A 115,343-nucleotide genomic window follows, 5' to 3' on the forward strand; every position below is an offset into this window, starting at 1 on the left:
CCTTTGGAATGTTCTTCATGATGGACATGCTGTTGCGGCTGATGGCGGGGGACCGTTGGTCTCCGACACTCGCCCTCGGCCGTCTCGCTGTGCGAGGGCGGGAACCGCAGTGGGTTGGTGCACCGCAGAAGGAGTTCGCCTGGTGGCTCGGATTCGCCCTCGCCCTCGTCTCGTGTACAAGTATGGGCTTGCTCTCCGCTCCGCTATGGCTGACGTTGGCGCTTTGTAGCGTCTGCTTGACGTTGCTGTTTCTAGAGGCTGCGTTTGGAGTCTGTGTCGGCTGCTCGCTTCAAGCTCGCTTCGGCAAGCAAGCTCCGCAGTATTGCCCGGGTGGCACCTGCGATGTTGGCGGGAACCACTAGTCTGCGCACGTGCACTTGAGTCCTGTCCTCCGCACGGGAGAACTCGCAGCGCAGTCAGGATCACACCCGTTGGAACGCTCTGCCTAAGTAGGGGTGGCCTAAAATCAGGAGCCGTGGGCATATGCGTCACGGATAGGGGATAGCAAGTGGGCGAGGTCGGTATGGTCGCGCCCGTTTCGACCCTTCAGAAGACCCCTCATCGCAAGGACATTCAGGGCCTTCGTGCAGTTTTGATGCTGCAGGTTCTGTTCTTCCACGCGTGGTTCGTGGGGTCCCCGATCGGTGTCGACGCCTTCATCATGATCTCTGCATTCCTGATGACATCCTCGTTTATTCGGCGGAGTGAAGCAGGCGCAACGCCTTCGGTGCTGGAACGGTGGGCAACAACATTCAAGAGACTGCTGCCCCCGCTGGCAATCACTGTGGCGGTGACATTGACAGCATCGATCGCGCTTCTTCCTGCACGACGTTGGCAGGACACGGTCGACCAGTCTTTCGCGTCCCTGACCTATTGGCAGAACTGGTTACTCGCGCATGTCTCTACCGACTACTTCGCTGAAGACCATGCTCTAGCTAGCCCACTGCAACACCTGTGGTCCATGTCTATGCAGGGGCAGATGTTCCTGCTTTGGCCGGCGCTAATGGCTCTGACGGTGGTGATTGCACGCAAGATGGGGCTGTCGGTGAGGCGCGCCATCTTCGGGGTTTTTGTAGCGATCACGGCGCTGTCGCTGATCTGGCTGGTGACGACCTCGGACCCCTCTGGCACGATCTACTTTGACACGCGGGCACGCATCTGGGAGTTTGCACTAGGGTCCGCGATCGCTGCCCTGGCGCCCTATCTGCGGCTTCCAAAGCGGGCGGCACAGACGGTGTCCGTTGTGGCGCTGGGCGTCCTCGTGCTCTTCTGTCTAGTCTCGATCGGCACTTATCCCGGACCGATGGCGGCCGTTCCCCTTCTGGCGACCAGTGCCCTGCTGCTGTTTGCTGCGCAAGGCGGGCCAGCAGCAAGGGCCCTTTCGTGGCGTCCTCTGGTGATGCTCGGAAGTGTCTCGTATTCCGTGTACCTGGTGCACTGGCCGATTTTCGTGCTTTACCTAGTCGCTGTCGATAAGGAGGCTCTTGGGGTCGTAGATGGGATTGCACTCATGGCAGTTTCCATTGTCCTCGCAGCGGCGTTGACCAAATATGTGGACACACCGATTCGTAGGCTGGCCTGGGCCAATACGACACTGCGCAAAACCCAGATCATCGGCTTGACCCTGTGGTTGGGACTGACTTTCGTATTCAACATCCAGGTGGGGTTGTGGAAGACTTCGCAGGCGCAGTTCCGCAATTCCGAAGACTCGCAGATCACGACGGATGCGCTTCTTACCCAACCCGCCCTTGTCGACATCCTTACCATGAACGACGAGGGCGCAGGGGTAGACCTGGAAGTTGCGCCGGAGCCGCTACCACCGCTGACAGGCTTCCCCGGGGCAGCCGCCATGGTCTATTCAGGGCCTTTCGCGTTCGAGGGCGATGCTATCCCAGGTCCCCTAACCCTCGAGAACGAGTGGGTGATGTATGAGGGAAAGTGTTCTGACCCCGCACGAGCTCTCTTACTTCAGCATTCCAAGACCGGATGCCACGGACATGGCGACCCCGCAAACCCTCGTATCTTTGTGGGCGGGAGTTCGCATGCCGAGCAGGTATTAATGCCAGCGGCGCGTCTCTTGGCGGACCAGGATGGGTACTATGTCGAGGCCGCTCTAAAGGCGGGCTGCCCCTGGTCGGCCCCTGACCCGGCGAGTGGGGAGGACTGTGCGGGGCACAACGCCATGATTTTGCAGTACCTGCAGGAGAACCCGGTTGACTATGTGTTCTTGATCGTCACCGCGACTAGCGCCAATGGTGTCGAGCAGTTGGGGCACGGCGTGGTGGAGCTGGTGCAGTCCGTAGCTGCGACAGGGGCCACCGTTGTGGGAATCCGAGATAATCTGCGAGCAAACACGGACCTGTACCAATGTGCGCCGAGTCAGGGCCCAGACGTCGCCTATGGGGGATGCCTGTTGAATAGAAGTGACCACTTCGCCGGTGATGGCATTATTGATCCCCTCCTCGAAATACCCGGATTTCACTACGTCGACGTGATGGACCTCTACTGCTCTGGTGAGGTTTGCCCAACGATCGCTGGAAACGTGCAAATCTATCTGGACACCAACCATGTCACCCAGACGTATGCGCAGACTATGGCGCCAATCCTCGTAGACCGTATCCATGGGGTACTCAAATAGTCGAGGTCGGGCCACTGAGAATAGCTGAAAGGCCAGAATACCCTGTAGGGTATAACGCATATCGATTGAAAGGACCACATAATGCGCCGCATGATCGCACTCGCACTATCCGCCTTCGTCCTCGTCTTCGGCATCGCTGCTTGCAGCTCCGGGAGTGGCGCCGCAAGCGACTCGGCGCTGCAGGTGAGCGAGGAGACGATCATCTTGGATGTCCGCACTCCTGAGGAGTATGCAGCCGGACATCTGGAGGGTGCCACTCTGCTGGACTTCAACGGTGGGGAAGTCGCGGCAGCGATTCCGAACCTGGATCCCGAGGCGGAGTACGTGGTCTACTGCCGCTCAGGAAACCGGTCCAGTCAGGCCACCGCGATGATGGAGCAGGCCGGGTTTACCAATGTCGTCAACCTGGGTTCACTCGAGCAGGCGTCCTCGGCCACCGGGGTCCCCGTAGTCAACTGAGGCGATTCACCCGGGTTTCATCCTCTCCGCTGTGATGCTAGCCTCGAAGCTAGGTCCCCTGGGGAGGGGCGACCCGTTTCTCCAGGGGAGTGCGCAACGTGCACCAATGCCCCAAGTCAGTATTGATAAGGAGAAACAAATGCACATCGATATGCCAACCAGAGATGATGTCACCCGGATCGCCAGTCTGCGTGACCCTCTTTGCGTGACGATCTACGTCCCAACCAGTCCGCTCCCAACCGAATCGGAACACAACCTTCTGCAGGCTCGCGCTCTGTTTGACGCGGCGATGGAGGTCGTGCGCGACACCGCTGACAAGGACGACGCAGATGCAGTTCAGGTCCAGTTTGACGACCTACTTGAAGATGCCTACTTTTGGACCAACCTGGGTCGTAGCCTGGCCATTTTCCTGACTCCTACCAGTGCCTTGGAACTGAGGCTCCCAAATGAGTTGGAGGCGCAGTTTGCAGTGGGGGACAGGTTCGCGATCACCTCTCTCCTCCGCGCGGTCACCTTCCCGCAGGCCGCGTTTGTCCTTGCTCTGTCCCAGAACGGGGCCCGCCTGGTTGAGGTCAGCGCGGACGGTCCCGCCCAGGAGCTCCCGGTTGCTGACATGCCTGACGATGCGGCCAGCGTTTCGAGGCTCACCTCAATCGCGGGGCCGACCCAGGGCGGACGTTTGCAGGGAGATGAGGGGAGGAAGGTGCGTATTGCACAGTATGCTCGCGCCGTCGACCGCGCGCTTCGCCCCCTGCTCAATGGAGAAACACTTCCCCTGATAATTGCCGCGACTGAACCAACGCTCAGCATCTTTCGTCAGAACTCCAGCTACGCACACGTTGCCGAGGACGCTATCACCGGCAACCCTGACGCGCTCACCGAAGAGCAGCTTGCAGACTCAGCCCGTGAAATCCTCGATGCAATCTATGCCAAGGACCTGAAGGAACTACATGAGACCTTCTTCGAGTTGCAGGCAAATGGCCTCGCCTCATCGGACCTTAGCGACTTGGCCAGAGCAGCGGCTTTCGGGGCAATCGATATACTCGCTATCGACATGAACGCCGAAGTCGCCGGCTCAGTGACGGACGGCGGTGCGTTAGAGCTGGATACAGAACACGACGCGCTAGAGGACATTGCGCGGCGTGCACTACTCTCAGGCGCCCAAGTCCTAGCGTTGCGCGAAGATGACATGCCCGGCGAACTCCAGGCCACGGGCATTCTGCGCTACACGGTCTAAGAAGCACTGTGTTCACGATTGGTCATTCGACGCGCGCGTTTGACGAACTTGTGCGGATGCTCCGAAAGAATGGGGTCACCTCACTGGTCGATGTGCGTTCCTACCCGTCCTCACGCGCGTTTCCACAATGGAACCAAGATGCCATAGTCAAGTCTCTTCCCGACGACATTGATTACAAGTGGATTCAGGACTTGGGCGGCCGTCGCCATACGCGCGCGGGTACCCCCAGCGTCAATGACGGGTGGAGAGTCAAAGCCTTTCGCGACTACGCAGACTATATGCAAACACCCAACTTCCGGGCAGAATTGCAGGAGCTGATAGAAGTCAATGACACCGGCAGTACGGCCATCATGTGCAGCGAAGCTGTGCCCTGGCGATGTCACCGCAGGCTGATCACAGACGCACTACTGGTCAGGGATACGCCGGTGTTTGACATCATCTCGGAGGGTGTTACGCGGCCTGCGACAATCACTCCCTTCGCCAAGGTTAACGGACTGGAAATCACCTATCCGGAGCCGGAAGAAAACTCTGGGTAACCTTGCGACTTAGACCGGTTTCCGCCTCGATTTTCAGTCCCTAGTATCAAAGACCAACTCTTGGGATAACGCGAGCGTCGGTACCAGGAACTGGACCGAGACCACGCCGTTTCGGGCGTCCTCGTCGGTGACAGTGTAAGGGAGACGGAAGTAGGTTGCCTGCCCCCCAGGTGGGATGTCGCGGGGTTCGGTGGCCCCGCCGGGGTGCTCGAGGACGACTGCGTTCACCCCTTCGTCCTCGGGCATCCGCACGCGAGCATTGAACAGTAGGGTGTCGCCCGCGCGCAATCCCGGCTTCGGTGCTCCAAAGAGGTGGCGCTGAGCGTCGCGGGTGCCGACGAAGACTCTACCTGCCGCGCCAAATCGAGCCGCTGTAGCATTCCACACCTCTGCATCTACGCCGTCACTGCCAGAAGTCCGAGTGTCGCTTGCGGAATCCCAGTTCGGCGGAGGCGCCGGGTTGATTGCCTCGCGGATCACCTCAAGCATTGGCACTTCGGGGCAGGCAATTCCGGCTTGGACCGGGTCTGCGGGACCACTTTTTTCGATCTCCGCCAGCGCCACGGAAGTGAAGGTGATGTGCGTGTATGCATCCTCTTCATAGAGCACTCCTATGCGGCCGTTGGGAAGCTGGGCGGCGCATGAGTATGCAGAACTACCAGGTTGAAGTACCAGCTGGTGGGGCCATGTTTCACCTCCATCGTGTGAAATGCTCAACGCAGTGTTGCGGCGCAGGCTCGGATCCAAGTTTGACGAGGCCAGGAGTGCGGCACGGGGACCGCCCCCGTCGGCGGCTTGGCTGAGGACGATGAGAGAGCCGTTGTCGCTGGGGTCTGGCAGTGCTTTGATGGGTTGTGGGGCCGACCAGGTGGCGCCTCCGTCCTCGGAATAAGAAGCCAGGCGATGCCCGACCGATCGCGAATGCATCAGGAGTCGTCCCTCCGCAAGCGCAGCCACGGCCGATTCGTCGGTCCCGACACCGATAGGCGCGCTCAGGGTCCAAGTCTCACCGTGGTCATCACTGAATATGGCTGCGGCAGTGATCTGGTCGTGATCGCGCAGCACCATCGGCTGAACTAGGCGCCCTTTGAACCTACCGGAACGGACCTGGGTTCCGGTGCCAGATGCTGCGAAGATTCCCGAAACGCCGGGTCTCTTGAGCTGATCGGTGATGATCCTGTGCGTCCAAGTGCGCCCGTCGTCATCCGAGACGGACAACCCGACGTGTTGTACGAGGTCGGGAGGGTCCCAACCCTCGACCGCCTCAAAGAACCCGGCCAGGGTGCCTGTTGCATGGAAGGCCAGGATGGTGCCGGTGTCGTGATCAATGATGAACGACGGATCGCCGAACCCTTCGAAGCCATCTCCGGTGCGGATGACCTCCTGTGATTCCCAGGTGTCGCCATTGTCGTGGCTGCGGCGCAGAAGAAGATCAATCGGTCCGGGTAGGTCGTCCGGACTGGGGCGACCATCGTACGCTGCGAGCAGCGTTCCGGCCGGTGTGACGACGAGGGCGGGGATGCGGTAGCAGGGGTAACCGCCCTCGCCGCCAGTTGCTAGTTGCGTTGTCTGCATGGGCGGTCAGCATGACCTTTCTCCGGGGCTGTGAACGGGGTTGCTCCGATTCTACGAGCAGGTCAACTTCGGCGTCGTCGCGGACTAGTAAAGTCGACCGAGGAGGAGGCAGCAAAGATGCAGGGTAGTGAGGACAGAGCCCTTGGGGCCTTTTGGGGATTGGCAGTTGGGGATGCAATGGGGGCGCCGGTGGAGTTCCTTACCCCGGGCACCTTTCCCAAGGTAACCGGGTACCAACCATCGCCACGATTTGGCCTTGACCCTGGAGCGTGGACTGATGACACGATCATGGCGGTCTGCATGGCGGAGTCGATAATTGCCGAGGGCGGATACGACAGCTTTGCCGTGATGCAGGATTACGTTGACTGGATGGTCCGCGGCCACAACTCCCCGAATGGAACCTGCTTTGACATCGGGATTCAGACCGCAAGAGCCCTGCGCCAGTTCCGAGCAATCCCGGCGATTGCAGAGTCCACGGAATCAGCAGGTAATGGAACCATCATGAGACTTGCTCCAGCCGTCATTGCCAGCCAAGACAGCTCGCCAGACGAGGCCGCCCGGCTCTTTGAGATCTCTGCACGCGATACCCACAACAGTGATCTTGCGGCTGAAGCGACCGTCCTATTTGGGATGATTCTACGAAATCTCATGGAGGGCACCTCATTTAGAGAGAGCTTGGATCTGGCTGCAGAGACGACAGAACGCCACCTCAAAGAGCGTGGACTTCCTTCTCAACTTGTTGCTGAAACGGTCTACGCGTTTGATGACGAGGCCGCGAACAACTCAGGGTTCGTTATCCCGTCGCTAGGCACAGCAATTTGGGCGGTCCGGAGCACCGACACGTTTGAGGACGCCGTGCTCACAGCCGTGAATCTGGGCGATGACGCGGATACGGTCGCTGCCATCACGGGACAGATGGCGGGCGCCCTTTATGGTGCTAGGGCAATCCCCGAGGAGTGGGTTGCGGACCTGTACCGCAGGGACGACCTCGCCAAGATGACAGCCGACCTCCTTGGTGGCAAAGGAATCGTACTTCGCACAAGGTTATACTGAAGCGAACTGGTGGCACATACTAGCGCCGCGTCGCCCGCGCAACGAACTCTAGCGGTGCCACGGTAAGACTCCCGGCGCGATCCCCGATTTCGCCGGGAACGCCTGGGTTTTCGGGGTTGATGCGGACAAGTCGGGCGGAGGGGATCTGTCGCACCAACTCCTTCACGGGCCAGCGCACCACTGCCGGCGTATTGAAACCCGCGCCGATCTCAAGAATGGTCAGGGATTCTCCGGCCTCGACTGTGTCGGAAAGGAACCGATTGAGAGCTTGGAGTCCAGGCTGAAAATGATCGTTGATGTACCAGGATCCCGCGTAAACGTTCAGGTTCACCTTGCCACCACAGTTAGGGCATTTGGGGACGGCTTCCTCTGAGGTCGTCCCCGTGCGGGGATCGTAGTCCTCAAGAATCCGCCCGAGGATGGGCCGGGAATCCCAAACCTGCCTGGTGCATGGGGTGAGGCATTGGTAGAGGGCGTAGTCGCCCTGGGGAGTATAGAGCGCGTCGGTAGTGAAGCCGTTACGGGCGAATAGTGCATCAACGTTGGATGTTAGTACCCCGTGGCGGCGGTCGCCCGCCAGAGTCCGGAGTGACTGGTACAGCGGGTTTGGCTCCGTCCCGAGACGGATGTCTTGAACGTGGGTTGCCCAGTACCCCCAGAAGAGCCGATCAGGAAGGGGCTGGCCGATGAGCTGATAGCGCGCGCTGAACCCCATGGATGCCAGTGCCGGGAACAACTCTCGGAAACGATCTGCATCACCATAGTCATACCCCGCCGCCGCGGACAGTCCGGCACCGGCCGCGAAGAGGACGCGGTCTGCATCGTGCGTCCAAGCAATCGCGTCGTCTAAGTCTCCTGATCCTTCCACCAGGTCGCGGGGGTGGTTTGTAATCACAGGGCGCCCCTTCGATGCAATGCGTCGGTGTAGGCTGCAACATCGACCTCTGTGAAAGCGCTGATGACTATGCGTAGCGCTTCTTCTGGGTTGTCGCGCAACCAGTCGTCAATGGTGTCGAGGACGACGTCTGCGGCCTGATCCTTGGGGTATCCGAACACGCCTGTCGACACACTGCACAGACCGACGGAGTCCAGCCCGGAGTCCCGGGTAAGGTCCAGAATGCCGCGGTAGCAGGAGGCGAGTGTGACCTCGTCCTCATCTGAGGGGTTCCTATCAGGGATGATGGGGCCAACAGTGTGGATGACGTGGCGCGCGGGGAGGTGGTAGCCGCCGGTGAGGACGGCGCTCTCAGTCGGTTCGGGACTTCCTTGGCGCCGCGCCATGTAGTCGGCACACTCCGCGCGTAAGTCCGGCCCGGCCGCAGCTCCAAGAACGTTGTCGATACAGCGGTGCCCAGGAACGAAACAACCCAGCATCTGGTCGTTAGCGGCGTTAACCACAGCATCGGCCTCGAGTATGGTCAGGTCCCCTTCCCACAGGGCGACCTGCTTTCCGATGCGGCTGTGGACTCCGTGGGTATTGGCGAGGACGGGCAGATCGTTGGCGTTCACTGAGCCGCGCTGGGCGGCCTCGTCCTCAAGCAGACTATCGAGGGCAGTCTTAATCTCAGGAGGAATAGGTGCGGGAGGGCGAACGGTGAGGAGGTTACGCAAAGCCGCCCGGCTTGTGTCTTCCTCCGACCCAGAAGTGTTGGTAATGCGGTGAACTTGGGAGGCGGGGGCATACTCGCCGACAAAGTACTCGACAAGGGTATCGACGGTGCGGGTCAAGCGGACCGCCCCACTTGGTCATAGGCCGATTGGGCTGTTTTGACGTCGGTCATGTGGGTGGTTGCCCAGGCGGTAAGCGCCGTGAGGGGTTCGATCAGGCTGCGCCCGGTAGGGCTTAGTTCGTAGACAACGCGTGGCGGCACTTCCGCATACACGGTTCGTTTCGCAAGCCCATCACGTTCAAGACCGCGCAGTGTTTGTGTCAGCATCTTCTGCGAGATGCCGTCGATACCGTGGTGCAGCTCCGAGAAGCGTTTGGGGCCGGACTCAAGAGTTCCAACTACCAGTACCGTCCAGCGGTCGCCAATGCGGTCAAGTAGTTTTCGTGACGGGCAGTCCTTGTCGTAGGGATCCCAGATTGGCTCACTCATATCTAACCTCCAAAGTAACCTAACGATAGCTACTTACCAACAGATACTCAAGCGTTCTCGAAGGGTTGCTTTGCGGTGGGTAACGCACTTCAAAGTGCCCTCTTCACAAGCGGTCGTGAGTTACTTATCGTAAGTAACAGCGGAATCGAAACCGCACCAATCGAAAGGAAGATGGCATGGCACGCATTACCGTTATCGGCGGCACCGGATACGCTGGATCAAACGTTGTACGCGAAGCGGCTGCTCGCGGACACCAGGTGACTTCATATAGTCGGAAGGCGCCCGAGCAGCCAGTAGCTGGCGTGGACTACAAAACTGGCTCGGTCCTTGACGAGGCCGTTCTAGTTCAGGCAGTCGCTGACACCGACGTCGTTGTCTCCGCGTTGTCGCCTCGGGGGGACATGGAAGGTCAGACAAGCGGTGTGCTTGCGAAGGTTGCCGACCTCGCACGCAACAGCGGTGTAAGGCTTGGAGTGATCGGGGGCGCGGGTTCTCTGCTGGTCGCACCCGACGGTCCGAAACTGGCTGAAACTGATGGCTTCCCCGATGCGTTCAAGCCAGAAGCCGCCGAGATGGGAGCGGTCCTGGAAGACCTGCGTGCAAGCAGTGGCGGCCTGGAATGGTTCTACGTTAGCCCTGCGGGTGGGTTTGGGGCTTGGGCTCCCGGTGAAGCAACCGGCACCTACCGCATTGGCGGGGACGTCCTCCTAACGGATGCGGACGGTCAGTCCAATATTTCGGGCGCCGACCTCGCAAAGGCAATCGTCACTGAGATCGAAGAGCCCACCCACACGGGGAGCCGATTCACTGTCGCCTACTGACTAGTAGCGGCCGCCGTCATCCGAACTGCAGGCTTCCGTGTGCTGCTGGGATTGTATTCCGACTACCACGGTCTATTTTCGGTGCTTGGTAGCGCTGTTTTCACTGTATGAGGTGTTCTGCGTTCGCCCGGCGCTACTGCGGGTAACGTAGTGGGATGCCATTGGTCATGACCGCAGAATTCACGCGAGCTCTGGATCTCCTCCATGCGGGGGAGAATGTTTTTGTTACCGGTAAGGCGGGTACCGGGAAATCAACACTGGTACGGGAGTTCCTCGCGAGCACGGATCGGAAAACCCTCACGGTGGCGCCGACGGGGATCGCGGCTCTGAACGTAGAGGGTTACACGATCCACCGACTCTTCTCATTCCGCCCAGGAGCGGACGCCGCGTACGCGCGGAGTTCCCGCTACCGCCCCGGCCGATTTATGAAGGCGCTGTCCAGCTTGGACACGCTGATTGTTGATGAGGCTTCAATGTTGCGTGCCGACCTTTTCGACGCCATGGCTGTGGCGTTAGAACGTTTTGGTCCTAGCCCGGGTGAGCCTTTCGGTGGCGTGCAGCTTGTGCTGGTGGGAGATCTCTATCAGCTACCGCCAGTAGTACGGGACGAAGAACGTGCCTTCTTCGAAGAGACTTATGGCACTCCGTTTTTCTTCTCGGCGAAGAACTTCAACCAGGGTGCCTTCCCAACCGTTGAGCTTTCCACCGTCTTCCGCCAGCTTGGCGACTACCAGCTGGTTTCCCTCCTCAACGGGGTCCGTGACGGAGCGCTGCTCAATGAGGCGCGCGCCCAGCTCAACCAGCGCACGAATCCCAACTTTGAGCCGCCCCTCGACGAGTTCTGGCTGACACTAGCAACCACGAATCGCATTGCCGCAGCCCGCAACAAGGCGATGCTGGCAAGGCTCCCGGCCCAGACCCACGAGTTCGTCGCTACTACTTCCGGAGACAGGGATGCCTTTGAGTTCCCAGCTGAGGAAGTTTTGGAGGTTGCGGTCGGGGCGCAGGTGATGCTCCTCAACAATGACTCCGGTGACCGCTGGGTGAACGGGACCCTTGGTCGAATCGAGCAGGTGACACCCGGCGAGTCCGTTATGGTCCGGACCCGCGAGGGCGATCTTGTCGAGGTCGAACCACACGAATGGCAGATCACCAGACCCACGGTCGAGGACGGACGCATCCGACACGAGATGATTGGCTCTTTCACACAACTGCCGATGAAGCTGGCATGGGCAATCACCATCCACAAGAGCCAGGGCCAGACACTAGACCGGGTGGTCGTAGACCTAACCGGGGGAACATTCGCGAATGGGCAGCTCTATGTGGCTTTGAGTCGTTGCACCAGCCTAGAGGGACTGGTACTCAAACGAGATGTTCTGCCGCGAGACCTGAAGACCGACACGCGGGTGCGGCGTTATCTTGAGTCAACTTCCCGCCCCCAGTCAGCGCGCGGCGAAGTCTATCTCAGTGCCCTGATGGTTGGAAACGAGGGCGATCGTTACCGTCCACGCCCTGTTGAAATCGCGGTTGTAACCGATGATGGACGTGAAGCAAGCACTCTTGTGAACCCGACTTGTGACCTCTACTCGGCGCGTAGTGACTTCGGCATTACGGTTGGCGACATCCAGTTTGCTCCCACTCTTCCCGAAGCGTGGCATGGAATTTCCCCGCTACTGCAGGACCGTATCCCCGTTGGGGTCGACATTGATAACTTGCTAGGACGCCTCGACACGGAGCTGAAGCGCGGTGGGTTGGTGGTGGAAATGCCGGTTGGGCGCGAACTTCCTACTTCAGAACTACCAGTTGACCTGCGGCGAGCACTCAGCTCTGGAAGTGCCCTAGACCGCGCTCGTACCCTTCGAGACGGCGCGGTGGCACTGAAGGATGGTGCTGAATCCGCCCCGTGGGCTGCCCCTTTCGGTGCGTCAATGGATGAGCCTGGTGTGCTACTGGTTCGACCCCCCGCACATGCGGACCCAGGGGTAGCGGAGCGAATGACGCTGGTGGGGGTGCAGCATGGCACTGTCACCGCCGAAGAACTGCTCAAGTCAATCTGGTCACGTGTGCTCGCGCCAGACCGGAGTTCGTTTGAGACAATCACTGCACTTAATGAGCGTTTTGGGGTTCACTCCGCGGGTCAGTCAGGTATGGACGAAGGACTGCCTGCACCTTCTTCGCTGTTGACTCCGGGTCTGCGCGTCTGTTTCACCGGCACGGTCGTGCGCGGTGACGGTGCCATCGTCTTTAGGGAAGAGATGGAGAAGCTCGCCCTCGACCACGGCTTGCTACTGTCGACCAACATGACGAAGACCAAGACAGATGTCCTTGTCGTCGCCGAGTCTGGCACTCAATCTGGCAAGGCGAAGAAGGCAGCGCAGTTTGGTAAGCCTGTAATCCTGGCTGAACAGTTTCTCAACTGGTGTGACACCAACTAACCAGGGCCGACAGCACTCTTGGAGCAATGTGGAGGACAATGATGCTCTAGCTGTGGTGAATAACACTATCTCTCGCTAGTATCGAAGGAGGGGGCAGCGATGGAGACCGCAGTTTACGGCAGGGGACAAGGATCGGCGAGGACGGGCGACAAGATGCTCGCCGCCGTGATTCACGACTACGGCGGACCCGAAAAAATCACGACAGAAGAAGTACCACTGCCTGTCCTTGGCAGATGTGACGTCTTGGTGCGCCTCGTTGCTAGCGAAGCAAACCACATCGATCGCTACATCCTTTCGGGACAGTACCAAACGACCTTGCAGTTTCCTTTCATCGTGGGTCGCGATGCCGTGGGCGTGGTTGTCGACGTTGGCTCTGGCATCACCAAGTTCGCGGTGGGCGACGCCGTCTGGACAAACAGCCTTGGCTACGATGGTCGGCAAGGTGCGATGGCCGAGTACGTTGTGGCCCAAGGTGACAGGCTGTACCACCTTGCGGAGGGTATTGCCCCCACCGAAGCCGCATCGGTTCTTCACGGTGGAGCCACTGCCTACCTTGGACTTGTACGCGAAGGACATTTGCAGCCGGGGGATAGGGTCTTCGTGGGCGGTGCCGGTGGGGCTGTTGGTAGCGCGGCCCTGCAGATCGCAGTCGCCATGGAAGCCATAGTTGCCGTGTCTGCATCTCCCGAGGATGAGAGGTGGTGTAGGAGCCTTGGCGCCTCCCTGGTGGTTGACTATCACGACGCCAACTACCAGGAGCAGGTCGCGCGCCATTTAGGGCCCGTTGACATCTGGTGGGACACTAGCGGAAACCTTGATCTTGCCGCGGTGGTTCCTCTGATGAACCGCGGTGGTCGAATCCTGCTAACTGCGGGGATGGAACACATTCTTGAGCTGCCCGCCGGTGAGTTCTACACGCGAGATATCAGCCTGCGTGGCTTCTCGATAAGTAATGCATCGGTTGATGATTTGGCCGCGGCAGCGCATGCAATGAATCACCTAATGCGTGAAGGACGTTTGCGAGGACGAGGGGCCGCAACCTATCGCCTCTCTGAGGTTCGGCAGGCATACGAAGATCTTGCTTCGGGACTCTTGCGAGGGCGGATCGTTATTATCGCGTAGAACTGCGACGAACTTCTTCCGCCGCAGCGACCCCTGCGCGGAATGAGCCTCTTCCGCCGCATTTTCGTGAAATGCATACGTGGGGAGCAAGAGTGGCCTTGGGGTACGTACCCCAAGTGATCATTTCGCCCCCACGTATACATTTCACGATGTGCCTGCTCTAGGCCTCCGCAGGGTTCTTGTAGGTGGGAAGGAACGACTGGTAGGAAGGCAGGTCCAGTTGTCCGTGTCCAGATAGGCCAATGACGATCACTTCCTCATCATCGCTTTCGAGGACGTGATCGATCGCGGCGGCAAGCGCATGGGTGGATTCGGGGGCTGGAACAATTCCTTCGGTCCGGGCCAAAAGGATGCCAGCGTTAAAGGCGTCTTCCTGTTGGATTGCAACGGGGGAGACGTAACCCAGATTCACCGTGTGGCTGAGGGCGGGGGCCATCCCGTGGTAGCGAAGCCCACCCGCGTGGATTGGGTCCGGGACGAAGTCTTTGCCGAGGGTGTACATCTTCAGCAGCGGAGTCATGCCGGTGAAGTCCCCGAAGTCGTAGCGGTACTCGCCCTCTGTTAGAGAGGGGCAAGCAGCAGGTTCGGCAGCAATCACCTTCGTGTCCGCATCGCCACTGATGACATCTTTGAGGAAGGGGAAAGCCAGGCCCGCCAGGTTTGAGCCGCCCCCTGCACACCCGATGACTACGTCTGGGGCTCCTTCGCCGTATTCTTCCAACTGGGCTATTGCCTCTTGGCCGATAACGGTTTGGTGAAGCACTACGTGGTTCAGCACTGATCCCAACGCATAGCGAGCTTGGGGGTCCTTCATTGCTACTTCAACTGCTTCACTAACTGCCATGCCGAGGCTGCCTGAAGTGTCGGGCTGCTGCTGCAGAATTGCCCGCCCCGCCTCGGTGAGGTCTGACGGGCTGGAATGAACCTTGCCCCCGTACAGCTCCATCAGATAGCGACGGTAGGGTTTCGAGTCGTAACTGGCCTTCACCTGCCAAACTTCAACATCAATGCCGAACATGGCTCCCGCGAGCGCCAGCGAACTGCCCCACTGTCCTGCCCCGGTTTCGGTAGTTAGCTTGGTGATACCTTCTTCAGAGTTGAAGTATGCCTGCGCGATTGCGGAGTTTGGTTTGTGGCTGCCAACAGGGCTGGCACCTTCAAACTTCAGGTAGATGTGGGAGTTCGTGCCCAGAGCCTTCTCGAGGCGGCGGGCCCTCAGAAGGGGTGTGCGGCGATAGGACGCGTAAACCTCACGGACCGGTTCCGGAATGGGAATGTAACGTTCCGTCGACAGCTCTTGTTCCGAGAGTGCCCGGGGAAACAATGCCTGCAGCTCATCAACAGTGATCGGTTCACCAGTTCCCGGGTTCAGGTGCGGCGGGATTGGTTCCGGAAGGTCAGCAGCAATGTTGTACCACGCAGTAGGCACCTGGGGGTAAGCATTGGTGGACGTTGATGTCATGGTAAACCTGCCGAATCTGCTCTGCTCTGAACGCTGTAGGGGGCTGCCGCAGGCCGGTTGCGTCGGGCTGCCCTGGAAGATTGCACGGACGTCTTTAGGATAATGAGGAGATCTCCATAACCGCTTCGCTGCCCACTACCTGGCCCTCCCACTCTTCAACTGTTCGTAAGCGACGTTCGACGGCGCGCGTGCGTCGTCCCGCTTCTTCAACTGTGGTCTGAGCAGTCTTCAGTTGCTTCCCCAGCTTCTCCCAAACCTGTCCATACTTCACAAACTCGGCTTTGGCTGCGGACAGCACCTGCCACACTTCGGAGGAACGCCTTTCAATCGCGAGCGTCTTGAAACCCATTTGCAAACTGTTGAGTAGGGACATCAGGGTCGTGGGCCCGGTGATGATGACGCGTTTCTTGGCTTGGAGGTCTGCGGCGAAGCCCGGCATCCGCAGTGCTTCGGCAAACAGCCCTTCTGTAGGGAGATACATGATGGCGAAGTCGGTGGAGTGGGGCGCTGCAATGTACTTCTCACTGATGAGTCCCGCTTGGATGCGCAGTGCTTTCTCAAGTTCCCTGGTGGCAGCTGCGATCTCAGCCAGATCAGCGCCCTCTTGTGCTTCGAGAAGACGCTCATAGGACTCTTGTGGAAACTTGGAGTCAATGGGGAGGTAGACAGTTGCGTCATCGGTGCGTCCTGGAAGCTTCACGGCGAACTCAACACGCTCACGGGACCCCGGGCGGATTTCCACGTTCTCTTCGTACTGACCGATAGTGAGAATGTCCTCTAGCTGACGTGACAACTGCACTTCCCCCCATGCGCCCCTGGTCTTCACGTTGGAGAGAACACGCTTCAGCCCACCGACATCTGTTGCGAGGCTCTGCATTTCTCCAAGCCCCCGCTGCACCTGTTCTAACCTATCCGACACCAGTTGGAACGATTCTCCCAAGCGCTTCTCAAGCGTTCCCTGCAGTTTCTCATCTACCGTCACGCGCATTTTCTCCAGTGCAGCCTCATTGCTGGCGCGCATTTTCTCCATTTCAGTGGCGTTGTCTGCCCTCATCTGCAAGAGCCCTGCGTTCTGCGCCCGTGCCAGTTCAACAAGTCGCATATCCATTTGGGAGAGGCGCTCACCAAGGGTGCGCTGTAGCTCTTCACGCATCACAGATTCATTGCGTGCCCGCAGCGCCGCGTCCTCACTGTTGCGTGTCGCGATGCCAGCCAGTCGTGATTCTAAGACCTGCTGTAGTTCAACCGACCTGGATCCGGATGTTGCTTCAACAATCTGCAGTTGCTGACGTAGTCCCGCTACCTGCCTGACCAAGTCGGCGTCCTTACCGGTCCCGTTGCGTATCAGGAGCCAAACTGCCACCAGCGCCGTGATCAGTGTTAGTAGCACCGCCACGATCAGGAGCCCACTTACCCAACCATTCATCCTTACCCCACCTTTCCAAGATCCCCCACACTAGAGCGTGGTTCCGACATATTGATCCAGCCCCACGACGCGATGCGCATTTTTGTCGGGCGCGCAACCGAAGTCCCATCGGTGAGCACGCAACGCGCAAGATACGCCAAGCGTCTTAGGCTCAAGAGCAGCCTCTAAATTTGCGGTCTGCAGTCTAGGTCCAGGAGGATCGTCATGCCGAAGCGCACTGACATTGCCAAAGTTCTCATCATTGGTTCTGGCCCCATCGTGATTGGGCAGGCCTGCGAGTTCGACTACTCCGGCACTCAGGCCTGCAAGGCCCTGCGACGCCTGGGTTATGACGTAACCCTAGTCAACTCCAACCCCGCAACCATCATGACCGACCCCGTGATGGCGGACGCCACTTACATTGAGCCACTCACAGTGCCAAGCCTCGAGCAGATTATTAAGGCTTCCCGTCCCGATGCGCTCCTGCCCAACCTGGGTGGTCAGACAGCCCTCAACCTGTCGATGCAGCTAGATGAAAAGGGCATTCTGGCGGCTCACGACGTACAGATGATCGGGATTACTCGCGACGTTATTGAGCGTGGGGAAGACCGTGAGACCTTCAAACGTGTCATGGCCCAAATAGGGGTCGACACGCCGGCTTCCAAGACGGTCACGACGGTTGAGGACGCCCTCGACTTCGCCGCGCAGGTCGGCTACCCAATTGTCGTTCGTCCGGCCTACACGATGGGGGGAACCGGCGGCGGTTTTGTGGATGACGAGGACGAGATGCGCATTGTCGCAGCCCGCGGGATCCAGGCTTCACCCATCGACCAAATCCTTGTTGAAGAGTCGATTCTTGGCTGGCAGGAACTTGAAGTTGAGGTCATTCGGGACTCGAAGAACCAGATGATTTCCGTCTGTTTCATTGAAAACGTTGATCCCGTTGGCGTGCACACCGGCGACTCATTCTGTACCGCGCCAATGCTGACAATCGACCAGACCCTGCAGGACCGCCTGGAAGAAATCGCCCACAGAATCGTTAGCGAAGTGGGTGTTATCGGCGGCACCAACGTGCAGTTGGCGCATGATCCAAAGAGTGGGCGGGTTGTCGTTATCGAGATCAATCCGCGCACCTCTCGCAGTTCCGCCCTCGCATCCAAAGCAACGGGACTACCGATTGCAATGGTTTCGACCCTTCTTGCGGCAGGACTCACGCTGGATGAAATCCCCTACTGGCGTGACGGATCCCTAGAGAAGTACACCCCCAGCGGCGACTATGTCGTGGCGAAGGTGGCGCGCTGGGCATTTGAGAAATTCCCGGCAGCCCGTGATGAGTTGGGCACTCAGATGCGCGCAGTTGGTGAGGTCATGAGCATTGCCAAGACCTACCAGGAAGCGCTCGGTAAGGCGACGCGGAGCTTGGAGAACGGCCGTGATGGCCTAGGGGACGTTCCCAAACTGCGCCGCCTCGACCAAGATGCGCTTATCAAGGCGTGTATTACGCCCTCGTCCGATCGTCAGTACGTCCTCTACGAAGCGCTTCGTCGTGGCATGTCACCGACCGTCCTCGCGGAGCTAACTGCTATCGACGTGTGGTTCCTGGAGCAGATGGCGCAGGTGGTCGCCGCCGAGGAAGCAGTTGTGCAGTTTGCCGGCGCACTTGGAGACCTTCCGGACGACACCCTTCGCAACGCTAAGGAAGCGGGGCTCAGCGATGCCTATCTGGCCGATCTGCTCGGTGTGTCCGAGGCTGAACTGCGCGACGCCCGCAGAGCCGCGGGGATCGTGCACCGCTATGAAGCCATCCCGGTGTCTGGCGTCGAGGACGCCGAATACTACTACTCCACCTACACGCGAGAGCCGGAGGACGGGTCGGGTTCGACTCTCGACCTCGACGGCAAAGCTCCGCGTGTCATGGTCCTTGGTGGCGGCCCCAACCGCATTGGACAGGGTATTGAGTTTGATTACTGTTGCGTTCACGCCGCCTACACTCTGCGGGACGCAGGCTACGAGACCATCATGGTCAACTGCAACCCCGAAACCGTCTCAACCGACTATGACACTGCTGATCGGCTCTACTTCGAGCCACTAACGGTCGAGGACGTCCTCGCCATCGTTGAACGCGAAAAGCCCGAGGGCGTGGTGTGTCAGTTTGGTGGGCAAACTCCGTTGAACATCGCGCAGCAGTTGAAGGATGCCGGAGTTCCGATCATCGGCACGTCACCGGAGACGATTGATCTTGCGGAAGACCGCGACCTCTTCCGGGCGATGATGGACCGCCTGGAAATTCCCATGCCCCAGGCCGACATGGTGGTGACTACGGAGGAGGCGCTGGACGCTGCCGCTCGCATCGGCTACCCCGTGATCGTCCGCCCTAACTACGTTCTTGGCGGACGCGGCATGGAGATCATCCACGATGATGACAATCTCCGCCGCTACATGGATGCGGCCGAGGGCGGTTCACCCATCCTTATCGACCAGTTCCTGGAAAACGCCCTCGAATGTGAGGCCGACGCTCTCAGTGACGGCGTTGAGGCGTTTGTTCCCGCGGTCCTGGAACACGTTGAGTACGCGGGAATCCACTCCGGGGACTCCGCCGCGATGATTCCCAGCGTGACGATTCCCGCGGAACACCTAGCCACGATTAAGGACTACACGCGCCGGATTGCCGTGGAACTTGGGGTGGTTGGCCTGATCAATGTTCAGTACGCGATCTCGGGTGGCGTGGTTTATGTTCTTGAGGCCAACCCGAGGGCGTCGAGGACGGTCCCGCTGGTCTCGAAGGTCTGCGATGTCAATATGGCTTCGTTGGCAACCAGACTCATGCTGGGTGAGTCCCTGGAATCCCTGAACCTGACGGAGAAGAATGTCCCCTATTTTGGGGCCAAAGAGTCTGTCTTCCCGTTCAACATGTTCCCCGAGGTCGATCCGGTGCTGGGCCCGGAGATGCGTTCAACGGGGGAGGTCTTGGGGTTGTCCACTTTGCCTGGCTTGGCATTCTTCAAGAGTGAAGAGGCGGCCCAGGCGCAACTCCCAACAAGCGGTGCCGCCCTCATCACCGTGGCGCAGCGCGACCGAGTCGATGATGGGCCGGGCAGCTCCGGCGACAACCTGCTGGCGGCAGCCAGCACCTTGCAAGCCAATGGTTTCAAGCTTCTCGCCACAGAGGGGACCGCAACCTACCTTCAGGAGCATGGGATTCCCGCGGAGGTTCTTAAGAAGGTGCATGAGGGGTCATCAAATGTTGTCGATGCGATTCAGGAGGGTCGTGCGCAACTCGTGATCAACTCGCCTGCCGGGTCAGACGCCGAGTATGACGACAGCATTATCCGCAAGGCGGCGATTCGCGCCAAGGTGCCTTATGTGACCACCACTTCGGAGGCGTACATGGCGGCCCTTGGTATCGCGGAGTACTTGCGTGGCAGTGAGAAGGTGAGGTCGCTCCAAGAGTGGCACGCGACGATTAGCTAGGGTTGCGCATGCTGAAGCTGATCTCGCTGTTCGCGGGGGTGTGACGCGCTATTCCGAACGCCACGGGCGTGTCTCCGTCAGAGTACACGGTTGAGTCAACTGCGAGGATCGCAGTGCCGGGTTTGGCTTGCAAGAGGTGTGCCATGGCTGGGCTTGGGACCTCCACGCGCGCCAGGAGATCGTTGCGGCTCATCACTACCTCGTAGGCTTGCTCGAGGTAGTCGAATAGGGACCCGCTTGAGAAGTCGTGCGCTAGGACTCCCGGGTACTTGCTTGCGGGCAGGTAGGTTTCGACGTGCTGGTGCAGTGCGCCGTTTACATAGCGGAGCCGTTCCAGCACAATGAGCTCATCGGTTGGGTCCAACTGCAGAGCCTGCGCCGCCTCCGCGTTGACCGCGATTCCGTTGCGGAGAACCTGGGTGGTGATGTCATGGCCCAAGATCGACTGCTGCCTGTAAAAGCCCGTGACGCGCCCCGCGAAGGTTTCCCTGACCTGTTCGGTGAAGCGTGGCTCCGTGACGAATGTGCCGCGGCCTTGTTCTCGGGCCAGCAGACCGTCTTGGACGAGGTCATCTACGGCGCGCCGCAGTCCCTCCTCTCCGTTTCCGGTATGTCGCAATGGCAGGTGATCCTGTGGGGATCCATCATGCAGGGCGTTTACATGGTGGTGTCCCCAGCCTTGGTGCAACCGTTCATGCGCAAGGTGACCGGAGGCGACCAGGTTGCATTGGGTCATACCGGCAACACAGGAATCGCGCTCTCCGGCCTCGTCGCCACCCTGACGCGTGGAAAGGGAACGTCGAAGTCAACGGAGGACTTGAACTTCCCCAAGGGCCTTGGCTTCCTGCGTGACACCACGGTTGTGATTGCCTTGTCGATGGCTGTCATTTACCTCATCGTTGGCCTGTTCGCGGGACCGACCTACATTCAGAGCGAGCTCTCTGGCGGACAGAACTTTGTGGTCTACCTGATCATGCTCGCCGCAACCTTCTCTGCTGGTGTCTTCATCATCCTCGCTGGCGTTCGAGTTGTCCTTGCTGAAATCATCCCGGCATTCAAGGGCACTTCGGAGAAACTGGTCAAGAATGCAAAGCCGGCTCTGGATGTTCCGATCGTCTTTACCTTCGCTCCAAACGCTGTCCTGATTGGTTTCCTCTCCAGCTTCGTGGGTGGAATCGTCGGTATGGGTGTGATGATTGCCCTTGGTACGACCATCATCATCCCTGGCGTAGTTGCACACTTCATGACAGGTGCTGCTGCCGGTGTGATTGGCAATGGTGCTGGAGGACGGCGGGGCGCGGTCCTTGGCGCCTTCTCAAATGGCCTGCTGATCACGTTCTTGCCGCTGTTCCTGCTGCCCGTCCTCGGCGACATGGGTCTGTCCAACGCCACGTTCTCAGACTCTGACTATGGAGTCGTCGGACTCTTCCTTGGTGGGCTTAGCTCAGTAGGCGGCCAAATCGCCCTCGTCGTTGGGATCATCCTCTCGGTTGTCCTGCTCTACGTTCTGACATTCCTGAAGAGGAAGCAGAAGGTAGTGGAGACAGCGGAGGCTGCGACGGCGACGAAGTAGTATTTCGCACCTGCTTCCCCCTTGGTCGATACGGAAAGTTATCGGTCAAGGGGGAACTTGGTTTAAGCCGCCCGCGCCGGGCCTCGGCTGCCACCGTTGCCTCGGCCCGCGCCACCGTTGCCGGCGCCACTTCCGGCCCCGGCGTGTCCGCCTGCGCCGGGAGTCGTTAGCGAGCCTGCTAGGGCATAGCGAGCCGACTGGGCTTGCATAACAGTGTGATGTAGGCTGTGTTGGGCCTGGCTGGCTCCCTATGTCTGGTCAACGATGGGTCTGGCTGGCTCCGTATGTCCTACCTGGCTCCGTAGTGCTGTGACACTCCGTAGTGGTGCGGGCCCACCACCTCCGATCGTGGATATTCCTGTCTTCATCGCGGGAGCTTCCGTCCCATGGCGTGAAATGTATACGTGGGGAGCCGAAGTAACCCTGGGGTACGTACCCCAGACCAACATCAGCGCCCAACGTATACATTTCGCGAATCGGGGATGGGGGCTGGTGCGCGAATCGGTGGAGGGGCGGCTGTTGCGTACGCGGGGGAGGGGTGGGCTGTTGCGCGAGTCGGGGGAGGGGCGTGTCTCGCCGGGTTTCGCTACGGCCTCGAACTGATCCTCTGACGCACCTGGTACGCCACCAGCAAGAACACGATCCACAGCGGGCCGATGATTGCTGCAAGGCGGAACGAGGGAGAGAAGAACATCAGCACGAACAGCAGCGCCAAGAAGGCCAGAATCAGAACGGTCGCCGCGCGTCCTCCCGGCAGTTTGAACTTCAAAGCAGCGCGTTCACCAGGGGTCAGTCCACGGCTGAACTTGTACTCTGTCATGGTGATCATGAACCACGAGGCCGCCACCGCGAAGGTCGCCAGACCCATGAGGAACGTAAATGCGAAGTCTGGCCACACCATGACTACGAAAACCGCAGCGACCGTCACTATGGAGGAGGTAAGGATCGCTGCCCACGGTTGCCCGCTCGATGACATTTTCTGAAGGTAGGTGGGGGCGTTCCCCTGCTGCGACAGGGTGTAGAGCATGCGGCCGTTCGCATACAGACTTGAGTTGTAGACCGACGCGGCTGCCACGATGACGACGAAGTTTAGGATGTGTGCGGCACTCGCAATTCCCAGCGTGTCAAAGATCTGCACGAATGGGCTCATGGAGCCATCGATCGTGAACCATGGGATGACGGCCATGATGACCGCTAGCGCACCCACATAGAAGATGAGGATACGGAGGATGACCTGGTTGATGGCTTTCGGAATCGTCTTCTCAGGGTTTTCGGCCTCGCCCGCAGTCACCCCCACCAGTTCTGTGCCGCCGAAAGAAAACGCCACAACTACCAACGCAAGAAGGAACCCTGTGACGCCGTTCGGAAAGAAGCCGCCCTGATCGAAGAGGTGGGAAAAGGAAGGTGTAACTCCAGCCGAGGGCGTCTTCAGTCCGAGGACGACAATCACCACACCAAAAACAATCATTCCGACAACCGCGAGCACTTTGATCAACGAGAGCCAGAACTCCGTCTCCCCAAAAACCTTCACCGAAGCCAGGTTCGTCGCGGTGATGACCACGAGGAAGAAGGCGGCAGTCACCCACTTTGGCACGCCGGGTAGCCAGTAGTTGACGAACTCACCGACCGCAGCCAGTTCCGCCATCGCAACCGCAATGTACGTGAACCAATAGTTCCACCCCGCGACGAAACCAGCCCGGCGACTCCAGTGCTTGTATGCATAGAACGAAAATGCCCCCGATACCGGTTCCGCAACCGACATCTCGCCGAGGGCGCGGACAATGAGAAACACAATGGTTCCACCAACCAGATACGCCAGAAGGATGGAAGGACCAGCAAGTTGAATCGCGGCTGACGATCCGTAAAAGAGTCCCGTCCCTATCGCGCCGCCGAGGGCGATCATCTGGATGTGGCGGGAACTCAGGTTCCGCTTGTATCCGGCCTCGGCTTCCCGGTCGGTGAGGACGCCGGAAGGCTTCGTCTTTAGGCTCATTGTCGGGGCGGGATTGGCTAGATCAATCCCAGGTCTGTGAACGCTTTGTGTACCCCGCCCTCACGGACACTGGTTGTGACACGGTTCGCGCGGGCCTTAACGCCCTCGTCGGCACCCGCCATGGCGACCGCTTCGCCACAAATGTCAAACATCTCCACGTCATTCCAGCTGTCCCCAATCCCCACGGCATCCTCAGCAGGTATTCCCACGTGTTCGAGGACGGCCTCAATGGCCGAACCTTTGGAAACACCCAGCGGGGAAATCTCTCCGTCGGCCCCCTGAGAAATCGGCATGGAGCCCGGAATGATGTGGAAACGGTCGCCCAGGTTCTCCTCGACGTCCGCCATGTCGACGGGTGCATTAGAGATGAAAAGGAGCTTCGCCGCGTTCTCCATGTTCGAATCGTCGAGGAAGTCGAAGCCTTCAATAAACTCGGTGAATGTCTCCGCCGGTCCCTCCACAAAATCTTCTGGCTCCGCAACGGCCTCCATGGCCTTCTGCTGGTCCAAGAACCGCGCATACTCACTCATGAGGGCGTGAGCGCCGGGGGTCGTGTACGTTTTCTCGTGTGTCTGCACCAAGATCGAGACCCCACGACTCTCAAAGTAGTCGATGAGGAACGCCACGTCTTCCCTAGCCATCGGCCGGGACAAAATCAGCTCATCACCAACTTGCGCGAAGGCGCCACCGTTGGTGATTTCACCATCAAACCCGATCTCTCTGACGCCACGGGGGATGTCTGTCGCTCCACGTCCAGTGGAAATGTAGACCAGGTGTCCGTTGTCACGGGCGCTTTTTATGGCGTCAGAAGCCGAACGGAGTACGGGCGAGGCATGGTCGATCAGTGTGCCATCGATATCAACGAAAATGATGCGCTTGCGGAAGTCTTGATGGGAACTCATACCCCCATTGTCCCAGCCCTGCCATGCTGACCCTAATGGCTGTGGGCGGACTCTCCATCCTGAGGATGCTCAGGGTCCCGGAGAAGCGCATGCTATGGTGGACCGCGGTTCCGGACATGATTCCGGGCTCGACCGACCCTTGAAGAAGGGCAAGCTACCCAACTTTCACAATGCCTTCTGCGCAGCAAGTATCAAAACAGCAAGAGAATCAACAATCCTTCAAAGACCTCGTAGGTGCCAACGGAGCTTTGCATCCGGCACTACTTCCGGGTATTTCAGTTGACGAGGACGCCAAGAAGTTCAAGGTTGATTGGTGGGTGTCGGGTACAGCCCTTGTCGTCGTGATCGCCCTCGTCCTCCTGGGCATTTTTGACGCAGAAGAACTGGGGGAAGCCGCGGCTGCGGGAGTTCACTGGGTGTCGTTGAATACCGGGTGGTTCTTTACGATCCTCACGATCACGGTGTTCGCGTTCATGCTAATCGTGGGGTACTCGTCGAAGGGCAATATCCCTCTCGGGACCGATGACGAAGCCCCGGAGTTCTCTACGGGCTCGTGGATTGCCATGCTGTTTTCCGCCGGCATGGGGATTGGGCTGCTCTTCTTCGGCTCGTACGAGCCGCTGCATTTCTTCCTCAACACGCCCCCGGGATTCAGTGCAACCCCGGGGAGCCCCGAAGCGATGAATGCCGCAATCGGACAAACACTGCTGCACTGGGGACCATTTGCGTGGTCCTTCTATGCGCTGGTTGGGGGCGCCATTGCCTACTCCGCGTACCGCCGAGGGCGTTCCCCCCTGATTTCTGCGATCTTCACCCCCATCTTCAATGAACGTCTCGCCATGCCTCTGGGACGCGTCATCGACACATTCGCAATCCTCGTGACACTATTTGGGACCGCTGTATCCCTAGGTCTTGGTGCACTGCAGATCTGTCGGGGAGTAGAGATAGTCTCTGGAATCGGACCCCTTGGTAACGGGGCAATCATCGGACTGATTGTCGCCCTCACCATCGTCTTCATCTTCTCCGCTGTTTCCGGTGTCAAGCGCGGCATCCGCATCCTCTCAAACATCAACATGGTGGTCGCCCTCGTCCTCGCACTATTCGTGTTCATTGCCGGACCCACACTGTTCCTCCTGGACTTCATTCCCTCGGCACTTGTCGCATTTGTGGGTGGCCTCCCGGCCATGCTGAGCGTCTCGGCCTCGTCGTCAACGGAAGCCGCAGCGTTCATGGAGAGCTGGACGACCTACTACTGGGCGTGGTGGGTGTCATGGACACCGTTCGTCGGTATGTTCATTGCGCGGATTTCGCGAGGACGCACGCTGCGAGAGTTTGTCACTGTCGTCATCATCATCCCCTCCATTGTCTGCCTGCTGTGGTTCTCAATAATGGGTGGCACCTCCATGTGGATGGAGATGAACGGCGCCGAAATCTCCGCTGTGCAGTCCAGCCAGGAGTACCTGTTCCGCGTCCTCGACAACCTGCCGTTTACGGCTCTGGCATCCGTCGTTGCCATGTTCTCCCTGACCATCTTCTTCGTGACGAGCGCCGATTCCGCCTCACTTGTCATGGCGACTACCAGCCAGAGCGGGAAGAGCAATCCCGACAAGAAACTCACTGTGGTCTGGGGTGTTTCCCTATCCGCAGTTGCCATCACACTGCTGGTTGCCGGGGGAGAAGAGACAGTCAGCGCCCTGCAGGCGCTAGTGACCATTGCGGCGCTGCCGTTCGCCATCATCCTGGTTTTCCTCATGATTGCCTGGTGGAAGGATCTTTCCACCGACCCACTTGTGTTGCGCCGCAAATACGCAACCGTTGCCATTGAAGAGGGCGTGCGCAAGGGAATCCGCCAGCACGGAGACGCCTTCGCATTCTCAGCCGGTGTCACCGAACCCGACAGGGGAGCCGGGAGCTGGCTCGACCAGAAGGACAGTTCTTTGACGGACTGGTACGAGGACGTGGCGCGCGACAGGAACGAAGACGCAGACCAGAAGGCGGCCGACGAGGCGGAATCTGCCAAGTCTCTCTAGGGAGCAACCAGGGGGATTTCAGGGGGAACCCCGAGCCGTTTCTGAACCCGTGCGTGGAATGCTTGAATACATGAGCAACATCGAGCCGCGCCACCAGAGCGCACCAACCGATCCAATTCCACCAGCAACAGCGCCGGGAGGTGTGGTTTCCAGCCTGCGGGGCGTCAGTCGCCTCTATGGCGAGGGCGAGACCGCAGTCGCAGCCCTTGACGGAGTGTCCGTCGATTTCTACGCGGGGCAGTTCGCCGCAATCATGGGGCCCTCGGGCTCAGGGAAGTCCACCATGCTCAATGTTTTGGCTGGTCTTGACGCCATCACTTCCGGCTCTGTGAGCCTTGAGGGCGTGGAGTTTCGGGGCCTCTCGGATGACAAGCTCACCAGGCTGCGCCGCGACCGCATCGGGTTTGTGTTTCAGAGCTTCAATCTGATTCCAACCCTCGACGCCAAGGCCAACATCCTTCTACCCAGCCGACTAGCGGGTCACAAGGTGGACGAAGACCTCTACCAAATGATTGTTTCCAGCCTGGGAATCACCAACCGACTCCACCATTTCCCCTCGCAGCTCTCCGGAGGCCAGCAGCAGAGGGTCGCCCTCGCCAGAGCACTGGTGGCCGCGCCCGCCATCATCGTTGCTGACGAACCCACAGGCAACCTTGATTCGGCCTCGACAGATGAGGTGCTGTCGCTGTTGCGCAGTGCAGTTGATGACCTGGGACAAACCATCATCATGGTCACACACGACCACCATGTCGCCCAAAGGTCCGATCGGGTCATTGTGGTACGTGACGGCAGGATCGCTGCCGACCTGTGGAAGCCCAGCGCCGAACAGATCAAGCAGGTGGCCTGATGGGTCCCCTAATTCGAGCAAATTTGAAACACCACGCCAGGCGCTACACCGCGACGGTGGTAGCGGCAGCGATCGCCGTGGCCTTCGTAGCCGCCGCCCTCGTCTTCGGGGGTGCCCTCAACCAGGGAATCCGTGACCAGGTCGCGGGCCAGTACACGGGGGCAGCAGTCGTGGTGTCACCCGACTACGAATCTGCAGAGTGGCCTGACCTCACGGAGGCTGTCGGTGTGGTCGAGGGCGTCCCAGGGGTCACGGAAGTCTATGCGGCGTCCTATTCCGGCGTGGAGCTGGATCGCCCAGACAGTCCATGGCTTTCAGCGGCAACGATCGGAGGGGAACACCTCCACACCCAAACCCTAAAGTCCGGCACCAACCCAACAACAACCACCGAGATTCTCGTCAGTGACGGGGTGGCGCAGCGGTACGAACTTGAGGTTGGCTCAGTCCTCACCGCGAAGAACAGGGAGGGCAACCCTCTCGACCTCACCGTCACCGGAATAGTCCAGACGAAGCAGCAATCAATCATGGTTTCGGTCGCGGACGTCTTCTTCACTAACGAGGGGCTCGCAGCCACATCTCCGGGCCTACAACCTGAGGAAATCCTAGCCGCCGGGGACAAGGCGGAGCTGCCCTCCGAGGTGCAAGAAGACCTCGCTATCGCAGTCCGGGCAGCCTTGGACGAGGCCGGCATTGAAGGCACAGTCGTCACGACCGGCCACGATGCAACTGAAGAGTCTTTGAAGGCGATCAACACCTCCAGTGCAGCCCTGACACTGATGCTGCTACTATTCCCGGTCATTGCGGCGACGGTCGCGATGATCGTTATTGGAACGACCTTCCAGGTCATCTTCAGGCAACGCGAACGCGAACTGGCACTCCTTCGCGTCATTGGAGCCACGGGCAAACAGGTGCGCCGACTCATGGTCATGGAGTCGGTTGCGGTGGGCCTGGTCGGCTCTGTCATCGGCATCGTTGTGGGGGTGCTCGGCGGGTCTGCCATTGCATCCGCAGGCGGCGTGGTTTCCAGCTTTGCCGTGGCACTGACATCAGTGAGCATCACCCAGGTCTTGGTGCTTCTAGTGACCGGCACACTGCTCACGACGCTTGCGGGTTTCCGTCCCGCGCTCCGGGCCTCTCGGGTTGCACCGGTGCAGGCTCTGGCTGGCAGACCCGAGACCGTTGCGCAGATGACACGCAAACAGGTGGTAACTGGCCTGGTCAGTGGGGTTCTCACAGCGGCCCTGGGCGGCACCACAGCGTACCTCGCGTTCTCTACGACAGATCCGGATTTGAAGATGGAGAGGTTCCCGGTCGTCCTCGGACTTGCTGTTCTTACCGCTGCGGCACTGATAACGCTTCTGTCTGCCGTCCTACCTCTAATCACGAGGGCAGTCGGGAAGTGGGGCAGGTCGGAGTCATACCGACTGGCAGCCGTGAACACAGTGCGAAACCCTGGGCGAACTGCTGCAACGGGAATCGCAGTGTTTATTGGCGTCACGCTAATCTCAATGGTGACCTTTGGGGCAGAGTCGCTGCGCGCGACCTCGGCCGCAGCACTGGATCGATCAGCGCCCATTGACCTGGTTGTTTCTGCACCACCTGCAGGATTCACAGACAAGCAGTTGAGCGATTTGGAAGCGATTCCTGGGCTTGCCACATCAGTGGTTGTCGATGGTGCACCTGCCAGAATTGAGGTTAGTGAGGGGTCTGAGGTCTTCGGATCTGAGGGGACACTGGTGGTTGACTCCGGCCTCGACTCCGTAATGCGCGGCAGCACTGAAGCTCTGAGTGATGGAGAGGTGCTTGTTCCAGCGTGGCTGGTGACGGCTGCAACTGAAGGATCCGTATGTGTGGAGGACACTTGTGTTGACATGACACTCGTTCCTTCGGAAGGAACCGCGGGCGATGATCGCTTCGTTGTAACGCCCGCAACGGCGACCAACATGGGCGTAGAACTTGCCCCCACTCAGGTGTGGATGCAACTGGAAGATCCCGAGCAGTATGCGGACGTCATCAGTCAGATCCAGGAATCAGGTTCAGACCTACAGATTGAGGGGGCAGTGGCCCTGCGCTCCGCAATCGACCAGATTGTCAACATTCTGGTGATGGTAGTTGTGGGCCTGCTGGCGGTTTCCGTCCTGGTTGCCCTGGTTGGCATAACCAACACTCTGTCGCTATCTGTTGCAGAAAGAAGCCGGGAGAATGGGCTGCTGCGTGCTCTGGGGATGACCCGCAAGCAGGTGCGGTCCATGCTGTCTTGGGAAGCGCTGCTGATTGCGGTTACTTCCACGTTGCTGGGACTCCTGGCCGGAGCGTACTTCGGGGCAGTCGGCTTCATGTCACTGCCGACAGGTGTCAGTGAGTCTGTGCTTGCGGTGCCGTGGGTGCAGTGGCTGATTATCGTGGTCGTTGCGATTGGCGCGGCGCTGGTGGCGTCGATTGTCCCGGGGCGCCGCGCATCGAGGGTGTCACCGGTGGAGGCATTGGCGGCGGAGTAGCCGTCCGGGTGGAGGAGCCCGGCGCTATGCGCTGGCCCGAAGCACCAAGGTTGCTGGAATCATCGCAATCGCCGGGCTCTCACCTTCGATTAGCCGTCGCAGGACGGCTATCGCTTCATCCCCGATTTCCTGAAAGTCCTGGCGCACCGTGGTCAGGGCCGGCTCGAAATACGCAGAGCCATCCTGATCATCAAAGCCAAAGAGCCGCAGATCCTCAGGGACCCGTACCCCGGCCTCGGACAGAGCCTTCAAAGCTCCCAGAGACATCTGGTCGTTGGCAACAAACACCGCATCGGGCAGGGGGGCGGCAAGCAGCTGCTGTGCTGCCGCGTACCCCGTGTCCGCATCCCAGGCGCCCTGAATGCGGGCGCCTTTAGTCATACCCAGCTCTGCCACGCCCTCTGCCCACGCGGCGTCGCGTTCCATTGCATCGAAGTCGCCATCTGGTCCCTTGATGTGAGCAACACTGTCGCACCCCAGCGACTTGAGGTGTGCAAGCGCTGTCTTCACACCGACGCGCTGATCAATTCCGATTCGAGCAATCTCAGAGTCGGAACTGATCCAACTGGACGCAATAACAAGTGTTGGAACGGGAATCGTCTGGGTTTCAAGTTCCCGAGCCATAGGCTCCACTGGTGCAATCACGATTAGGCCCGCAACTCCCAGGCTGAGCAGATCATCGACTGCCCGCTCCATGTTTTCCGCAGTGAACTCGGCAAGCGTTGCCACACTCACGAAGTACCCGGTTTCATTTGCCGCAAGCTGCAATGACAGGAGAGTTGTGGCTGGCCCCCACTCAACAAGGCGGGGAGTGACAACACCAATGAGTCGGCTCTGGCTCGATGCCAACGCCCGCGCCGACTCATTGCGCCGATAGCCCATGTCAGACATGATTTCCAAGATACGCTGGCGCGTTTCTTCCCGGACGGATCCCTTGTTGTTGAGGACGCGAGAAACCGTTTGGTGCGAGACCCCGGCAACAGCGGCAACATCCGCCATTGACGGGCGTCGGGCCGTTTTAACAGCTACGGATTGGCCCGGCGCAATCGGCTTCTGCGACATCGTCATTCTACTTTCTACAGCCCGTTAGCCAGGTGATAGTACGCGAAGTTCCAGCGTAGCTTGTCCTTGAACGCCGGGACGGTTGTCTCCTGGTCGATAACTAGTAGCTCAGTGCTTGCCATCTCCGCGAACAGTCGGAAAATGTCAGCACCCACCGACGTTGTCAGGACTGTGTGATGAGCTCCGCCGGACTCCATCCAGCATTCTGCCGAGACTTCAAGCGATGGCTGCGGCTTCCACACGGCGTGTGCGACCGGCAGGTTGGGCATGGGAGCCGGTGGCGTCACCACCTCGACCTCGTTCGCAGTCAGGCGGAAGCGTGCCCCCATATCTGCCATGGAAACCACGACAGCCGGCCCGGGGTCGGTGTGGAACACCATGCGTACAGGGTCTTCCTTGCCGCCTATTCCGAGCGGGTGGATCTCAACTCTAGGCTTCTGAGTGGTCAGTGACGGGCAAATCTCCAGCATATGTGCGCCAAGAATCAGCTCTTCGCCGCGGACCAGGTTATAAGTGTAGTCCTCCATTAGGGAAGCACCACCGGGCAGCCCCTCACTCATCGCTTTGACTGCTCGGACGAGGACGGCTGTTTTCCAGTCGCCCTCGGCGCCAAACCCATAGCCCTGTGCCATGAGGCGTTGTGCCGCGATGCCGGGGAGTTGCTTGAGGGCACCCAAATCCTCAAAGTTCGTGGTAAAGGCCCCGGCGTTCCGCTCCTCAAGGAAGCGCCGAATCGCAATTTCTTGACTAGCGGCGTAAACCAGAGAGTCGTGACGAGCCCCGCCTTCGCGGAGTTCTGGAACCACGTCGTAGAGGGACTCGTACTCTGCTGCCAATGCCTCTGCTTCGGTACTGGTCACCTTGGAGATTTCCTCAACAAGTTCGTTCGCCGACCATGTTGACACGTTGACGCCTAGCACGCGCTCGGCCTCGGTCTTGTCACCGTCGGTGACGGCAACGTTGCGCATGTTGTCGCCAAAGCGCACTACGTTCAGGCCATTGACGGCAGCCCACCCGACGCATGCCCGTGACCACAGTGCGACGCGTTCACGAACCTTTGGGTCTCCGACGTGGCCGACTACTGTTTCCCGTGCAATCCGAAGGCGGGAGAGAATGTAGGCGTACTCACGGTCGCCATGCGCGGACTGGTTGAGGTTCATGAAGTCAAAGTCGATTGAGTCCCAGGGCAGTGCCACATTGGCTTGCGTGTTGAGGTGCAGGAGGGGCTTGTGCAGGACGCCCAGACCATTGATCCACATTTTCGCCGGGCTGAATGTGTGCATCCAGGTGATGACTCCAACGACATTGTCGTCACTGTTGGCGTCAAGAATGGCGCGGCGGATCGAATCAGAATCCTTCAGTGTCGGCTTCCAAACGATCCGCACAGGAAGGTCCCCGTCACGGTTCAGATCCGTAACGACCTCCTGTGACTGGTGAGCGACCTGAGCCAGCGTGTCCTCACCGTAGAGGTCTTGGCTACCGGTTAGGAACCAGATCTCTTTTCCTTCAAATGCGCTTTTCATTCCGAGTCACTCGCTCCTTCGCTGTGCTGTCCGTAGACATTTTGATACCTGTAGTAGAGAGAATCGATCTTCTCTTGGGGGATGGGGATGAGGTCGCCCATCTGCCGGGCTGCCCAGATCGTTTGGGAGACCTCTTCAACCATGGCCGCCGTCTTCACGGAGGCTTCCGCGTCCTCTCCGATCGTGAAAGGGCCGTGGTTTTGCATGAGGACGGCGGAAGAGTTGGACTTCGAAAGGGTCTCAACGATGCCGCGTCCGATGGAATCGTCACCGATGAGGGCGAACGGGCCGATCGGTACCGGGCCTCCGAACTCGTCAGCCATCATGGTGAGGACACAGGGAACCTCTTCACCGATTGCTGCCCACGCAGTTGCGTATGTTGAGTGGGTGTGGGTCACGCCACCGACCTCGGGCATGTGGCGGTAAACGTAGGCGTGCGCGGCGGTGTCAGACGAGGGCGAGTGCTCGCCGATAATCAGGTTCGCGTCAAGGTCACAGACCACCATGTCAGCCGGTGTCAACCTGTCGTAGGGAACCCCGGAAGGCTTGATGACGAGGACGTCCTCGGCACCGTCTATACCGCGCACACGCTGCGAGACGTTGCCTGCAGTCCACACGACAAGGTTCCACTTGATTAGTTCTGCGTGCAGCTCACAGACGACTTTCTTAGCTTCTTCAACGTGCTCCGCCATGCGCGGCGACCACTGCGAGGTCATCATGTTGTGTCCGTCCTCAATTAAGTTGGTTACTGTCTTAGCTGTTTTGTCCCGCGGCGGCCTCGGCGGGTAGCGCGCGTCTATAGCGCTCAAGGAAGGTGTTGAATCCCGCGACGTCTTCCGGGTTTGGGTCTATGGAGAGGGCCTCGAGATCAGCGAAGATGTGCCGATTGAGGAACTCGGGGAGACTTAGTTCAGAAGCATACTTGCTGGCGTAGAGCGCGAGAAGCGCCATTCCCCAGGGGCCGCCCTCGCCGGCTGTTGCACTCACCGTGACGGGCGTCTTCAGGGCGGCGGCCATGATTGTCTGTGCAACCACCGGGGTTTTGAAGAGGCCCCCATGGGCGAACAGTCGGTCCAGTTGGACGCCCTCGTCCTCAATCAGGATGTCCATTCCCAGACGAAGCACGCCAAAGATCGACATGAGTTGGGTCCGCATGAAGTTCGCCAGTGTGACGGGGGAGTCAGGGGTACGGAAGAACAGGGGTCGACCGATTTCCAGACCGACAACGGGCTCACCAGAGAGGAAGTTGTAGGCCACCAGTCCGCCACCATCAGGCGCACCTTCCAGTGCTTTGGCGTAGGCCAGGTCGTAGAGGGCTGGTCGCGACAGTTCACAACCCGCGGACTCGAGGAGTTCTGCGAAGACACCGACCCACTGGTCCCATTCAGAGGCACCATTGTTGGAATGGACCATCGCGACAGGGAGCCCGTCCGGGGTCGTCACCATGTCAAGTTCCGGGTGAACGCGTTGCAGGTCATGTTCGAGGACGACCATCGCAAAGATTGAAGTTCCCGCAGAAACATTGCCAGTCCGCGCCGCAACAGCGTTGGTAGCAACCATGCCTGTGCCCGCGTCGCCCTCGGGTGGGCACATGAGTGTGCCCGGCTGCAAGACTCCACTGGGATCCAGCAGGAGGGCGCCCGCTTCGGTGAGGTGACCTGCGTCCTGACCTGCGACAAGGACCGTTGGTAGCACGTCCCGAAGGGAGAACTCGATGCCCGCCTGGGCAAGCAGTTCATCAAACTTGGCTAGACGTTGCTCGTCGTAGTTGTGGGTGGCCGGATCAATGGGGAACATGCCCGAAGCATCGCCAACGCCGAGGACGGAACGACCCGAGAGGCGCTGGTGGACGAGGCCTGCCAGGGTGGTGATCGACTTGATCTTCGCGACGTGGTCTTCACCGTCGATCGCAGCCTGGTAGAGGTGCGCCGAACTCCAACGGTGGGGCATATTGAAGTCCAGTGCTGCGGAGAGCACTTCTGTTGCGCGTCCCGTGTTGGTGTTGCGCCACGTGCGGAAGGGGGTGAGCAGTCTTCCGTCCTCGTCCAATGCAATGTAGCCGTGCATCATCGCGGAGAAACCCAGGGCGGCAAGTGCCGTGATGGAAGTGTTGTAGCGGGCTTGGACGTCCTGCACCAACGAGGCGTAAGCCCCTTGGAGGCCCTGCCATATGGAGGACTCCGGATAGGACCAGAGATCATCGGTAAGTTGGTTCTCCCAGTCATGCGCGCCGCTGGCGATGACGGATCCCTTCCCGTCAACAAGCACTGCTTTGATGCGAGTCGACCCGAACTCAATACCCAGTGTGGCTGCGCCCGCGTCGATGATGGCGGTGGGGGAGACATCGCGGATAGCTGTTGTGAACGTTGTGGTTTGTCCTGGCTGAAGAACGATGAGGTCGGTACCGGAATTGAAGGCATTGGGCGGGCACGTCATGGGTTCAACGGCAACACCTTGGCGCTGCTGATTTTCTGCTGAGTAGATCTGCACCCAGCGCTCGGAGGAAGTCATTTCAACTGCTCGCCCGGTTGTTGGATCGGTGAGGCTCACGGTCCAGGTCCCGTCGGGAAGTCCGGTGAACGCATGGTCAACGGAGCGGCCCGCCATGGGGGCTGGGCCGCGCAGGTCGAGATGGGTGTCCGTGACGTCCATGTCGCCTGTTGGACTGAGGTCAGTATCGACCTCGAGGACGGTGTCTGCAGGGACTGAAATGACGCAGTCGTCAAGAGGAGCCCTGACTGTCAAGTAGGGGTGCACCGACGTCCCATATGGGGCGGGAATGTCGCCGGTGTTTGCTGTCGCGACTGAGATGGAGAGCCCAGTTTGCGGGTCCAAAGTGTATGTGACAGCGGTTTCAAGGTGGAAAGGGTAGCCGGAAGTGGGAGCAATCCGGGTTCGCAGCGTCGCAGAGGTTTCGGTGTGTTCGGTGACTTCCCAGTCCACCCAACAACTCAAGCCATGAAGGGAAGCGCCCGTTTCAGGCTCATTGACTTCGAGAGTGAAGGTTTCGCCCTCCCACACATACTGTCCGTTGGTGATGCGGTTGGGCCAGGGGATTAGCACCTTACCGTTGTAGCCGACGGGCTTTTCTGCAGGGTCGTGTGGGAGGACGATGTCGTGACCCGCGTAGGTGAGAGAGGCCAGGCCGGCGCCCTCGGAAACAATAGTTGCGCCATATTTGCCGGCTGTGATTTCAATTGCCATTGTTGTTTGACCTTTCGCGGAGGAGTTCACGGGAATCAGGGTTACTTCTTGGAGTTACCTCTGGTTTTACCAGGTTAGAGGTCAGCGGGTGGGGCCTTCTCTGACTCCTTTTCGATGATGGTGGCTTCCTCTTGGGCGCCACCACCCCCGTTGGTGGGGCGCAGGTCGATCGCCCGCTGTAGGAGGACGAAGATCAACAGGATTGCTCCGGTGATGATGGTCGTTGCAGCGGCAGGCACGGAGCCGTCGCGGGTGATGAGCAGCTTGAGGACGCCGAGGACGAAGACACCCGTGACTGAACCGAGGACGTATCCAGCACCGCCGGTTAGGAGCGTGCCGCCGATGACCGTTGCGGCGATTGCGTCCAGCTCCCAGCCCACGCCGGTGATGTTCTGAGCGTTGCCAACTGTCGTTGTGTAAACCAGTCCGGCAAGTCCCGCGCAGGTACCTGAAACAACGTAGACCCAGACTGTTGAACGTCCCGCGGGTAGCCCCATCAGTTCGGCTGACTGGGCATTGCCGCCGAGGGCGTAGACGGTGCGTCCGAATCGGGTCCTGTGCAACAGGAAGTAGCCCGCGACAATGACTGCAAGCGCGATAAGGATGTTGAGGGAAATGTAGAAGTCATTTCTCTTCGGGCCATCAATGAGCACTATGCGCGCGGAAAGGGCCATAATTGAGGAATCAGGGTCAACACGAACGGGCTCAATGGAGAGGATCGACGCTAGGCCGCGCGCCAGGAACATCGTTGAGAGTGTGGCGATGAAGGGCTGGAAGTTGAAGTAGCGCACCAGGATTCCGGAGAGCAGCCCAAAGGCAGTTCCCATGAGGACGATTGTCGGCATGACTACCACTACGGGTACACCTGCCTGCAGCATGAGGACGCCAGCGACGGACGAAAATGCCAAGACAGCTCCGACAGAGAGGTCGATGCCGCCAGTCAAAATCGTGAAGGTCATACCCACAGCCAAGATGACGAGGTAGGCGTTGTTATCGAGAAGGCTGGACATTGTGTTCCAGGCGAAGATCTTCCCGTAAACAATCTGGCCCCCGATGAGCAGCGCAGCCAGCAAGACGATCGCTGCGATGGTTGGGTACGCGCTGGCGGAGATATGGACCTTGGGACGCGATTTCCTGGAGGTCGTTGCGCCGACTAGAGCCGCACTCATGCTGAAACCACCTTTGAGTTGTTGAGACCGGCCTCGTTCGTCCTGTCTTCTTGGGCTGAGCCATCTGATCCTCGACCGGGTCTAGAGAACCAGCCGTGCACCATTGGTGCCTGAAGGACACAGATGAAGATGATGACAAGGGCCTTGAATGCGGGCACTGCTGCTGAGGAAACACCCAGGTAGACAACTACTTGGTTGAGGGCCGTGATAACAAATGCGCCGAGGACGGTGCCACCCAGGTTGAACTTGCCTCCGGCAAGAGATGTTCCACCGATAACAACTGCGAGGATGGCGTCCATTTCCATACCCGAACCCGTGCCGCTCGAAGAGACTTCAACGGTGCCGATGTAGGAGACTGCAAAAACCCCGGCAATGGCAGCCATCAGACCTGAGATTGCGTAGACCATGAAGAGAATGCGTCCGGAGCGGATGCCCGCCATTTCCGCGGCGCGTGGATTGATTCCCACGGCCTCGATCGAAAGTCCCAGGGCCGTCTTGCGAACCACCAGCACCAAGATGGCCAGAACCACGAGTGCGAGGAGGAAGCCGACTGGGAATCCTAGAACACGTCCCTGTGCAATCCAGTTGAATGAGGTCGAGTTTCCTGCGGCATTCTTGCCGCCGGTAATCATATTGGCAATCCCGCGCCCCGCAAGCATCATGATCAAGGTCGTGATGAACGGTTGGAGGCGGACGACAGAGACAAGGAATCCCGAGAATGCACCGCAGAGCACACCAACCAGGAGAGCGAGGAGTACAGCGACGATCGCTGCTCCCGCGCTCGATGGGGAGGGTGAGTTGACGAGGAACTGCATCGCCACTGCGCCCGAGACTGCCATTACCGAACCAACGGAGAGGTCGATGCCGCTGGTTGCAATAACGAGCGTCATGCCCAGGGAAATCATCAGAATCGGTGGTACGAAGATAAAGAGGTCGATGATCGGCCCAGTTAGTCGGCCGTTTGTGTAGGCGATGCTGGCACTCTGGTTGTTGAGCAGGATGATGACGATGAGTCCGAGGAGGACGGCACCGGCCCAAAAGAGTTGGTTACGCAAGAGGTTCCTCATGCTGCTTCACCTCCTCCGGCGATGATGTTGACGATGGAATCCACAGTGGTATCACTCGTGTCTTCAATGGTTTCTAGTGGTGCCCGGTCCTTGAGGACCAGGATGCGGTTGGAGAGCCTTGCGACCTCGCTCAATTCTGAGGAGATGAAGACGATAGCCATGCCATCTGCGGCCAGCTGCTTGATGATTTCCATGATCTCGGCTTTCGCACCGATGTCGATGCCGCGAGTGGGTTCGTCAAGAAGTAGCACTTCCGGGTTTGTGGCCAGCCAGCGGGCAAGGAGAACCTTCTGCTGGTTTCCACCCGACAGGTTCTTCACCATGCGTTCCGGGTCGGCGGGGCGGATGCCCAGCTCCTTTATATAGCGCTCGCAGAGGGCATCCTGTTCCTTGCGGGGAATAGGACGTGTCCAGCCACGGATTGCCTGCAGTGCAATGATGATGTTCTCGCGCACCGTCAGGTCGCCGATGATGCCCTCATCGCGCCGGTTCTCTGTTGAGTAGGCGATGTGTTTGCTGAGGGAAACGGCTGGCGATGACAGTTTGCTATCAGTGCCATCGATGGCGATTGAGCCTTCGGTGGGCTTGTCAGCGCCGTAGATCAGCTTGGCCAATTCGGTGCGGCCGGAACCCAAGAGTCCCGCAAACCCGACGATGTCCCCGGCGTAGAGGTCGAGGTCGGTTGCTTTGAGCATTCCTTTTCTGCCCAGGCCAAGTACCTTCATCTTCGGGGTTCCACGGTCTGACGGAATCGTTGATGCGGGGCGGTGTTCGGCCTCGCGGAGGGCTCCCATGTCCTTGCCGATCATCTTTGAGATCAGCTCAACCCTTGGAAGGTCTGCGGTCAGGTACTCACCGACCAGTTTGCCGTTACGCAGAACGGTCATTCGGTCGGATATTTCGTAGACCTGGTCTAGGAAGTGGGAGACGAAGAGAATAGCGACACCCTGTTTGCGTAGCCCATCGATCACCTTGAAGAGCTGGGCGACTTCGTTGTCGTCCAAACTAGAGGTCGGTTCATCAAGGATCAGCACCTTGCACTTGACGACCATGGCTCGGGAGATGGCGACAAGCTGCTGGAGGGCAATGGAGATGGAGGAGAGGGGTGCGCGGGGATCAAGGTGGCCTAGGTCCATCGCGGCGAGCGCGGTGCGCGCTTCCTGGTTGGTCTTCTTCCAGTTGATGCCCAGAGGCCCACGCACTTCGTGACCGAGCATGACGTTCTCCCCAATGGAGAGATTGGTGAGGAGGTTGACCTCCTGGTAGACGGTCGACACCCCTGCAGCCTGAGCTGAGGCAGTTCCGTCGAAGTTCACCTCTGTCCCGGACATGTAGATCTTGCCGCTGGCAAGGGTGTTCACGCCGGTGAGCGCCTTAATGAGGGTGGACTTGCCGGCGCCGTTCTCACCCATTAATGCGTGTACTTCTCCGGGTAGCAGACGGAAGTCGACGTTTTGCAGGGCCTTGACCCCGGGGAACTCGACCGAGATGTTCTTCATCTCGATGATTGGTTCGGTATCGCTCATCATTTCTCGCTCAGGTGCAGGTCGGGATGTTTGGGAATGTCGGGGAGTCTCATGAAGTTGCCCCGAGGGAGAACCTCGGGGCAACGACACAAGGCCTAGGGGAACTCGCTAAGAACTAGAAGTCGCGTCCCGCATCAAGTGCGGCCTTTGCAGCCTCGGGGCTGTCGAAGATGGCGCTCTGAACAATGAAGTTCTTCTCTACTTCTTCACCACAGAGGGTTGCGATGGCGGTCTGTACGGCGTCAGCACCGAACAGGGGGTTGTACTCTGCAACCAGGCTGAGCTTGCCTTCGGCAAGTGCTTCGAGGGCAGGCTTGGTGCCATCGATCGTGATGATCTTGACGTCCTCACCCGGCTTCAGGCCTGCTTCTTCAACGGCCTGAACAGCGCCAAGGCCCATTTCATCATTCTGCGCGAAGACGAGCTGGATGTCGTTGTTGTGGGACTTCAGCATTGATGAGAGGACAGTCTTGCCTTCTTCAGTCGACCAGTTCGCTGTCTGTGCTTCCAGCTTGGTGAAGTTGTCGTTGATGGTGGAATCCCAGCCGTTGTTGCGCTCGTTCACGACGGAGACGCCGGAAGGTCCTTCAAGGACTACGTAGTTTGCGCCATCGGGGAACTGTTCGTTGGCCCATTTGGCAGCATTTGCAGCAACTTCTTCATTGTTGGGGGCAAGTCGCTGAACGTAGAGGTCAGGATCATCCGGATCAATCATGCGGTCGATGAGGATGACTGGGATCTCTGCTTCTTGAGCATCCTGCAGGGAAGTTTCCCAGCCGGTTGCTTCGGTGGCGGACAGCAGGATGATGTCCACGCCTTCGTCAACGAATGACGAGAATGCTTGGAGCTGGTTGGCCTGGTCGTTGTCGGCGGTGCCTGCGTACTTGACGTCAGCGCCGGCTTCCTTGAACGCAGCCTGGACATTGTTTTCGTTGGCGTCACGCCAGCCACCTTCAGGGCCAACTGCGACGAAGCCGACGGTCAAGCCGGACAGGTCAGCTGGGCACTCGGCCGACGTATCGACGTCGGTGCCTTCTGCGCCGGACTCTTCGGTGTCGGTTGTACCGGCATCTCCGCCGCCGCAGGCTGCAAGTGCCACCATGGACACGCCAGCAGCGGCAGCCATGAATACGTTTCGAATGCTCTTACGCATCTCTCTCCTCCTCGAGAATCTGCAGCATTGGTTTCCGCAGGGGGGATCTTGAGCCCCACTGACAGTAAGGTTAGCGCTAACATATGGTGCACGCCACCCGTTAAGATCACAAGAAGGTAACAATCTGGGAATGTTAGCGCTCGTGTGGTCGCGTAGAATGCGTAGAAGTTCTAGTAAGAATGCAGGTGGGGTCCGTTGGAGATATGCCCCAGCCGCCACTGTCCACTCCGCTTCTACCAGCCGCACCAGCCGCCACTGTCCCGCGGCCTGGCACCCGCTACGCCAGGCGCTACCCGGCCGTCACCTCCTCCGATGCCCCGCCGCCTGGTGTCAGCACCCCTGTCAGTGTCTCGCTGCCTTCTGCCAGCCCTTTTCGCAACGGCCCAGGCGCATTAGCGAGCTGGTTAAGCCATAGCGAGCCGGCCAGGCTCGCATAACGCTGTAAGAATAGGCCAAACTGAGCCTAGCCAGCTCCGTATGTCCTAGGTCGCTCCGTAAACCCAGCGCACCCTGTCGTGGAGTGGGCGCTTGAGCCTCCACCGCAGGTACCGCACGTGTGCAGAAGGCAGGGGTGTGGGTTGATTGCGTGCGCGTGCGGCAGGCAGGGGTGCAGAGCACCTAGAAACCCTTAACTACACAGTTGTGGCGGGAATCAGGTTGAAACCAAACCCAATTCCCGCCACAACTGTGTAGTTAGCGTCCCGCGGGCCTAGGCTGAAGTGGCAAGTGAGGATTGTCCCCGCGGAATCCCCGCACAACCCCTACCCGCACGCCTGCTTCCCGTAGGCGAACTCCTTACCCCTTGACAGAACCGGCCATCAGCCCGCCAACGAAGTACTTTCCGAGCAGGATGTACACAACCAACGTTGGCGCGGATGCAATCAGCGCGCCAGCCATCGAAGCACCATAGTTGGCCATGATCGACCCATGCGCCAGGTTATTCAGCGACAGGGTGACTGGGCCGGTGTTGGTGTTTGTCAGGAACAGTGCGAAGAGGAAGTCATTCCATGCGGAAGTGAACTGCCAGATGAGAACCACGACAAATGAGGGAATCGAGATCGGAAGCACCACAGAGAAGTACGTCCGCAACAGCCCGGCGCCGTCCACGCGGGAAGCCTCAATCAGTTCCTGCGGGATCGATTCGTAGTAGTTGCGGAAGATCAGTGTAGTGATCGGGATGCCATAGACAACGTGCGCGAGGATCAGCGTGGGAACACCCGAAGGTAATCCCATTGTCAGGACCATCTTCATCAGCGGGATCATCACAGCCTGGTAGGGGATGAACATGCCGAAGAGGATCAGGGTGAAGACGACATTCGCTCCGGGGAACCTCCACCGCGACAGCACAAACCCGTTCATGGATCCAAGGAATGCAGAAATGATGGATGAAGGAATCACCAGGAGGAATGTACGACCGATAGGTGCCGCCAGGGCATCCCACGCTCGCACCCAGTTCTGTGTCTGCCATACCTCAGGCAGGAACCAGGTGCGTGACGGGTCTGCTTCAGCAGAACCCTTAAATGATGTGATGAGGAGGACGTAGACGGGAATCAGCACCATCGCCAGGGAGAAGATCAACAACGCATAGCGGGATGCAGTGACACGCGGAGTTGTCCCACTGCGGTCCATCTTCTTGCGCTTTTTGTCAGGCTGTGGCGGTTCCAGCACCGCAGCTTCTTCAAGAGCAATCGTTGCATTTGTCATTTTCTTACCGCCTCTGCTTCGCGTCGTGAATCAGGTACGGCACGACAAGGGCAGCAACAATAACAAGCATGATTGTTCCGACTGCCGTCGCATTGGAGTAGTCCCCCGATGTCATGAAGTTGTACATGTCAATTGCGGGGACCTTGGTTGAGTAGGTGCGCTGGTCCGTCACAGCCATAATCAGGTCGAAGGACTTCATAGCCATGTGTCCAATGATGATGACGGCAGACAGTGCCACTGCAGACAACTGCGGGAAAATGATGTTCTTGTAGAGTTGCCATTCGCTCGCGCCATCAACGCGCGCTGCTTCGCGGAGTTCATCGGGCATGCCGCGGAATCCAGCCAAGAACAGGGCCATGACATACCCGGAGAGCTGCCAAATCGCAGGAATCGCTACAGCAACAACACCGAAAGTGATATTCGCAGTCCATGAGTTCTGGAGGAAGTCTAAGCCAAGCATCTGGAAGAGTCGGTTGAGACCCTTAGCGTTGTCATCCACGCCTGAGTTGAGCAGCCACTTCCACACAACACCTGAGGCAATGAAAGAGACAGCCATGGGGAAGAGGAAGATTGACCGGAAGAAACCTTCACCTTTGATGGGGCGCTCAAGAATCCACGCCCATATGAAGCCGAGGACGAGGGTGCCGACAAGGATTACCGAGGGCGAGATCAACAGTATTGGGGGTCCGATTTTGCGCCATTGAATTCGACGCCGCGTCTGTGATTTGGTCGCCATTTGTGTTCCTTGCTCATGGTTTGGGTGGTGACACCTGGGGTGCCACCACCCAAACCTGGTTAGTGAGTCGAACCGAGTAGTCCGCAGCGCCTAGTTGCTCATCGGTGCGGCAGCAGCGGTTAGCTCAGCTTGGAGTCCGGCCACATCGGATGCGCCCTGCGAGAACTTCGCGACTGCGTCATTCATTGCGTTCGAGACTGCAACTGGCGTTGCGGCCCCATGCGCAATCGAGGACACGATTGTGTCTTCAGCGAATGCCTTCATCGCGTCCTGCTGGTACTCACTGAACAGAGCAATATCATCTGCGGTCAGATCAGAGCGAGCAGGGATGGAACCCTTGATGGTGTTGAACGTGATCTGGCCTTCCATGCTGGAGATGGTCTCCATCCATGCTTCAGCGCCCGCTACGTTCGGCGCGCCGACTGGCAGTGTGAATGAATCAGCAAGGAAGTCGAACATGCCTTCAGTTCCCGGAACCGGGAATGCCAGGTAGTCGGTGCCGTACACCTTGTCAGCGGCGCCAAAGGCAGCAATCGCCCAGTCACCCATAACGTTGTAAGCGGCATCTCCGCTGAGCACTGGGTTCAGTGCCGGCTCCCAGTCCTCATTGAGGTAGGACTTGTCAGCGAGGTCGATGATTGTCGCGAACTTGTCGAGAGCAGCCGTTACTTCAGGTCCGTCCCAAGCGGTCTTTCCGTCAAACAGACCGGTGTAACCATCCGCACCGAGTTCGGCCATGAGCACCGTCTCCAGAAGTTGAAGCTGGGTCCATGCCATGCCAACGGTGATCGGAATCTTGCCGGCAGCCTTGACCTTCTCCATGTCGGCAATCCAGCTGTCGATATCAGCTGGTACCTGGGCCGGATCAATACCGGCTTCTTCCAGTACGGCTGGGTTCGCCCAAACCACATTGGCGCGGTGAACGTTCGTTGGAACCGAGTAGATCTTGCCGTCGACAGTCAGACGATCGATCAGAGTTGCCGGGAAGGCCTCTCTCAAGTCGAACTTGTCGTAGAGGTACGACACGTCCTCGATCTCCAGTGCATCGATGTAATCAGACAGTTCCGCGCCAGCGTGGGCCTGGAAGCTGTCCGGTGGGTTCTGTGCCGCTAGGTCTGCTGCAAGTTTCTGTTTGGCTTGTGAACCGCCACCACCAGCCACGGCAGCATTCACGAATGTGAAATCGGGATGCTGGGTGTCGAACACCTCAACGAGTGCTTCGAGGCCGATCTTCTCTGAGCCAGCCTCCCACCAGGTTACGACTGAGACATCGCCGCCGCCGCCTTCTGCCGCGCCGCCGCCAGATTCCTCACCAGACTGGTCTGGCGTGGCAGTCGCTAATCCCCAGTGGGGCGCAGCGCAGGACGCACCATAATGAAGACGGTTCCGCCCGGAATCGCTGTTAGTGTCTCAACATGCTCAAAGCCGTAGCGTTCATAGAGGCGTCTGCTTCCAGCTGTTGTCGACTCCAGAAAAACGGGCATTGGGTCTTCGTCGACTACGGCCAGCCGATTTCTTAGAAGGGCAGACCCAATGCCTTTGCCACGGGCTTCGGGAGAGGTGACGATATCTCGGAAGTACCAGTGCGGCTGAGCTGGTCGGCGCGACTGGACTGCTGCGTCGTGGGTTCGACCTCTTCTGCCCGAGGACGTAATTGTGGCTGTGATCCGCTCGACGGCTTCCGCAAATGCGTGTTTGGTTGGAGTGGTTGCACCCGGAGGTAGGTAATTGAGTGCACCTAGAAGGGGGCCCGAATCCATGCGGGCTACGTCGACGTACCTATATCCCCCGGCCTCGAGTTCGGACTTGAAGCCGGATTTCACCGTCCTCCTCCGTCGTTGCTCATTGGGGACGATCGCAGACCATACGGGGTCAGGGGCAAATGCATCGGAGAACAGTTGAGCAATCGCTTCTGTGTCGTCGTAGCTCGCAGACCCGAAATGAACCTGCGAGCTGCGGGAGCTACTTTGACTCATTATGTGGGTTTGCCCTCGGGTGAGTAGAGAGGTAAATAGCGGGCAGAACACCCAGACTATTGAGGACAGCGAGAGGGACAACCCACCCTTTGTCTCCCCGCTTCAATGCTCGGCGTAGCGCCACGACCTTGAGCGCCAAATCCGCGGTGGCGGCAATTCCAATCGCCACACGGACGCCGCTGGGAATGCTGTGAGACAACGAGTGACTGAAGGGTGAGCATATGAAGGGAGCGCGGTGATGGCAGACGCAGGCACAGTCTGTCCCTTCTTCTACTTTCATGCCACACACGGGGCAGACGTGGACGTCGCCGTGGCCACCGCACCCGCATGCGCAAGCGCCTGTGTCAGAGACGCAAGGTCCGTGCCCGCAGTTGCAGTCTTCAGGCTCACAGCCGCAGTCATCTTCACAGTTGCAGGGCATTGCGTTTTCCCCGCAACAGTGACAGCCGTGGTTGCAACAAGCACAGTCATCCTCTTTAGTCGCGGAGCAGGTCTCGCACCTGCACTTTTCACAGTCGCAGGTACTCTCCGGTGAAGTCTCTCCGAGGATATCTGTTTCGGTATCGGCCATGATCGCCTCCTATTTGGAGCGGTTGCAGATGCAACGCAACTCCGGTTGACCTAGAGAAAAGTCTACGCTTCACCGCTCGAGTCCGGTAGGAGATGCACTGTCCAATAACCAATAGCGATATATCGTTGACAAGAAGACGGAGTGCATGTAACGATATATCGGTAACGTGTTCGACAACGTGTCGTCACATGCAAAACAAAAAGGAGGTCTCATCGTGAGACTACGAGAGAATGTATACGCAATGGCCCCATACCCCCATGATGGATTCGGAGGCCACGGTGGTCACCATGGTGGACCGCAGGGGCGCGGAGGTTGTGAAGAGCGTGGCCACCACGATGGTCATTTGGGCCGCGGTCACCGCGGAGGAGGACCCCGGGGCAACGGTCCAGGTGGACCTGGAGGTCCACGGCGTGGAGGCCGAGCGCGGCGCGGAGACGTGCGGCTGGCACTGCTTTCACTGCTGGCGGAAGAAAGCGGAAGTGGCTACGCCCTCATCAAGAGGATCGAAGAGAAGACCGGTGGAGTGTGGCGAACGAGTCCCGGGTCGGTGTACCCAACTCTTTCCCAACTGGTAGATGAGGGGTTCATTGTTGCTCTGCCTACGGGGGGAGGGCGAAACGACTTCGAAGTCACCGATGCGGGACGGGAGTTCGTCGAAGAAAACACGGAAAAGATCGCTTCCATCTGGGCCGGAGACTCCGATGATTTCGAGGGCGCCAAGGCGCTGCGCCATGCGGCCCACACTCTGTTGGGCAAGGTTCGTGAGTTGGGCGTAGAAGGTACCCCGGAACAGATTGCTGAGGCAACCAAGCGCCTCAACGCGTTGGCAACCGAGATAGGCGAAATTCAAAGACTAGCTGAATTGTCAACGGGATGGAAGAGTATTGAATACTCTCGGCAGCGAGGCAGGCAGGTAGTATCGGACGGCAGTAGTGCTCCTCTAGGCTGAAGGCTTGGAAGAGAGGTCCAACAGATGACAATAACTGCCTCGCTGCCGGACTCCGGTGGCATGGGTGTCCGCTCCGACGGGGATGACATCAGGTACTACTCACTTACGACTAACCAGGTGCTGGTTGAGCTCGACTCCACCCAAGGTGGCCTCACTCAATCGACAGCAGAAGCGCGGCTGCAACGGTACGGACCGAACGCCCTCGAAACCAAGAAGCGTAAGCCTGCGATCCTGCGGTTCTTAGCCCATTTCGATGACATTCTCATCTACATCCTGCTTGGGTCAGCTGGATTGAAGGCAATAATCGGCGATTGGGTTGACTTCACCGTCATCCTGGTGGCTGCAGTCGCGATTGCGCTAACTGGATTCATCCAGGAGGGGCAGGCTGAGAATGCCCTCGAAGGCATCAAGAAGATGTTGTCTCTTGAGGCCGAAGTGCTTCGGGATGGTGCCTGGGAGAATGTCCCGGCAGAGGAGCTCGTTCCCGGGGACATTATTCGTCTTGCTGCCGGGGGTAGAGCTCCTGCCGATTTGCGGATACTTGAGTCCACCAATTTGCGTGTCGACGAGGCCGCCCTGACGGGGGAGTCTGAACCCAGCGAAAAGGACAGTCGCCCGGTGGGCTCGGATGCGGGGGTGGGGGATCGTTCCTCAATGATCTTCTCTTCAACCATCGTCTCAAGCGGCAATGTTGTCGGGGTGGTTACCGCCACCGGGATGAACACTGAGATTGGTCGCATCACCAAAATGGTGGACGACGTCGAGGAGATGGACACTCCTCTGTCACGCAAGCTGGCGAAGCTGGGGAAGTACATCGCGATCGGTATCGGCATTATTGCCGTCGTCATGGTTCTCATTGGCCGGATCGTCCACCACATGGACATTGATGAGCTGATTTCTGCTGCCATAGGCTTCGCGGTTGCTGCTGTACCTGAAGGTTTGCCCGCGCTGGTGACGATTACCATGGCGCTAGGTGTCAAGCAGATGGCCTCCCGCAATGCAATCACCCGCAAGATGGCGTCGGTGGAGACACTGGGAGCTGTCACCACAATCTGTTCGGACAAGACCGGCACTCTGACGCAAAATGAGATGACTGTTCGTGAGGGAACAACTCGTGACCAGGCGTTTCAGGTTAGTGGAGAAGGGTATTCTCCCGATGGTCAAATCATGTTTGACGGCAAAGAGATCGACGTATCGAGGACTCCGGGACTCACCGCGCTAATAGAAGCGGGAACCCTTGCCAGCAATGCTGAGATCACTAAGAGCAACGGTGAGTGGACACTGGTGGGGGCGCCAACTGAGGGTGCCTTGACCGTGCTGGCGCAGAAGGCAGGCATCCCCAATCAGACGAAGCGTCTTGCAGAGGTGCCTTTTGACTCCGAACATAAGTTCTCGGCTTCGCTGGATGAAATGCCTAACGGGCGCCTCGTCATCCATGTCTACGGAGCACCGGACAGGATCCTGGCGCGTTCGACGCAGGAGACAGATGACCAGGGCATTACCTATTCACTGGACGAGGACGCCTGGGAAGCACGCAACGCTGAGCTATCGAGCCATGGTTTGCGCGTCCTCGGCGCAGCCTCCAAAGATGGGCGTGGAATCGATCCCGAGACGTTCAGCATTGACGATTTGAGGGGTCTGACCTTCCTTGGGTTGTTCGGAATCGTTGACCCGCCACGTCCCGAGGCCGTCCAAGCTATTAAAGAGGCGCATGACGCTGGTATCTGCGTCAAGATGATTACGGGTGACCACGCTGGCACTGCGGTCGCGATCGCGCAGGAGCTGGGAATTGCGCCAGATGGTGACGATCCGCAGGCCCTGGCGATTACCGGCAGCGAAATTGAGGCGATGAGCCAGGATGAGCTCCGTCAGCGCGTTCATGACGTGAACGTGTTTGCGCGGACCAGTCCAGAGCATAAGATCCGCATTGTTCGAGCACTCCAGTCTCGTGGAGAGATTGTGGCAATGACCGGCGACGGAGTTAACGACGCGCCCTCGATCACAAGGGCTGACGTTGGTGTCGCTATGGGAATCAAGGGCACCGAAGCAACAAAAGAGGCTGCGGACATCGTCCTTGCGGATGACAACTTCGCGACCATCGAGAAGGCTGTCGAAGAGGGACGGCGAATCTTCGACAATATCCGCAAGTCCCTTGTCTTTCTTCTTCCAACAAACGGCGCGCAGTCCCTCGTGATTTTGGTTGCGGTTGTTTTCGGCATCTCCATGCCACTTTCCCCGGTGCAAGTCTTGTGGATCAACCTGGTTACGGCGATAACGCTGTCTCTGCCACTCGCCGCGGAACCCGCCGAGCCGGGCATCATGCAACGGAAGCCAAGAGACGTTAACGAGTCGATTCTTCCTCGCGCGCAGATCAGACTGATCGCACTGACTTCATTGCTAATTGGTGGCCTGAGCCTCGGTGTGTTCCTCTACGGTCAAAGCCACGGGCTCACGCACGCTCAGGCGCAGACCACTGCCGTGACGATGCTTGCCTTTGCGCAGTTGGCGTTCCTGTTCTCATCCAGGTTCCTCAACACGTCCGCACTGACACGGCAGGTACTTGTTGGGAACCGTCTGATCTGGATGGCTGCCGGGGCTCTGGTGGTGCTGCAGATGATCTTCATCTACACGCCTTTCATGAACTCCTGGTTCGGGTCGGCGCCCATTGGCTGGCGTTCATGGCTGCTCGTCCTCGTTCTGGCCTTCCTGACCTTCCTTTTTGTGGAGGCGGTGAAAGCCATTTCGCGGAAACTAGAGAAGACTCCCTAACGCAACGGTGGCGTCAGTCATACGCATCATGTGCTGGGACCTAAACTCTGTATATGACATCAGATGCACAGGGCCAAGTTGCGCCAGAGCCGGACGACGGTGGGATAAAGAGTAAGAGTGCCGTCGGATCGGTCCTGATCTTTCTGGTTTTTGTGGAGCTCACCAGCGGTTTCGTGCAGGGCTTCTACACCCCACTTCTTCCCGATCTCGCGAAGCACGTCGGCGTCTCCGGTGAAGCCATGAACTGGTTCCAAACCGCGCAGGCCATGGCCGCGGCAGTTCTGGTACCACTGATGGCCCGGCTGGGTGACATTCACGGGCCCCGCACAGTCCTACGCGTGGCGATTGTTGCTGTTCTGCTTGGAACGATAATGATTGCGGTATTTCCATCGTATCCGCTTGTGCTGTTGGGGCGGATCTTTATCGGGCCGCTGGGAGTGTGGCTACCACTCGCGATCGCGATAATCTATGTGCGAACAGCCGGGGGGTCCGCGTCAAGATCAATCAGCATCATCTCGGCATCGCTGATGGGTGGCATCGTGCTCGGGACAGTGGCGGCGGGTATCGCCCAGGATGTCATGTCGAGCCTCGTGGCCGCACTGCTCATTCCCTCTGTGATGGTTGCACTCTCTGCCCTGGTGGTTTTTCTGAAACTGCCCGAGGACGTGCGCCTCTCAGCCGGGAAAATCGACTGGGTTGGGTTTGTTGGCCTCGGCGCCTTCCTAGTCGCCTTGATCTTGGCGCTCGCATTTATCGGACCTTCACATGCGAAGACCTCATTGGCGCTCTTCGCAGTGACGGTGGCCTTGTTCGTGGGCTGGGTGTGGTGGGAACGCAGGACCAGTGACCCGGCCATTGACTTTGGACTGGTTGTTTCCAAGTCGATGGGACCTCTCTATGTCGCGGCCTTTGCCATGGGCGCGGTGATGATTGACGCGCCGCCCAACCTGGCGGACTTCTTGAGCCGCGACCCTGAAGTCTACGGCTACGGATTTGCGGCCTCGTCGGATGTCCTTGCCGGAATGATCGCCTCAATGCTGGTATTTGCGACTGCTGGAGCCCTAGCGTCAACCTTCATTGCCGCCCGACTGGGTATGCGCACCACGCTGCTTGGTGCGGCACTGTTGGGAGCCGTTGGCCAGGGATTGCTGATACCCATGCCGCACCTGGTTGCAGCGTTCTGGGTGTCGGGAATACTCACTGGGTTCGGCCTCGGCATCCTGGTTGGCGCACTTCCCGCCCTTGTGTCACACGCAGCGCCAGCCGGTCGAACCGGCATTGCCAACGGCATCTACTCCGCCCTTCTCGCAATGGGAGGTGCGGTTGGTGGGGCCGTCTTCAAGCAAGTCCTGGTTGCATTCCGCGACGAGCAGCGCATGACAGAGCTGGGTGGATACACCATGATCTGGGCCATCAGCATTGCACTGTTCCTGTTGACAGCCCTCATGATGGCCACGGTTGAACTACCCGACAAGAGAAAGCAAGTCCATGAGTGATCGCAAAGTAGCACTGCCTGACTTCGCGGGCGAGGCCGCAGAAATCCGCGACGAACTGGTTAGTCTGCGGCGCGCCATCCACTTGGAGCCGGAGATCGGCCTCGACAACCCCCAAACCCAAGCCAAGATCCTTGATGCACTTGAGGGGCTGCCGTTGGAGATAACCCTGGGTAGGGGACTGTCTAGCGTGACGGCGGTGCTACGCGGTGGCAAGCCGGGCCCAACAGTGTTGCTCCGGGGAGACACGGATGGTCTCCCAATGCACGAGCAGACCGGTCTGTTTTTTGCCTCTACGGGGGACACCATGCATGCGTGCGGACATGACCTGCACACCGCAGGACTGGTTGGTGCTGCAAGACTGCTCAGCGCCCACCAGGATGATTTGCCCGGAAATGTTGTATTCATGTTCCAACCGGGTGAAGAGGGTAAAGGCGGGGCTCAGATCATGCTTGACGAGGGTGTTCTTGACGCATCGGGCGAACGTGCCATAGCGGCCTACGCGATCCATGTTGGACCCGGCCCCCGCGGAGTGTTTGCAACAAAGAACGGTTGTGCAACAGCCGGGTCTAACCAGATGTACGTGACGATCAGGGGACGTGGCGGTCACGGGTCCTCTCCCCATCTAGCCCTCGACCCCGTGCCAGTTGCGGCCCAGGTCATCTTGGCCATTCAGTCTTACGTGACTCGCATGATGAACGCTTTCGATCCAGTGGTCGTATCTGTGACGCAGCTAAGTACCGGAGAGAACGCGGTCAACGTAATTCCTGACGCAGTGACCTTGGGTGCGACGATCCGTACGCTCACCGCCCAGTCACTCGCGCAGGTTCGTGAGGGCTTGGAGCAGGTGGTTCGCTCAACGGCAGCAGCATATGGGTGCGATGCGGACTACGAGTTCCTAGTCCTTTATCCCTCGACGATTAACGATGACCTCACCACCGAGGATGCGGTCGTGGACATGCGCAGCCAGTTCGGTGATGAGAGGGTAGCGATTATCCCTTCCCCCATGATGGGCTCTGAAGACTTCGCTTTTGTCCTACAGGAAGTGCCGGGTACTTTCGTGGGGTTGTTCACCACGCCCCCCGAATTGGCTGGTTATCCGACGGAGTTCAACCACTCACCCCGCGTCATCTTCGATGATGCAGTTCTAGGTGATCAGGCGGCGGCGCTGGCAGCCATGGCCTACGGGAGACTTCAACGGGCGGCACAAGACACGGCCGAATAGCGAAGAGGAATGGGACTCTGGGAGTTCCTCGCAAGGGAACCCGACCAGACAATACATCCCACCAAGTCGTAGACTGAATCCAAGTCGACTCTATCCCTAGGAAGGGAAACACCATGGCAATTGATGCGAACCCAGAGGCAGTTGAGTTTGCCCGTCAGCTGATCGAGGACGGACGCTACGTCCTCGACCAGCACGGAGACTGGGATCAGGTCAACCCTGACACCAACGAGCAGGATAATTTTGTTCGTGAGCATGGCATGAAGGCCTACGGCAACTGGCACCTTGGTGTCAAGGTCGGCGGTTCCTACAACGAAAAGTCTGTCTACAGCTTCCCGTATGGCGACTTCCATAAGGTCTACCGTTCGGGCCTGATTGCCGCTCAGGAACGTGCCGCTCAGTACCACCACGGTGCAGTTGAGCAGGCCGCGAAGGATCTGCTGGCGATGCTGCCTGAGGGTGAGTAGTTCCACCGGGTTTTAGTGCCCGCATCCCCTTGGGGTGCGGGCACTTGCCTGCCTTAGACGAAGATGATCTGCGCGCCCTCGGACAACTCAATGAAGTCAGCGGCCGAAATGATCCCCTCCACACCCGGATGCAGCATTGGTTTCTTGACCTGCATCATCTCTGCAGAGAGCTGGCAGGCATACATGTGTGCGCCCATTGCTGACAGGTGGTCTAAGAACTCGGGAATGGTGGGTATGTCCTGTTCAGCCATCATTGACTTGAGCATCTTGGTGCCGAATGCAGTCATCCCAGGAACTCCGGCAAGCATCTGCGGGAACCCCATCGTCGCACCGCCGCCAACGAACCGCTCCATCTGCGGCATGTGCATTGCGGTGTTGCCAGCGTAGGAGAACTTCAGGTCATCCATCGTCCTGACATCGATGATGTCCAATCCCCAGAACGTAAAGAAATAGTCGACTTCAATTCCCTCGCTAAGCGCGGCATTGCCCATGATCAGTGCTGGATAGGCCATATCCAAGTTTCCTTTGGAGCAGATGAAGCACATCTTGCGCGGTCCCGAGGATCCAGGCGAGGATGCTCCGCCCTCGCCTACCTGTGATTTCTCTTGGTTGCTGCCACCACCAAAGTCGGGGATCAGGTTGCCCTCTTCATCAATCGGCATAATCTCTTCCTTTCAAAGCGTCAGTTAGGGGCGACAGTCACACGCATGCCGTGGGCTTGGATCGTCCCGCAATGTAAGCCAGCTTCTTTGCGGGCTTGCCGGGGAACAGTGTGAACAGTGTCTTGATGTCGAAACCGCCGACCTGCTGCATGCGCCGCAGGGTGGGGGACTGGCCCTGTTTGAGGGCGTCCTCGCGTACAAACCTGATCGCACGCCAGTGTTCGTCCGTCAGTTCTTCCACCCCGGCTTTCTGTGCGAAGACGGCTGCAAGGTCCTCATCCCACTGGTCGGGAACAGTAAGAAACCCTTCCTTGTCGACCTCGATCAGTCGCCCGAGAAAAGTATTGGTTGGCATGATTTGTCCTCTTCTGTATGCGCCAAAATCCGACTAGCGAGCGTCCTCGGGAACAATTTTTCCATCCATCTTCATATCCGCAGAAAACGGTAGCGGCCGCCCGGGTAGCAACATGTTCCAATAGACCAACTCAAACCCCATCTTTGAGGCATGGTTCAGGTACGACGGGCCCAACAGGCGTAGGGCGGGGACGCCGTAGATCGGGAAACGTCCCGGTAGAGGCTCCTGGTCGTAGTTGAAGTCCAGGAGCAACGCTTCCCCACGTCCTGACTCAATGAAGCAGTTCGCGTGACCATCAAAGCTGTGGGTGAGCGGAAGGTCTTGAACCGCTGCCACCAGATTGGGGACGAGGGCGTCCATCTCGAAATGTGCAACGGACCCGGCTTTTGAGGTCGGCACATTGGTGGCATCCCCAGCGCACCACACGTTCGGGTCCGCCACAGCCTGAAGGGTGTGCTTGTTGACTTCGATAAAGTCGGCCTCATCAGCCAACCCACTATCTGCAGCAACCTTGGACCCGTGGTTCGGGGGTACCGTTGCCAGAAGGTCGAAGTGTACGCGCCGCCCATCGTAGGAAACAAGCTCGGCGCGTTCGTTATCGATGCTCTCGATCTGGAAGTCCGTAACGACTTCGATGCCACGTTCAGCGAGCAGGTGCCCAAGCGCCTCAGATGCCACGGGTTTGGTGAACGCGCCATCCAACGGAGTCACGAAGACGACGTCAACGTCGAAGCCGCGGCCTCGTTTGCGGAGGTAGTCCTGGGCTAGCAATGCGAACTCCAGTGGTGCGACAGGGCACTTGATGGGCATTTCGCAGACGTTGACGACGAGGCGCCCTCGCTTGAGTTCTTTGAGCTCTGCCTTCAGCCCCTCAGCCCCCTTCAGGGTGTAGAAGTCGAAAACCTTGTCGTACCACAGGGAGCCGTCTTCCATTCCGGGTACGAGGTCGGGGCGCGGAACGGTGCCGGTGGCGATGATGAGCTGGTCGTAGGGCAGTCGCTCTCCGGATTCGAGGACGACCACCTGCGCATCGCGATCTATCGCGACAACATCTTCTTGGACGAAAGCGGCGCGTTTCGGCAAGAACTTTCTGCGGGACTTCGTGATGCGCTTTGCTGGCATCATCCCGAAGGGCACGAAGAGGAATCCTGGCTGGTATTCGTGGTCGTTGTTTTTGTCAACGACGGTGATGGTCCAGTTCTCGAAGACCTTCTCTTTAGTAAGCATGTTTGCCGCCATTGTGCCGGCTGTTCCCGCGCCCAGAACAACGATGTTCTTCATCTACCCTCCCCGTTGATAGTGCTGGTCGAATCATATACTCGCCAGGGTATTCAGAATAGAGGTTTGGGCCGTGCTTTCTGAGCGCATCGCCAGGTGCTTCCGTCGCTCTGTAAAGTGGTGGGTATCAACCTTGAAAGGGAGCGTCATGTTGCGACATGTTGTTATGTGGAAGATCTCAGGCGAACTGATCGGTTCGGGTTTGCGGCGTGAGGATGTTGCGCAGACACTTTCCGATGCACTAGCGGACCTGGTTGGGGTGGTGCCGGGGATCATCTCGCTGACAGTGGGCCCAAACTGCGTCAACGCTGAGGGCAACTGGGACTTCGGCTTGGTCGTTGACTTTGAAACTGAAGAGGACATGCAGGCATACGCTGTCCATCCCGCCCACCTGGAAGTCGTCAGGCAGATGCGCGCGGTTGTTTCTGAACGTGCGGCGGTTGATTTCTGGATGTGATCTACTTTGTGACCGACCCGGCGATTTCTGGTGCAAGACTTCGGTCCCATTGCCGGTATGATGGTCGTCGGCAGTCGTGAGAGTGCCGCAGGTTCTGGCCCAGGTCGGGACCGAAAATAGTTCGGGGCGTGGCGCAGCTTGGTAGCGCACCTGTTTTGGGAACAGGGGGTCGCAGGTTCAAATCCTGTCGCCCCGACCATCAACCCCTCTGATCTGCAAGAATGCGGGTCAGAGGGGTTGCTCTTTACGGAGCGGGTCTGGCCATAGCGAGCCGACTAGGCTTGCATAACGGTGTGATTGTGGGCAATCTGGGCCTAGTCGGCTCCGTATGCCCCAATGGGCTCCGTATGTCCGATCCGACTCCATCGCGGGGCGTGCCGTCTTCATAGTGACGCTGGTTCTGATCCTTCCGGGCAGCAAGTTTCTGGTTCTCTGGCTCACGAAGCTGGTGTTTGGCAGCTCGGTAATGCTGGGAGGGTTCTTGGCCGTGACCGGGTTGGTGGTCACGCTGATGGCTGCGCGCGGCCTCGTTCGCTGGGGGCTTGAACGATTGGCTCGGTAAGAGGCCCAGGCGACTTGGGTGGGGGTTCTTTGGTCTCGACAAGAAACATGGCTGCGAGAACGAGCGCACCGCCCAGCAGGAGGCGCGTGGTTAGTGCCTCGCCACCAAACGCGATGGCAAACCCTGCAGCAAAAACGGGTTCGGTGGTCATGACGATTGCTGCTGTTGTTGTATCCAACCGCGACTGAGCCCATGTCTGTAGCAACAGTGCGCCAAGTCCCGCAATCACCGCCATATAGAGAAAGCTGCTCCACGCGCCAACTGTCTGTGGCATGGCGATACCGCCGGGCAGTGCTGCGGCACCCAGAATGGCTCCCGCGCAAACAATCTGCAGCAGCCCTAGTGTGAGGGGATCACTGTGGCGGGCCCACCGCCCGAGGAAGACGATGTGCAAGGCGTAGAAAAACGCTCCGCCAAGCGTCAGGGCCTCGCCGAACCCAAGCGATACGCCCGGGCCCACAAATGGGACCCCCGTGATGCTTAGGAAACCCAGACCTACCGTTGCAACGGCAACCGCAATCCACACCCTCCCGCTGATGTGGACTCTGAACATTGCGGCCAGGAGGAGTGGAGTGAAGACCACGTACATTCCCGTAACAAACCCCGATATCGATGCATCGGTGTACTGCAATCCAACCGTCTGGAGCAGCTGGCCGCTGGAGTAGAGAAGACCGAGGACGCCGCCGCGCAGCCAATCCTGCCGACTCGCACGTCGCAATCTTGAGAACTGGAAGAGGACAACTATCGCAGCGGCCAGGCCAAAGCGCGCCCCAAGAAAGTCCAACGGAGGCATCTGCTGGACCAGGTCCTTGAGAAGGAAGAAGGTTGAACCCCACACCGCCGTGACTGCGAGCAAGGCGAAGGTAGGCAATGCTGAACTGCGGAGAGACACAGAATCATGCTAGACGCGGGTCAAGTGTGGCGCGTATCGTCCTCATCCAGTGGATCGCCCTCGTGAAAGCCTGCGAAGATGAAGGTTACGCAATCTAGTTTCTGGAGGATCGCTTTGAGTACTGAGCCTAAGAAGAACTCGGTTCCCCGATTTGTTGTTCCGCTGTTGGTTCTGACTGTCGCGGTACTGTTGCTCGTTATCGCATGGCTTATGCAAGGCAGCTCCATAGGGAAGGCTCCTGCAGCGGGGGGTGCCGTTGCGCCACAGTCCGAGGTCGTCTTGGCAGAGACCACCGAAGCAGACCCTCAAGCAACCGCGGATGAGGGCGCCCAAGAGGCCCAAGATCTGACACTGCTTGAAACGCGCGACCCAGACGACCCGCTTGCGGTTGGTGCTGTTGACGCGCCGATTGGCATGGTCGTTTTCTCTGACTACCAGTGTCCCTACTGCGGGCGTTGGAACAACGACACGCTGCCGACGATGTTGGAGTATGTGGATCAGGGGCTGCTTCGTATTGAGTGGCGTGACGCAGTCATCTTTGGGGCCTCGTCCGAGGCCGCCGCGCGCGCAGCCTACGCAGCTGCTCTGCAGGGCCACTTCCTCGAGTACAACGACGCGCTCTTTCCCGGGGGAGACAAACTCCCGGAGAGCAGCCTGACAGATGAGGCTCTGATCGAGTTGGCTGGCGACCTCGGCCTTGACACCACCCGGTTCGCGGCAGACCTGACATCCCCGGAAACCGCTGCGGTCGTAGCGGAACACGCCGCAATGGCAACCGGGGTGGGGGTCACCTCAACTCCGACCTTTACTCTGGGAGGGGTTCCGATAGTGGGGGCCCAACCAACCGAGGTATTTACGTCCACGTTCGAGGACGTCTTAGCGACGAAGCAGGGCTAGACCTGTGGATATCGGGTTGGTTACTGCCTTCTTGGGTGGTGCACTTGCAATCCTCAGTCCCTGTGGGGCACTGCTGTTGCCGGCATTCTTTGCCTCGACGGTAGGAGCTGGCCCGCGGTTGGCACTGCATGGGGCAGTGTTTTACGCCGGGTTGCTCGTAATCCTGGTGCCCCTTGGCATTGGCGCGGGAGCGCTGGGGAGCCTTTTCGTTACCCATCGCACCGCGGTGATTGCCGTGGCCTCTGCAATCATGATCATTTTCGGTGTGCTGCAGATCTTCGGGTTCGGGTTTGACGCGTCGCGTCTGTTGCCGGGCAGCAAAGAGTTGGACCGCCGTGCCACGAACAGCGCCGGCCTGGTCAAATCGTTCCTCCTCGGGATGGCAAGCGGTGTGGCTGGCTTCTGTGCGGGACCGATACTGGGGGCAGTTCTTACGATGGCCGCGGCCCAGGGGAGCATGGTGACCGCTGGCATCTTGCTCGCCATGTACGGTGCTGGAATGGTTGTGCCGTTGCTGGTCATTGCCGCCCTGTGGGACAAGATGAGTGCCCGCACTAAGGGATTGCTGAGAGGAAGGACATTCACGTTCCTCGGTCGCGAGTTCCACACCACCTCAGTCTTCGCTGGCCTGCTGATCGCAGCTGTGGGTGTTCTCTTCTGGGTCACCAACGGCCTGGTGAGCATGCCGTCATTGCTGCCGACCAGTGTCTCCGCCTGGCTGCAGGGGCAGAGCTCCCTGCTCGCCAACATCTGGGTTGATATGGGAGCAATCGTCGTGGTGGCACTGGTCATCCTGGCGATCTGGTGGAGGAAGACCTCGCCGAAGAACTAGCGCCCCGCGAAATCGCTTAACTCTGCCAGCTTTGGCCCTGATAACAGTGTTTTGTGTCGGAGTTAAGCGATTTCGCGGGGCGGGTCCTACCTAGATGTAGAGGCTCTCACCGTTGCTGCCAATGACTTCCTTGTACCAGTTGAAGGACTTCTTCTTGTAGCGCTCCAAGGTCCCGGAGCCGTCATCGTTGCGATCAACGTAGATGAAGCCGTAACGCTTGCTCATCTCAGCGGTGGAGGCACTGACTAGGTCAATGCAGCCCCAACTGGTGTAGCCGAGGACGTCAACCCCGTCCTTGATCGCTTCACCAACCTGGACTAGATGCTGACGAAGATAGTCGATGCGGTAATCATCAACGACAGTCTTCTCACCATCAACTTCGACGAGGACGTCCTTGGCGCCGAGCCCGTTCTCAACAATGAACAGCGGCTTCTGCCAACGCTCCCAGAAGTCGTTGAGGACGATACGCAGGCCAACTGGATCGATCTGCCAGCCCCACTCGCTTGCCTCCAGCGTTGGGTTGGGAACACCACCCAGGAGGTTACCGATGCCCTTGTTCACACTGGGATCTGCCGTTGCACACACGCTCATGTAGTAGCTAAACGACACGAAGTCGACAGTGTTCTTGAGGAGTTCTGTGTCCTCCGGGGTGATCTCGAGAGTGATACCACGTTCGCGCAGGGTGCGCAGGAAGTATCCCGGGTAGGCGCCACGCACGTGGATGTCCCCGAAGACATAGTTGCCGTGTTCGGCTTCCATCGCAGCGAAGACATCCGCAGGAGCCGGTGTTAGTGGATAGGTCGGCATCGCAAGGATCATGCACCCGATCTGGATTCCCGGGACCATCTCATGACCAATCTTGGTGGCCAGTGCCGATGCCACCAGTTCATGATGCATCGCCTGGTAGAGAGCACTTTCATCCAGCTCGTCCTTGGGGGTAGCGATGCCACCACTCATGAACGGAGCATGGGTGAGTGAGTTGATCTCATTGAAGGTCAGCCAGTACTTGACCCTCTTTCCGTATCTCTCGAACAAGACGCGCACGTAGCGTTCATAGAACCCGATCAGCTCTCGATTAGTCCAACCGTCGTACTTCTCCGCAAGGTGCAGCGGGGTCTCGTAGTGAGAGATGGTGACCAGGGGCTCAATGTCATGCTTCTCGAGTTCGTCCAGGAGACGGTCGTAGAAGGCGAGGCCCTCTTCATTTGGCTCTTCTTCGTCCCCATTTGGGAAGATCCGCGACCAGGCGATCGAGAAGCGGTAGACACCGAAGCCCATCTCAGCGAACAGCTCAACGTCCTCGGCGTAGCGGTGGTAGTGATCGATGCCGACTAACTTCAGGTTGTCAGGGGTAGGCACGTCGGTGCGTGGTTTACCGATTCCGCCGTGGGGGAGCACATCCTGGACGGACAGGCCCTTGCCATCTTCGTTATAGGCTCCCTCGAGCTGGTTGGCAGCAGTGGCGCCACCCCACAGGAATGTTGTCGGAAATGGTGTCGTCATATCTTTCTCCTATGGTGGTTAGTTGGCTGCTACTGCGGGTTGGACGGCCTCTGCGTAGAACAGTGGGTCGCCGTGGTTGATTGGTCCGGTCGCCGGTTCGCCGACGATCACGTGTTTTGCCGAGTTCGTGATGATAACCGGCGTGACCATGCTGTACCCGGCAGCCCTGATGGCTTCGATGTCGAATTCGACGAGGACGTCACCCGCGGCAACTTCCTGGCCACGCTTGACCTTGAGGTCAAAGTGCTGGCCTTTCAGCTCCACCGTGTCGAGGCCGATGTGCAACAGCAGCTCGGTGCCGTCTGCTGCGCGCAACCCGATCGCGTGAGCGGTGGGGAAGGCAACGATGACGGTGGCGTCAAACGGTGCGAAAAGAACTCCAGTGCGTGGGTCAATGCCAACACCTTGGCCCATGGCGCCGCCAGCAAATGCCGCGTCAGGAATGTCAGCAAGTGGCATAACGGTGCCGTCGAGAGGGGAGAGGACGCTCAGATCCTTGCCTTCGGCGGGGGCTTCCGCATCTTCTGCTGGGTCTTTGAACCCGACGAGGACGGTGAGGAGGAAGGCAATCAGGATGGCGGATACAATGCCGATCAGTGTCATTGCGATGTTTCCATGGCCCAAAAGTGCGGGTATTGCCAAGCCAGACGGAAGCACAAATGCGTTCGATGCGCCCCCACCGATGGCGATGATGGCACCACCGACTGCTCCACCAACTAGGGCGAAGGCAAAGGGTCTCTTGAGGGGCAGCGTTACGCCATAGATGCCGGGCTCTGTAATACCCGCAAGGAAGCCTGACAGGGTTGCGGGTGCCGCAAGTTCACGTAGCTTCTTGTTCTTTGTTCGCACCCAAACACCTGCGATGGCGCCTGCCATGGCCAGGACGGCTGCGAACAGCGGAGCAAGAATCGTGATGATGCCGGTCTCCTGCAGCTCCAGACTAAAGAAGGGGATAAAGCCCCAGTGCAAGCCGAAGATAACGAACACCTGCCATAGGCCACCCAGAAGAGCCCCGCCCAGCCATGGAACTACTGCGAACACCCAGCCAATACCATCCGCGATGGCGCCAGAAAGGAAGGAAGACACCGGGCCAATGGCCAGGAATGTCAGAGGAACAAGGACGAGGAGAATGATCATTGGGGTCGTGAAGCGCCGTATTGCGGCGGGGAGCCACTTGTAGAGGTACTTTTCCATCCAGGACTGGAGCCAAACCATAATGATGATTGGAATGACCGAGGATACGTATGACACCATGACCATAGGAATGCCAAAGAAAGTCAGGCCTTCGACGCCATTGAGCTCAATGATGCTGGGATAGACCAGTGCTCCGGCCATAGCAAGTGCCGTGAACTGGTTGGCATTGAAGTACCTTGCGGCTGTTATCGCTAGACCCATCGGCAAGAAGTAGATGAACGAATCAGAGAGCGCGTAAAGGACAGTGTACGTCGAACTTTCAGTGTCGATCCAGCCGAACTGGGCAGAAGCAGCAATGAACGCCTTCAGCAATCCGGTGCCAGCCAGCGCCCAGATCAGCGGCGTGAAGATGGCGGAGATCATCTTGATGAAGCGGTTGAGGAGGTTGCCCTTAGGCGCGTCCTCGGCTGGCTCAGAAGCGTCTCCGCTTCCCCCGAATTTGGAGATTGTCCCCATGGCCGCAAAGACCTCGGGCACCTCGTTGCCTACAACAACCTGGAACTGACCGCCACCAACGGCGGTTGTGATGACGCCCGGAACCGCGCGCACCTTAGTTGCATCGGCCTTGTCTTGGTCTTTGAGCACGAAGCGCAGGCGCGTCGCGCAATGCGTCAGCGCTTGAACGTTGGCCTCACCGCCCACGCTTTCCAGAATGCCAGCCGCTGTCTTCTTGTAGTCCACTGTGTTTCACCTTTCCGCCGCGTCAATGCGACGAGTTGTCGGGCCCCAAGGAGGCGTTTCAGGCGACAAAAAAACCTGAACCGGCAACAGCCATGGATGGCTGATGGGTTCAGGTTTTGCCCGCTGCTCTGGTAACAATCCTTGAAGAACTGTTTATCTCAACCAAGACTGGTTGGACTCACACGAAGAATCTAACACAGCAACAGCGTACCGTATCGGGTGAACTGTGCCACGGTTATTCGGTCGTGGTTGAGAGGCGTTCGATGTGGACGATCAGGTAGAGCAGCTCCTCATCGGTTAGCTCTACCTCCCACTTGGATGCCACCATTCCCTTCACTTCTAGCGCGAGGGCGTGCGACCCAGGATAGGAATTACTGGCGACCTCGTACATCGCCGAGTGGTTGCCGCGCAGCATTGTTCCCTCGAGGACCCGTTGGATGAGGAACTTGATGTGCAGAACAAACCGGGCGTAGTCCATGGAGGAATGGTCAAGGCCAGGTGAGCCGCGGTCAGTCAGGGACTCTTCAATCGTGGACACAACCTGGTGGACGCGTGAGAACAGGAGCGCACTGTTGCGACCCGGCTCATCTCGCGTGGCGTTGAGAATGTGCATGGTGAGGAAGACGCCCTCGTCCTCGGGTAGCTCCCTGCCGAGTACTTGGGAGACGGCCTGAATCATCGCCACACCTGCCCGTGACTCTTCCGGGTGAATAACCCGCAGCTCGGGCATCGCCGATGTGGATATGGTCAGCCCTTTATCCATGCGTTCGAGGAGGTACTGGAGGTGGTCTATGACGGCAAGGGTGATCGATCGACCGAGACTGCGACCCATGCACTTCTCTGCGGCGCCAACCCCAGCCGTTGCCGCAGAGAGGACTTCATAGGGTGCATCCTGGAGGAGGAGGCGTTGAGACTCACCCTTCTCACCGCGTTCCAGCACAAATGTTTTCTCTACCTTGTCGACATCAACCAAATCCTTGGGACGTACTTTGAACCCCAGGCCGCGCCCCATGAGAACCCTCTCGACGCCGGAATCGTCAAGGATTACGACAACGTTGTTGTTGAGAACCTGGTGCACGGCGGGCGCCAGGGAGCAGAGGTTTAGCCCCTGAGTGTCAGCGGGTGGTTCATGCAAGGTCACCGATTCAGTATAGGTACGCTAGGTATGCCCAGAGCCCTCCCGAGATTTCTAAGTATTTCAAGACGGTGTTAGATAGGATGATCGCTGGCAAACGGAGGGAAAATGGAACCAAGACACGCTCGAAACCAACGTCCGTCCCCTGGAAGAACCATGACCGCGAGGTTCGCGATGGTTGCGAGCGTCGTTCTGATTATTGTCCTCGCGGTTGTGCTTGCGGTCCTGAAGCCCTGGGAACAGCCGATCCTGGTGGTTGAAGGCAGCGAGCCCGAACAATCACAGCAAGAAGCGCAACCGGCCCCTCAGAGCGAGGCCCAGGAGCCGGCGCCGCTCGAGCCATTGGACTTCACGATCTCTGCGGGTGGTGACATGTTGATCCACATGCCGGTGGCGGATTCGGCATGGAATGGGGAAAGTTGGGACTTCAGCCGACTGATGGAGCCTGTTGCGCCCTTCATTGCAGGTTCAGATATTGCGCTGTGCAACATGGAGACGGCCATGGTTCCACGCGACCAGGCACCCTCGGGCTACCCAATCTTTGGGACGCCACGTGATCTAGCGGACTCCATGGCGGCGACCGGGTGGGACGGCTGCTCGACCTCGTCCAACCATTCTCTGGACCAAGGCTTCGCAGGGGTTGTGAACACAATTGACTTCCTGGAGGCGGCTGGACTCGGACACGTCGGGACAGCACGAACAGCAGAGGAAGCACGGCAGCCACAGTTGTACACCATCGAAGGTAACGGGCAGAAGGTCACCGTCGCCCACATTGCGGCTGCTCACAATACGAACGGTCTTCCGATCCCCGAAGAGGCTCCATGGGCGATCCAAATGATCGACATCCCAGTTATCGAGGAGCGCGCGCGACAGGCCCGCGCAGATGGGGCCGATATCGTCGTTGCCACACTGCATTGTTGCGAGGCGGAGTACAACACCGCTGCCGAGCCATTTCAAGAGGAGACAGCGGCGGCGTTGGCAGCATCCGGCCTCGTCGACATCTATGTCGCTCACCATGCTCACGTGCCTCGTCCCATGGCGCTGCTCGAGGGTGGTCCCAACGGAAACGGGATGTGGGTGGCATACGGAATGGGTAACTTCATCTCCAACCAAACTCGGGACGCCACGGGCTCAACCGAGTCGTCGACCGGCATGTTCGGTATCTTTCATGGAGTCAAGGACGAAGGCGAGCCTGCGCGGGTCGTCTCTGCGGAGTGGTTGGCAGTCACGGTCGATGCAGGCCACGTGGTGCGGCCGCTGATCGGCGGGCTAGCGGAAGGGGCGGTCTTGCCCGCGGATGAGATGGCGTACCGGTACTCGCTGATGCAGCAGATTCTTGAAGGAGGCCCTGCCACCGAAGTTGCTGCTCCGCCCTCGAATGAGGGACACACCACCACCGTGATTCAGCGCAGTTCGTGACTAACTTGAGAGGGCGTCAAGCAGCGCTTCACCAACCGTCTTGGAAGCACCATAGGTCGACAGCTGGGGGAACGGTGGATTGCGATCACCAGGCCACCCCATTTCCACCAGCAGAATCTGCGTGCCACTATCGGACCAGCGCCGAAGTGCTTCACCAACTTCAGGATCACGGTGTAGCAGACGCCCAACTACCACCATCGGCGACTGGGTCGGAGCATCATCAGGGAGAGCCGCGGGACTGAGGAGAATCGGCTCAGCAAAACGCGCCCGAACAGCGTCGTTGGCAGCCTCTGAAGTCGGAGAGAATGGGCCCCAGGGAACGTGGCCGACAGCCATTGACACTTGGGTTTCAACTCGCGCAACCACGAAGTCGGGGTGCACCTTTAACCATTCGCGAGCTTCTTCGAGTCCCGCGAATGCCGTTGACACAACTCCCGGTGGCGGAAGAGGTGGTTGCGGGCCAGGATTCTCTTTGCCGTCGATAGCGAACGAATGGCCGAGTTTGCCAACCCGCAGCGAGGCACTCCCCAGCCTGTCCCGCTGGAGCCGACCGTCCTCAACTGAGCCGATGATTGACTCAACACACTGCTCCAACAGGTCTGGGGAGCAGTGCGGGCCGAGGCAGAGGAGGTCGCAGCCGGCGACCAGTGCGCGGACCGATCCAGCGGGTATTCCGCCCTCGTCACCGGCACCCTGCATATCCAGGGCATCACTGATTACCACGCCCTCGAACCCGATTTGCTCCCGGAGCAGCTCCTGGAGGATCTTGCGCGAATAGGTGGCAGCCACACTCGGATCAAGGGTTGGCACGCAGATGTGAGACGTCATCACCGCGGCAACTCCGCCATTCGCAACCGCTTGGAAGGGAATGAGTTCCCGGCTCTGAAGCGTTCTCATAGAAACGTCAAGACGGGGGAGACCGAGATGAGAGTCCACCGAGGTGTCCCCGTGTCCCGGGAAGTGTTTCGCGCAGGCTGCCACGCCCTGACTCTGCAGACCCTGCACCCACGCCACCGCGTGACGGGCAACCAGATCGGGGTCCGCCCCGAAAGAACGGGTGCCGATGACCGGATTGTCCGAGTTCGAGTTGACATCGACATCAGGGGCTAAAGCCAGATTGATGCCAAGCTTGCGCAGTGACCAACCGACATGGGCCGCAGTATTGCGCGTTACGTCCTCGTCATCAAGACGTCCGAGGACGGCATTGCCCGGATATGGCGATCCTTCACGGTAGTGGATGCGGGTGACATCGCCACCCTCTTCATCGATCGCTATGACCACATCCGGTCGGATATTCCGGATCTCAGTGACGAACTCCGCCAACTGGTCGGGCGAGACCACGTTCTCCCCGTAGAGGCAGATTGACGCCAGTCCCTGTTCGAAGTAGCGCCCCAGCCAGTTGGGAACCACCGTTCCTGGTAGACCGGGCATGAGGACCGACAGGGCCAGACGGCGTAGTTCGCGATCCTCGGCCGCCGCCGTACTCATCCCTTCACGGCGCCAGAGACGAGGCCGGAAGTCATGCGACCTTGGACCAACAGGAAGAAGATGATCACGGGCACCGCGACCAGCGTGCTTGCCGCCATAACCTCACCCCAGTCGGTCTGTCGCGATGCCGAGGACGTCAGGAAGCCACGCAGCCACAGGGGAAGGGTCGCCATCGACTCCTTCTGCATGATGATGAGGGCGACGGTGAACTCATTCCAGGCCTGCAGGAAAGCGTAGACGCCCGATGCGACGAGGCCGGGAGCGAGAAGAGGGAAGGTAATGCGCAGGAATGCTTGCGTTCGGCTCAGACCGTCAACCATGGCCGCTTCCTCAAGGTCAACAGGAATACCAGCCACGAAGCCGCGCAGCATCCAGATGGTAAATGGAATGACCGCGGCCGTGTAGATGAGCGACAGCCCGAGAATCGAGTTCAGGCCGATCACGGGGCTGACGTTCTCACCCAGCGACTTCACCAGGCGGTACTGGGCGATAAAGAGGCCTTCGGCGGGGAGCATCTGAATCAGCAGTACCGCGAGGATGAACGATTTACGTCCTCGGAATCTAAAGCGACTGATGGCAAGAGCCGCAAGAAAAGCAAAGATAAGGCAAACGGTGACAGTCACGAGGGCGACGGCGACTGAAATGCCTAGCGCCTGCTGAAAGGATCCCCTCGAGAGGACCGAGACAAAATTCTTCCACGAGCCGCCGAACGGGGTCAGGGTTGGAACGGTGCGCTCCAAGACAACTGCGGGGAGGAAGGCGGAATTCACCATCCAGTAGACCGGAAAAACCCACACCAAAGCGACCAGTATGCCAAGAATCCCCCACAGTACTTTGGCGGGTTTGACACGACGATTGCGGCGCGGGCTGGCGGTGACGGTCGTGGTGGTCATGCGTCGGACTCCTCTTTCATCAGGTAACGGACGTAACCCCAACTGAGCAGCACGGTGAGGCCGAGGACGAAGATCGACACGGCGCTTGCGGTCCCGAAGTCCCCGCGGCCTACGCCGAGTTGGTAGATGTAGGTGCCGAGCAGATTGGTTTCCGAGGGATTGGAACCTTGGCCCTGCAGCATGTAAATCTGCGTGAACACGCGCAGATCCCAGATGATCTGTAGCAGGAAGACGATGCCGAGGACAGGTTTGATCATCGGCATGATGATGCTCCACATTTGCTGGAGTGGTGAGGCACCATCCATCGCGGCGGCTTCCAACACCTCGTTGGGCACCTGGGTGAGGCCGGCATAGACGGAGAAGGCAACGAAGGGGACGCTCATCCAGATCACGATGATGCCTGCAACCATGAAGAAGGAGAGCGGATTTTCTAGCCAGTTGTGTCCCGAGGTTCCAAGAACCCAGTTCACTAGGCCGCGCCTCCAGTCGAAGAGCCATGACCAAATAGTCATAGCCGCCACAACCGGCATGGCCCAGGCGAGGAGCAGGGAAATCTGAATACAGAGGCGCACCCACTTGGGAGCCGACCGCATCAACAGGGCGATGAGGACCCCGACAAACATGGTGGCTGCTGCAACGATGAGGCAGAAGGCAACAGACCGTCCCACTACAACCCACATGTAGGAGTCGGTAAACAGATCAACGTAGTTCTGGAGGCCAACGAACTCTGGTGGCTGTCCAAAGACCTGGGCACGTCCATACTTCTGCAAGGACGTGACAAACTGCCACACCAGTGGATAACCCAGGGCCAACAGGATGACCAGTATCGCCGGCGTGATCAGCAGGTAGGGTCCGAGCTTGAGCCGTTGGAGCAGGGGGGTGCGCCGTTGCTCCTGGCCTGTGGTTGACTGTGCGGTCATCTTCTTCTCTTCGTCTGTTTCACTTTGGTCGACGGGAGTGGTGGGGCGACGCGAGGCTGCTCGTCACCCCACCGGCGCACTACTCGTTGAGAAGGGCGTCAAGCTTCTCGTTGTATTCGAGGGCGAGGGCGTTCAGGTCCTCTGCATCGCGAATCTTTGAGAAGAACTCCTCCATCACGTTGGCTGACTCAACTGCTGCCCAACCCGGGGCTGCGGGGGTGAGCTTCGAGTTGGAAGCCGAGGCGATGAGGGCCTGGGCGAACTGGTCGTCACCGAGGGAATCAACGAACTTGCTGTTGCCAGGGCCGAGGCCGTTCTGGCCCAGCATGGTCTGGTACTCCTCAGAGAAGATGATCTTCATGAGTTCTTTAGCAAGTTCTGGCTCCTGAGTTTGAGCCGAAATGCCAATGTTGGAACCACCCGCGAAAACCGGGGCAGGTTTGCCATCGTTGCCCGGTAGAACGAAGGTGCCAAAGACGTCGTCGTTCCATTCGCGAACCATTTCGCCCTCGTCATTTTCGACGAGGTCGCCGATGGACCAGTGTGCCCATCCCGGAGCCATGATCGTTGCTGCTGCGACAGTGATGGTGTCGGTGGTATTGCCGTCGCCATCCTTGACCTCATCAGTGTCATTGATGAACTGGTACTGGTTGGCATCCTTCATGTCGTTGGGTGCTCGCGACGCATTGCGGTAGAGGTCCTGGAGCTGCTCCAAGCCCTTCAGTGTTTCAGGGCTGTCCAGCGTTGCCTTCCACGTTCCGCCCTCGTCCACTGCAATGTTGCCGTCATTAGCAAAGATCCAGGAGATCCCGTCACGCCAGTCCTGGCCGCCCAGGAAGAATCCTGAGAAATCAGTGATGTTGTTCGGGTTCGCCTCTGTGATGGCAACTACCGCCTTGTTGAACTCGTCAAGTGTTGTTGGCACCTCCTGGCCTGCGGCTGCCCAGATGTCCTTGCGGTAGAACATGTAGCGCGAACCGAAGTAGTAGGGGAGTGTGAAGTTCTGGTCGCCGACCTTGCCGACATCGACGAAGGACTGGAGAAGGTCGGAGCCACCGAGCTCCTCATACATATCGGTGATGTCTAGGAACGCACCGACATTGGTAAAAGTTGGCGACTGTGTGTTGCCGATTTCGGTGACGTCCGGAGTGTTGGCCGGGTCGGGCATGGCTGCCGTCAACTTGGTGATGATGTCACCCCAGCCCTGCTCCTCGATGGTCAGCGTTGCTCCAGTGGCAGTGTTGAACTCACTCTTGAGGTAGTCCCGCAGCTCATCGGGAGTGTCCCCGCCGATCAGCCACAGGGTGATTTCCTTCCCGGCGCTATCGGAGCTTTCGCTGCCAGAATCCGTACTGCTCGACGGGGTTTCTGCGGGGGTCCCCCCACAGGCTGCTAGCGCGGTCATGGCGGCGACACCCGCAGCCACTAGACCTAGGGCCCTGCGTTTCATTGTGCTTCCTTTCAGTGTTGCAATCTCTGTGCATCTAGCGGTTGTTGTGGTTTTCGAGGAATCGGTTGAGGGCCAGCCATGCACACCCCAGCAGCACCACGTCGGTGCCAAGTTGGGAGGGGGCGACCTGGAGACCTTCGTTCGAGAAGCTCATGGTTCGTGCTCGAAGGCTCTGGTTGGTGGCTTCTATAAAGGGGCCGGTGACTATGTCATCTGGCCCGTTGAGGACCACCGTGGTCAGGTTCAGCATGGCGACTATTGGGGCGAGGGCGACTGCGAGGTGTTCGCCCGCAGCTGTGAAGACCGCGTCTGCGTCCTCGGACTCACCGAGGCGGTGGTCGAGGGCGGGAAGGGAAATCCATTCCTCCAGTGAGGTGTCACCAGGGCCGACTGTGAGACGCCCAATCTCGCCCGAGGCGAAACTCTGGCCCCGCAGAAGCCCGCCGTCGAGGACGAGGCCGGCCCCAATGCCCGACCAAACCGAGACGAACAGCAGGTCTTCGTTATCTTGCCGCGCCGCGCTTTCCGCGATGGTTGCGGCATTTGCGTCATTCTCAACGATGGTGGGGATGCCCGTGCGTTCTTCAATGAGGGAGGCCAGTGGAATGTCGGTCCAACCCAGGCTCATCGATGTGCGCACCATCCCGTCGGCGCTAACCACGCCGGGGCTGCCAACCCCGAGTCCAATCACCGGCAGAGTTGAGGCTTTCACCAGTTCTGTGGCCAGATCGAGGGCGGCCTCAAGGGCGTCGGTGCCACGCTTGCCAACCCGGGAAACGGAAATGCGCTTGAGCTCTGTAAAGTTGAGGTCGAAGAGCGCGGCTTTGAAGGTGTTGCCGTCTGAGAGGTCGAGGCAGCCGACAGCGAATGCGTCTTTGACGAGGTCGAGGAGGACCGCGGGCTTGCCTGGGCGGAGGTATTGGTCCGCGCCGACCTCCTGGACGAGGCCGTCGCCCATCAGCCGCGCTACCAGGTCTGAGATCGTCACCTTGGTGAGGTGGGTGGCGCGGGCTAGGTCTGCCCGGCTGAGGGGACCATCGGCGTAAATGGTTTGCAGAACAAGCGCGAGGTTGCGGGTTCTGGCCTCGGCTGGGAGGGACTTGGTCTTGCCAGTGGAGAAGGAAACGCGCCAGGAGTCGGGAAGGACCCGGGGGGACTGCGCTGTTGCCATGGCATCGGTTGCGACTTGCGGGGATGCCCCCTCGTTGTCGCCAGTTGCGACCTGCGGGGATGTTCCCTTGGCGCTGGCCGCTGAGGGCTCGTATGTGCTTCGCTGCATATAGTTAGTAAAGTTTACTAACTAAAGAAATGCAAGAGATGTGGGTGCAGATTTTTGGGCTGTGACCGAACTGTTACCTTGAGCCGTGAAGCAGGCTGTATGAACATGAAGTGGAGCGGGTGACGAGAATCGAACTCGCACCATCTGCTTGGAAGGCAGAGGCTCTACCATTGAGCTACACCCGCATCGCATCCGCAACTCGTGCGTCTGCAACCAGAACACTATAGCGCGCATCTCCTGCGCGCGTCGCCCTCGATCCAGTTGCCTGCGCCACAGCCCGCTGCAGTCCTTAGGCTTCATTGGGGAAACTGCCGTAGTATTGGCGGGGTTGCGAGCATGTCTGCTCGCCAGAATCAGCGCATTCCGGTTCGCGAAAGTGGCCGGGTGCAAAATCTATTTCGTGGGAGTGTAACGCGTGAAGAGCACCGTTGAGAATCTCGAGCCGACCAAGGTCCGTCTGACAGTTACGGTCGATTACGACGAACTCAAGCCTTTCATGGCAGAGGCATACAAGGAGATCGCGGGCCAGGTGAACATCCCCGGCTTCAGGAAGGGTCACATCCCTCCACGCATCATTGACCAGCGCTTTGGTCGCGGCGCCGTTATTGAGCAGGTGGTCAACCAGGTCGTCCCTGAGCAGCTGAACAATGCAATCGTCGAGAACAAGTTGCGCCCTCTGGCCCAGCCAGAGATTGAGGTTGAGGAAATCCCCGCAACTGAGGGAGAGCCTGGCGGCGCTTTGGTTTTCACCGCAAACATGGACGTCGTTCCGGAGTTTGAACTGCCCAGCCTTTCCGATCGTGTCGTAGAAGTTGACGACATTGAGGTTTCGGACGAGGACGTGGATGCAGAGCTTGACTCTCTTCGGGGCCGTTTCGCGACCTTGAAGAACCTGGATCGCCCTGCTGAGGATGGCGACTACCTGACACTGGATCTGGTTGCAAACGTTGGGGAGACAGAGATTGATTCACTGTCTGATGTTTCCTACGAACTGGGCTCCGGCTCGATGCTTCCGGGCCAGGATGAAGCGTTGCGCGGTGCTTCCGCTGGTGACGAAATCCGTTTCACCTCTGAGGTTGCCGGCGGCGAGTTCGCTGGATCCGAGGCGGTCATCGACGTCAAGGTCACTGCTGTCAAGGAACGCGAGCTGCCTGACGTAGATGACGACTTCGCACTGATGGTCTCTGAGTTCGACACGGCAGAAGAACTTCGGGCCGACACGGTCAACACCGTCCGTGAAGGCAAGAAGGGCGCGCAGGCGCTTCAGGCCCGTGATCGTCTCCTTGAGCAGTTGATTGCCGAGGCCGAGATCCTGCTGCCGGAGGCCGTCCTTGAGGCTGAGGTGGCCCGCCGGGTTGAAGAGGACACCGATGAGGAAGCACGCGCGGCAGTCCGTGAGCGCATCGAGGCTGATATTCGTCAGCAGGTCTTCCTGGATACTCTGGTTGAGGGGCGCGAGGTTGAGGTCTCCCAGCAGGAGCTGATCGACTTTATGATGCACACGGCTCAGACCTACGGGATGGACCTGGGCACGATGCTGCAGGACCAGGCGCAGATTCAGAATCTCTACTCCGAACTGGCCCGCACCAAGGCCCTTGTTTCGGTGCTGGGCGACACGGTCGTCAAGGATGCTTCCGGTGAGGTCGTGGACATGACAGCCTTCACCGCCGATGCTTCCCAGGCTGAGGAGGAAGCTCCGGAAGCCCCGGCAGAAGAGGGTACGTTCGCAATCGACATTGAGGACATTGCAGACGAGGCCGACGAAGAGGCTTAACGAGCCGGGCGTTTGCTCAACGAAGGGTCGCGGGGACATTGGTCTTCGCGGCCCTTTGCTATGGTGCGCCAACAGCGAAAAGATCGCGGCTAATGCAGAATTGTGGAGCGGCCGCGACTAGTTTGGGGATAGTTGCGGAGGGTGTGGCCCTCCGTCCTCGTCCTTAGGTTTAGATACGGAGTTCCTATGACTACGCTTCAACCGACCAGTGCGGGACCAAACGAGTCCGGTATGGGTCTGAATGACAATGTCTACCAGCGATTGCTTCAAGAGCGCATCATTTGGCTCGGTGGCGAAGTGCGTGATGACAGCGCAAATGCAATCTGTGCGCAGCTTCTGCTCTTGGCCGCAGAGAACCCGGATGAAGACATCTACCTCTACATCAACAGCCCGGGCGGTTCGGTGACCGCCGGTATGGCAATCTACGACACCATGCAGTACGTGAAGCCCGACATTGCAACGGTTGGTATGGGACTTGCCGCTTCCATGGGACAGTTCCTATTGACGGCGGGAACCAACGGCAAACGTTACATAACGCCCCACACGCGTGTCTTGATGCACCAGCCTTCCGGTGGTGCTGGCGGATCTGCCACCGACATTCGCATTAACGCCGACCTGATCCTTCACATGAAGAAGGAACTGGCTGAGATCATTGCGGACCGGACCGGCAAGACCGTCGAACAGATTGACCGCGACTTCGATCGTGACAAGTGGTTTACTGCGCAAGAGGCGCTGGAGTACGGCTTTGTTGACCACATTGTCGACCAGCCGCAGTCCATTGGCCGCAAGTCCAGCCAGGAAGGGGCATAGCAATGACCTCAACGAAGCCTTACTTTGATGCAATTCAGCGGCAGATGCCGGGAGGCGTAGCTCCCGAGGGAATGCCGCAGTCCCGTTACGTGTTCCCAACATTTGAGGAGCGCACTGCGTACGGCTACAAGCGACAAGACCCGTATGCGAAGCTTTTTGAGGATCGGATCGTGTTCCTCGGCGTTCAGGTTGATGACGCATCCGCAGATGACGTTATGGCGCAACTGCTGGTACTGGAGAGCATGGATACGGACTCCTTGATCACCATGTACATCAACAGCCCCGGCGGGTCCTTCACCGCGATGACGGCTATCTACGACACGATGCAGTACATCCGTCCTCACGTTCAGACTGTGTGCTTGGGGCAGGCGGCCTCGGCAGCTGCGGTGTTGCTCGCAGCGGGCCAGCCGGGCAAGCGCCTCGCGTTGCCTAATGCTCGCATCCTCATTCATCAGCCCGCAATGGATGGGGTGCAGGGGCAGGCTTCAGACATCCAGATTGTCGCGGATGAGATTGACCGGATGCGCGTGTGGATGGAGCGAACGCTCGCGGCACACACGGGACGAACTGAAGAGCAGATCCGCAAAGATGTTGAGAGGGACAAGATTCTTACAGCAGAGCAGGCGGAGGCGTACGGTCTGATCGACCACGTGCTTACCAGTCGAAAGGCCGACTAGCCAAGCAGGCGGGTGATTCCACGGCGCGCCCTCGGGTTAGATGTCGGAAGGCTCTAATAGGCTGAAGGCGCGTCGATGGGACGCCTCTTAGTACCGGCGTCGGTATGGTGAGTCAGCAGGAGGGGTAGGTTCGAAATGACTTCGTTCCAAGATAGTTCGGAGTTGCTGAAGTGCGCCTTCTGTAGCAAATCCCAAAAGCAGGTCCGCAAGTTGATCGGTGGGTCTGGGGTCTACATCTGTAATGAGTGTGTTGAGCTCTGCAATGACATCATTGAAGAGGAACTGCCGGAAGAGGTTGAGCCGCGCCAGTTGACTCTCCCTAAGCCGAAGGAGGTCAAAGAGTTCCTTGACACCTGGGTGGTTGGGCAGGAACGTTCAAAGCGCTCCTTGTCGGTTGCCGTGTACAACCACTACAAGAGGGTGCGCGCCAGCAATGGTGGGGGAGAGGATTTGGAGGGGACGAAGTCGAATGTTCTGCTCCTTGGTCCCACAGGCACTGGGAAGACTCACTTGGCCCGCTCGTTGGCGAAGCTGCTCGATGTTCCCTTCTGTATCGTCGATGCGACCGCGCTGACAGAGGCGGGATATGTGGGTGAGGATGTTGAGAATATTCTTCTCAAGCTCATTCAGTCCGCGGATGGCGACATTAAGAAGGCCGAACGCGGCATCATCTACATTGATGAGATTGACAAGATCGGGCGCAAAGGTGAGAACGCTTCGATCACCAGGGATGTCTCGGGTGAGGGCGTCCAGCAGGCCCTTCTGAAGATCATTGAAGGAACCAAAGCCTCCGTTCCGCCCCAGGGTGGTCGGAAGCATCCGCATCAACAGTTCCTTGAGATTGACACGTCATCCATTCTGTTTATTGCCGCAGGGGCTTTCTCCGGGATTGATGAGATTGTCAAGGCACGCCTCGGGAAACGGCAGACAGGATTTGGTACTGAGCTGGCTGTTGCTTCAGAGATGGGCGACCTGTACAAGCATGTCTCGGCCGAAGATCTTCACTCGTTTGGGTTGATCCCAGAGTTCATTGGGCGCCTCCCGGTGGTTACTTCCACGGAGCTGCTGTCTGAGGGTGATCTGGTGGCAATCTTGACGGAGCCCAAGAACTGTTTGGTGAATCAGTACCGCGCACTCTTCGACCTGGATGGGGTTGAGCTCGAGTTCACCCCTGAGGCTCTGGCTGCGATGGCTCGTCTTGCCATGCAGCGGGAATCGGGTGCGCGCGGCTTGTCATCCATCATGGAAGAGACGCTGTCTGAGCTGATGTTTGAGATTCCGTCTGAGAAGAATGTGGAGCGGGTCGTTGTTACGGCAGAGGCAGTGACCGGTGAGGGTGAACCCCGGGTGTTCCTCTTTGGGGAAACCACTGCGCGGTCTGCATAGATCGGTCGATGTTCTCTGCGGGCGATGCGCTCCCCGTGCTATTCCTGCTTCTGCCCCGCCGCGGAATGCTCGACTGGGTAGCGAATGTTCCGGCTAGACTGCGGTTTGTTCCACTTTGACCGCTAAGGAGTCCCCGGATGACCGCCAGCGATGTTCCGTCTGAGTTGGCGGATGAACGACGCACAATCGACAACATTGATGCCGCTCTGATCCATATTTTGGCTGAGCGATTCCGCTGTACCCAGCGTGTTGGACATATCAAGGCTCAGAAGGGTTTGCCTGCTGCTGACCCGGCGCGAGAGAAAGAGCAGGTGCAGCGTCTGCGGGACCTTGCGGTGGAATCTGGGCTGGATCCTGATTTTGCGGAAACCTTCCTAACATTCATGGTGAATGAAGTGATCCGCCACCATGAGGTAATCAAGAGCTCATACCAGTCGGAGTAGGAGGGGCAACCCTCCCTGCGCAGGGGCAGCTCCCAACGGTAACTCTCATTCTTTGAACCCACGCACCTCAGCCTAGGGTTGCCGGGATCACGCAAGGTTGCCCGGATCACGCAGGGTTGCCGGGATCACGCAAGGTTGCCCGCAATTCGCACGATCGGAGGCAACTTTAAGCGACCCCGGCAACCTTAGACACTTTGGCCAGTGGTGCGGGCGTTGGCAAGGCGGGCGGTGGTGTTGCTGGTGGCGTCGGACCAAATCCTGGCAGACCCACACGCATCGCACGCTTGCAGTTTCGCGAAATGTACGTGTTGTGGCCATGGTCGCCGATGTCGTGGCCTGGAATGCCCTTGGTCGCCGATGTCGTGGCCTGGAACGCCCTTGGTCGCCGATGTCAGCGTAGGTCGCCGATAATTTGGCGAAACAACGGCGACCTACGCTGACTTTGGCGACCTTGGTTCGGGTTTGTGGTGGGTTTGGCGAAACAACGGCGACCTACGCCGACTTTGGCGACCTTGGTTCGGGTTTGTGGTGGGTTCGGCGAAACAACGGCGACCTACGCCGACTTTGGCGACCTGCCCCTGCTGCAGGGTTTAGCGTCGTTTGCCGAAGGGGCGCCCTTCATACCAGTAGGCGCGCGCTGCCAGAGATGAACCGGTCAAAGCAAACTCGCTTCGCACCTTTGTCCGCAGGTGCTTCAGTGATCCGGCCTCGGTCGCGACCCACGCTTGCCATCCGCTCCAGTCGCGGCTCTCAATTGCTTGCGCAAGTGAAGTCTCATCTTTGCGGTCAATCCAGTGGAGCCTCAAGTTTGAGTGGCTGGCAAGCGGGATGGCTCTGTCTTGGTCGTCGTGAAGCTCCAGGTACAGTTCGACAGGAACGGTTCCAGGCAAGGCGTTGATAACGTCGTTTACAGCAGGTATTGCTGCCGCGTCACCGACTAGCAGATAGCCGTGAGGCAGTGGATCTGCAACTTTGAAGGCGGTGGACGCGAGTGAAGTCACCTCGATGGTCGCTCCTGGTTGCACGGCGGCCGCCCACGATGAGGCCGGCCCGGCAGGCTCATGGAGCACAAAGTCAACCGCAAATTTTCCCTCCGCTGGGGTGGCCTCCGAGATGGTGTAACCCCGCTGGTGCTCGCGGCCTGAACCTGAAGGGTCGGGGAACCAAAACCGCAAGTATGCGGTGGGTGCAATGATCGCCTTGGGATCTTGAAAGAGCGTCGGGGAGTGCATGCGGACCCGCACGAAGTGGGGAGCAAGGAACTCGGTGTCAACTACGGTTGCCAAATGGTCCTTGGCTCCGTACACCTTCATCATCACACCGGTGAGACCTCTTGAGGCCATAGATCGCGACTCCTCCCGTATCCGGAAAATAGATTGACTCTTGTGCCGCATCCAGATGACAGGTTGACCCCTGCACATAGTTAGCTTAGGTTAGCCTAACCTAAAATGGAGTTGGATGGTTGGCCAAGACACTGCACTGCGCCTTAACGAGCCGGCTCGCTAGTTGTCTTGGGGGCGTCTGGATCCGCTGGGCTGGGGCGTCCGGACGCGCTGGGCTGGTCGGCTGAGCCCGGGGTGACCTGGTTGCGCTGGGCTGGTCGGCGGTCGAGGTGCCGCGACTAACTGAAGTACTGCACCGCGCTGGTGAACAACCCCATATCAAACTCACCCGGGACATTCTTGTACAGCCCTTCGCCGACGCGCTCGGTGTGCCCCATCTTGCCGAGGATGCGGCCATCCGGTGAAGTGATGCCTTCTACCGCATAGGTTGAATTGTTGGGGTTGAACCCAACCTCCGAGGTCGGATTACCTTCGAGGTCGACATACTGGGTGGCAACCTGCCCGCGCGCGATCAAGTCCGCCATTACTTCCTCAGAGGCGACAAAACGTCCCTCCCCGTGAGAGATAGCGACAGTGTAGATTTCACCGGGTGCGGTGTTCATGAGCCAAGGCGAGAGGTTCGAGGCTACCCGCGTGCGCACCAACCGCGACTGGTGGTAGCCCACGGTGTTGAGGGTCAAGGTTGGACTGTCCGCACCTGCATCAACGATCTCCCCGTGGGGGACCAATCCCAGTTTCACCAGTGCTTGGAATCCATTGCAGATCCCCAGCATGAGACCGTCTCTGTCATTGAGGAGGCGACCAACTTGCTCGCGCACCGGACCGCTGCGGAAGAACGAGGTAATGAGTTTTGCTGAACCGTCAGGCTCATCGCCACCTGAGAACCCACCCGGGATGAAGATAGCTTGCGCCTGTGCAATGCGCTCTGCGAAGTGCTCGACAGATTGGGAGACCTGCGAGGGCGTCAGGTTGCGGATCACGACGATTTCCGGCTCCGCACCTGCCGCGCGAATCACCTTTGCCGCGTCATACTCGGTGTTGGTCCCCGGGAAAACGGGAATGAGAATGCGCGGTGGGGTGGCGAGTGGAGTGGCTCCCAGTGGAGTGGTGGCGCCCAGTGTGGTGGCGGTGCCCGATGGGGCGCCGTGTGCAGCCGGGCGGGGCCACGTATCTACCGTGTAGTTCAATGTGGGGATGACTCCACCGTCAGGCTCCGGCGTGGAAGGATAAATTGGCTCCAGCTTCGCCTCATAGATCTCTTCGAGCTGAGAGAGGGCAATGGCCTCTCCACCTCGACGTAGTTCTGCCTCAACACTGGTTTTACCCAGCGGGGTGCCAACGGCGTCGCCCTCGTGCTCAAACTCAAGAACGAATGATCCGTAGGAGTACCCGAAGAGGTCCTCGAGCGTGACGTCCTCGTGTAGGTCGAGGCCGATCCGGTTGCCCAGCCCCATCTTCAGGGTGCCCTCGGCAACGCCCCCGTATGTCGAAGTGTATGCCGCGCGAATTTTCCCGGCGCTGGTCAGGTCCACCACGGTTTGGAAGGTTTCGATCAGAGAATCGCCCTCGGGCAGCCCATCGTCTCCGTACCTGGGGGCGAGCAGGGTGACGACGTGACCGGCTTCCTTGAACTCCGGCGAGATGATGCGCGAGATGGGGTCGGTTGTCACCGCAAATGACACTAGGGTCGGCGGCACGTCGAGGTCCTCGAAGCTGCCGCTCATCGAGTCTTTCCCGCCAATCGCGGCCAGAGAAAGCTCCTTCTGGGCACGCAGTGCACCGAGCAGCGAAGCAAGCGGTTTACCCCACCGCACTGCGTCGCCTCGCAGGCGTTCGAAGTACTCCTGGAACGTCAGGTAGGTGTCATCCAGCGAAGCCCCGGTGGCGACCAACTTTGCCACTGACTCCACAACCGCCAGGTATGCACCGTGGTATGGACTCTTCTCCGAAATGAAGGGGTTGAAACCCCACGCCATCAGGGAGGACGTTGTCGTGTCGCCTTCCTCGCGAGAGATCTTGTGAACCATTGCCTGCGAGGGGGTGCGCTGGCGGCGCCCACCGAACGGCATGAGGACGGTGCCCGAACCGATCGTGGAGTCAAACCGTTCACTGAGGCCGCGTTTGGAGGCAACATTGAGGTCGTCGGCGAGGGCGAGCAAACCGGCGGTGAAGCCCCCTGGCAGTTCGCGTGCGAAAGGCTTCGAAGGTGTCACATGTGCGGTGGCGTGCTTCTGCGCCCCGTTCGTGTCAAGGAAGTCGCGCGACAGGTCAACGATCATTTGCCCGTTCCACACCATCGTCAGGCGTCGATCATCCGTGACTGTGGCGACAACGGTCGCCTCGAGGTTCTCTTTGGAGGCAAGGTCGAGGAAACGCTCAACATCACCGCTCTCAACAACCACGGCCATGCGTTCCTGCGACTCGCTAACCGCTAGTTCAGTACCGTCCAGTCCCTCATATTTCTTGGGGACAGCGTCGAGGTCGATGGCGAGGCCGTCGGCGAGTTCGCCGATGGCAACAGAAACGCCGCCCGCACCGAAGTCGTTGCACCGCTTGATGAGGAGGGATGCCTGGGGATTGCGGAAGAGACGTTGCAGTTTGCGTTCTTCGGGAGCATTCCCCTTCTGAACCTCGGGTCCACCGGTTTCCAAAGACTCGGTGGTGTGGGACTTCGATGACCCTGTTGCCCCGCCGCAACCATCACGGCCCGTCTTGCCGCCAAGAAGGATGACGACGTCTCCTGGCTCTGGGACCTCGCGCCGCACGTGCTCCGCCGGCACAGCGCCGATGACAGCGCCAACTTCCATGCGCTTGGCTTCATACCCGCCATGGTAAATTTCATCAACCTGGCCGGTAGTAAGACCAATCTGGTTGCCATAGGAACTGTAACCGGCAGCGGACTTGGTGACGATAGTGCGCTGCGGCAACTTACCGGGCAGTGTTTCGCGCACGGGCTTGAGTGGGTCACCGGCGCCGGTCACGCGCATTGCTGCGTAGACGTAGGCGCGCCCGGAGAGAGGGTCGCGGATTGCGCCGCCGATGCAGGTTGCTGCACCGCCAAACGGTTCAATCTCGGTTGGGTGATTGTGTGTCTCATTCTTGAAGAGAAGCAGCCATTCCTCAGGGCCCTCAGGCGTGTCCACCTGGATCTTCACGGTACAGGCGTTGATTTCCTCCGACTCATCAAGGTGGGGAAGCTTGCCTTCTTTACGCAGGTATTTCCCAGCGATGGTTCCAAGGTCCATGAGTGTGACGGGCTTGGTCCGCCCCAGGTCATTTCGCATCGCCAAGTAGTCTTCGTAGGTCTCTTGAATGACGGGATCTTCAAACTGGACGTGGTCGATCTCGGTGAGGAATGTCGTGTGCCGACAGTGGTCCGACCAGTAGGTATCGATGACGCGCAGCTCAGTGACGGTGGGATCGCGCAGCTCACCCTGGAAGTGCTGCTGGCAGACAAGGAGGTCATCAAGGTCCATGGCGAACCCGTATGTGCCCTGCAACTCGACAAGTCCGTCCTGGTCGAGGTCGCGGAACCCGCTGACGATGGCAACAGGCTCGGGGGAGCGGTGGGTTTCCTCCAGGGCGTCGACCGGCTTGAGAGAAGCTTCCCGAGCTTCCACGGGGTTGATGACGTGGCGCTTGATGGCTTCGACATCGCAGTCACTGAGATCGCCCTCGAGAAGGTAAACACGAGCGTTTCTCACCAGCGGCCGCTCACCCTGCGAGAGGATCTGGATGCACTGCGCAGCCGAGTCGGCGCGCTGGTCGAACTGGCCGGGCTGGTACTCCACTGCGAAAATATGAGCGCCTGGAACTTCCGGCAGGTCAGCGAACACCGTGTCCAACTGTGGTTCCGAGAAGATGGTGCGGGTCGCCTCTTCAAACAGTTCTTCGGAGATACCCGAGACGTCATAGCGGTTGAGCAGTCGCACTTTCGTCAAGCCGGGGACTTGGAGTAGGGCGCGGACATCATCGGCCAGCGCCTTGGCCTCAACGTCGAACCCTTCCCGCTTCTCTACGTAAACGCGGTACACCATGGTCATGACCTTCCTTCGGCAGAGAGTGCCTTTGCCCCGATATCGCGGCGAAAATATGCGTTGTCAAATGTGACTCTTGATGTCTGTTCGTACGCCTTCGCGACTGCTTCGCCAAGCGTTGCGCCAGTTGCGGTCACGCCGAGGACGCGTCCTCCGCCTGTGGTGAGCTCGCCGTCAATCAGCTTTCCCCCGGCCACGTACACTTCGGCTTCCAAGTCCTCAGGGATTGTGATGCGGAACCCCGTCTCGTAGGCGCCGGGGTAGCCCGCAGAGGCCATCACTACGCAGCAGGCCGCACCTTCGCGGAACTCCACTTCGGTGTTCGCCAAGTCCCCGCGCGCCGTGGCTTCCATGACGGTGAGGAGGTCGCTTGAGAGCAGCGGCAACACCACCTGGGCTTCCGGATCACCAAACCTACAGTTGTACTCGATGACCTTGGGGCCATCTTCGGTAAGGATGAGGCCGAAGTAGAGGCAGCCCTTAAAGGTGCGATCCTCCGAATTCATGGCTTCCATGGTGGGAATAAAGATTTCTTCCATGGCGCGCGCAGCGAGTTGGGGAGTGTAATAGGGGTTTGGGGCCACCGTCCCCATGCCTCCCGTGTTGGGGCCATTGTCTCCGTCGAGGGCGCGCTTATGATCCATTGACGACACCATCGGAACCATGGCATCCCCGTCGGTGAAGGCGAGGACGGAGACTTCCGGCCCGGTCAAAAACTCCTCGATGACAACGCAGCTGCCGCTGTCCCCGAAGACTCTGTCCTCCATCATGGCGCGCACACCAGCGCGTGCTTCATCGCGGGTTTGAGCGATGATGACGCCTTTGCCGAGGGCGAGGCCGTCCGCCTTCACGACAGTTGGCAGGGGAGCCCTGTCCAGGTATGCCAGTGCAGCATCTAGCTCAGTGAAGCTCTCATACGCGGCCGTTGGAATGCCGTATCTGCGCATCAGGTCCTTTGAGAAGACCTTGCTTCCCTCAAGGATCGCGGCACGTTTATCGGGCCCGAAGCACGCGATCCCGCGCTGCTCGAGCGCATCGACGGCGCCGAGCACCAGGGGATCGTCGGGAGCAACAACCGCAAAGTCAACCTCGTTGTCGACCGCAAATGCAACCATGCCAGCGATGTCTGTCGCGGCAATGTCCACACAGGTCGCATCCCGCGCTATCCCGCCGTTACCAGGCAGTGCGTACAGCGTGGCAACGTCCGGGTTCTTGGCTAGGGCTTTGACGAGGGCGTGTTCACGCCCCCCGCCTCCGACAACCATGACCTTCATTGGCGCTCTCCTAGTGGTGGAACAGGCGGACGCCATTGAAGGCCATCGCCATGCCGTATTTGTTGCAGGTGTCAATCACGTTGTCGTCGCGCACTGACCCGCCGGGCTCCACGACGTAGGAAACTCCGCTGCGGTGGGCTCGCTCGATGCTGTCACCGAAGGGGAAGAATGCGTCACTGCCTAGCGAAACCCCGGTGATTCCAGCCAGGTACTCGCGTTTTTCCTCCCGAGTGAAAGGCTGCGGACGCGTAGTAAAGAACCTCTGCCAGTTTCCGTCATCAAGCACGTCACCACTGTCCTCATCAGAAAGGTAAAGGTCGATCGTGTTGTCGCGGTCTGCGCGTCCTATGTCAGGGCGGAAGGGAAGGTCGAGGACGCGTGGGCTCTGGCGCAAGTGCCACAGGTCAGCCTTCTGGGCGGCGAGTCGCGTGCAGTGGATCCGTGACTGCTGCCCGGCACCGACCCCGATGGCCTGGCCATCTACGGCGAAGCACACCGAGTTGGACTGGGTGTACTTGAGGGTAGTCAAGGCGACAAGCAGGTCGCGCTGCGCGTTTGTGGGAATCACCTTGTTCTCGGTAACCACGTTGTCCAGGAGGGTCTTGTCAATGACGACGTTGTTGCGGCCCTGAAGGAAGGTGATACCGAAAACCTCTTTGCGTTCGTCCTCTTTGGGGACATAGTTGGGGTCGAGGGCGACCACGGCGTACGTGCCCTTGCGCTTCGCCTTGAGTATTTCCAGTGCTTCCGGCGTGTAGCCGGGTGCGATCACCCCGTCGGAAACTTCCCGCTTGATGATCTGCGCCGTGGTCGCATCGCAAGTGTCCGACAGGGCGATGAAGTCCCCGAACGAACACATCCGGTCGGCGCCTCGGGCACGCGCGTACGCCAGTGCCAGCGGTGAGTCGTCAAGACCCTCAATGTCATCCACGAAACAAGCCTTCTTCAGGGCATCGCTCATGGGGAGGCCGAGGGCGGCAGACGTGGGACTGACGTGCTTGAACGAGGCGGCGGCAGGGAGGCCGGTGGCCTGACGCAGCTCCTTGACCAACTGTGCGCTATTGAGGGCGTCGAGGAAGTTGATGTACCCGGGGCGCCCGTTGAGCACCTGCAGGGGAAGATCACTGCCATCCGCCATGTAGATCTCTGCCGGCTTCTGGTTGGGATTGCAACCATATTTCAGTTCAAGGCGGTTCACTGTGCGGTCTCCTCACTGTTTTGGTTGATTAGGTAGTCGCATTCTGGCCCGCCGGTCAGGCTCACCGAACGAACGTAGAGCGCGACGCGGTTGTCAGGGTCAAGCGCCTCCCACATCATCTGGGTGAAATCCTCAACGTCGTCTGCAATGGCGACGCGGCGAGGTTCACCGGTGAAGGAGGGGAGTGGGTCGCCATCACTGTTGTAGGTGTGCAGGAAGTGCCCGACACCGGCTAGGGGCGGGTAGTTGAAGTAGAAGCGTGAGCACGCTGAGCCTTCGGCGTCGGCGCTCTTGAGAATGGAGAATTGGTACCGTCCGTCGGGAAGAAGAAGCCCGGAGATTCTGGGTGTCAGGTTGGGGGCGTCCGGTTCAAACTCGCGGGTGCCCAGCGCGTCCTCGAAAGACCGCCCAGCAACAAGTGCATCGCGCACAGTGTCGGTTTGGTCGCCGTTGGTTACGATCAGGGCACCATCAACGGTCCGCAGAGGGTTGTAGATGATGAGCGAGGGATCTTCAACCTTGCTGGGGTCGTAGGCTCTGGTGCGGATTCCGTCCTCGGTCCGTTCGAAGACGCGGTTCCTGCTGTTGGGGGAGCGCCCCATGATGAAGTAGGCCACCACCATCCGGGTGCCGTCTGGGGTTTGTCCGAGGACGATGCCGCGGCCCGGGTAGGGGTTTGCGGAAAGTAGTGTCTCGAGATTTGCTACTTCATTGACACTCAACGGTCGCTCCTTTGTTCAGAGATCATTTCGCACGCTTCGGGCAGGAGTAGCCATTCAGCTTCTTCCATGACGCGGCGTTGCAGGGTTTCCGGTGTGTCGTCGGGGTGGACCGGGACCGCCTTCTGGGCAATGATCTCCCCGCCGTCAGGGATCTCGTTCACGAAGTGAACCGTCGCGCCCGTTACTTTGACGCCGTAGTCGAGGGCGGCCCGGTGAACACGCAGCCCGTAGAAGCCCTTACCGCAGAATGCCGGGATTAGTGAGGGGTGAACGTTGATGATCCGCCGGTCAAAGTCCGCGGTGAAGTCGGCGCTGAGGATGCGCATGAACCCCGCGAGGACGACGAGGTCGATGTCGCGTGCTTCCAGCAGGTCACGGAGCTGGGCTTCGAAGTCTTCGGTTAGCACTGCCGCCTCCACGCCCATGGAGCGCGCGCGTTCGAGGGCGTAGGCACCCGGTTGGTCAGAGACAACCAGGACGACCTCCCCGCTCCTCAAAGCTCCCGCCACTTGGGCGTCCAGAAGGGCCTGGAGGTTCGTGCCCCCACCGGAAACCAGGACAGCAATCCGGGCTTTCACCAGAGAATCACGCCTTCTGGGCCGCGCACCACTTCCCCAAGGCGGCAGGGCGACTCACCGGCTTCACGCAAAGTCTGCAGTGCCAGATCAGCGTCGGCCTGCGCCACAACCACGGCCATGCCGATCCCCATGTTGAAGGTGTTGAACATGTCGCGTCGCGGAATTCCGCCCTCGGACTGGATGAGGTCGAAGATGGGCAAGACCGGCACGTCCGCTTCCTTGATCTTCGCAGTCATTCCGGGAGGAAGAGCGCGGGGAAGGTTCTCATAGAAGCCACCCCCGGTTATGTGGGAAGCAGACTTGATCTGCACCGCTTCCATTAGGGCCAGCATCGGCTTGACGTAGATGCGAGTGGGGGTAAGCAGCGTTTCACCGAGGCTCGCGCCTCCCAGTTCGACCACGGGGGCGCTTAGGTCTTGGTTCTCCACATCGAAGACCTTCCGCACCAGGGAGAACCCATTGGAGTGCAAGCCAGAGGAGGGAAGCCCAATGATGACATCGCCCTCGACAATAGTGTTCTTGTCAAAGATCTTTGGCTTGTCCACGATGCCCACGGCAAACCCCGCCATGTCATATTCTTCGGCCCCGTAGAAGCCGGGCATCTCAGCCGTCTCACCGCCGATGATGGCGCAGCCAGCCTGCACGCAGCCTTCGGCGACACCCGAAACGATTTCCGCCACCCGCTCTGGGACATTCTTGCCGACGGCCAGGTAGTCGAGGAAAAACAGCGGCTTTGCGCCGCAGCAGACGATGTCGTTGACGCACATGGCAACACAGTCAATGCCGACAGTGTTGTGACGGTCGGTAAGGAAAGCCAGTTTCAATTTGGTGCCAACCCCGTCGGTACCACTGACTAGGACGGGCTGCGTCATGCCTGTGACATCAAGTTCGAACAGCCCTCCGAAGTCACCCAGGTCAGACATAGCCCCTGGAATCATGGTCCTGCCAACGTGGGTTTTCATCAACTCCACCGCCTTGTATCCGGCGGTGATATCAACTCCGGCCTCGGCGTAACTCCGGGACGCTGATTCGCTCACTCTCCTAGCCTTTCCCGCTCCAACAATAGGTGCAGATTTTTGAGGGTTCGAGGCCGATCGCCGCGATTATTCCCTCCAGTGACTGGTATTCCAGGGATGTAAAATGCAACTCTTCGCAGATGCGCTCGCGGAGCGCACGCCCTCGCTCTGTGTTCCCGTCCGCGTACTCATCCAGGTGCGCAAGCCCCTCGTCGCCTTCCAGCTCCTCAATGGTGCGGCGTGCAATCAACTCCATTTCTGATGTGGAACGGGTGAAGTTGAGGTACTTGCACGCGTACATGATCGGGGGACACGCAGAACGGACGTGCACCTCCTTGGCGCCGTTGTCGTAGAGGAACTCCACTGTCTCGCGCAACTGAGTGCCGCGGACGATGCTGTCGTCGACAAAAAGCAGCCTCTTGCCATGGATCAGTTCGTGAACCGGGATCATTTTCATCTTCGCAACCCGGTTGCGTTCCTTCTGGTTCGCGGGCATGAAGCTGCGCGGCCAGGTCGGCGTGTACTTGATGAAGGGGCGGGCAAAGGGAATGTGGCTCTCGTTGGCATAGCCAATAGCGTGGGGCGTGCCTGAATCTGGCACACCGCTGACGTAGTCTATGTCGATCGAGTTGCCCTTGTCTGCCTGTGCGAGGAGGGCGCCATTGCGGTTGCGCATCACCTCGACATTGACACCCTCGTAGTTCGAGGTCGGATACCCGTAGTAAGCCCACAGGAACCCGCAGATCTGCATCTCTTCGCCGGGAGGGACGACCATTTCATAGCCGGTGGCCTTCACTGCCACAACTTCGCCCGGACCCAGTTCGTGAACATCTGAGTAGCCGAGTTTTTGGTACGAGAACGATTCGAAGGCGAGGGCGAATCCGTCCTCGTCCTTCCCCAGGTGGATGGGTAGTCTGCCCAAACGATCCCGGCACGCATAGATGGTGTCTTCCGTCATCACCAGGATGGATGCTGTGCCCTCAACGACCTCTTGGACATGCTTGAGGCCCTCTTCGAAACTGTCCTTCTGATTGATGAGGACTGCGATGAGCTCAATGGCGTTGACCCTGCCCCCGGTGAGGGCCTCGAAGTGGAACCCGCCGGGGGCAAGCAGTTCATCTATCAGGGCGTCGGCATTGTTGATAACGCCAACGAACGCAATAGCGAACGTCCCCAGTACCGAGCGCACCAGGAGTGGCTGAGGGTCAGAGTCACTAATGCTTCCGATGCAGATGTTGCCATGCATCTCTTCCGTGATGCCTTCGAACTTGGTGCGGAAGGGGGAATTCTCAATATTATGAATGTCCCTCTGGAAGCCCAGCGTGCCACCGTAGGCGGCCATACCACCCCGCCTGGTGCCCAGGTGAGAGTGGTAGTCCGTCCCAAAAAACACGTCGAAGACACAGTCCCGCGTGGAAACTGCGCCGAAGAAGCCGCCCAATGTCTTGGTTCAGTCCTCGAAGAAAATTCGGGACAGTTCCATCGGCTCGACGTACTCGCCGTCGCGGTATGCCCTCATGTTTCCCGAAGCAATTTCGTCGATGAGGATTACGTTGCCGTCTTCGTCGTACCCGAACTCAAACTTGATGTCGTAGAGGACCAGGCCCTTTTTGAGGAGCTCACTTGCGACGATGGCATTGATTTTCTGGGTCATTTCCTTGAGCTCGTCGTACTGCTCGCCGCTCATGATCCCCAGGTCGACGAGGGCGTCCTTCGTGATGAGAGGATCACCCCGCTCATCATCTTTCAGCGTCGTCTCAACGTATGAGGGGAGGGGTGCGCCCTCGACCACATAGTCACCGTAGCGACGGAAGAAACTCCCGACGGCGCGGTCGCGGCAAATCACTTCCAGACCCTTGCCGAACACCTTGGCGGGAAGTACCTCCATGGTGACCTCTTCGGGGTCAGCACTCACGAAGTGTGTTTTTATGCCCGCTTCGTTGATCTTCTCGAAGAAGTGGGTGGACATGGCGAGGTTGACCTGCCCAACTCCCTCAATGCTTAGGCCCACCGTGTTTGCCCCGGGGTCAAACACCCCGTCAACTCCGGTGACGTCGTCTTTGAACTTGAGAAGGTAGTTGCCGTTCTCCAGTGCGTAGACATCTTTCGTTTTACCTGTGTAAACCTTGTTCATACTGCACAACTCCCGAAAGGTTGGGTGTGGAACTGACTAGGTAGTAGGCGCGAATTTCTTTGTGAGGGCGGCGTCTTTCGCCAAAATCTTGGTGCGCTCAGCGGACCTGGAGTCCTCAAGCTTCTGTGCCAACTCTGCGTCTTCGACTGCCAGGATCTGCATGGCGAGCAACGCTGCATTAGCTGCTCCGTCGATTGCGACGGTTGCGACAGGCATGCCCGGGGGCATCTGCACGGTTGAAAGTAGGGCGTCCAAGCCGTCAAGTGCGGACGCTTTGATTGGAATGCCAATAACGGGCAATGTCGTGTTTGCGGCAACCGAGCCAGCAAGGTGTGCGGCTTTCCCGGCGGCTGCAATGATCACTCCGAAACCATTGGCGCGAGCGTTTGCAGAGAAATCGCGAGCTTGCTCAGGGGTTCTGTGTGCGGAGTAGACGTGTGCTTCAAATGGTACGGAGAACTCTTTGAGCTTCTCCAGTGCTTTCTCGACTACGGGTAGATCGCTGTCGCTACCCATTATCACGGCAACCTTCTTCATCTGCTTCCTACTCCTGTTTGTTGCAGGGGGTCCTAAAAAGCTCTGATGTCTGATTTATACAGCATGCTGTGGGGATGGAGCTGTCGGGCCCTAACATACGGACCCGACAACAACGTCCTAGCTCTGCTCTGCAGGTCCCCCGTAGAGTGCGTCGATATCCGCACTATGGCGCTTCAAAACCTCGCCACGCTTCATCTTCATGGAAGGCGTCATCAAGCCATTTGCTTCCGTGAAGTCTGTGCTGAGAATCTCGAACTTCCTGATTGACTCAGCGCGAGAGACGCCCTCGTTCGCCCTGTCAATTGCCGCAGAAAGTGAAGCGCGGATCTCCGGGTGACGAACCGCCTGGCTGACAGTCATTGGGTCGAGGCCCTTGTTCTTCAGCCAGATTGGCATCATCTCATCGTCCAGTGTTATCAAGGCGCCGATGAACGGACGCTTGTCACCAACGACAATCACTTGGCTGATGAGGGGATGGCCGCGCAGGGAGTCTTCCAAGGTAGAGGGAATGACATTCTTGCCACCGGCGGTAACGATGACTTCCTTCATGCGACCGGTGATGGAAACATAGCCATCACGATCGATCCACCCCAGGTCTCCGGTGCGGAACCATCCGTCCTCGTCAAACGTGGCAGCCGTGAGGTCAGGCCGATTGTGGTAGCCCTGGAAGACTGCTGGACCCTTGACCAGCACCTCTCCCTCATCAGAAATCTTGGTGCGCATCGGGGGCAGCGTGGGGCCAACCGTCCCAATCTTGGTGAGGTGAGGTGTGTTGACGGACAGGGGGCCGGTGGTCTCAGTGAGGCCATAGCCCTCCTGGATTGGCAGACCAGCACCCCGGAAGAAGTGCGCCAGACGCTCCGATAGGGGTGCGCCGCCCGAAATAATGATGCCCACGTTGCCGCCGACCATGCTGGTCAACTTCGAATAGACGAGGGCGTCCCCGGCCTTGCGTTGCATACGGAGCTGTCTGGACGGGCCCTCCGGGGTGTCGAGGGCTTTGGAGTACTCGATGGCTACGTTTGCAGCCCAACGGAAGATCGTCTTCTTGGCACCTGTGCCCGCTTTCGCGTCCGCAGAATTGTAGATCTTCTCCAGAACTCGGGGGACCACCAGGAGGAACGTGGGGCGGAAACTTGCCAGGTCCGGAAGGAGGGTCTTGATGTCCGAGGTGTGGCCAATGACGCCCTCGCCCGTGACAACGAAAACCTGCAGGAAGCGTGCCAGGATGTGCGCAAGTGGCAGGAAGAGCAACATGCGCGAGCGGGGGAAGTCTGCGACCTCGGGCATCCACAGGTGTGAGTTCTTGTTGAGGTCGGTGAAGTTGCCATGGGAAATAACGGCACCCTTGGGGGTTCCTGTGGTTCCGGACGTGTAGACAATGGTTGCCACTGAGTCCAACGTGAGCTGGTTGGTGCGCGCCGTGACCTCGGCTGCAGGAACTGAGACGCCAGCCGCCTCCAGCTCACCCATGGCCCCCTGATCCAGGGAGAGTATGGTGACTTCTGCGTTTACGTCCTCGGCTGCTGCGGCAACCAGGTTCGCCATCACCACCGATTCCGTGACAGCAAACTTTACCTTCGCATCACTGATAATGTGCTCGATCTGCGCCTTTGAAGAGGTCTCATAAATGGGGATTGGCACTAGGCCGGCAGCCCAGGCAGCGAAGTCAAGAACCATCCACTCGTAGCGGGTTCGCGACATGATTGCGACCGGGTCCCCAAACTCCAGGCCCATCCCAATGAGGCCCTGGGCAATCTTGTTGACGTACTCCCAAAACTGCCCGGCGGTAACCGTCCGCCACGTCCCGGTGATTGGCTCTTTAACTTCGGCCAGGGGGCGGCGCGGCCCCTTCTGCACGCGTTGGAGCAGGGCATGGGGCAGAGTGTCCTGGTCGTCGACGCGGGCCAGCACTGGCGCAGTCCACTCCAGAGCCTCGGTGCTGACAAGGCCCTCAGCGTCGATTTTCTCAACTAGGACGGCGTCACCAAGCGGACTGGCCTCCGCGCCGATGCCCTCTTGTGGATCTACGTTCGGTTGTGGATCGCTCACATTTGCTCCTCTTGTAGGTGGGCGTTGCGTGCTCAGCCCCTGTTGCGCTTCGGTGGTGTTCCCAGTTCAAAGTCGGTGACGGCAAACTCTGTGGTGTCTTCAGTCCCGACGAGGGCGAAGACGCCCTCGGACTTCGTAGCAGCCTTGAGGTCTTCCTGTACCGAGTCCAGCAAGCCAATCTGCGTGTTGGGTCCGGAGAGGGTGACACTCAGGTAGGGCGTGCGTGGGGAGACCTTTGCTTCAGACTTGACTCGTCGCAACTGAATCAAGGCGGCTGAAGTGGCTTCCAAGACCGCTGGGTCACCGCCCGTGCGGTAGTCCTCTGCAACTGGCCAAGAGGCGACGTGCACGGAGCCATCCCGGTACCAGGACCAAGCTTCCTCGGCGGAGAAGGGGAGGAATGGGGCGAGAAGGCGAACAAAGGCGTCGACGCCCAGGGCGAGGGTCGCCCGAGCAGAGGCTGACTCTTCGGTGCTCCACTGCCCAGCCGTGTTGTAAGCACGTTCCTTCACCAACTCGATGTAGTCATCGCAGAAAGCCCAGAAGAAGGTCTCTGTGACTTCGAGGGCATGGGTGTGGTCGTAGTTGTGGAACGAGGTCGTTGCCGAGTCGACGACCTCAGCCAGAGTCGCCGAGACTGAGGCGTCCACGGGGACTGTGACACGGGCCGGATCCAGGTCAAGCGAGCCATCGGTCGCGGCCATTGACAACGCAAACTTGGAGGCATTCAAGAGCTTGATGGCCAGGCGGCGGCCGATCTTCAACTGCCCCTCATCAAAGGTGGCATCCGTGCCAAGACGCGCCGAATCAGCCCAGTAGCGAACCGCATCCGAACCGTACTTCTCAAGCAGGGCCATCGGTGTAACCACATTGCCCTTTGATTTGGACATCTTCTTGCGGTCCGCGTCCAGGATCCACCCGGAAATGGCCGCGTTGGACCAGGGGAGGCAGTCGAACTGCAGGTTAGAACGCAGGATCGTTGAGAACAGCCAGGTGCGCAGAATGTCTTGGCCCTGGGCACGCATATCCATCGGGAAGACACGTGAGTAGAGGTCTGCGTCACGTAGCCAACCCGTGGGAATCTGCGGCGTCAGGGAAGAGGTGGCCCAGGTGTCCATGATGTCGATCTCAGGCTGGAAACCCCCTGCAACACCGCGCTGATCAGCGGTGTAACCAGGAGGGACGTCGACGGTGGGATCAATGGGGAGCTGCTCAAAGTCGGGGACGAGGACATTGTCGTAATCGACCTCGCCCGAATCGTCAATGCCATACCAGACCGGGAGGGGAACGCCGAAGAAGCGCTGACGGGAAATCAGCCAGTCGGTGTTGAGGCCGTTGACCCAGTTCTCATAGCGCACCCGCATAAAGTCGGGGTGGAAGTTCAGTTCGCGACCGCGTTGCAGCAGCTCTTCGCGCAGGTCAACCGTGGCGCCACTGCGCGTGTATTCGCGGCCACCATTACGCACGTACCACTGGCGGGAAGTGACGATCTCTAGCGGCTTGTCGCCCTTCTCAAAGAAGTTCGCCATACGGTTGGTGGGCGTCGGTTCGCCGACGACGTCACCGGATTCGACCAGGGCCTCGACGATCTCCTTGCGGGCAGAGAAGGTCGTCTTACCAGCGGTGGCTGCAAACAACGCTTCGCCCTCGGGCGCGGTAATCCACGCCGGGACTTCCCGGGTGATGCGACCATCCTTGTCGAGGATGGCCCGAAGAGGCAGGCGCAACTCGCGCCACCACTGCACGTCGGTAATGTCGCCGAACGTACAACACATCGCGATGCCCGCGCCCTTGTCCTTCTCAGCAAGGGGATGGGCGAGGACGGGGAGGCGAACCCCGAATCCCGGGGACGTGACGTAGGTGCCGAAAAGGTCCTGATAGCGCTCATCATCAGGGTGGGCAATCAGGGCGACGCAGGCTCCCAGAAGTTCGGGCCGGGTCGTTTCAATCTCGACATTGCGACCCGCCGCGTCTTCACCAACTTCTGCTGCATCGCCGTGGAAAACCAACTTGTAGTAGTGGCCCGGGTACTCACGCGCCTCGACCTCGGCCTGAGCGACAGCGGTTTGCAGCGTGACGTCCCAAAGTCCGGGGGCCTCAGCGCGGTACGCTTCGCCGCGAGCGAGGTTCTGGAGGAAAGCAGCCTGGGTGACCAGGCGGGCGTCGGCGCCGATGGTCTGGTAGGTCATTCCCCAGTCAACAGAAAGGCCCAGGTAGCGCCACAGTGACTCAAACTGTGCTTCATCCTCTTGGGACAAGCGCTCGCACAGTTCAATAAAGTTCTGTCGGGAGATGGGCTGCTGATCCGCAGCCTTGATTGACTTGCCCTCCCCGCCCTCGTACGGAGGTTGGTAATCCGCCACGTACGGCAGCGTTGGTTCGCAGCGCACTCCGTAGTAGTTCTGGACGCGACGCTCAGTTGGGAGGCCGTTGTCATCCCAGCCCATCGGATAGAAGACCTTCTTACCCATCATGCGCTGGAACCGCGCCATGGTGTCGGTGTGGGTGTATGAGAATGCGTGACCGATGTGGAGAGAGCCCGACACTGTGGGGGGAGGCGTGTCGATAGAGAACACTTCCTCGCGCGTTGCATCACGGTCGAACTTGTAAACCTGCTGATCCTCCCAAGTTTGCAGCCACTTGTTTTCCAGGCCCTCGGTAACAACCCGGTCCGGCACCTCGGGAGCGGACAGTGAGAGGGGGAGGGACTGATCGGGTCGGGACATGAGGTTTACTCCAAAAAAGTGTGTCGTTGTTGCCGGGGTCAAAATTACTTGGGATTGTCCCGTGGTCCAAACGGTTGGGTCGGACCTCTCGTTATGGGTGGCCCAGTTCCTTGTCTCTAGCGACGACCGCGTCCACGGCGTCGACGAGGGCGGGGCCCAGTCCGGCGGCCTGCGCAGCCAAAAGACCAGCGATGGTGGTACCACCCGGAGAGCAGACGCGGTCGACCAGCTGGGCTGGGTGTCCGCCCTCTTCCAGGGTGCGGGACAACATGGCTGCGGAACCCAGCATTGTGCTGCAGGCAGCCTTTGTGGCCTGTTCTTTGGTGAGGCCGTGCTTGACACCGGCATGGGCGAGGTCGTCGACAATCTGGAAGAACCAGGCGGGTGACGATCCGGCCATGGCTGTGAAGACACCGAAGAGGTACTCATCAATTTGCATGGTGGTTCCGACACTCTCAAAGAGGGTGACGACTGCTGCGACCTGCTCATCGGTGGCGTCCGCACTGCCGCATACGGCAGTCGTGGCGTGGCCGACAATGGCGTTGACGTTGGGCATGACGCGCACGACAGGGAGGTCGCCTTGACCCAACCCCGACAGATCCTTCCCGATGTCGGCGAGTGTGCGGCCGGCAGCAATGGAAACAAGGATCTGGCCGTCAAGCTTGGGGAGAGAGTTTATGGCGCGCTGCTGGACCTGGGGCTTGACCGCAAGAACGACCATATCGGCTCCGGCGACGGCATCCGCTGCACTTGCGGCAGAGCGGCCACCAACTGCTTGGGCTGCAGATTGTGCTGCGGCCTGGTTGGGATCAAAGAAGGTGAACTCCCAGCTGCCCGGCTGGTGGGTTGCTGCGCCCTCGGCGATCGCACGCCCCATGACACCGGCCCCGATAAAGGCTACTTTCATGTGATTCCTCCTTGGTCCCCTTGATTCTAGATCCACAGTGCAGGGAATCCGGCGCAATCCCCAGGCGCGGACATTAGCGATGGACACGGAATCTGCTGCGGGGAACGATTTGAGTCACTCACTTGCGACAGTGAGCACTGCCAGCGGAGGGCGCTGCGCGGAGACGGCACATTTGGACAGGAGCATAGAGGTGGGTGGGAAGCACAGCAGCTACGCGGCGGACGGGCGTCTGCGCTATCGCATGACTCCGGTGGTGGCAGTAGGGCTCGCCCTCGTCGTTGTCCTCCTAGCGACGCTCGGTCTCTGGCGGGGCGTGGCGGGTGATGCTCAAAGCATGGGCCCGGGGTTGCCCGTGCAGTCGGGCGGCGCTGTCCAAGACATGGGATACGGCCTCGCCGGAACAAGCGTGGGGGAAGGTGACGGGTTGATCGTGCATGTTGTGGGGGCCGTGAAAGAGCCTGGAATTGTCGAACTGCCCGCGGGTGCGCGCGTAGTCGATGCCATTGATGCGGCTGGCGGGGTTGGTCCGGATGCGGATACGGGTGTTCTGAACCTGGCGGCCTTCGTTAGCGATGGGACACAAATTACGGTGCCAAGAGCGGGTGAAGTTCCTCCCAGTGGTGAGGTTGCGAATGCGGTTGCCGGGGTCGGATGCGTTGATCTGAACACCGCATCCGAGGAGGAGCTGCAGACATTGGACGGGGTGGGCCCCAAGATCGCGGCTAGGATCGTCGCCTGGCGCGATGGGGCCGGTCCGATTCAAACAGCAGCGCAGTTGACCGGTGTCCCGGGGATTGGAAGTACCCTTGCTGAGCGAATCAGTGCCGGAACCTGCCAGTGAGGCCGTTCCCCGCGGTGTTGATTTGCGGCTCGGGACGCTCGCTTGCGGGACTTGGGTCGGGGCTCTGCTGGGGGTGTTGGAGCAATCCTGGGTGGTGATCGTGGTGGTTGTGATCGGAGTTCTTACTGCCCTCTTTTCGCTACGTGACATCGGCTTGATGCTGAGCATTGCAGTGGGTCTACTCGGTTGTTTGGTCGCGTGCTTCGTTGGTGCACACGTTCGGGGCGACTGGGAGCAGGTGGCGACCGCGTTGGAGCGCAGCGATTCGGAAGTCAGCGTTGTTGCGCGGGTGATCAGCGACCCGACGGTGGCGTCCCAAAACTGGGGCGAACCTGGCTGGCGATTTGCCGTGGAGGCCGAATCACGGGTGCGACTCTATGTCAGCGTCGCTAGTGGAGACCTAGGCGGAGCGCGGTTGGTTAGAGGCACGGTCTTACGACTGCACGGAACACTTGAGACGGAAGGGAGTCCTGGCCCGCCCGCACTGGGATACCTACGAGCTTCAGGGGTGCAAGAGATTGAGTCGGCTCCACGGTGGCAACGATTCGTTGCGAACCTGAAGTCCACCCTGTCCCAGATCAGTGAGGCCAAGGCGGGGTCTGCCGGACCGTTGATCGGGGGGATGGCAATCGGTGATGACCGGGGACTGAGTAAGGAGACGAAGGAGGCGATGCTGACCACCTCACTCACCCACCTCACGGCGGTTTCAGGCTCCCACATAGCGATCTCACTCTCTGTCATTTCTGTGCTGCTACCGGGGCGCCGGCGGATCAAAGCAGTGGCAACCTGGTGTTTTTTGGCGACGATGGTGGTGGTGGTTGGTCCACAACCCGCGGTACTGCGCGCGGTTGGCATGGGGGCGCTGGCTGCGTGGGGTTTGATACTGGGAAGGGGCGGTCAACCGCTTGGGCTCTTGTTTGCGGTCACCGCGGGGACCTTGCTTATCGACCCGTGGAGCACAGTTTCTCTAGGTTTTGCACTGTCAACACTGGCGACGGCCGGAATTCTCACGGCAGGGCGCGGCTTGACCGGGTGGTTGAAGCAGACCGTGGACGACTGGTCGGGAGGCATCAAACCAATCGCCCAGGCTGTAGGCGAGGCCGTGGTGATCGCAGTGGTCGCCCAGGCGGTTACGCTGCCGATCCTTGCGCTGGTTAACCCGTGGCTGCCGACTTGGGGGGTGGTCGCAAATCTCCTCGTCGCTCCTATTGTCACCCCGTTGACACTACTGGGCTTAACTGCGGCCGCAACCTGCCTGTGGTGGCCTGCGGCGGCGAATGTCTGCGCATACTTGGCGGCACCTTTGGCCCGCTATATGGAAGCCACTGCCCTCCGCGTGGCCGGGTGGCCGCTGGCGCGGCTGGCTTGGCCAAGCGGCATTGCGGGGCTGCTAGCCGCCGCGGCCGTCATAGTTGCGATCGTACTGGTGGGATGGGCTGGCGCGAGGGCGCTCGGACGAGCACGGGGGTCCGGCTAGGCCATAGCGCGCCGGTTGGGCATTAGCGGGCCGGTTAGGCCTTAGCCACCCCAAGGCGGGAGGATCATTGTCGCCCACGCAATGATGGGCACGGCAACGATCAAAACCCAACACCAAATGAAGAGCTTCCTGTAGACATAGTTGCTCTGGTACGAGGCATTAGCAACCGCTAACGCCCCATTTGTGGAGAAGGGTGAGACATCTACGGCCGATGATGCCACCGCAAGCGCCCCGATCAACATTGTGGCGCTCAGTGCTGCGGGGCTTCCATCAGACATGACCAGGAACGGGACCGAAAGGGGGATCAGTGCGCCAAGAATGCCGGTAGTGGAGGCGAAGGCAGAGACTAATGCTCCGACGAAGAGGATGATGATGGCTGCCATCTTGGGGTTGCCAAGGCTCGCGGCTCCGTCGCCTACCCACGCGATGATGCCCTGGCGCTCAAGCATGGACACATAGGTGACGATGCCGCCTACTAGCAGAATGGTTTCCCAAGCGATCTGTCTGATGGCGCCCTTTGCTGAGTTAGGGAACAGCAGCGTGAGAACTGCCCCGACGGTGAGAGCAGTGAGGCCAACGTCCAGGCCGAAAACAAGGACCAGGAGGGCCATGATGGCAATACCTGCAAGGGTTGCCGCGCGCTGGATTCCGAACTGGTGACGGGGACGCCTGGCGAGTATCCCGTGGCCATTTTCTTCACTCTGACTCTGAGCGGTGCCAGGGTTAGAGGGGGCGGGTCGGCGGTACATCAGCCATGTGATGACTGTGATGACCAGACTGACCGCAAACACCACTGCCCAAGTGACTGACGGGTTATACAGCGTTCGCAACTGCTCGCCAGAACGCTGCACGACGGAGTTGACGATAACACCGTAGACACCCATCGGAGAGAAGGACCCCGCTGTTGCGCCTTGAATAATGGCTTGGGTCATTGGCAGAGGATTGAGTCGATTGCGCCGTGAGAAACTCAGGGCAACTGGCATAAGAATCGCGGCAGCCGCCGGTGTTGCCGCGCCGATGGCGGTCAGGACGGCGGTTACGACGAACATGATGAGGGGGAACACGGATGCGCGGCCACCAACTATCCGCAATCCCCAGTTGACCAGCCAGCCCACGGTGCCATTGTTTGTGGCTATTGCGAAAAGGTACGTCACCCCCATGAGCGTGAAGAAAAGACTGAGTGGGAAACCCTGCTGAATCTCTTGAACGGACTCTCCGAAAACCAGGGGTCCGACGATCGTTGCTGCGACGATCGCCGCAATACCCATCTGCAGCTTGCTGACCGTTCCGATCACGAAGACGAGGGCGAGGACAAGCAGCGCAATTACAGCCGTTGTTGCATCTATCTCAGGCATTTAGACCAGTCCACAACATTTATAAACAATACGCGCACCCACAGCTTCGTCGTGTGGGTTTGTGTCGGAACCTGCCGCTAGGGTTGCTTTCAAGGGTTCCCACCAAGACGGGTGGGAAGCCTGTGGGACTAGTAGTGAAGGGTGGTTGGAAATTGAATTCCCAGCAAAGAGGCCGACCGTTGCCCCCACCCGCTCCAATCACGCTGATTAGGGGTGGTGAGGACGCCCTGGTTTTGCGCGCTACCACTCAGATTCGTACAGCGGTGCAGTCCGTTGCGCCGGATGTAGAGATAGTTGAGTTCTCCGCTCAGACCTATGAAAAGGGGGAACTGGCAACACATGTCTCCGGCTCCCTGTTTTCGGATGAGCGACTCCTGATTATCTCCGACTTGGACAAGATGAGTGATGATTTCGCGCCGGACTTTGAGAACTACGTCAAGAATCCGGCTCAGTCGGTCTGGGTGATCGCCCAGCACCGCGGTGGAAACAAGGGTGCGCGGATAATTCGGGCTCTCAAGGCGGGCAAGTTTCCAGAGATAAGCGCTGCGCCGGTGAAGGGTAACGAGCAGAAGGCAGAACTTGTTGCTGATGAGGTCCGTAGCGCAGGGGGCAGCATAAATCGCCAAGCTGCCAGGGATCTGGTTTCGGCCCTTGGGGGCGAACTGGGCGAGCTGCTTGCCTCTGCCCGTCAGCTGGTTGCGGATTCCGGTGGTGACATCACTCCGGATGCTGTGCGGATTTTCCACCAGGGTCGGGTTGAGACCCGCCCATTTGAAGTGGCGCAGGCCCTTGCAGAACATAATTCCACGCGAGCGCTGCTTTTACTGCGTCAAGCCCTTGGAACCAAGGTACTACCGGTGGTCATTGTCGCGGCTTTGGCTAGTGAGTTCCGCCTGATGGCAAAGGTGAAGATACCCGGTGTCACAGCCGCAGAACTGAAAGTTCAGCCGTGGATGCTCGACAACTCTCGCAAGAGGGCCCGGGGATGGAATGAAGAACACCTGGGTAAGGCCATGCGGATCATCGCCGATGCGGACGCGGCAGTTAAAGGGGAATCCCGCACCCCGGAAGCTGCAATCGACCTGTGCATTATGGAGATTGCACGGATTCGATAGGCTCCCGAACTGCGGGATTGACGAAACCCTAGTTACATCTGGTTTACAAGCCGGGACAGCTTTGACTTGCGCTGCGCCGCCTGATTGCGGTGAATAACGCCCTTCGAAACAGCGACGTCCAGCTTGCGGCAGGCTTCACGGAGGTTGGTTTCAGCCAAGTCCTTGTCACCGGCTTCGACTGCTTCACGAGTCTTGCGAACAAACGTCTTCAGTTCGGACTTGTAGCCCTGGTTGCGGACGCGACGCTTCTCGTTTGTGCCAACGCGCTTCTTCTGCTGCTTGATGTTTGCCACTCTTAGACTCTCCTCAAAAAAATGTTCATAGTTCTGGTCGATGAGGGGTGAGGTCTGACCGGGGACTGGGCGTGGGGACACCCGCGATCGGTCTAAACCTGGTCCCACGCTCAACCACACGCGCGAGTCCAATCGCCAACTTTATCAGTCGTTCCTTGGCTGTAAATGGCCTAGACCACGTGCAACTGGTCACGCGGCCTCTCTAGAACGGCCCCGTCGAGAACAAGAGGACAAACAACGTCACTGTAGCGGTCACCATCATGACGGGGATCGAGGCCGCGACCGCGACGAAAGAGACCACGAGGGGTCTCAAGTCAAACCGCACCCATCCGGGTTGCTCATTGCCCCCCACGAGGACGCGAATGGAGCGCTGTGCAGCTTCAACCCTGGGCAATGGTGTCTGCCGACGGACAGAAAATTCGGTGGATGCACGACTGATGCGCTCTGCAGCTTCCACCGAAATCGTCCCGTCAGCCCGGGCTCCGGGTGCGATGGATCCTGACGTTGAAGTAGGACCGCCCTCGTCCTTAGTGGAGCCACTGTTGATGTCCGGCGTGGCGCGTTGATTCATGCCACTGGTGGGACGTTGGTTCGTGTCCGCTACCAAACCCCATGTTTGGCCTACGGCGGGACCTTCACCAGCCCGGTTGATGCGCCAGCGGAGGAATGCCAGTGCGATCCAGCACAGCCAAGAGATAGCAACGATGATGAGCGGAAGTGTTCCCCGACCGGGTGCTACCCGCTGAAGCAGGAACGCCAGGATTGTGGCTCCAAAGTTTGTTGCGCCGCTGAGGATCAAGAGGAGAAACCCCGTGGCACTCAGAGCGCGACCGGCAAAACTTGCCAGGTTGAGCATCGCGCGCCCATGGGGAGTTGATCGACTTTGCGGCGGCAGAGGGTCAAGAATGTAGTCCTCAAAACTGTTCGCCACAGCCGCCTCCTCGTCTGTTTTCTAGTCTACCCACGAGCCTTGCTGTGGAAAGGTCACACCGGGGCCGTTAGAGTTACGACCTTGCCCGTGGCAAGCTTAGGATCTGTACAAAAGATGAGGAGATCACTGGTGAACGATGTGAAGTTCGGTAGCAACGTCCCTGGCGATACGCCTGAGGACCGTATCCGCAACTTCTCGATTATCGCTCACATCGACCATGGGAAGTCGACGCTTGCCGACCGCATGCTTGCGTTGACAGGCGTCGTTGAGTCGCGGGAAATGCGCGCCCAGTACCTGGACCGGATGGATATTGAGCGCGAACGTGGCATCACCATCAAGAGCCAGGCGGTGCGTTTGCCGTGGAGTGTTGATGGGCAGACCTATGCCCTCAACATGATTGACACCCCCGGACACGTCGACTTCACCTACGAAGTTTCACGCTCACTGGCGGCATGTGAGGGCGCAGTGCTGCTCGTCGATGCGGCACAGGGGATCGAAGCGCAGACACTCGCAAACCTCTATTTGGCGATGGAGAACGACCTCGCCATCATTCCCGTACTCAACAAGATAGACCTGCCCGGGGCGCAACCGGAGAAGTTCGCTGAAGAACTAGCATCGCTGATTGGTGTGGATCCCAGCGAAGTGTTGCGGGTTTCCGGCAAGACGGGCGAGGGCGTCGCGGAACTGCTGGACCGCATTGTTGCCGAGGTCCCGGCACCGTCTGGTGAACCAGAGGGGGCAACCAGGGCGGAAATCTTCGACTCCGTCTACGACTCCTACCGCGGGGTTGTCACCTATGTGCGCGTGGTCGACGGTCACCTTTCCAAGCGTGAACGCGTCAAGATGATGTCTACCGGTGCAACGTATGAGCTCCTTGAGCTTGGCGTGATGTCACCGGAACCGACCCCGACAGATGGTTTGGGTGCCGGCGAAGTTGGTTACCTCATCACCGGGGTCAAGGACGTGCGCAAATCGCGGGTTGGTGACACGATCACCACGGCTGTTCGCCCCGCGGACCAGCCTCTTCCCGGCTACCACAATCCACTTCCCATGGTGTTCTCGGGCATTTATCCGGTTGATGGTTCAGATTTTCCGGATCTGCGCGAAGCTCTCACCAAACTCCAGTTGAACGACGCGGCCCTCACCTTCGAGCCGGAGACCTCTGTCGCCCTCGGCTTCGGGTTCCGGTGTGGCTTCCTGGGCCTACTGCACCTGGAGATTGTGCGTGAGCGTTTGGAGAGGGAGTTCGGCCTCGACCTCATTGCCACCTCGCCGAACGTTGTCTATGAGGTGACGGCCGAGGACGGAACGAAAATCCGTGTGGATAACCCCTCAGAGTTCCCGGACGGGAAGATCTCTGAGGTTCGTGAACCAATGGTCGCGGCAACGATCCTCACACCGAACGATTTCGTGGGTTCGGTGATGGAGTTGTGCCAAGAGAGGCGCGGCACCCTCCTGGGAATGGACTATCTGTCGCCAGAACGCGTTGAACTGCGCTACAAGCTGCCGCTGGCAGAGATTGTTTTTGATTTCTTCGACCACCTCAAGTCCCGCACCCGCGGCTATGCGTCACTGGACTATCACGAGGACGGCGAGGCCGTTGCGGACTTGGTGAAGGTTGACATTCTGCTCAATACAGAACAGGTTGACGCATTCAGCGCCATCGTTCACAAGGACAATGCCTACTCGTACGGGCTGCGGATGACGAAGCGTCTCAAGGAGCTAATCCCCAGGCAGCAGTTTGAAATTCCCGTGCAGGCGGCAGTTGGCTCGCGGGTTATCAGTCGCGAAACCATCAAGGCTCTGCGCAAAGACATGCTAGCCAAGTGCTACGGCGGCGACATTTCCCGTAAGCGCAAACTTCTTGAGAAGCAAAAGGAAGGCAAGAAGCGCATGAAGGCAATCGGTCGCGTGGAAGTGCCCCAGGAGGCATTCATTGCTGCTCTGACCTCGGACGCTCCGACGGGAAAGAAGTGAGCGAAGAAGTTTTCATGGCGCGGACTAAGTCGTTCACCCGACGGATCCGCGATATGAATCCCTCTCTTGAACGCCAGTTCGCGGCTGTGCGGGACGACTACGTGATTGATGTTCCGCGCGGGATTGGGGAGACAACAGTTGCAGATGGGTATCGGCTGGATGTCGAGGGCGTTTTCGGTCGCTGTGCGCCGTTGTTTGTGGAGATAGGGCCGGGTCGTGGGGAGCAGGTTGTTGATTTCGCATCCCGCCACCCGGAGCTGGACTTCTTGGCTTTTGAGGTGTGGACGCCTGGGATTGCGCGTCTCACGGTGTCTGCTGCGGAGCGCGGAGTTTCCAATATCCGCGTCATTGAGGCCGACGCGCAGCAGGCCCTGCCAATCCTTCTTGGACCCGCTTCGGTGCGTGAGGTGTGGACGTTTTTTCCTGATCCGTGGCGCAAGGCTCGTCACCACAAACGCCGCATTGTCTCCCTTCCGTTTGCGAAGTTGGTCGCTGACCTTCTGGAGGACGGTGGTGTGTGGCGCATGGCGACGGACTGGGAGAACTATGCCGAGCAGATGCTGGAAGTGATGACGGCAGCTCCCGACTTTCAGATTGCTGATGACGAGGGCGTCCCCACCTTTTCCCCACGGTTTGAGGGGCGGGTCGAAACACACTTTGAGCAGCGCGGCAAAGAAGCCGGACGTGAGACGTGGGATATCGCTGCGGTGCGTTTGCCGCGTGGGTTGTAATGCCCCGTCAACCCGTGGGAAGTGTCTGGCCTGAGGACGGCATCCTGGAGCCGAGTGAGGGTAACAGTCCCTTTGCGGCGTATGTGCACGTGCCGTTTTGTACGGTGCGTTGTGGATACTGCGATTTCAACACTTACACCACGGGGTTTGGTGAGGGCGCGGATCTTGCAACCTATGCGGACTCCGTCATCCGCGAGATTGAGTTCAGCAGGGGCATCGTGGATCCCCGTCCACTGGAGTCTGTCTTTTTTGGGGGTGGCACACCGTCGCTTCTTGCTCCCGGTGAGATAGGGAGAATCCTCCGCGCCCTCGACGCCGCCTTCGGTATTGCCGAGGGCGCAGAGGTGACCCTGGAAGCTAACCCGGAGACCCTGGACCAAGAGGGGGCCCAAAAGTTCGCAAGTGCGGGCATCAACCGCTTTTCGATTGGCATGCAGTCGGCCGTGCCTCATGTTCTGAGAACTTTGGACCGCACTCACAACCCGGAGAATGTGCCGCGCGCCGTTGCAGCTGCGAAGGCGGCCGGCTGCCAGGTTTCTGTCGACCTCATCTATGGGGCTCCCGGCGAAACTTTGGGGGACTGGGAGGTCTCATTGCGCCAGGCGATTGGGATGCACCCAGATCACATCAGCGCCTACTCCCTAATCATCGAGGAGGGGACGAAGATGGGGAGAGAGTTGGCTGCCGGCCTCATTGCCTCACCCGATGGGGATCTGGATGCGCAGAAGTACGAGTTAGCTGATGCCCTGTTGGGGCAGGCCGGCTTCCACTGGTATGAAATCTCCAATTTCTCAACTTCGGATGCGACCCGCTCTACCCACAACCTGGCGTACTGGCGGGACTGGGATTGGTGGGGCTATGGGCCGGGAGCGCATTCCCACGTAGCGGGCCAGCGGTGGTGGAATGTTAAGCATCCCCGCGCATACGCCGGGCGTCTCCTGCAGGGAGTTTCGCCGGGTTTTGCTGGTGAGAAGCTCTCCGAGGAAGACCGGCGGGTCGAGGCCGTAATGCTGGGAATTCGCACCAGGGAGGGGATGGGCGGGTTTGCCCCCCCTGTGGTTGCGGGGCTAGTCCGCGACGGACTCCTCGATGTGTTCGAGGGCGAGCGGGCGGTGCTGACCCTGAAAGGACGCCTCCTAGCTGATTTGGTGACGCGGACGCTACTTGGCTGGTAGGCACCGAATGTGACCAGACGCTACCGTCATTTGGCGTTGAGACGGATAAGCTGGGTCTCATTAGCACTCGCCCGATACGAGTGCGGATGCTCAAGGGGAGGTGGTCGTGATGTCAACAGCGCAGCGGCGCCTCGATGTGCTTCGAGCGATTGTCATCGAGTACGTCAACACCAAGGAACCCGTCGCGTCAAAGGCGGTGGCGCAGTCTTACGTGCAGGGTGTTTCTTCTGCAACAATCCGCAATGACATGGGAGTTCTTGAGGATGAGGGTTTGATTCGTCAACCCCACACCTCTGCCGGTCGTGTTCCGACGGAGGCCGGGTACAGGATTTTTGTCGACTGCCTTGACCCCTCCGCGACCCAAGTGGCTCGCAACCGTGCACTGCTGGTTGAGCGTCTCGGGTCGGTCGAATCCCTTGAGGATGCGATTGGGCGGACCGTGCGTGTCCTCGCCGGTATCACAGGGCAGGCAGCGGTAGCCGAGTACCCCGACCTGGTTGCAGATCGAATCCGCCGCGTCGAAATGATTGACCTGGACGATGCCCGTCTTCTGGTCATAGTGGTGACGGCGGCCGGCAAAGTATTTGAGCGACGGGTTACGGTGCCCGACACCGTGATGGGCGCCGACTGGAACAGGGTTCGCGACAGTGTGAACCGGGCGGTCGAGGGCGTCTTCGCGGATGAGGTCGCGCAGGCCCTTGCTACAGCGGATGTCGAACTCGAACTGAAGGATGCCTACAGTCTGGCTGCGGGCGCGGTGCAAGAGAGTTTGCGGGCGTTGGAAACCTCGCGAATTGTCACTGCCGGGGCTGCAAATCTAGCGCGGTCCGGCGTGGATATTCGCGACGTGGCCAGCGTATTGGAAGTTCTTGAAGACCAAACTGCACTGATGCAGGTCCTTCACAGGATTCACATGGCTCCCGTCCAGGTTTCGATTGGTGCAGAGAACCTTCATGAGGGTTTGACTGACGTCTCCTTGGTCTCGGCGATGTACGCCGCCCCCACATCCAGCCACGTCGGTGTGATTGGTCCAACACGAATGGACTACGCCCGTTCGCTTGCGGCGGTAGAGGCTGTGTCGGGGTATTTGTCGCGACTACTGTTGAAACAATCTGGCGCATCAAGTGGTGTGCATGCTGATGATGGTGGAGAAGAGACCGAGTGAAGGACTATTACGAGCTGCTGGGGGTTAGTCGCACTGCGACAACCGAGGAGATTCGCCGCGCATACCGCAAGAAGGCCCGTGAGCTGCACCCTGACTATGCAGGACCAGAGTCAGAGGAAGACTTCAAGATGGTCTCCATGGCGTATGAGGTGCTATCCGATCCTCAGAAGCGTCAGCGCTATGACCTGGGTGGCGGACCCGGAATGGGGAACGGCTCTGCAGGATACGGCGGGTTCGAGGGCACGTTCCAAGACATCTTCGAGACGATGTTCGGTGGCGCGGGAGCCTTCGGGGGTGGCAGCCCGTTCGGCAGTGCACCGCAACGCGGACGCCCCGGCCAAGACATTCTGGTGGCAATCGAGATCACCCTCAAGGACGTAGTGTTTGGCACGACCAAAGAGGTGATGGTCGATTCCGCAATGGTTTGTGCAACCTGCAACGGAACTGCTGCCGCACCGGGAACATCCCCTGTCACCTGCAGCGATTGCGGCGGGAGCGGATCTGTTACACGCCTGCAAAACACGCTGCTTGGCCAGATGCGGGTCGCCGTGCCCTGCGCTAGGTGTCAGGGACAGGGGCAGACCATTGCCACGCCCTGCCCGGAATGTCACGGTGAGGGACGGGTGCAGGCAAGCCGCACAGTCTCTGTGGAGATCCCAGCAGGAGTGGAAACGGGGACACGAATCCGCTTGCGGGGAGAGGGCCAGGCTGGCACAAAGGGCGCACAGGCTGGGGATCTTTACGTTGAGATCCGTGAAGTGCCGGACCCCATGTTCTCCAGGCTAGGTTTCGACCTCAACACCTCCATTACCGTGCCGATGACCACTGCCGCACTGGGAACAGTCTTCACGCTGCAGACACTGGACGGGGAGAGGCAGGTAGAGATCCCAGCGGGGACTCAACCGGGCCAGAAGGTGACATTGAAGGGCTTGGGCATAAAGCGTCTGCGTGGCAGCGGGCGCGGTGACTTGCACGTTCACGTTGAAGTTGAAGTCCCCGCGAAGCTGGATGCTGAATCACGCTCACTTTTGGAGCAGTTGGCCGCGCTGCGTGGGGAGAGCCGTGTCGAACCAGTTGGTTCGCGGTCTGGTGGATTCTTCGACAAGCTGCGCGGAAAGCGCTGATGACCAACCCTGTTTTCTTAGTTCCTGAGGTGCGAGTGGGTTCCGGCCCACTCCAGGCGCTTGCGGATGCGGCGGCACCGGGCGTTTTCTTACTCCTTGAAGGGAGCGAGGCGCGTCACGCCCAGAAGGTGCAGCGCCTGCGGGAGGGTGAAGAACTGGACCTTGTCGATGGACGTGGAATGAGGGCTAGCGTCGTTGTCCGGAGCCGTCGCGACGAGCCAATGAGGGTGGAGGTCACGGGTGTCACCGTTGAGGAGCCGTCCTTGCCCCGGCTCGTCCTCGTTCAAGCCTTAGCAAAAGGGGGGCGGGATGAGCAGGCAGTAGAAGCCGCCACCGAGGTCGGAGTTGACACCGTGGTGCCCTGGGCGGCGTCACGGAGCGTGGTGCGTTGGGAAGGTAAGAAGGCTGAGGTTGCGCGCGAACGCTGGCAGCGAGTCGCGGCTGCCGCCGCTAAGCAGGCTCGGCGTTCCACAGTTCCGTCGGTTGAGCAAATGGAAACTTCCAGCGAACTTTCCGCAACGGTTGGGAGAATCACTGATGGGGGCGGTGTCGTCCTCATTTGCCATGAGAGTGCTTCGGCGCCATACTCGCAGGTTGTTGCGGGGCTGCTCAAAGATGTGCCGAGTGTCGCAGTGATCGTTGGACCCGAAGGCGGCATCACGGATGAAGAACTGGAAGCGTTGACGGACGCGGGTGGAAGAATCGTCCAGCTCGGTTCCACGGTGATGCGCACTTCCACTGCGGGACCTGCGGCCCTGGTTGCGCTGAACCTATCACTTGGCAGATGGTAGAGGCTATGGACTTAGTGTCACAGAGCATTCGGATCCCCGACGAGGTCGATCACATCGACGTTATGGGTACTTCCGACCAGTTTCTCCGACTTCTCGAGAAGGGTTTCCCAGCAACGCGCCTGTCAGTTTCTGGTAGGAGCGTGCAACTGCAGGGACCCGCGGATGAGGTCCCTCTGGTGGCGGGGGTCGTGGAAGAGATGATTGCTGCAGCCGTGGAAGGCGCCCCGCTTGATGGCAACACGATTGCTGAAGCCGTGCAGATTCTCCGCTCCCCGGAACGACCGAAGCCCCTGCTCACAGCAGGCGGCAAGTATGTGCGTGCGAAAACTCCCGGTCAGCAGCGATACCTGGATGATTTGGAGTCTCACCAGATCACGTTCGGTATTGGGCCCGCGGGGACTGGGAAAACCTACCTGGCGATGGCAAAAGCAGTTGAGGCGTTGCTTTCTGGAGCGGTGCGCCGCCTCATCCTGACACGGCCAGCGGTCGAGGCCGGTGAGAACTTGGGTTACCTTCCCGGTTCGCTCACAGACAAGATTGACCCTTACCTGAGGCCGCTCTATGACGCGCTCCAGGACCTTCTTGAGGAGGGGGCACTGCGCCGCTTGATGGAAGCTGGTGCCATTGAGGTTGCGCCACTTGCTTACATGCGAGGGCGGACGCTCAATGATGCCTTCATCATCTTGGATGAGGCGCAGAACACGACGACAGCGCAGATGAAGATGCTGCTGACAAGGCTGGGTCATGGGTCAAAACTGGCTGTTACCGGTGACGTTACCCAGGTGGATCTTGGGCGCGGACAACGCTCGGGGCTGACGCATGCTGAAGAGGTTCTGAAGAATGTTGAAGGATTGGCGTTCTGCTATCTCACCAGCGCGGATGTGGTGAGGACGCGGATCGTTGCTGACATTGTGGATGCATACGAAGACTGGGAGCTCGGGCGTGACAGTAATTAATGAAACAGACTACGAAATCGACCTGGCTGAGTTTGCCGAGTTGGCGGACTACGTCCTGACACAAATGCACGTTTCAACAGACTCGGAGCTTACCGTCCTTTTCATCGAAGAGGAACCGATGGCTGACCTGCACGTTCGGTGGTTGGACTTAGAGGGCCCCACGGATGTCATGAGTTTCCCCATGGATGAACTACGCCCCGGCCGACCGGATGCGGTGACCCCGCAGGGCACCCTCGGCGACATCTGCATTTGCCCCAGCGTTGCGCAGAAGCAGGCACTGGCGGCAGGTCATTCGATGGTTGAAGAGATGCTCCTGCTGCAGACCCACGGGATCCTGCACCTCCTGGGATACGATCATGCCGAACCAGAGGATGAAGAGGTCATGTTTGCGTTGCAACGTCACCTGCTGCTGACATTCCTCGCGCAGAGATGAACCTGCCCGCAGCCGTTGCGGTTTCCCTTGCGATCTTTGGGGTTTTCGCCCTGTTTTTGGGGGCGTGGTTTGCCGCGGTTGATACAGCCATTTCACGTATGACCATTGCGTATGCAGAGGACTTGGTGGAGCAGCAGCGTAAAGGCTCGCACACTCTACGTCAGGCGGTGCGTGAGAGGCGTGAGGTCGGTTCGTCTTTGGCGTCGGCCCGTGTCCTCTCGACGACCGTCGGCATCGTTTCCCTCACGTTTGTTCTGATCAACGAGTTTTGGGATCTTGACTGGAAGTGGTGGTTGACCCTCGCTGTTACGCTCGCGATTGTGGCGGCGGTGCAGCTCGTCGCCCTCGGCTTTTCCACGCAACTCAATGCGGGGTCCCGCTATGTCAAAGTGGCGCTGGTTGGTTCAAAGTCGGCGCTAGGTATTCTTACCAGGCGCGACCACGTGGACGTGGTGCCAGAAGCAAGACTCGCGATGGTGGATGAGTTGCGCGAGCTTCTCGATGAGGTTTCTGAGGATGGTGAGCCGGCCCCGCTCGAGGAGGTGGACCGCAAGATTCTGCGTTCAGTCTTTGAGTTGGGGCAGACACGCGTGGGGGAGCTAATGGTGCCCCGCGCTGAGATGGTGACGATCAGGGGGGACGAGGACGGTCACGCAGCCTTCGAACTGTTCGTTACCTCCGGCTTCTCCCGAATGCCGGTCATCGGAAAGACTCTTGATGACGTGCAGGGTGTCCTTTACATGAAGGACTTGGCGCGACGCTCCCTTAAGGGGCCCGATGCTTTGGACATCGAGGTAAGAGACATTGCGCGCGCGGCGGCATTCGTTCCAGAGATGAAACTTGCAGATGATGAGCTACGTGTTATGCAGGCGAACAACACCCACCTCGCGTTGGTAGTTGATGAGTACGGTGGGATTGCGGGTCTCGTCACCGCGGAGGATATCCTTGAGGAGCTTGTTGGCGAACTGACGGATGAACATGACGTTGATGTGGGTAGTCCCGAAGAGGTTGAGCCGGGAGTGTGGCTGATTCCGTCCTCGTACCCGATCGACGATCTTGAGGAGCTTTTGGACGTCGAGTTTGACGAGGATGACCTGTACTCGGCGGGCGGTCTGCTCACGAAGGCGATTGGCAGAGTGCCGCTCCCTGGTGACAGTGCGGAAGTCAACGGTGTACTAATTGAGGCCGGTGAACAGACCGGAAGACGCAAGCGGGTGTTGAGCGTTTATGTGCGGCGTGGGTGAAGGGGAAGAAATGAGCGAGTTCCGGGCGGGTTTTGTCGCGATCGTGGGGCGTCCCAACGTGGGAAAGTCAACGCTGACCAACGCTCTTGTGGGGCACAAAGTCGCCATCACCTCAATGAGACCAGAGACGACGCGCCACAACATTCGTGGCATTGTGCAGGCCCCACACGGGCAACTGGTTGTGGTTGATACCCCGGGGTTTCACCGTCCTCGGACACTTCTTGGCCGACGCCTCAACGAAATGGTGCAAGAGGCACTTATCGACGTTGATGCCGTGGTGGTGTGTTTTCCCGCGGACCAAAAGGTTGGTCCCGGCGATCGGTTCATCACCAGTGAGGCGACTCGCGGCGGGGCAACCAAGATAGCTGTGGTCACCAAGATCGACCAGGTCAGCAAGGACAGGCTTGCAGAGCACCTACTGGCCGTAAGTGAGCTGGACTCGTGGTCGGCAATCGTCCCGGTTAGTGCCAAGACCGGAGAGAATATGGAGCGTCTCACCGAGGTGCTGGTTTCTGAAATGCCCGTTTCACCGCCGCTTTATCCCGAAGATGAGATCACCGAGGAGACGGAAGAGACCCTAATTTCCGAGTTTGTCCGTGAAGCCGCCCTCGAAGGTGTGCACCACGAACTGCCGCACTCCGTGGCCGTCCAGGTAACGGAGTTGATCGAACGGAAAAAGGCGGGTGTCCTGGATGTTCACGTCACGATTTACGTGGAACGGGACAGTCAGAAGGCAATCATTATTGGTAAGGGTGGGTCCCGTCTCAAGCAGATCGGGACAACGGCGCGCAAGGAAATAGAGGCCCTGCTGGGGCGTCGAATCTACCTGCACATTCACGTTACGGTTGCGAAGAACTGGCAGACAGACCCGAAGATTCTCCAGAGGTTCGGTTTCTAGTGTTACGCAAGAAACTGGTCACATACGTCAACACCTTCTTCTTCCTCTTTGCCGGGTTTGCGGCACTTTGACTTGTGGTGCTCGCGGTCGTAGACACGCGAGGACGGCAGTGGGAAATCGCGGTGTATGCGGTGGTGGCGTGGGCTGTGATTGCCTACGTGTTCCTTCCCCGCCTCTACAAGCTCATGACGGCAGTGTTTCTACCCGACTACTTCATCGGGAGGGCGAGGACGAGTTCAGGTCTGCTTGGCGATGTTGTCAACATGGCGTGGGATGGTCCCGAAGACAACATTCACAGCGCAATGCAGGCCGCGGGCTGGACGCTGGCAACCCCGATCACACTGGGTTCAGCGCTGGGGATTATCCGCTCCGTGTTGACTCGTTCGCCGGACCCTGACGCGCCCATATCGCCTCTCTTCCTGTTCGGTCGAAAGCAAGACTTTGCCTACCAGAAAGAGGTTGGCGGCAGCGCAAACCAGCGCCACCACATCCGTTTTTGGAAGTGTCCTCCGCACTGGCCCCTGCCAGGTGGAACTGAAGTTGACTGGCTCGCCGGAGCCGCTTTTGATACAGGAGTGCGCCTGTCTTCATTCACGTTGCAGGTTACGCACGCGATCTCAGGTGATATCGACAAGGAACGTGACTTCACGATCTCCTCGGTGAAAGGCGTTGATCCGGGCCTCAAAGTTACGTGGATTGAGAAGTTCTCTACCGCATTCCACGCACGCAATGGCGGCGGCGACATGGTTCACACCGATGGGAATCTTCCCATCGTCGATGTAGAAACCTTGCCTGCCTCAATCCCGCAGGTGCATCTGAATACTCCCAAGCCCCCACCAGCAAAGACCTTGAAGCAGAAACTCGCGCAGACCAAGCGGCCAGTAACCATCTACGCCGCCACCTTCTTCATCATGGTCTCGATACTGCTTACCGCGCGCGACCTCATTGCGGGAACAACCATAAGTCCGGTGCTTTCGTGGGTTGCCATCGGTGTACTCGTTCTACTCTGGCCAGCCCTCTACTACGGGGCGGCACCAGCCCGGTGGCTCCTGATGGTGCTCTTCGGTGTGGACGTCCTCGTTCACCTAGTTGCATGGTTCCAAGCCGGCATTTCTTCAACAGGAGTCGCCCACGTCGCGGTGGCAACCATCATGCTGGTGATCCTCTCATCTGACTCGGTTACAGACTTCACGGCCACGATCAGCAGCTGGTGCAGGGCCAAATGATGAATGTTGGTTGCGGAAACAACACGGAGGGTTGTAGATTGCGATCGTGACTAGCCTGCTACTTAGCTGCCGCGGTGAAGCCTGATCCAGATCGGAAGGCACACCGCGGAGTTTGGCGTTCCGGTCAGCAACGGATACAAAGGCAGACAAATGATCACAAACGGTCCCGCTAACTTACAGCAAAACTCTTCCATGCCGGTCGCGAAGTACCGGCCATTCCTCCAGACGAATCCGCCCCACCTCACCTACCGGAAGTGGCCGGATAAGCAGATTGTTAGGGCTCCTCGCTGGCTCACCACCGACCTTCGTGACGGTAACCAGTCCCTGGTGGAGCCGATGGACCCAGCGCGCAAACGCCTCATGTTCGACCTGCTGGTTCGCATGGGGTACAAAGAGATCGAGATTGGGTTCCCCGCAGCATCCCAAACGGATTTTGACTTTGTGCGCTCCCTGGTGGAGACGGGTGCAGTCCCCGACGATGTGACAGTTTCCGTCCTCACCCAATCCCGCCCGGAGATCATCACCAGAACGGTGGAATCCCTGGTTGGCCTGAAGCGCGCAACCGTGCACCTCTACAATGCGACATCACCCATGTTCCGCGACGTGGTCTTCCGCAATAGCAAGGAAGAAACCATAGCGCTTGCGGTTGAGGGAACGCGGCACGTCATGGCTGCAGCAGAGAAGATTCTCGGTGACCAAACAGTGTTCGGCTACGAGTACTCTCCGGAGATCTTCATTGACACTGAACCGCAGTTCGCCCTCGACATCTGCGAGGCCGTCATGGATGTCTGGCAGCCGGGACCTGACCGAGAGATCATCCTGAACCTGCCAGCAACCATCGAACGTTCCACCCCGAACGTCTACGCGGACCAGGTGGAGTGGATGTCGACTAACCTGTCGCGGCGCGAGTTCATCACGCTGTCCGTGCACCCACACAACGACCGTGGCACTGCGGTGGCGTCAGCGGAACTCGCCATGCTTGCCGGGGCTGACCGAGTGGAAGGCTGTCTTTTCGGCCACGGTGAACGAACGGGTAACGTCGACCTCGTGACGTTGGCGCTGAACCTTTACACGCAAGGTGTCAATCCGCAGGTGGACCTGTCCGACATCGACGATGTCCGGCGAACCGTTGAGTACTGCACCGGTATGGGAGTTCACGACCGCGCGCCGTATGCGGGTGACCTTGTGTACACGTCCTTCTCGGGTTCGCACCAGGACGCAATCCGCAAGGGATTCGCAGTCCGTGCCGCCAAGGTGGATGAGCAGGGCTCAGACGTGTACTGGGAGATCCCCTACTTGCCTGTTGACCCTCATGACGTAGGCCGGTCGTACGAGGCCGTTGTGCGCGTGAACTCGCAGTCCGGGAAGGGCGGCGTCGCCTTCCTCATGTCGTCCGCGCATTCCCTGGAGTTGCCGCGGCGCCTGCAGATCGAGTTTTCACGAATCGTCCAGGCTGAAACTGAGGAGAGGGGCGGCGAGATTGACGCCGCGACGTTGTGGCAGTTCTTCGCTGATGCCTACCTGCCCAATGATGCCGCAGAGGACTTAAAGCCGTGGGGGAGATTCGTCCTCGGCCGTTCCTCAGTGACTTCGGATGACTCCGGGGCTCAGTTGCAGGCTGAACTGTTTGATCGGGGAAGCCAGCTGATCATGACGTCAACGGGCAACGGGCCGGTTGACGCATTCGTGAAGGGGCTCGAGAACCTCGGCTACGACCTGAGGATCCTTGATTACTCAGAACACGCGATGAGTTCCGGGCATGGTGCGAATGCAGCTGCATACATTGAGGCAATCGTTGATGGCCGAACGGTGTGGGGTGTCGGCATTGACTCGTCCATTGCCCGGGCGTCGTACAAGGCAATCATCTCGGCGCTGAACAGGGCCCTGCGCTGAATGCAGCGAACTTTCCGTGATAGGGCGTTCGTTTTACGTGCCTACAAACTGGGAGAAGCAGACCGAATCCTGGTGATGCTGGGGGAGAAGAGCGGGCAGTTCCGGGTTGTTGCTAAGGGAATCCGGCGCACTTCCTCTAAGTTTGGGGCGCGGCTGCAATCCTTCAACCTTGTCGATGTCCAGTTCTATCGAGGCCGCAGTGAGCTTGCCACCCTGACGCAGGCGGAGACGATCAGTGCGTACTCGGTGGATATCGCTCAGAGTTACGGAAGTTTCACGAATGCGAAGCTCATTGTGGAGGCGGCTCAGCGAATAACTGAGGGGCAAGAGCTGCCGTCACCGGAGCAGTTCGCCCTGCTTCACGGCGCCCTGCACGCCATGGCTTCCGGAACTAAACCACCGGCCCTAGTTGCAGCGTCATACTTGTTGCGGCTCGCAAGTATTGAGGGATGGCAGCCGACCCTGGACAGGTGCGCCCACTGCGATACCCAAGGATGGTTTTCACACTTTTCGGCGGGTAGCGGCGGCAGTGTCTGTGACGACTGCGCAGGCGCGGATGCACTACGTGTTGAACCCGGTGCGCTCAGACTCATGGACATGCTGCTCCGGGCTGATTGGCAGGCCGCCCTCGCACAGGAAAGTGAGCACTGGGGTGAGGCGTTGGATGTGTCGGGGGCGTGGGTGCAGTGGCAGTTGGAGCAGCGTCTGCGCGCACTCCCATTTGCAAGCATCGTGGACTGAAGCGTGGCGGCGGCCTTGCCCCGCGCTGCGGTGCCCGTTCATTTGCCCCGACCCGCTGGGCTTAACATTGAGGTGACAGAGGAGGTTCTCGTGGGGTGCACGACGATTTTGGTGGGTAAAGACGCAAGCTATGATGGCTCGCCTCTGGTGGCGCGGAATGAGGACTCACCCAACGGTGAGTTCCACCCGAAGAAGATCATTGTTGTAAAGCCCGGTGACCAGCCCCGCGAGTACACAAGCGTCATCTCAAAGGTGACCGTCCCGCTCCCAGACGACCCGATGCGTTACACGGCCGCCCCGAACGCCATCCCTGATCAGGGGATTTGGGCCCAGGCTGGGATTAACTCGGCCAACGTAGCGATGAGCGCAACTGAGACGCTCACCAGCAACGAGCGCGTCCTCGGCGCCGACCCGCTGGTCTCGGGTGGCATTGGCGAAGAGGACTTCGTAACCCTGGTGCTCCCGTACATTCATTCGGCGCGTGAGGGTGTTGTTCGTCTTGGTGCGCTGCTGGAGCAGTACGGCACGTATGAGATGAACGGCGTCGCCTTTGCGGATGCGGATGAGATCTGGTGGCTTGAAACCGTTGGAGGTCACCACTGGATCGCGCGCCGCGTCCCCGACGACGTCTATGTGACGATGCCTAACCAGCTGGGCATTGACAGTTTCGATGTGGAGGACGCCCTCGGTGAAGGCCGCGAGTACCTGGCGTCTTCTGA

The 115,343-nt window shown here is 59.2% G+C and carries 94 protein-coding genes, 2 tRNA genes and 2 pseudogenes (2 of these 98 running past the window's edge); 46 read left to right on the forward strand and 52 right to left on the reverse strand.

The window, feature by feature from the left end; genetic code table 11:
• The 5 genes from IDL90_RS06885 to IDL90_RS06905 all read left to right on the forward strand — a co-directional run.
• Positions 1 to 362, forward strand: the 3' portion of a protein-coding gene (locus tag IDL90_RS06885; protein ID WP_223175244.1) for a DUF4395 domain-containing protein. 106 nt of this gene lie to the left of the window's left edge; the window shows 362 of its 468 coding nt (coding positions 107–468); its start codon lies off the left edge, out of view; it ends in the stop codon at positions 360 to 362.
• 146 nt (positions 363 to 508) lie between these two features.
• Entirely contained in the window at positions 509 to 2,638 is a 2,130-nt protein-coding gene (locus IDL90_RS06890; RefSeq protein ID WP_223175245.1) for an acyltransferase family protein, read from the forward strand.
• 81 nt (positions 2,639 to 2,719) lie between these two features.
• Positions 2,720 to 3,097, forward strand: a complete 378-nt coding sequence (locus IDL90_RS06895) for a rhodanese-like domain-containing protein (protein WP_187994880.1) — start codon at positions 2,720 to 2,722, stop codon at positions 3,095 to 3,097.
• Positions 3,098 to 3,236: 139 nt separating this feature from the next.
• Positions 3,237 to 4,334, forward strand: a complete 1,098-nt coding sequence (locus tag IDL90_RS06900) for a hypothetical protein (RefSeq protein ID WP_187994881.1) — start codon at positions 3,237 to 3,239, stop codon at positions 4,332 to 4,334.
• A gap of 8 nt (positions 4,335 to 4,342) precedes the next feature.
• Positions 4,343 to 4,870: a DUF488 family protein gene (locus IDL90_RS06905; protein ID WP_223175246.1), complete on the forward strand. Its 528-nt coding sequence runs from the start codon at positions 4,343 to 4,345 to the stop codon at positions 4,868 to 4,870.
• A 33-nt stretch (positions 4,871 to 4,903) separates the two neighbouring features.
• Here IDL90_RS06905 and IDL90_RS06910 read toward each other — a convergent pair whose 3' ends face one another.
• Entirely contained in the window at positions 4,904 to 6,445 is a 1,542-nt protein-coding gene (locus tag IDL90_RS06910; RefSeq protein ID WP_187994882.1) for an exo-alpha-sialidase, read from the reverse strand.
• 117 nt (positions 6,446 to 6,562) lie between these two features.
• Between IDL90_RS06910 and IDL90_RS06915 the strand changes: the two genes are divergently transcribed.
• A complete protein-coding gene (locus IDL90_RS06915; RefSeq protein WP_187994883.1) occupies positions 6,563 to 7,498 on the forward strand; it encodes an ADP-ribosylglycohydrolase family protein in 936 nt (311 codons plus the stop codon).
• A 19-nt stretch (positions 7,499 to 7,517) separates the two neighbouring features.
• Here the strand turns inward: IDL90_RS06915 and IDL90_RS06920 are convergent, their stop codons facing one another.
• The 3 genes from IDL90_RS06920 to IDL90_RS06930 are packed head-to-tail and all read right to left on the reverse strand — an operon-like array spanning position 7,518 to position 9,597.
• On the reverse strand, positions 7,518 to 8,393 hold the full coding sequence (locus IDL90_RS06920; protein WP_187994884.1) for an NAD-dependent protein deacetylase of SIR2 family: 876 nt from the start codon (positions 8,391 to 8,393) through the stop codon (positions 7,518 to 7,520).
• Entirely contained in the window at positions 8,390 to 9,226 is an 837-nt protein-coding gene (locus IDL90_RS06925; protein ID WP_187994885.1) for a macro domain-containing protein, read from the reverse strand. Before IDL90_RS06925 ends, IDL90_RS06920 begins: the two co-directional genes overlap by 4 nt.
• Positions 9,223 to 9,597 carry a helix-turn-helix domain-containing protein gene (locus tag IDL90_RS06930; RefSeq protein ID WP_187994886.1) on the reverse strand — a complete coding sequence of 125 codons (375 nt, stop codon included), beginning with the start codon at positions 9,595 to 9,597 and terminating at the stop codon, positions 9,223 to 9,225. Before IDL90_RS06930 ends, IDL90_RS06925 begins: the two co-directional genes overlap by 4 nt.
• 176 nt (positions 9,598 to 9,773) lie before the next feature.
• On the opposite strand from IDL90_RS06930, the gene IDL90_RS06935 reads away from it, so the two are divergent.
• From IDL90_RS06935 to IDL90_RS06945, 3 genes are all read left to right on the forward strand, one after another.
• Complete coding sequence (locus tag IDL90_RS06935) at positions 9,774 to 10,418, forward strand: NAD(P)-dependent oxidoreductase (RefSeq protein ID WP_187994887.1); 645 nt, start codon at positions 9,774 to 9,776, stop codon at positions 10,416 to 10,418.
• A gap of 167 nt (positions 10,419 to 10,585) precedes the next feature.
• Positions 10,586 to 12,853: an AAA family ATPase gene (locus tag IDL90_RS06940; protein WP_223175247.1), complete on the forward strand. Its 2,268-nt coding sequence runs from the start codon at positions 10,586 to 10,588 to the stop codon at positions 12,851 to 12,853.
• Between the two features lie 99 nt (positions 12,854 to 12,952).
• Positions 12,953 to 13,975 carry a zinc-binding dehydrogenase gene (locus IDL90_RS06945; RefSeq protein ID WP_187994889.1) on the forward strand — a complete coding sequence of 341 codons (1,023 nt, stop codon included), beginning with the start codon at positions 12,953 to 12,955 and terminating at the stop codon, positions 13,973 to 13,975.
• A 160-nt stretch (positions 13,976 to 14,135) separates the two neighbouring features.
• On the opposite strand, the gene IDL90_RS06950 is transcribed toward IDL90_RS06945, so the two are convergent.
• The gene (locus tag IDL90_RS06950) at positions 14,136 to 15,437 is read right to left on the reverse strand and encodes a TrpB-like pyridoxal phosphate-dependent enzyme (RefSeq protein WP_187994890.1); all 1,302 of its coding nucleotides are present in this window, start codon (positions 15,435 to 15,437) and stop codon (positions 14,136 to 14,138) included.
• A gap of 94 nt (positions 15,438 to 15,531) precedes the next feature.
• Positions 15,532 to 16,863: a DNA recombination protein RmuC gene (locus IDL90_RS06955; RefSeq protein ID WP_187994891.1), complete on the reverse strand. Its 1,332-nt coding sequence runs from the start codon at positions 16,861 to 16,863 to the stop codon at positions 15,532 to 15,534.
• Positions 16,864 to 17,067: 204 nt separating this feature from the next.
• Between IDL90_RS06955 and carB the strand changes: the two genes are divergently transcribed.
• Positions 17,068 to 20,313, forward strand: a complete 3,246-nt coding sequence (gene carB / locus IDL90_RS06960; RefSeq protein WP_187994892.1) for a carbamoyl-phosphate synthase large subunit — start codon at positions 17,068 to 17,070, stop codon at positions 20,311 to 20,313.
• Here the strand turns inward: carB and IDL90_RS06965 are convergent.
• Complete coding sequence (locus IDL90_RS06965) at positions 20,306 to 20,752, reverse strand: GntR family transcriptional regulator (protein ID WP_187994893.1); 447 nt, start codon at positions 20,750 to 20,752, stop codon at positions 20,306 to 20,308. The genes carB and IDL90_RS06965 overlap by 8 nt on opposite strands.
• Here IDL90_RS06965 and IDL90_RS06970 point away from each other — a divergent pair.
• Positions 20,744 to 21,886, forward strand: coding sequence for a PTS ascorbate transporter subunit IIC (locus IDL90_RS06970; RefSeq protein WP_187994894.1), 1,143 nt, complete (start codon positions 20,744 to 20,746; stop codon positions 21,884 to 21,886). The genes IDL90_RS06965 and IDL90_RS06970 overlap by 9 nt on opposite strands.
• 586 nt (positions 21,887 to 22,472) lie before the next feature.
• Here IDL90_RS06970 and IDL90_RS06975 read toward each other — a convergent pair.
• Complete coding sequence (locus IDL90_RS06975) at positions 22,473 to 23,879, reverse strand: amino acid permease (RefSeq protein WP_223175248.1); 1,407 nt, start codon at positions 23,877 to 23,879, stop codon at positions 22,473 to 22,475.
• 17 nt (positions 23,880 to 23,896) lie between these two features.
• On the reverse strand, positions 23,897 to 24,781 hold the full coding sequence (locus tag IDL90_RS06980; protein WP_187994895.1) for an HAD family hydrolase: 885 nt from the start codon (positions 24,779 to 24,781) through the stop codon (positions 23,897 to 23,899).
• Positions 24,782 to 24,951: 170 nt separating this feature from the next.
• Here IDL90_RS06980 and IDL90_RS06985 point away from each other — a divergent pair, with 170 nt between their 5' ends.
• The 3 genes from IDL90_RS06985 to IDL90_RS06995 all read left to right on the forward strand — a co-directional run bounded on the left by IDL90_RS06985 (position 24,952) and on the right by IDL90_RS06995 (position 30,156).
• Positions 24,952 to 26,811, forward strand: coding sequence for a BCCT family transporter (locus IDL90_RS06985; RefSeq protein WP_187994896.1), 1,860 nt, complete (start codon positions 24,952 to 24,954; stop codon positions 26,809 to 26,811).
• A 70-nt stretch (positions 26,812 to 26,881) separates the two neighbouring features.
• Positions 26,882 to 27,658, forward strand: a complete 777-nt coding sequence (locus IDL90_RS06990; RefSeq protein WP_182141140.1) for an ABC transporter ATP-binding protein — start codon at positions 26,882 to 26,884, stop codon at positions 27,656 to 27,658.
• Positions 27,658 to 30,156, forward strand: coding sequence for an ABC transporter permease (locus IDL90_RS06995; RefSeq protein ID WP_187994897.1), 2,499 nt, complete (start codon positions 27,658 to 27,660; stop codon positions 30,154 to 30,156). Before IDL90_RS06990 ends, IDL90_RS06995 begins: the two co-directional genes overlap by 1 nt.
• 24 nt (positions 30,157 to 30,180) lie before the next feature.
• Here IDL90_RS06995 and IDL90_RS07000 read toward each other — a convergent pair whose 3' ends face one another.
• The 14 genes and pseudogenes from IDL90_RS07000 to IDL90_RS07060 form a co-directional block, all read right to left on the reverse strand.
• Positions 30,181 to 31,224 carry a LacI family DNA-binding transcriptional regulator gene (locus IDL90_RS07000; RefSeq protein WP_187994898.1) on the reverse strand — a complete coding sequence of 348 codons (1,044 nt, stop codon included), beginning with the start codon at positions 31,222 to 31,224 and terminating at the stop codon, positions 30,181 to 30,183.
• Between the two features lie 8 nt (positions 31,225 to 31,232).
• Positions 31,233 to 32,741 (reverse strand): L-arabinose isomerase, encoded by a 1,509-nt coding sequence (gene araA / locus IDL90_RS07005; RefSeq protein WP_187994899.1) that lies wholly within the window; start codon positions 32,739 to 32,741, stop codon positions 31,233 to 31,235.
• The gene (locus IDL90_RS07010) at positions 32,738 to 33,460 is read right to left on the reverse strand and encodes an L-ribulose-5-phosphate 4-epimerase (RefSeq protein ID WP_187994900.1); all 723 of its coding nucleotides are present in this window, start codon (positions 33,458 to 33,460) and stop codon (positions 32,738 to 32,740) included. The genes araA and IDL90_RS07010 overlap by 4 nt, the downstream gene beginning before the upstream one ends.
• 34 nt (positions 33,461 to 33,494) lie before the next feature.
• Positions 33,495 to 35,945, reverse strand: coding sequence for an aldose-1-epimerase (locus IDL90_RS11710; RefSeq protein ID WP_316930303.1), 2,451 nt, complete (start codon positions 35,943 to 35,945; stop codon positions 33,495 to 33,497).
• A gap of 74 nt (positions 35,946 to 36,019) precedes the next feature.
• Positions 36,020 to 37,114 (reverse strand): ABC transporter permease subunit, encoded by a 1,095-nt coding sequence (locus IDL90_RS07020; protein ID WP_187994901.1) that lies wholly within the window; start codon positions 37,112 to 37,114, stop codon positions 36,020 to 36,022.
• The gene (locus IDL90_RS07025; RefSeq protein WP_187994902.1) at positions 37,111 to 38,181 is read right to left on the reverse strand and encodes an ABC transporter permease; all 1,071 of its coding nucleotides are present in this window, start codon (positions 38,179 to 38,181) and stop codon (positions 37,111 to 37,113) included. Before IDL90_RS07025 ends, IDL90_RS07020 begins: the two co-directional genes overlap by 4 nt.
• Positions 38,178 to 39,707, reverse strand: a complete 1,530-nt coding sequence (locus tag IDL90_RS07030) for a sugar ABC transporter ATP-binding protein (RefSeq protein WP_187994903.1) — start codon at positions 39,705 to 39,707, stop codon at positions 38,178 to 38,180. Before IDL90_RS07030 ends, IDL90_RS07025 begins: the two co-directional genes overlap by 4 nt.
• A gap of 115 nt (positions 39,708 to 39,822) precedes the next feature.
• On the reverse strand, positions 39,823 to 40,860 hold the full coding sequence (locus tag IDL90_RS07035) for an ABC transporter substrate-binding protein (RefSeq protein ID WP_187994904.1): 1,038 nt from the start codon (positions 40,858 to 40,860) through the stop codon (positions 39,823 to 39,825).
• A gap of 795 nt (positions 40,861 to 41,655) precedes the next feature.
• Positions 41,656 to 42,489, reverse strand: coding sequence for a carbohydrate ABC transporter permease (locus tag IDL90_RS07040; RefSeq protein ID WP_187994976.1), 834 nt, complete (start codon positions 42,487 to 42,489; stop codon positions 41,656 to 41,658).
• Between the two features lie 79 nt (positions 42,490 to 42,568).
• The gene (locus tag IDL90_RS07045) at positions 42,569 to 43,300 is read right to left on the reverse strand and encodes a carbohydrate ABC transporter permease (RefSeq protein ID WP_187994905.1); all 732 of its coding nucleotides are present in this window, start codon (positions 43,298 to 43,300) and stop codon (positions 42,569 to 42,571) included.
• Between the two features lie 90 nt (positions 43,301 to 43,390).
• Positions 43,391 to 44,638 (reverse strand): annotated as a pseudogene (locus tag IDL90_RS07050) (ABC transporter substrate-binding protein); the annotation flags it as partial.
• A complete protein-coding gene (locus tag IDL90_RS07055) occupies positions 44,638 to 45,276 on the reverse strand; it encodes an N-acetyltransferase (protein WP_187994906.1) in 639 nt (212 codons plus the stop codon). The pseudogene IDL90_RS07050 and the gene IDL90_RS07055, both read right to left, overlap by 1 nt.
• Complete coding sequence (locus IDL90_RS11870) at positions 45,263 to 45,556, reverse strand: DUF5652 family protein (RefSeq protein WP_398401927.1); 294 nt, start codon at positions 45,554 to 45,556, stop codon at positions 45,263 to 45,265. Before IDL90_RS11870 ends, IDL90_RS07055 begins: the two co-directional genes overlap by 14 nt.
• The gene (locus IDL90_RS07060) at positions 45,553 to 45,747 is read right to left on the reverse strand and encodes a hypothetical protein (protein WP_187994907.1); all 195 of its coding nucleotides are present in this window, start codon (positions 45,745 to 45,747) and stop codon (positions 45,553 to 45,555) included. The genes IDL90_RS11870 and IDL90_RS07060 overlap by 4 nt, the downstream gene beginning before the upstream one ends.
• 536 nt (positions 45,748 to 46,283) lie before the next feature.
• On the opposite strand from IDL90_RS07060, the gene IDL90_RS07065 reads away from it, so the two are divergent.
• The 5 genes from IDL90_RS07065 to IDL90_RS07085 all read left to right on the forward strand — a co-directional run bounded on the left by IDL90_RS07065 (position 46,284) and on the right by IDL90_RS07085 (position 52,747).
• Positions 46,284 to 46,796 carry a PadR family transcriptional regulator gene (locus IDL90_RS07065; RefSeq protein WP_223175250.1) on the forward strand — a complete coding sequence of 171 codons (513 nt, stop codon included), beginning with the start codon at positions 46,284 to 46,286 and terminating at the stop codon, positions 46,794 to 46,796.
• A gap of 24 nt (positions 46,797 to 46,820) precedes the next feature.
• On the forward strand, positions 46,821 to 49,565 hold the full coding sequence (locus IDL90_RS07070; protein WP_223175251.1) for an HAD-IC family P-type ATPase: 2,745 nt from the start codon (positions 46,821 to 46,823) through the stop codon (positions 49,563 to 49,565).
• Positions 49,566 to 49,618: 53 nt separating this feature from the next.
• Complete coding sequence (locus IDL90_RS07075; RefSeq protein WP_182141126.1) at positions 49,619 to 51,061, forward strand: MFS transporter; 1,443 nt, start codon at positions 49,619 to 49,621, stop codon at positions 51,059 to 51,061.
• Positions 51,054 to 52,283 (forward strand): M20 family metallopeptidase, encoded by a 1,230-nt coding sequence (locus IDL90_RS07080; RefSeq protein ID WP_182141125.1) that lies wholly within the window; start codon positions 51,054 to 51,056, stop codon positions 52,281 to 52,283. Before IDL90_RS07075 ends, IDL90_RS07080 begins: the two co-directional genes overlap by 8 nt.
• Positions 52,284 to 52,396: 113 nt before the next feature.
• Entirely contained in the window at positions 52,397 to 52,747 is a 351-nt protein-coding gene (locus tag IDL90_RS07085) for a hypothetical protein (RefSeq protein WP_182141124.1), read from the forward strand.
• A 53-nt stretch (positions 52,748 to 52,800) separates the two neighbouring features.
• Here IDL90_RS07085 and IDL90_RS07090 read toward each other — a convergent pair whose 3' ends face one another.
• Genes IDL90_RS07090 through IDL90_RS07100 form a run of 3 tightly spaced genes read right to left on the reverse strand, consistent with a single transcriptional unit; the run spans position 52,801 to position 55,045 of the window.
• A complete protein-coding gene (locus IDL90_RS07090) occupies positions 52,801 to 53,409 on the reverse strand; it encodes a DsrE/DsrF/DrsH-like family protein (protein WP_182141123.1) in 609 nt (202 codons plus the stop codon).
• A 37-nt stretch (positions 53,410 to 53,446) separates the two neighbouring features.
• Positions 53,447 to 53,764, reverse strand: a complete 318-nt coding sequence (locus tag IDL90_RS07095; RefSeq protein ID WP_182141122.1) for a TusE/DsrC/DsvC family sulfur relay protein — start codon at positions 53,762 to 53,764, stop codon at positions 53,447 to 53,449.
• 33 nt (positions 53,765 to 53,797) lie between these two features.
• A complete protein-coding gene (locus tag IDL90_RS07100; protein ID WP_187994909.1) occupies positions 53,798 to 55,045 on the reverse strand; it encodes an NAD(P)/FAD-dependent oxidoreductase in 1,248 nt (415 codons plus the stop codon).
• A 145-nt stretch (positions 55,046 to 55,190) separates the two neighbouring features.
• On the opposite strand from IDL90_RS07100, the gene IDL90_RS07105 reads away from it, so the two are divergent.
• Together IDL90_RS07105 and IDL90_RS07110 are read left to right on the forward strand one after the other, a co-directional pair.
• On the forward strand, positions 55,191 to 55,499 hold the full coding sequence (locus IDL90_RS07105) for a Dabb family protein (protein ID WP_182141120.1): 309 nt from the start codon (positions 55,191 to 55,193) through the stop codon (positions 55,497 to 55,499).
• A 122-nt stretch (positions 55,500 to 55,621) separates the two neighbouring features.
• Positions 55,622 to 55,698, forward strand: a tRNA-Pro gene (locus tag IDL90_RS07110).
• 304 nt (positions 55,699 to 56,002) lie between these two features.
• On the opposite strand, the gene IDL90_RS07115 is transcribed toward IDL90_RS07110, so the two are convergent.
• Positions 56,003 to 56,953 carry a DMT family transporter gene (locus IDL90_RS07115; protein WP_182141119.1) on the reverse strand — a complete coding sequence of 317 codons (951 nt, stop codon included), beginning with the start codon at positions 56,951 to 56,953 and terminating at the stop codon, positions 56,003 to 56,005.
• Positions 56,954 to 57,067: 114 nt separating this feature from the next.
• On the opposite strand from IDL90_RS07115, the gene IDL90_RS07120 reads away from it, so the two are divergent.
• Together IDL90_RS07120 and IDL90_RS07125 are read left to right on the forward strand one after the other, a co-directional pair.
• Complete coding sequence (locus IDL90_RS07120) at positions 57,068 to 57,850, forward strand: DsbA family protein (protein WP_220458726.1); 783 nt, start codon at positions 57,068 to 57,070, stop codon at positions 57,848 to 57,850.
• Between the two features lie 16 nt (positions 57,851 to 57,866).
• The gene (locus IDL90_RS07125) at positions 57,867 to 58,682 is read left to right on the forward strand and encodes a cytochrome c biogenesis CcdA family protein (RefSeq protein WP_223175252.1); all 816 of its coding nucleotides are present in this window, start codon (positions 57,867 to 57,869) and stop codon (positions 58,680 to 58,682) included.
• Between the two features lie 90 nt (positions 58,683 to 58,772).
• On the opposite strand, the gene IDL90_RS07130 is transcribed toward IDL90_RS07125, so the two are convergent.
• The 3 genes from IDL90_RS07130 to IDL90_RS07140 all read right to left on the reverse strand — a co-directional run bounded on the left by IDL90_RS07130 (position 58,773) and on the right by IDL90_RS07140 (position 63,201).
• On the reverse strand, positions 58,773 to 60,185 hold the full coding sequence (locus IDL90_RS07130; RefSeq protein ID WP_182141116.1) for a glycoside hydrolase family 1 protein: 1,413 nt from the start codon (positions 60,183 to 60,185) through the stop codon (positions 58,773 to 58,775).
• An 18-nt stretch (positions 60,186 to 60,203) separates the two neighbouring features.
• On the reverse strand, positions 60,204 to 62,060 hold the full coding sequence (locus IDL90_RS07135) for a beta-glucoside-specific PTS transporter subunit IIABC (RefSeq protein ID WP_182141115.1): 1,857 nt from the start codon (positions 62,058 to 62,060) through the stop codon (positions 60,204 to 60,206).
• Between the two features lie 235 nt (positions 62,061 to 62,295).
• Entirely contained in the window at positions 62,296 to 63,201 is a 906-nt protein-coding gene (locus tag IDL90_RS07140; RefSeq protein ID WP_220458725.1) for a PRD domain-containing protein, read from the reverse strand.
• Between the two features lie 102 nt (positions 63,202 to 63,303).
• Here IDL90_RS07140 and IDL90_RS07145 point away from each other — a divergent pair, with 102 nt between their 5' ends.
• The gene (locus tag IDL90_RS07145; protein ID WP_187994910.1) at positions 63,304 to 64,614 is read left to right on the forward strand and encodes a CapA family protein; all 1,311 of its coding nucleotides are present in this window, start codon (positions 63,304 to 63,306) and stop codon (positions 64,612 to 64,614) included.
• On the opposite strand, the gene IDL90_RS07150 is transcribed toward IDL90_RS07145, so the two are convergent.
• The 6 genes from IDL90_RS07150 to IDL90_RS07175 form a co-directional block, all read right to left on the reverse strand.
• Positions 64,615 to 66,102, reverse strand: coding sequence for a glycoside hydrolase family 3 protein (locus IDL90_RS07150; protein ID WP_187994911.1), 1,488 nt, complete (start codon positions 66,100 to 66,102; stop codon positions 64,615 to 64,617).
• A complete protein-coding gene (locus IDL90_RS07155) occupies positions 66,099 to 66,995 on the reverse strand; it encodes a carbohydrate ABC transporter permease (RefSeq protein ID WP_182141112.1) in 897 nt (298 codons plus the stop codon). The genes IDL90_RS07150 and IDL90_RS07155 overlap by 4 nt, the downstream gene beginning before the upstream one ends.
• Complete coding sequence (locus IDL90_RS07160) at positions 66,992 to 67,915, reverse strand: carbohydrate ABC transporter permease (protein WP_182141111.1); 924 nt, start codon at positions 67,913 to 67,915, stop codon at positions 66,992 to 66,994. The genes IDL90_RS07155 and IDL90_RS07160 overlap by 4 nt, the downstream gene beginning before the upstream one ends.
• A 79-nt stretch (positions 67,916 to 67,994) precedes the next feature.
• Complete coding sequence (locus IDL90_RS07165) at positions 67,995 to 69,365, reverse strand: extracellular solute-binding protein (RefSeq protein WP_182141110.1); 1,371 nt, start codon at positions 69,363 to 69,365, stop codon at positions 67,995 to 67,997.
• Between the two features lie 34 nt (positions 69,366 to 69,399).
• Positions 69,400 to 70,644, reverse strand: coding sequence for an ROK family transcriptional regulator (locus IDL90_RS07170; RefSeq protein ID WP_182141109.1), 1,245 nt, complete (start codon positions 70,642 to 70,644; stop codon positions 69,400 to 69,402).
• A gap of 111 nt (positions 70,645 to 70,755) precedes the next feature.
• A tRNA-Gly gene (locus IDL90_RS07175) sits at positions 70,756 to 70,829 on the reverse strand.
• Between the two features lie 230 nt (positions 70,830 to 71,059).
• Here IDL90_RS07175 and tig point away from each other — a divergent pair.
• The 5 genes from tig to IDL90_RS07200 all read left to right on the forward strand — a co-directional run bounded on the left by tig (position 71,060) and on the right by IDL90_RS07200 (position 75,734).
• Positions 71,060 to 72,418 (forward strand): trigger factor, encoded by a 1,359-nt coding sequence (tig, locus tag IDL90_RS07180; RefSeq protein WP_182141095.1) that lies wholly within the window; start codon positions 71,060 to 71,062, stop codon positions 72,416 to 72,418.
• A 186-nt stretch (positions 72,419 to 72,604) separates the two neighbouring features.
• On the forward strand, positions 72,605 to 73,228 hold the full coding sequence (locus IDL90_RS07185) for a ClpP family protease (RefSeq protein WP_182141094.1): 624 nt from the start codon (positions 72,605 to 72,607) through the stop codon (positions 73,226 to 73,228).
• A 2-nt stretch (positions 73,229 to 73,230) separates the two neighbouring features.
• Positions 73,231 to 73,905 carry an ATP-dependent Clp protease proteolytic subunit gene (locus tag IDL90_RS07190; protein ID WP_182141093.1) on the forward strand — a complete coding sequence of 225 codons (675 nt, stop codon included), beginning with the start codon at positions 73,231 to 73,233 and terminating at the stop codon, positions 73,903 to 73,905.
• A 135-nt stretch (positions 73,906 to 74,040) separates the two neighbouring features.
• Positions 74,041 to 75,291 (forward strand): ATP-dependent Clp protease ATP-binding subunit ClpX, encoded by a 1,251-nt coding sequence (clpX, locus tag IDL90_RS07195; RefSeq protein ID WP_182141092.1) that lies wholly within the window; start codon positions 74,041 to 74,043, stop codon positions 75,289 to 75,291.
• Positions 75,292 to 75,428: 137 nt separating this feature from the next.
• On the forward strand, positions 75,429 to 75,734 hold the full coding sequence (locus IDL90_RS07200; RefSeq protein WP_182141091.1) for a chorismate mutase: 306 nt from the start codon (positions 75,429 to 75,431) through the stop codon (positions 75,732 to 75,734).
• A 590-nt stretch (positions 75,735 to 76,324) separates the two neighbouring features.
• Here IDL90_RS07200 and IDL90_RS07205 read toward each other — a convergent pair.
• The 13 genes from IDL90_RS07205 to proC all read right to left on the reverse strand — a co-directional run bounded on the left by IDL90_RS07205 (position 76,325) and on the right by proC (position 94,258).
• A complete protein-coding gene (locus IDL90_RS07205; protein ID WP_182141090.1) occupies positions 76,325 to 77,077 on the reverse strand; it encodes a siderophore-interacting protein in 753 nt (250 codons plus the stop codon).
• A 278-nt stretch (positions 77,078 to 77,355) separates the two neighbouring features.
• Positions 77,356 to 81,120 (reverse strand): phosphoribosylformylglycinamidine synthase, encoded by a 3,765-nt coding sequence (locus IDL90_RS07210; protein WP_262509097.1) that lies wholly within the window; start codon positions 81,118 to 81,120, stop codon positions 77,356 to 77,358.
• Positions 81,117 to 82,388: a phosphoribosylamine--glycine ligase gene (gene purD, locus IDL90_RS07215; protein ID WP_187994912.1), complete on the reverse strand. Its 1,272-nt coding sequence runs from the start codon at positions 82,386 to 82,388 to the stop codon at positions 81,117 to 81,119. The genes IDL90_RS07210 and purD overlap by 4 nt, the downstream gene beginning before the upstream one ends.
• 10 nt (positions 82,389 to 82,398) lie before the next feature.
• Complete coding sequence (locus IDL90_RS07220; protein ID WP_187994913.1) at positions 82,399 to 83,586, reverse strand: phosphoribosylaminoimidazolecarboxamide formyltransferase; 1,188 nt, start codon at positions 83,584 to 83,586, stop codon at positions 82,399 to 82,401.
• Positions 83,583 to 84,308: an IMP cyclohydrolase gene (locus IDL90_RS07225; protein WP_187994914.1), complete on the reverse strand. Its 726-nt coding sequence runs from the start codon at positions 84,306 to 84,308 to the stop codon at positions 83,583 to 83,585. Before IDL90_RS07225 ends, IDL90_RS07220 begins: the two co-directional genes overlap by 4 nt.
• Positions 84,305 to 84,886: a phosphoribosylglycinamide formyltransferase gene (purN, locus tag IDL90_RS07230; protein ID WP_187994915.1), complete on the reverse strand. Its 582-nt coding sequence runs from the start codon at positions 84,884 to 84,886 to the stop codon at positions 84,305 to 84,307. The genes IDL90_RS07225 and purN overlap by 4 nt, the downstream gene beginning before the upstream one ends.
• On the reverse strand, positions 84,883 to 85,923 hold the full coding sequence (purM, locus tag IDL90_RS07235) for a phosphoribosylformylglycinamidine cyclo-ligase (protein ID WP_187994916.1): 1,041 nt from the start codon (positions 85,921 to 85,923) through the stop codon (positions 84,883 to 84,885). The genes purN and purM overlap by 4 nt, the downstream gene beginning before the upstream one ends.
• Positions 85,924 to 85,927: 4 nt before the next feature.
• Positions 85,928 to 87,343, reverse strand: coding sequence for an amidophosphoribosyltransferase (locus IDL90_RS07240; protein WP_187994917.1), 1,416 nt, complete (start codon positions 87,341 to 87,343; stop codon positions 85,928 to 85,930).
• Positions 87,344 to 87,352: 9 nt separating this feature from the next.
• Positions 87,353 to 88,036: a phosphoribosylaminoimidazolesuccinocarboxamide synthase gene (locus IDL90_RS07245; protein WP_187994918.1), complete on the reverse strand. Its 684-nt coding sequence runs from the start codon at positions 88,034 to 88,036 to the stop codon at positions 87,353 to 87,355.
• A 36-nt stretch (positions 88,037 to 88,072) separates the two neighbouring features.
• Positions 88,073 to 88,573 (reverse strand): 5-(carboxyamino)imidazole ribonucleotide mutase, encoded by a 501-nt coding sequence (gene purE, locus IDL90_RS07250; RefSeq protein WP_187994919.1) that lies wholly within the window; start codon positions 88,571 to 88,573, stop codon positions 88,073 to 88,075.
• A 117-nt stretch (positions 88,574 to 88,690) separates the two neighbouring features.
• Positions 88,691 to 90,538 (reverse strand): AMP-dependent synthetase/ligase, encoded by a 1,848-nt coding sequence (locus IDL90_RS07255; protein WP_316930308.1) that lies wholly within the window; start codon positions 90,536 to 90,538, stop codon positions 88,691 to 88,693.
• 119 nt (positions 90,539 to 90,657) lie between these two features.
• On the reverse strand, positions 90,658 to 93,351 hold the full coding sequence (valS, locus tag IDL90_RS07260; protein WP_187994920.1) for a valine--tRNA ligase: 2,694 nt from the start codon (positions 93,349 to 93,351) through the stop codon (positions 90,658 to 90,660).
• A 91-nt stretch (positions 93,352 to 93,442) separates the two neighbouring features.
• The gene (gene proC / locus IDL90_RS07265; protein WP_187994921.1) at positions 93,443 to 94,258 is read right to left on the reverse strand and encodes a pyrroline-5-carboxylate reductase; all 816 of its coding nucleotides are present in this window, start codon (positions 94,256 to 94,258) and stop codon (positions 93,443 to 93,445) included.
• Positions 94,259 to 94,448: 190 nt separating this feature from the next.
• Between proC and IDL90_RS07270 the strand changes: the two genes are divergently transcribed.
• Together IDL90_RS07270 and IDL90_RS11715 are read left to right on the forward strand one after the other, a co-directional pair.
• Positions 94,449 to 95,099: a helix-hairpin-helix domain-containing protein gene (locus IDL90_RS07270; RefSeq protein ID WP_187994922.1), complete on the forward strand. Its 651-nt coding sequence runs from the start codon at positions 94,449 to 94,451 to the stop codon at positions 95,097 to 95,099.
• Entirely contained in the window at positions 95,080 to 96,576 is a 1,497-nt protein-coding gene (locus IDL90_RS11715; RefSeq protein ID WP_187994923.1) for a ComEC/Rec2 family competence protein, read from the forward strand. The genes IDL90_RS07270 and IDL90_RS11715 overlap by 20 nt, the downstream gene beginning before the upstream one ends.
• Positions 96,577 to 96,617: 41 nt before the next feature.
• On the opposite strand, the gene IDL90_RS07280 is transcribed toward IDL90_RS11715, so the two are convergent.
• Entirely contained in the window at positions 96,618 to 97,931 is a 1,314-nt protein-coding gene (locus IDL90_RS07280) for an SLC13 family permease (protein WP_187994924.1), read from the reverse strand.
• A gap of 179 nt (positions 97,932 to 98,110) precedes the next feature.
• Here IDL90_RS07280 and holA point away from each other — a divergent pair, with 179 nt between their 5' ends.
• On the forward strand, positions 98,111 to 99,046 hold the full coding sequence (gene holA / locus IDL90_RS07285) for a DNA polymerase III subunit delta (RefSeq protein ID WP_187994925.1): 936 nt from the start codon (positions 98,111 to 98,113) through the stop codon (positions 99,044 to 99,046).
• Positions 99,047 to 99,078: 32 nt separating this feature from the next.
• On the opposite strand, the gene rpsT is transcribed toward holA, so the two are convergent.
• The gene (rpsT, locus tag IDL90_RS07290) at positions 99,079 to 99,339 is read right to left on the reverse strand and encodes a 30S ribosomal protein S20 (RefSeq protein WP_182141075.1); all 261 of its coding nucleotides are present in this window, start codon (positions 99,337 to 99,339) and stop codon (positions 99,079 to 99,081) included.
• A 202-nt stretch (positions 99,340 to 99,541) separates the two neighbouring features.
• Positions 99,542 to 100,270 (reverse strand): hypothetical protein, encoded by a 729-nt coding sequence (locus IDL90_RS07295; RefSeq protein WP_187994926.1) that lies wholly within the window; start codon positions 100,268 to 100,270, stop codon positions 99,542 to 99,544.
• A gap of 129 nt (positions 100,271 to 100,399) precedes the next feature.
• Between IDL90_RS07295 and lepA the strand changes: the two genes are divergently transcribed.
• From lepA to IDL90_RS07365, 14 genes and pseudogenes are all read left to right on the forward strand, one after another.
• On the forward strand, positions 100,400 to 102,247 hold the full coding sequence (gene lepA, locus IDL90_RS07300) for a translation elongation factor 4 (RefSeq protein WP_316930304.1): 1,848 nt from the start codon (positions 100,400 to 100,402) through the stop codon (positions 102,245 to 102,247).
• Complete coding sequence (gene trmB / locus IDL90_RS07305; RefSeq protein WP_316930305.1) at positions 102,244 to 102,978, forward strand: tRNA (guanosine(46)-N7)-methyltransferase TrmB; 735 nt, start codon at positions 102,244 to 102,246, stop codon at positions 102,976 to 102,978. The genes lepA and trmB overlap by 4 nt, the downstream gene beginning before the upstream one ends.
• The gene (hemW, locus tag IDL90_RS07310) at positions 102,978 to 104,153 is read left to right on the forward strand and encodes a radical SAM family heme chaperone HemW (protein WP_187994928.1); all 1,176 of its coding nucleotides are present in this window, start codon (positions 102,978 to 102,980) and stop codon (positions 104,151 to 104,153) included. The genes trmB and hemW overlap by 1 nt, the downstream gene beginning before the upstream one ends.
• Before the next feature lie 109 nt (positions 104,154 to 104,262).
• Positions 104,263 to 105,318, forward strand: coding sequence for a heat-inducible transcriptional repressor HrcA (gene hrcA, locus IDL90_RS07315; RefSeq protein ID WP_187994929.1), 1,056 nt, complete (start codon positions 104,263 to 104,265; stop codon positions 105,316 to 105,318).
• On the forward strand, positions 105,315 to 106,442 hold the full coding sequence (gene dnaJ, locus IDL90_RS07320; protein ID WP_187994930.1) for a molecular chaperone DnaJ: 1,128 nt from the start codon (positions 105,315 to 105,317) through the stop codon (positions 106,440 to 106,442). The genes hrcA and dnaJ overlap by 4 nt, the downstream gene beginning before the upstream one ends.
• Complete coding sequence (locus tag IDL90_RS07325) at positions 106,442 to 107,233, forward strand: 16S rRNA (uracil(1498)-N(3))-methyltransferase (protein ID WP_187994931.1); 792 nt, start codon at positions 106,442 to 106,444, stop codon at positions 107,231 to 107,233. The genes dnaJ and IDL90_RS07325 overlap by 1 nt, the downstream gene beginning before the upstream one ends.
• Positions 107,227 to 108,189, forward strand: a complete 963-nt coding sequence (locus IDL90_RS07330; protein ID WP_187994932.1) for a PhoH family protein — start codon at positions 107,227 to 107,229, stop codon at positions 108,187 to 108,189. Before IDL90_RS07325 ends, IDL90_RS07330 begins: the two co-directional genes overlap by 7 nt.
• Positions 108,149 to 108,622 (forward strand): rRNA maturation RNase YbeY, encoded by a 474-nt coding sequence (ybeY, locus tag IDL90_RS07335; protein WP_187994933.1) that lies wholly within the window; start codon positions 108,149 to 108,151, stop codon positions 108,620 to 108,622. The genes IDL90_RS07330 and ybeY overlap by 41 nt, the downstream gene beginning before the upstream one ends.
• Positions 108,619 to 109,866, forward strand: coding sequence for a hemolysin family protein (locus IDL90_RS07340; protein WP_187994934.1), 1,248 nt, complete (start codon positions 108,619 to 108,621; stop codon positions 109,864 to 109,866). The genes ybeY and IDL90_RS07340 overlap by 4 nt, the downstream gene beginning before the upstream one ends.
• Before the next feature lie 16 nt (positions 109,867 to 109,882).
• Positions 109,883 to 110,764 (forward strand): annotated as a pseudogene (gene era / locus IDL90_RS07345) (GTPase Era); the annotation flags it as partial.
• Between the two features lie 77 nt (positions 110,765 to 110,841).
• Entirely contained in the window at positions 110,842 to 111,990 is a 1,149-nt protein-coding gene (locus tag IDL90_RS07350) for an LssY C-terminal domain-containing protein (RefSeq protein WP_187994936.1), read from the forward strand.
• Positions 111,991 to 112,140: 150 nt separating this feature from the next.
• The gene (gene leuA / locus IDL90_RS07355) at positions 112,141 to 113,883 is read left to right on the forward strand and encodes a 2-isopropylmalate synthase (protein WP_262509098.1); all 1,743 of its coding nucleotides are present in this window, start codon (positions 112,141 to 112,143) and stop codon (positions 113,881 to 113,883) included.
• Positions 113,884 to 114,624, forward strand: a complete 741-nt coding sequence (gene recO, locus IDL90_RS07360) for a DNA repair protein RecO (RefSeq protein ID WP_187994937.1) — start codon at positions 113,884 to 113,886, stop codon at positions 114,622 to 114,624.
• Positions 114,625 to 114,714: 90 nt separating this feature from the next.
• Positions 114,715 to 115,343 carry the beginning of a C69 family dipeptidase gene (locus IDL90_RS07365; RefSeq protein WP_182142721.1) on the forward strand. It continues 784 nt past the right edge of the window, so the window shows 629 of its 1,413 coding nt (coding positions 1–629); it begins with the start codon at positions 114,715 to 114,717; its stop codon lies beyond the right edge, outside the window.

The organism is Schaalia sp. JY-X159 (genome assembly GCF_014525425.1).
Lineage (GTDB): Bacteria > Actinomycetota > Actinomycetes > Actinomycetales > Actinomycetaceae > Scrofimicrobium.

Coding starts and splice junctions, on each gene's coding strand:
- IDL90_RS06895 (WP_187994880.1), top strand. CDS start 2,720: ATGCGCCGCATGATCGCACTCGCACTATCCGCCTTCGTCCTCGTCTTC.
- IDL90_RS06900 (WP_187994881.1), top strand. CDS start 3,237: ATGCACATCGATATGCCAACCAGAGATGATGTCACCCGGATCGCCAGT.
- IDL90_RS06910 (WP_187994882.1), bottom strand. CDS start 6,445: ATGCAGACAACGCAACTAGCAACTGGCGGCGAGGGCGGTTACCCCTGC.
- IDL90_RS06915 (WP_187994883.1), top strand. CDS start 6,563: ATGCAGGGTAGTGAGGACAGAGCCCTTGGGGCCTTTTGGGGATTGGCA.
- IDL90_RS06930 (WP_187994886.1), bottom strand. CDS start 9,597: ATGAGTGAGCCAATCTGGGATCCCTACGACAAGGACTGCCCGTCACGA.
- IDL90_RS06935 (WP_187994887.1), top strand. CDS start 9,774: ATGGCACGCATTACCGTTATCGGCGGCACCGGATACGCTGGATCAAAC.
- IDL90_RS06940 (WP_223175247.1), top strand. CDS start 10,586: ATGACCGCAGAATTCACGCGAGCTCTGGATCTCCTCCATGCGGGGGAG.
- IDL90_RS06945 (WP_187994889.1), top strand. CDS start 12,953: ATGGAGACCGCAGTTTACGGCAGGGGACAAGGATCGGCGAGGACGGGC.
- IDL90_RS06950 (WP_187994890.1), bottom strand. CDS start 15,437: ATGACATCAACGTCCACCAATGCTTACCCCCAGGTGCCTACTGCGTGG.
- IDL90_RS06955 (WP_187994891.1), bottom strand. CDS start 16,863: ATGAATGGTTGGGTAAGTGGGCTCCTGATCGTGGCGGTGCTACTAACA.
- carB (WP_187994892.1), top strand. CDS start 17,068: ATGCCGAAGCGCACTGACATTGCCAAAGTTCTCATCATTGGTTCTGGC.
- IDL90_RS06970 (WP_187994894.1), top strand. CDS start 20,744: ATGGCCCAAGATCGACTGCTGCCTGTAAAAGCCCGTGACGCGCCCCGC.
- IDL90_RS06975 (WP_223175248.1), bottom strand. CDS start 23,879: ATGAGCCTAAAGACGAAGCCTTCCGGCGTCCTCACCGACCGGGAAGCC.
- IDL90_RS06980 (WP_187994895.1), bottom strand. CDS start 24,781: ATGAGTTCCCATCAAGACTTCCGCAAGCGCATCATTTTCGTTGATATC.
- IDL90_RS06985 (WP_187994896.1), top strand. CDS start 24,952: ATGCCTTCTGCGCAGCAAGTATCAAAACAGCAAGAGAATCAACAATCC.
- IDL90_RS06990 (WP_182141140.1), top strand. CDS start 26,882: ATGAGCAACATCGAGCCGCGCCACCAGAGCGCACCAACCGATCCAATT.
- IDL90_RS06995 (WP_187994897.1), top strand. CDS start 27,658: ATGGGTCCCCTAATTCGAGCAAATTTGAAACACCACGCCAGGCGCTAC.
- IDL90_RS07000 (WP_187994898.1), bottom strand. CDS start 31,224: ATGACGATGTCGCAGAAGCCGATTGCGCCGGGCCAATCCGTAGCTGTT.
- araA (WP_187994899.1), bottom strand. CDS start 32,741: ATGAAAAGCGCATTTGAAGGAAAAGAGATCTGGTTCCTAACCGGTAGC.
- IDL90_RS07010 (WP_187994900.1), bottom strand. CDS start 33,460: ATGATGACCTCGCAGTGGTCGCCGCGCATGGCGGAGCACGTTGAAGAA.
- IDL90_RS11710 (WP_316930303.1), bottom strand. CDS start 35,945: ATGGCAATTGAAATCACAGCCGGCAAATATGGCGCAACTATTGTTTCC.
- IDL90_RS07020 (WP_187994901.1), bottom strand. CDS start 37,114: ATGAGTGCGGCTCTAGTCGGCGCAACGACCTCCAGGAAATCGCGTCCC.
- IDL90_RS07025 (WP_187994902.1), bottom strand. CDS start 38,181: ATGAGGAACCTCTTGCGTAACCAACTCTTTTGGGCCGGTGCCGTCCTC.
- IDL90_RS07030 (WP_187994903.1), bottom strand. CDS start 39,707: ATGAGCGATACCGAACCAATCATCGAGATGAAGAACATCTCGGTCGAG.
- IDL90_RS07035 (WP_187994904.1), bottom strand. CDS start 40,860: ATGCGTAAGAGCATTCGAAACGTATTCATGGCTGCCGCTGCTGGCGTG.
- IDL90_RS07040 (WP_187994976.1), bottom strand. CDS start 42,489: ATGGACCGCAGTGGGACAACTCCGCGTGTCACTGCATCCCGCTATGCG.
- IDL90_RS07045 (WP_187994905.1), bottom strand. CDS start 43,300: ATGGCGACCAAATCACAGACGCGGCGTCGAATTCAATGGCGCAAAATC.
- IDL90_RS07055 (WP_187994906.1), bottom strand. CDS start 45,276: ATGAGTCAAAGTAGCTCCCGCAGCTCGCAGGTTCATTTCGGGTCTGCG.
- IDL90_RS11870 (WP_398401927.1), bottom strand. CDS start 45,556: ATGAAAGTAGAAGAAGGGACAGACTGTGCCTGCGTCTGCCATCACCGC.
- IDL90_RS07060 (WP_187994907.1), bottom strand. CDS start 45,747: ATGACTGTGCTTGTTGCAACCACGGCTGTCACTGTTGCGGGGAAAACG.
- IDL90_RS07070 (WP_223175251.1), top strand. CDS start 46,821: ATGACAATAACTGCCTCGCTGCCGGACTCCGGTGGCATGGGTGTCCGC.
- IDL90_RS07075 (WP_182141126.1), top strand. CDS start 49,619: ATGACATCAGATGCACAGGGCCAAGTTGCGCCAGAGCCGGACGACGGT.
- IDL90_RS07080 (WP_182141125.1), top strand. CDS start 51,054: ATGAGTGATCGCAAAGTAGCACTGCCTGACTTCGCGGGCGAGGCCGCA.
- IDL90_RS07085 (WP_182141124.1), top strand. CDS start 52,397: ATGGCAATTGATGCGAACCCAGAGGCAGTTGAGTTTGCCCGTCAGCTG.
- IDL90_RS07090 (WP_182141123.1), bottom strand. CDS start 53,409: ATGCCGATTGATGAAGAGGGCAACCTGATCCCCGACTTTGGTGGTGGC.
- IDL90_RS07095 (WP_182141122.1), bottom strand. CDS start 53,764: ATGCCAACCAATACTTTTCTCGGGCGACTGATCGAGGTCGACAAGGAA.
- IDL90_RS07100 (WP_187994909.1), bottom strand. CDS start 55,045: ATGAAGAACATCGTTGTTCTGGGCGCGGGAACAGCCGGCACAATGGCG.
- IDL90_RS07105 (WP_182141120.1), top strand. CDS start 55,191: ATGTTGCGACATGTTGTTATGTGGAAGATCTCAGGCGAACTGATCGGT.
- IDL90_RS07130 (WP_182141116.1), bottom strand. CDS start 60,185: ATGACGACACCATTTCCGACAACATTCCTGTGGGGTGGCGCCACTGCT.
- IDL90_RS07145 (WP_187994910.1), top strand. CDS start 63,304: ATGGAACCAAGACACGCTCGAAACCAACGTCCGTCCCCTGGAAGAACC.
- IDL90_RS07150 (WP_187994911.1), bottom strand. CDS start 66,102: ATGAGTACGGCGGCGGCCGAGGATCGCGAACTACGCCGTCTGGCCCTG.
- IDL90_RS07155 (WP_182141112.1), bottom strand. CDS start 66,995: ATGACCACCACGACCGTCACCGCCAGCCCGCGCCGCAATCGTCGTGTC.
- IDL90_RS07160 (WP_182141111.1), bottom strand. CDS start 67,915: ATGACCGCACAGTCAACCACAGGCCAGGAGCAACGGCGCACCCCCCTG.
- IDL90_RS07165 (WP_182141110.1), bottom strand. CDS start 69,365: ATGAAACGCAGGGCCCTAGGTCTAGTGGCTGCGGGTGTCGCCGCCATG.
- IDL90_RS07170 (WP_182141109.1), bottom strand. CDS start 70,644: ATGCAGCGAAGCACATACGAGCCCTCAGCGGCCAGCGCCAAGGGAACA.
- IDL90_RS07185 (WP_182141094.1), top strand. CDS start 72,605: ATGACTACGCTTCAACCGACCAGTGCGGGACCAAACGAGTCCGGTATG.
- IDL90_RS07190 (WP_182141093.1), top strand. CDS start 73,231: ATGACCTCAACGAAGCCTTACTTTGATGCAATTCAGCGGCAGATGCCG.
- clpX (WP_182141092.1), top strand. CDS start 74,041: ATGACTTCGTTCCAAGATAGTTCGGAGTTGCTGAAGTGCGCCTTCTGT.
- IDL90_RS07200 (WP_182141091.1), top strand. CDS start 75,429: ATGACCGCCAGCGATGTTCCGTCTGAGTTGGCGGATGAACGACGCACA.
- IDL90_RS07205 (WP_182141090.1), bottom strand. CDS start 77,077: ATGGCCTCAAGAGGTCTCACCGGTGTGATGATGAAGGTGTACGGAGCC.
- IDL90_RS07210 (WP_262509097.1), bottom strand. CDS start 81,120: ATGACCATGGTGTACCGCGTTTACGTAGAGAAGCGGGAAGGGTTCGAC.
- purD (WP_187994912.1), bottom strand. CDS start 82,388: ATGAAGGTCATGGTTGTCGGAGGCGGGGGGCGTGAACACGCCCTCGTC.
- IDL90_RS07245 (WP_187994918.1), bottom strand. CDS start 88,036: ATGAACAAGGTTTACACAGGTAAAACGAAAGATGTCTACGCACTGGAG.
- purE (WP_187994919.1), bottom strand. CDS start 88,573: ATGAAGAAGGTTGCCGTGATAATGGGTAGCGACAGCGATCTACCCGTA.
- valS (WP_187994920.1), bottom strand. CDS start 93,351: ATGTCCCGACCCGATCAGTCCCTCCCCCTCTCACTGTCCGCTCCCGAG.
- proC (WP_187994921.1), bottom strand. CDS start 94,258: ATGAAAGTAGCCTTTATCGGGGCCGGTGTCATGGGGCGTGCGATCGCC.
- IDL90_RS07280 (WP_187994924.1), bottom strand. CDS start 97,931: ATGCCTGAGATAGATGCAACAACGGCTGTAATTGCGCTGCTTGTCCTC.
- hemW (WP_187994928.1), top strand. CDS start 102,978: ATGCCCCGTCAACCCGTGGGAAGTGTCTGGCCTGAGGACGGCATCCTG.
- hrcA (WP_187994929.1), top strand. CDS start 104,263: ATGTCAACAGCGCAGCGGCGCCTCGATGTGCTTCGAGCGATTGTCATC.
- IDL90_RS07325 (WP_187994931.1), top strand. CDS start 106,442: ATGACCAACCCTGTTTTCTTAGTTCCTGAGGTGCGAGTGGGTTCCGGC.
- IDL90_RS07330 (WP_187994932.1), top strand. CDS start 107,227: ATGGTAGAGGCTATGGACTTAGTGTCACAGAGCATTCGGATCCCCGAC.
- ybeY (WP_187994933.1), top strand. CDS start 108,149: ATGCATACGAAGACTGGGAGCTCGGGCGTGACAGTAATTAATGAAACA.
- IDL90_RS07340 (WP_187994934.1), top strand. CDS start 108,619: ATGAACCTGCCCGCAGCCGTTGCGGTTTCCCTTGCGATCTTTGGGGTT.
- leuA (WP_262509098.1), top strand. CDS start 112,141: ATGATCACAAACGGTCCCGCTAACTTACAGCAAAACTCTTCCATGCCG.
- recO (WP_187994937.1), top strand. CDS start 113,884: ATGCAGCGAACTTTCCGTGATAGGGCGTTCGTTTTACGTGCCTACAAA.